This is a genomic window from Blastococcus sp. KM273129 (genome assembly GCF_021698995.1).
Classification (GTDB): domain Bacteria; phylum Actinomycetota; class Actinomycetes; order Mycobacteriales; family Geodermatophilaceae; genus Blastococcus.
Window position 1 is genome coordinate 1 of the sequence record NZ_SSXB01000003.1, and the last position, 91475, is coordinate 91475.

79 protein-coding genes, 1 tRNA gene and 1 pseudogene are annotated in these 91475 nt (G+C 74.0%); 25 read left to right on the forward strand and 56 right to left on the reverse strand.

Translation table 11 applies throughout. The features are described 5' to 3' along the window. A partial coding sequence (locus E9565_RS01645; protein ID WP_236833929.1) for a sorbosone dehydrogenase family protein occupies nt 1-968 on the forward strand: 968 nt, incomplete at its 5' end. 3 nt (nt 969-971) lie between these two features. Here the strand turns inward: E9565_RS01645 and E9565_RS01650 are convergent. From E9565_RS01650 to gatC, 5 genes are read right to left on the reverse strand one after another with little or no spacing between them, the layout of a single operon-like run. Further along, entirely contained in the window at nt 972-1508 is a 537-nt protein-coding gene (locus E9565_RS01650) for a GNAT family N-acetyltransferase (RefSeq protein WP_236833930.1), read from the reverse strand. Between the two features lie 10 nt (nt 1509-1518). Continuing rightward, a complete protein-coding gene (gene gatB / locus E9565_RS01655; RefSeq protein ID WP_236824624.1) occupies nt 1519-3018 on the reverse strand; it encodes an Asp-tRNA(Asn)/Glu-tRNA(Gln) amidotransferase subunit GatB in 1500 nt (499 codons plus the stop codon). Then, the gene (locus tag E9565_RS01660; protein WP_236824625.1) at nt 3015-3209 is read right to left on the reverse strand and encodes a hypothetical protein; all 195 of its coding nucleotides are present in this window, start codon (nt 3207-3209) and stop codon (nt 3015-3017) included. The genes gatB and E9565_RS01660 overlap by 4 nt, the downstream gene beginning before the upstream one ends. Then, on the reverse strand, nt 3206-4732 hold the full coding sequence (gene gatA / locus E9565_RS01665; RefSeq protein ID WP_236833931.1) for an Asp-tRNA(Asn)/Glu-tRNA(Gln) amidotransferase subunit GatA: 1527 nt from the start codon (nt 4730-4732) through the stop codon (nt 3206-3208). The genes E9565_RS01660 and gatA overlap by 4 nt, the downstream gene beginning before the upstream one ends. Further along, on the reverse strand, nt 4729-5046 hold the full coding sequence (gene gatC / locus E9565_RS01670; RefSeq protein ID WP_091933348.1) for an Asp-tRNA(Asn)/Glu-tRNA(Gln) amidotransferase subunit GatC: 318 nt from the start codon (nt 5044-5046) through the stop codon (nt 4729-4731). Before gatC ends, gatA begins: the two co-directional genes overlap by 4 nt. Before the next feature lie 221 nt (nt 5047-5267). Here gatC and E9565_RS01675 point away from each other — a divergent pair, with 221 nt between their 5' ends. Both E9565_RS01675 and E9565_RS01680 read left to right on the forward strand, forming a co-directional pair. Then, nucleotides 5268-5942 (forward strand): ACT domain-containing protein, encoded by a 675-nt coding sequence (locus E9565_RS01675; protein ID WP_236824627.1) that lies wholly within the window; start codon nt 5268-5270, stop codon nt 5940-5942. Nucleotides 5943-6161: 219 nt separating this feature from the next. Then, nucleotides 6162-8267 (forward strand): HNH endonuclease signature motif containing protein, encoded by a 2106-nt coding sequence (locus tag E9565_RS01680; RefSeq protein ID WP_236833932.1) that lies wholly within the window; start codon nt 6162-6164, stop codon nt 8265-8267. Nucleotides 8268-8299: 32 nt separating this feature from the next. Here the strand turns inward: E9565_RS01680 and ligA are convergent, their stop codons facing one another. The 10 genes from ligA to E9565_RS01730 all read right to left on the reverse strand — a co-directional run bounded on the left by ligA (nt 8300) and on the right by E9565_RS01730 (nt 19903). Next, a complete protein-coding gene (gene ligA / locus E9565_RS01685) occupies nt 8300-10438 on the reverse strand; it encodes an NAD-dependent DNA ligase LigA (protein ID WP_236833933.1) in 2139 nt (712 codons plus the stop codon). A 64-nt stretch (nt 10439-10502) separates the two neighbouring features. Then, nucleotides 10503-11513, reverse strand: coding sequence for a methionine synthase (locus E9565_RS01690; protein WP_236833934.1), 1011 nt, complete (start codon nt 11511-11513; stop codon nt 10503-10505). Next, the gene (gene mnmA, locus E9565_RS01695; protein WP_308191111.1) at nt 11510-12592 is read right to left on the reverse strand and encodes a tRNA 2-thiouridine(34) synthase MnmA; all 1083 of its coding nucleotides are present in this window, start codon (nt 12590-12592) and stop codon (nt 11510-11512) included. The genes E9565_RS01690 and mnmA overlap by 4 nt, the downstream gene beginning before the upstream one ends. Continuing rightward, the gene (locus tag E9565_RS01700; RefSeq protein ID WP_236824632.1) at nt 12589-13794 is read right to left on the reverse strand and encodes a cysteine desulfurase family protein; all 1206 of its coding nucleotides are present in this window, start codon (nt 13792-13794) and stop codon (nt 12589-12591) included. The genes mnmA and E9565_RS01700 overlap by 4 nt, the downstream gene beginning before the upstream one ends. Further along, nucleotides 13791-15191, reverse strand: a complete 1401-nt coding sequence (locus E9565_RS01705; RefSeq protein ID WP_236824633.1) for an MFS transporter — start codon at nt 15189-15191, stop codon at nt 13791-13793. The genes E9565_RS01700 and E9565_RS01705 overlap by 4 nt, the downstream gene beginning before the upstream one ends. Nucleotides 15192-15285: 94 nt before the next feature. Beyond that, entirely contained in the window at nt 15286-16248 is a 963-nt protein-coding gene (locus E9565_RS01710) for an electron transfer flavoprotein subunit alpha/FixB family protein (protein WP_236824634.1), read from the reverse strand. Between the two features lie 34 nt (nt 16249-16282). Continuing rightward, nucleotides 16283-17062 (reverse strand): electron transfer flavoprotein subunit beta/FixA family protein, encoded by a 780-nt coding sequence (locus tag E9565_RS01715; protein ID WP_236824635.1) that lies wholly within the window; start codon nt 17060-17062, stop codon nt 16283-16285. A gap of 117 nt (nt 17063-17179) precedes the next feature. Next, nucleotides 17180-18292: a PLP-dependent cysteine synthase family protein gene (locus E9565_RS01720; protein ID WP_236824636.1), complete on the reverse strand. Its 1113-nt coding sequence runs from the start codon at nt 18290-18292 to the stop codon at nt 17180-17182. A 5-nt stretch (nt 18293-18297) separates the two neighbouring features. Next, the gene (locus E9565_RS01725) at nt 18298-19086 is read right to left on the reverse strand and encodes an enoyl-CoA hydratase/isomerase family protein (RefSeq protein ID WP_236824637.1); all 789 of its coding nucleotides are present in this window, start codon (nt 19084-19086) and stop codon (nt 18298-18300) included. A 10-nt stretch (nt 19087-19096) separates the two neighbouring features. Further along, nucleotides 19097-19903, reverse strand: a complete 807-nt coding sequence (locus tag E9565_RS01730; RefSeq protein ID WP_236833423.1) for an ABC transporter ATP-binding protein — start codon at nt 19901-19903, stop codon at nt 19097-19099. A 71-nt stretch (nt 19904-19974) separates the two neighbouring features. On the opposite strand from E9565_RS01730, the gene glgX reads away from it, so the two are divergent. After that, nucleotides 19975-22125: a glycogen debranching protein GlgX gene (glgX, locus tag E9565_RS01735; protein WP_236824639.1), complete on the forward strand. Its 2151-nt coding sequence runs from the start codon at nt 19975-19977 to the stop codon at nt 22123-22125. A 63-nt stretch (nt 22126-22188) separates the two neighbouring features. On the opposite strand, the gene E9565_RS01740 is transcribed toward glgX, so the two are convergent. Both E9565_RS01740 and glgP read right to left on the reverse strand, forming a co-directional pair. Then, nucleotides 22189-23136 (reverse strand): FHA domain-containing protein, encoded by a 948-nt coding sequence (locus E9565_RS01740; protein ID WP_236833935.1) that lies wholly within the window; start codon nt 23134-23136, stop codon nt 22189-22191. A 121-nt stretch (nt 23137-23257) separates the two neighbouring features. Continuing rightward, nucleotides 23258-25807 carry an alpha-glucan family phosphorylase gene (glgP, locus tag E9565_RS01745; protein WP_236833936.1) on the reverse strand — a complete coding sequence of 850 codons (2550 nt, stop codon included), beginning with the start codon at nt 25805-25807 and terminating at the stop codon, nt 23258-23260. Nucleotides 25808-25953: 146 nt separating this feature from the next. On the opposite strand from glgP, the gene E9565_RS01750 reads away from it, so the two are divergent. From E9565_RS01750 to E9565_RS01770, 5 genes are all read left to right on the forward strand, one after another. Next, nucleotides 25954-27987, forward strand: coding sequence for an alpha-1,4-glucan--maltose-1-phosphate maltosyltransferase (locus tag E9565_RS01750; protein ID WP_236833937.1), 2034 nt, complete (start codon nt 25954-25956; stop codon nt 27985-27987). Between the two features lie 93 nt (nt 27988-28080). Then, nucleotides 28081-29898: a maltose alpha-D-glucosyltransferase gene (gene treS / locus E9565_RS01755; protein ID WP_236824643.1), complete on the forward strand. Its 1818-nt coding sequence runs from the start codon at nt 28081-28083 to the stop codon at nt 29896-29898. Continuing rightward, nucleotides 29895-31277 carry a phosphotransferase gene (locus tag E9565_RS01760; protein ID WP_236824644.1) on the forward strand — a complete coding sequence of 461 codons (1383 nt, stop codon included), beginning with the start codon at nt 29895-29897 and terminating at the stop codon, nt 31275-31277. Before treS ends, E9565_RS01760 begins: the two co-directional genes overlap by 4 nt. Before the next feature lie 52 nt (nt 31278-31329). Next, complete coding sequence (gene glgB / locus E9565_RS01765) at nt 31330-34170, forward strand: 1,4-alpha-glucan branching protein GlgB (protein WP_236833938.1); 2841 nt, start codon at nt 31330-31332, stop codon at nt 34168-34170. A gap of 120 nt (nt 34171-34290) precedes the next feature. Further along, entirely contained in the window at nt 34291-35682 is a 1392-nt protein-coding gene (locus tag E9565_RS01770) for a hypothetical protein (protein WP_236833939.1), read from the forward strand. Nucleotides 35683-35689: 7 nt separating this feature from the next. On the opposite strand, the gene E9565_RS01775 is transcribed toward E9565_RS01770, so the two are convergent. The 6 genes from E9565_RS01775 to E9565_RS01800 form a co-directional block, all read right to left on the reverse strand. Next, nucleotides 35690-36652 (reverse strand): tetratricopeptide repeat protein, encoded by a 963-nt coding sequence (locus E9565_RS01775; protein ID WP_236824647.1) that lies wholly within the window; start codon nt 36650-36652, stop codon nt 35690-35692. Nucleotides 36653-36816: 164 nt separating this feature from the next. Continuing rightward, entirely contained in the window at nt 36817-38496 is a 1680-nt protein-coding gene (locus E9565_RS01780; RefSeq protein ID WP_236833940.1) for a methylmalonyl-CoA mutase, read from the reverse strand. A gap of 39 nt (nt 38497-38535) precedes the next feature. Continuing rightward, a complete protein-coding gene (locus E9565_RS01785) occupies nt 38536-39051 on the reverse strand; it encodes a MarR family winged helix-turn-helix transcriptional regulator (protein ID WP_236824649.1) in 516 nt (171 codons plus the stop codon). Between the two features lie 58 nt (nt 39052-39109). Further along, complete coding sequence (locus E9565_RS01790) at nt 39110-40579, reverse strand: NAD(P)/FAD-dependent oxidoreductase (RefSeq protein ID WP_236833941.1); 1470 nt, start codon at nt 40577-40579, stop codon at nt 39110-39112. A gap of 62 nt (nt 40580-40641) precedes the next feature. Continuing rightward, complete coding sequence (gene meaB, locus E9565_RS01795) at nt 40642-41664, reverse strand: methylmalonyl Co-A mutase-associated GTPase MeaB (RefSeq protein WP_236833942.1); 1023 nt, start codon at nt 41662-41664, stop codon at nt 40642-40644. Then, a complete protein-coding gene (locus E9565_RS01800) occupies nt 41661-42851 on the reverse strand; it encodes an acetyl-CoA C-acetyltransferase (protein ID WP_236824652.1) in 1191 nt (396 codons plus the stop codon). The genes meaB and E9565_RS01800 overlap by 4 nt, the downstream gene beginning before the upstream one ends. A gap of 211 nt (nt 42852-43062) precedes the next feature. Between E9565_RS01800 and mce the strand changes: the two genes are divergently transcribed. From mce to E9565_RS01820, 4 genes are all read left to right on the forward strand, one after another. After that, nucleotides 43063-43524 (forward strand): methylmalonyl-CoA epimerase, encoded by a 462-nt coding sequence (gene mce / locus E9565_RS01805; RefSeq protein WP_236833943.1) that lies wholly within the window; start codon nt 43063-43065, stop codon nt 43522-43524. 112 nt (nt 43525-43636) lie between these two features. Then, nucleotides 43637-44968 (forward strand): crotonyl-CoA carboxylase/reductase, encoded by a 1332-nt coding sequence (gene ccrA / locus E9565_RS01810; RefSeq protein WP_236833944.1) that lies wholly within the window; start codon nt 43637-43639, stop codon nt 44966-44968. A 156-nt stretch (nt 44969-45124) separates the two neighbouring features. Then, nucleotides 45125-46366, forward strand: a complete 1242-nt coding sequence (locus E9565_RS01815) for a hypothetical protein (protein ID WP_236824655.1) — start codon at nt 45125-45127, stop codon at nt 46364-46366. A gap of 134 nt (nt 46367-46500) precedes the next feature. Continuing rightward, nucleotides 46501-47658 (forward strand): class F sortase, encoded by a 1158-nt coding sequence (locus tag E9565_RS01820; protein WP_255725559.1) that lies wholly within the window; start codon nt 46501-46503, stop codon nt 47656-47658. A gap of 9 nt (nt 47659-47667) precedes the next feature. Here the strand turns inward: E9565_RS01820 and E9565_RS01825 are convergent, their stop codons facing one another. The 3 genes from E9565_RS01825 to nucS all read right to left on the reverse strand — a co-directional run bounded on the left by E9565_RS01825 (nt 47668) and on the right by nucS (nt 50514). Beyond that, complete coding sequence (locus E9565_RS01825; RefSeq protein WP_236833945.1) at nt 47668-47973, reverse strand: hypothetical protein; 306 nt, start codon at nt 47971-47973, stop codon at nt 47668-47670. Nucleotides 47974-47976: 3 nt separating this feature from the next. Then, nucleotides 47977-49758 carry a 3-hydroxyacyl-CoA dehydrogenase family protein gene (locus tag E9565_RS01830; RefSeq protein WP_236824657.1) on the reverse strand — a complete coding sequence of 594 codons (1782 nt, stop codon included), beginning with the start codon at nt 49756-49758 and terminating at the stop codon, nt 47977-47979. 84 nt (nt 49759-49842) lie between these two features. Then, the gene (gene nucS, locus E9565_RS01835) at nt 49843-50514 is read right to left on the reverse strand and encodes an endonuclease NucS (protein ID WP_236824658.1); all 672 of its coding nucleotides are present in this window, start codon (nt 50512-50514) and stop codon (nt 49843-49845) included. A gap of 113 nt (nt 50515-50627) precedes the next feature. Between nucS and E9565_RS01840 the strand changes: the two genes are divergently transcribed. Next, nucleotides 50628-51845, forward strand: a complete 1218-nt coding sequence (locus tag E9565_RS01840; RefSeq protein ID WP_236833946.1) for an EAL domain-containing protein — start codon at nt 50628-50630, stop codon at nt 51843-51845. Between the two features lie 45 nt (nt 51846-51890). Further along, nucleotides 51891-52772 (forward strand): hypothetical protein, encoded by an 882-nt coding sequence (locus E9565_RS01845; protein WP_236833947.1) that lies wholly within the window; start codon nt 51891-51893, stop codon nt 52770-52772. Nucleotides 52773-52824: 52 nt separating this feature from the next. Here the strand turns inward: E9565_RS01845 and E9565_RS01850 are convergent, their stop codons facing one another. The 3 genes from E9565_RS01850 to E9565_RS01860 all read right to left on the reverse strand — a co-directional run bounded on the left by E9565_RS01850 (nt 52825) and on the right by E9565_RS01860 (nt 57451). Continuing rightward, nucleotides 52825-54171: a dicarboxylate/amino acid:cation symporter gene (locus E9565_RS01850; RefSeq protein WP_236833948.1), complete on the reverse strand. Its 1347-nt coding sequence runs from the start codon at nt 54169-54171 to the stop codon at nt 52825-52827. 233 nt (nt 54172-54404) lie between these two features. Next, nucleotides 54405-55175 (reverse strand): enoyl-CoA hydratase-related protein, encoded by a 771-nt coding sequence (locus tag E9565_RS01855; RefSeq protein ID WP_236824662.1) that lies wholly within the window; start codon nt 55173-55175, stop codon nt 54405-54407. Nucleotides 55176-55432: 257 nt separating this feature from the next. Next, the gene (locus tag E9565_RS01860) at nt 55433-57451 is read right to left on the reverse strand and encodes a protein meaA (RefSeq protein WP_236833949.1); all 2019 of its coding nucleotides are present in this window, start codon (nt 57449-57451) and stop codon (nt 55433-55435) included. Between the two features lie 100 nt (nt 57452-57551). On the opposite strand from E9565_RS01860, the gene E9565_RS01865 reads away from it, so the two are divergent. Then, nucleotides 57552-57881 (forward strand): hypothetical protein, encoded by a 330-nt coding sequence (locus tag E9565_RS01865; RefSeq protein WP_236833950.1) that lies wholly within the window; start codon nt 57552-57554, stop codon nt 57879-57881. Here E9565_RS01865 and murA read toward each other — a convergent pair. Further along, a complete protein-coding gene (gene murA / locus E9565_RS01870) occupies nt 57878-59158 on the reverse strand; it encodes a UDP-N-acetylglucosamine 1-carboxyvinyltransferase (protein WP_236824665.1) in 1281 nt (426 codons plus the stop codon). The genes E9565_RS01865 and murA overlap by 4 nt on opposite strands. 177 nt (nt 59159-59335) lie before the next feature. Between murA and E9565_RS01875 the strand changes: the two genes are divergently transcribed. Beyond that, complete coding sequence (locus tag E9565_RS01875) at nt 59336-59947, forward strand: cob(I)yrinic acid a,c-diamide adenosyltransferase (RefSeq protein ID WP_236833951.1); 612 nt, start codon at nt 59336-59338, stop codon at nt 59945-59947. 7 nt (nt 59948-59954) lie between these two features. Here the strand turns inward: E9565_RS01875 and E9565_RS01880 are convergent, their stop codons facing one another. The 24 genes from E9565_RS01880 to argS all read right to left on the reverse strand — a co-directional run bounded on the left by E9565_RS01880 (nt 59955) and on the right by argS (nt 83526). After that, entirely contained in the window at nt 59955-60356 is a 402-nt protein-coding gene (locus tag E9565_RS01880) for a DUF2550 domain-containing protein (protein ID WP_236824667.1), read from the reverse strand. 21 nt (nt 60357-60377) lie between these two features. Then, entirely contained in the window at nt 60378-60767 is a 390-nt protein-coding gene (locus tag E9565_RS01885; RefSeq protein WP_236824668.1) for a F0F1 ATP synthase subunit epsilon, read from the reverse strand. A 140-nt stretch (nt 60768-60907) separates the two neighbouring features. Continuing rightward, entirely contained in the window at nt 60908-61096 is a 189-nt protein-coding gene (locus E9565_RS01890; protein WP_236824669.1) for a hypothetical protein, read from the reverse strand. Nucleotides 61097-61280: 184 nt separating this feature from the next. Next, entirely contained in the window at nt 61281-62723 is a 1443-nt protein-coding gene (atpD, locus tag E9565_RS01895; RefSeq protein ID WP_236824670.1) for a F0F1 ATP synthase subunit beta, read from the reverse strand. 48 nt (nt 62724-62771) lie between these two features. Further along, nucleotides 62772-63743 (reverse strand): F0F1 ATP synthase subunit gamma, encoded by a 972-nt coding sequence (locus E9565_RS01900; protein WP_236833952.1) that lies wholly within the window; start codon nt 63741-63743, stop codon nt 62772-62774. 4 nt (nt 63744-63747) lie between these two features. After that, entirely contained in the window at nt 63748-65385 is a 1638-nt protein-coding gene (atpA, locus tag E9565_RS01905; RefSeq protein WP_255714380.1) for a F0F1 ATP synthase subunit alpha, read from the reverse strand. A gap of 48 nt (nt 65386-65433) precedes the next feature. Beyond that, nucleotides 65434-66306: a F0F1 ATP synthase subunit delta gene (locus E9565_RS01910; RefSeq protein ID WP_236824672.1), complete on the reverse strand. Its 873-nt coding sequence runs from the start codon at nt 66304-66306 to the stop codon at nt 65434-65436. Then, entirely contained in the window at nt 66306-66878 is a 573-nt protein-coding gene (locus E9565_RS01915) for a F0F1 ATP synthase subunit B (protein WP_236824673.1), read from the reverse strand. The genes E9565_RS01910 and E9565_RS01915 overlap by 1 nt, the downstream gene beginning before the upstream one ends. Before the next feature lie 52 nt (nt 66879-66930). Beyond that, entirely contained in the window at nt 66931-67158 is a 228-nt protein-coding gene (gene atpE / locus E9565_RS01920; RefSeq protein WP_236824674.1) for an ATP synthase F0 subunit C, read from the reverse strand. Between the two features lie 114 nt (nt 67159-67272). Beyond that, entirely contained in the window at nt 67273-68100 is an 828-nt protein-coding gene (gene atpB, locus E9565_RS01925; protein ID WP_236824675.1) for a F0F1 ATP synthase subunit A, read from the reverse strand. Further along, a complete protein-coding gene (locus E9565_RS01930) occupies nt 68097-68345 on the reverse strand; it encodes a hypothetical protein (protein ID WP_236824676.1) in 249 nt (82 codons plus the stop codon). Before E9565_RS01930 ends, atpB begins: the two co-directional genes overlap by 4 nt. 92 nt (nt 68346-68437) lie before the next feature. Then, nucleotides 68438-68920 carry a hypothetical protein gene (locus E9565_RS01935; RefSeq protein ID WP_236833953.1) on the reverse strand — a complete coding sequence of 161 codons (483 nt, stop codon included), beginning with the start codon at nt 68918-68920 and terminating at the stop codon, nt 68438-68440. Then, a complete protein-coding gene (locus tag E9565_RS01940) occupies nt 68917-70176 on the reverse strand; it encodes a glycosyltransferase family 4 protein (protein WP_236824678.1) in 1260 nt (419 codons plus the stop codon). Before E9565_RS01940 ends, E9565_RS01935 begins: the two co-directional genes overlap by 4 nt. 4 nt (nt 70177-70180) lie before the next feature. Further along, entirely contained in the window at nt 70181-71458 is a 1278-nt protein-coding gene (gene glyA / locus E9565_RS01945; protein ID WP_236833954.1) for a serine hydroxymethyltransferase, read from the reverse strand. Nucleotides 71459-71597: 139 nt separating this feature from the next. After that, nucleotides 71598-72239 carry an L-threonylcarbamoyladenylate synthase gene (locus E9565_RS01950; protein WP_236833955.1) on the reverse strand — a complete coding sequence of 214 codons (642 nt, stop codon included), beginning with the start codon at nt 72237-72239 and terminating at the stop codon, nt 71598-71600. A 23-nt stretch (nt 72240-72262) separates the two neighbouring features. Beyond that, nucleotides 72263-73120 (reverse strand): peptide chain release factor N(5)-glutamine methyltransferase, encoded by an 858-nt coding sequence (gene prmC / locus E9565_RS01955; protein WP_255723714.1) that lies wholly within the window; start codon nt 73118-73120, stop codon nt 72263-72265. Further along, nucleotides 73117-74196: a peptide chain release factor 1 gene (prfA, locus tag E9565_RS01960; protein ID WP_236824682.1), complete on the reverse strand. Its 1080-nt coding sequence runs from the start codon at nt 74194-74196 to the stop codon at nt 73117-73119. Before prfA ends, prmC begins: the two co-directional genes overlap by 4 nt. Nucleotides 74197-74329: 133 nt before the next feature. Then, nucleotides 74330-74557, reverse strand: coding sequence for a 50S ribosomal protein L31 (rpmE, locus tag E9565_RS01965; protein WP_236824683.1), 228 nt, complete (start codon nt 74555-74557; stop codon nt 74330-74332). Nucleotides 74558-74695: 138 nt separating this feature from the next. After that, nucleotides 74696-76645 (reverse strand): transcription termination factor Rho, encoded by a 1950-nt coding sequence (rho, locus tag E9565_RS01970; protein WP_374201713.1) that lies wholly within the window; start codon nt 76643-76645, stop codon nt 74696-74698. Between the two features lie 366 nt (nt 76646-77011). Beyond that, nucleotides 77012-77935 (reverse strand): homoserine kinase, encoded by a 924-nt coding sequence (thrB, locus tag E9565_RS01975; protein ID WP_236833957.1) that lies wholly within the window; start codon nt 77933-77935, stop codon nt 77012-77014. Nucleotides 77936-78012: 77 nt separating this feature from the next. Further along, nucleotides 78013-79086: a threonine synthase gene (thrC, locus tag E9565_RS01980; protein WP_236833958.1), complete on the reverse strand. Its 1074-nt coding sequence runs from the start codon at nt 79084-79086 to the stop codon at nt 78013-78015. Continuing rightward, on the reverse strand, nt 79083-80378 hold the full coding sequence (locus E9565_RS01985) for a homoserine dehydrogenase (RefSeq protein WP_236833959.1): 1296 nt from the start codon (nt 80376-80378) through the stop codon (nt 79083-79085). The genes thrC and E9565_RS01985 overlap by 4 nt, the downstream gene beginning before the upstream one ends. After that, nucleotides 80375-81868, reverse strand: coding sequence for a diaminopimelate decarboxylase (lysA, locus tag E9565_RS01990; RefSeq protein WP_236824688.1), 1494 nt, complete (start codon nt 81866-81868; stop codon nt 80375-80377). The genes E9565_RS01985 and lysA overlap by 4 nt, the downstream gene beginning before the upstream one ends. After that, the gene (argS, locus tag E9565_RS01995) at nt 81865-83526 is read right to left on the reverse strand and encodes an arginine--tRNA ligase (RefSeq protein ID WP_236824689.1); all 1662 of its coding nucleotides are present in this window, start codon (nt 83524-83526) and stop codon (nt 81865-81867) included. Before argS ends, lysA begins: the two co-directional genes overlap by 4 nt. A gap of 156 nt (nt 83527-83682) precedes the next feature. Here argS and E9565_RS02000 point away from each other — a divergent pair, with 156 nt between their 5' ends. The 5 genes from E9565_RS02000 (at nt 83683) to E9565_RS23475 (ending at nt 87215) form a co-directional block, all read left to right on the forward strand. Then, entirely contained in the window at nt 83683-84399 is a 717-nt protein-coding gene (locus E9565_RS02000; RefSeq protein WP_236824690.1) for a DUF3105 domain-containing protein, read from the forward strand. Between the two features lie 28 nt (nt 84400-84427). Then, nucleotides 84428-85099 carry a DUF305 domain-containing protein gene (locus tag E9565_RS02005; RefSeq protein WP_236833960.1) on the forward strand — a complete coding sequence of 224 codons (672 nt, stop codon included), beginning with the start codon at nt 84428-84430 and terminating at the stop codon, nt 85097-85099. A gap of 70 nt (nt 85100-85169) precedes the next feature. After that, a tRNA-Arg gene (locus tag E9565_RS02010) sits at nt 85170-85241 on the forward strand. Between the two features lie 232 nt (nt 85242-85473). After that, on the forward strand, nt 85474-87084 hold the full coding sequence (locus E9565_RS02015) for a sodium-dependent transporter (protein ID WP_236833961.1): 1611 nt from the start codon (nt 85474-85476) through the stop codon (nt 87082-87084). Nucleotides 87085-87116: 32 nt separating this feature from the next. Then, on the forward strand, nt 87117-87215 hold the full coding sequence (locus E9565_RS23475) for a hypothetical protein (RefSeq protein ID WP_374201714.1): 99 nt from the start codon (nt 87117-87119) through the stop codon (nt 87213-87215). A gap of 21 nt (nt 87216-87236) precedes the next feature. On the opposite strand, the pseudogene E9565_RS02020 reads toward E9565_RS23475, so the two are convergent. Beyond that, nucleotides 87237-87914 (reverse strand): annotated as a pseudogene (locus tag E9565_RS02020) (SDR family NAD(P)-dependent oxidoreductase); the annotation flags it as partial. Between the two features lie 172 nt (nt 87915-88086). Between E9565_RS02020 and E9565_RS02025 the strand changes: the two are divergent. Genes E9565_RS02025 through E9565_RS02035 form a run of 3 tightly spaced genes read left to right on the forward strand, consistent with a single transcriptional unit; the run spans nt 88087 to nt 90122 of the window. Continuing rightward, the gene (locus tag E9565_RS02025) at nt 88087-88509 is read left to right on the forward strand and encodes a hypothetical protein (RefSeq protein ID WP_236833962.1); all 423 of its coding nucleotides are present in this window, start codon (nt 88087-88089) and stop codon (nt 88507-88509) included. Then, entirely contained in the window at nt 88430-89554 is a 1125-nt protein-coding gene (locus E9565_RS02030; RefSeq protein ID WP_236824696.1) for an alpha/beta fold hydrolase, read from the forward strand. The genes E9565_RS02025 and E9565_RS02030 overlap by 80 nt, the downstream gene beginning before the upstream one ends. A 1-nt stretch (nt 89555) precedes the next feature. Then, complete coding sequence (locus E9565_RS02035) at nt 89556-90122, forward strand: GNAT family N-acetyltransferase (RefSeq protein ID WP_236824697.1); 567 nt, start codon at nt 89556-89558, stop codon at nt 90120-90122. Between the two features lie 6 nt (nt 90123-90128). Here E9565_RS02035 and E9565_RS02040 read toward each other — a convergent pair whose 3' ends face one another. Beyond that, nucleotides 90129-91340, reverse strand: coding sequence for an ABC-F family ATP-binding cassette domain-containing protein (locus E9565_RS02040; protein ID WP_236833963.1), 1212 nt, complete (start codon nt 91338-91340; stop codon nt 90129-90131). Nucleotides 91341-91475: the final 135 nt, after the last annotated feature.

Sequence of the window (91475 nt, forward strand, 5' to 3'; positions counted from 1 at the left end):
CCTCCTCGCCGGACCCGGCGCAGCCCGGCTCCGGCGAGGAGGAGGGCGACCCGAACGTCGTCGCCACCGGGCTCGACGTGCCCACCGGCCTGGTGCTGCTGCCCGACGGCTCGGCCGTGGTCGGCGAGCGGGAGACCGGCCGGCTCCTGCAGGTCTTCCCCGACCGGTCCCCCGCCGTGGAGCTCATGACCGTGCCGGGGGTGGACACCAGCGGCGACGGCGGCCTCCTGGGGCTGGCGCTCTCACCCACCTTCCTCGAGGACGGGCTGCTCTTCGCCTACATCACGACCGCGACCGACAACCGGGTGGTGCGGTTCCCGATCGGGGGGACGCCGAACCCCGTGCTCACCGGCATCCCCCGCGGGGAGACGGGCAACGGCGGCGCGCTGCTGACCGGCGCCGACGGGCACCTCTACGTCGGCACCGGTGACACCGGGGACGCGGCGCTCGCGGCGGACCCGGGGTCGCTGGCCGGCAAGGTGCTGCGCATCGACGTCTTCGGCCGCCCGGTGCAGAGCCTCACCCCGGTGCACAGCTGGGGCTACCGGGACGTGACGGCGCTCTGCCAGGACGGGGACCGGCTGCTCGCCGCCGACGAGGCCCGCCAGGGGCCCGACGAGGTGGACCTCGTCCAGCAGGACGGCCCGGGCGTCCCCCTCGTCACCGTCCCGGCCGCGGAAGGCGGCCTGGGCGGCTGCGCGGTGGCCAACGGCACCGTCTTCCTGGGCGCCCTCGACGGGCAGCGGGTGCACGTCGTCACCCTGGACGAGAACGGCGTCCCGCTCGACGGCGCCGTGGACGAGGTGCTCGCCGACCGGTACGGCCGGCTGCGCACCGTCGTCCTCGACGCCGAAGGGGCGCTCTGGGTGACGACGTCGAACCGCGACGGCGCCGGCTCCCCCGCCGAGGACGACGACAAGGTGCTGCGGATCCGTCCGCCGGGCGGCCAGCCGAACTCCCCGCTCTAGGGGTCAGCGCACGAACCGGTGGACGACGTGCTGCCGCGAGTCGACCGGGTTGTCCGGGGCCATCTCGCCGTCGGCGTACCAGGTGGCGCCCGCCCGCCGCAGCGCCCGCCAGGAGGCCTCGTTGGCCGTGACGACCGGCACCAGCACACCGGTGGCGTCCGGGTGGTCGGCGAAGCCGCGGGCCACGGCCGCCGCGATCATCGCGGCGCCGAGGCCCCGGCCGCGCGCGGACGGCTCCCCCACCAGGTAGTCGATGCCCAGCGCCCCGGGTGGTACCGGGCACACCGCGCTCAGCTCGGCCAGCGACCCGGGCTCGTCGTCGAAGCGGTAGACCTGGACGAAGCCGAACGGCTCACCGGCGTGCACGCCGAGGTACACGGCGGTGGGGTCGTCGCCGTCGATGCTCGGGCCGTACTGCGCCGCCACCTCGGCGGGGTCGTCGTTCCACCAGCGCCGGACCAGCGGTTCGGCCAGCCACCGCGCCAGCAGCGGCAGGTCCGCGCGCTCCAGCGGGCGCAGCTCGACCTGGGGCAGCTCCACGCCCGGGAGGCTAGGAGCCGATCAGCCGCTCCTCCAGCATCCGCTTCACGGTGGCGGCGTCGGCCTTGCCGCGGGTGGTCTTCATGACCGCGCCGACGAGCGCCCCGATCGCCTGCACCTTGCCGCCGCGCACCTTCTCGGCGACGTCGGGGTTCCCCTCGATCGCGGCGTCGACGGCGGCGACCAGCTCGTCGGACTCGCCCATGACCGCGAGGCCGCGCGACTCCACGACCGCCGCGGGGTCGCCCTCGCCGGCGAGCACGCCGTCCAGCGCCTGGCGGGCCAGCTGGTCGTTGACCGTGCCGGCCTGCACGAGGCCCGCCAGCTCGGCGACCTGCCGCGGGGTGACCGGCAGCTCCGCGAGCTCCACGCCGGAGTCGTTCGCCCGCCGGGCGAGCTCGCCCAGCCACCACTTGCGCGCGTCGGCGGGGGTGGCACCGGCGGCGACGGTCTCGCTGACCAGGCCGAGCGCACCCGCGTTGACGATCCACGCCATCTCGGTGGCGGAGAGACCCCACTCCTCCTGCAGCCGGGCGCGGCGGGCGGCCGGCAGCTCGGGCAGCGCGGCCCGGAGCTTCTCGATCCACTCCTCGTCGGGCGCGATCGGCACGAGGTCGGGCTCGGGGAAGTACCGGTAGTCGGTGGCCTCCTCCTTGCTGCGGCCCTCCGACGTCGAGCCGGTGTCCTCGTGGAAGTGCCGGGTCTCCTGCACCACGCGCTCGCCGGCGTCCAGGACGGCGGCCTGCCGGCGCATCTCGTAGCGCACCGCGCGCTCCACCGAGCGCAGCGAGTTGACGTTCTTGGTCTCCGTGCGGGTGCCCCACTCGAGGCTGCCGATCGGTGCCAGCGAGGTGTTGACGTCGCTGCGCAGGTTGCCCTGCTCCATGCGGACCTCGGAGACGCCGAGCGCGAGCAGGATCTCGCGCAGCTCGGTGACGTAGGCCTTCGCGACCTCGGGCGCCTTCGCCCCGGTGCCCGGGATGGGGCGGGTGACGATCTCCACCAGCGGGATCCCGGCGCGGTTGTAGTCGACGAGGGAGTGGTCGGCGCCGTGGATGCGGCCGGTGGCACCACCGACGTGGAGGTTCTTGCCGGTGTCCTCCTCGATGTGCACCCGCTCGATCTCGACGCGGTAGGTCTCGCCGTCGACCTCGACGTCCAGGTGACCGGCGGTGCAGAGCGGCTCGTCGTACTGGCTGGTCTGGAAACCCTTGGGGATGTCCGGGTAGAAGTAGTTCTTCCGGGCGAAGCGCGACCACGACGCGATCCGGCAGCCGAGCGCCAGGCCGATGCGGATCGTCGACTCGATGGCGGCGGCGTTGACCACCGGCAGCGAACCCGGCAGGCCCAGGCAGACCGGGCAGGTCTGGGTGTTGGGCTCGGCGCCGAACGTCGTCGAGCAGCCGCAGAACATCTTCGACGCGGTGCCCAGCTCGACGTGGGTCTCCAGGCCGATGACCGGCTCGTAGCGGGTCAGGACCTCGTCGAGGTCCACGAGGGTGTCGGTCATGAGGGGTCGTCCTCCTTGGGAACGGCCGGGCCCTGCTGCTGGCGGCCGGTCACCACGGCGCCGACGGCGGTCAGCACGCCGAGGACCAGGAACACGGCGAAGACGGCCCGGCCGGTGACGGCCCAGCCGACGACGCCGGCGACGATGACGAACGCGGTGAGCGCCCAGGCCGCCTTGAGCGGGCCGTTCACGCCCGGCCCCCGATCGCGTCGAGCAGGGCGTGCCCGCGGGCGGCGTCCTGCGCGGCCTCCAGCGCGGCCGCGACGCGGTAGCACCGGTCGTCGGCCAGCGCCGGGGCCATGACCTGGAGGCCGACGGGCAGCCCCTCGGAGAGCCCGCACGGGACCGAGATGGCCGGGATGCCCGCGAGGCTGGCCGGCAGCGTGCACAGGTCGGCGGCGTACATGGCGATCGGGTCGTCCACGCGGGCGCCGATCGGCCAGGCCACGGTGGGGCTGGTCGGGCTGACCAGCACGTCGACGTCGTCCCAGGCGCGGGTGAAATCGCGGGTGATCAGCGTGCGAACCTTCTGCGCCTGCCCGTAGTAGGCGTCGTAGTAGCCGCTGGACAGCGCGTAGGTGCCGAGGATGATCCGGCGCTTCACCTCGGGGCCGAAGCCCTGCTCGCGGGTGAGCGCCATCACCTCGTCGAGGTCGCGGCTGCCGTCGTCGCCGACCCGCAGGCCGTACCGGACGCCGTCGAAGCGCGCCAGGTTGGACGACGCCTCGCTCGGGGCGATCAGGTAGTAGGCCGGCAGGGCCAGGTCGAACGCCGGGCAGGACACCTGCCGCACCTCGGCGCCCATGCCCTCCAGCAGCGCGACCGCCTCGGCGACGCGCGCCAGCACCCCGGGCTCGTACCCGTCGGTGTGGCCCTCGCCGCCGAGCTCGGTGACGACGCCGACCCGCAGGCCGGAGAGGTCGCCCCCGGCACCGCGGCGGGCGGCCTCGGCGAGCACGGGGACGGGCGCGTCGATGCTCGTGGAGTCGAGCGGGTCGTGCCCCGCGACGGCCTCGTGCAGCAGCGCGGCGTCCAGCACGGTGCGCGTCATCGGACCGGCCTGGTCGAGGCTGGAGGAGAAGGCGATGAGCCCGGAGCGGGAGACCGACCCGTACGTGGGCTTGTGCCCGACCAGGCCGGTGACGGCGGCGGGCTGGCGGATCGACCCGCCGGTGTCGGTGCCGATGGCCCACGGGGCGAGCCCGGCGGCGACCGCGGCCGACGAGCCGCCGGAGGAGCCACCGGGGATGCGGTCGGTGTCCCAGGGGTTGCGGGTGACGCGGTAGGCGGAGTTCTCGGTGGAGGAACCCATCGCGAACTCGTCCATGTTGGTCTTGCCCAGCAGCACCGTGCCGGCGGCCTTCAGCCGGGCGGCCACGGTGGCGTCGTACGGCGGCCGCCAGCCCTCGAGGATCTTCGAGCCGCTGGTCGTGGGCACGCCCTCGGTGACGACGACGTCCTTGAGCGCGAGCGGGACGCCGGCCAGCGGGCCGAGCTCCTCCCCCTTCGCGCGGGCGGTGTCGACCTGCTCGGCGGCGCGCAGCGCGGCCTCGGCGTCGACGTGCAGGTAGGCGCCGATGGTCGGGTCCTCGGCCTGGATGCGGTCCAGGTAGGCGCGGGTCACCTCGACCGAGCTGAGCTCACCGGCCCGCAGCGCCTCGGCGAGCGCGGCGGCACTGGTGGTGGTGATGTCCGTGGCGGTCACGTCGCTCACGCCTCCTCCCCCAGGATGCGCGGCACCCGGAAGCGGTCGTCCTCCGCGGCCGGCGCGCCGTCGAGGACGACGTCGCGGGGCAGGCTGGGCCGGACGGCGTCGGGACGCATGACGTTGGTCATCGGCACCGCGTGCGTGGTGGGCGGGACGTCGGCGACGTCGGCCTTGCCGACCTGCGCGACGGCGTCCAGCACGGCGGCGAGCTGGCCGGCGAAGAGGTCGAGCTCCTCGTCGCTCACCGCGAGCCGGGACAGGTGCGCCAGGTGGGCCACCTCGTCGCGGGTCAGTTGGCCCTTCGGGGAGGGGGTGCTCATGCTGCGGTGGGACTCCAGTTCGGCAGTGCCCGGCGGCCCGCTCTGGCGCCCGGGACGTGACCGGGCCACTCTACGTGGCGGCCCACCGGCCCTGGTCAGCGTGAGAGGCTCCCCCCGACCGCGATCGACGGAGATCGAACAGGGACCCCCTTCGCCCCACCGCCCGCAGGCTCGCGGCGGGCCCCGGAAGGGGGCCATGGGGCCCACGACCCGGAGGAACCGTGTCCTATCTCCTGCGCCTGGTCCTGCCCGACCGCCCCGGTGTGCTCGGCGCCGTCGCGACGGCGCTCGGCCTCGCGGGCATCGACATCGTCTCGCTCGACGTGCTCGAGCGCGGCAACGGCATCGCGGTGGACGACGTCGTCGTGGACCTGCCGGGCGACCGGCTGCCCGACAGCCTGATCACCGCCGCGCAGACCGTGCCCGGGGTGCAGGTGGAGTCGCTGCGCCCTTTCGCCGGCCCCCTGGACACCCACCGGGAGCTGGACCTGCTGGACGCCCTGGCCCGCGGTGACCGCCCGCCGACCGCGCTGCTCACCGAGTCGCTGCCGCGGGTGTTCCACAGCGGCTGGGTGGTGATCCTCGACGACTCGGGGCAGCCGGCGCCGCTGGCCGACGGCGCGGTGCTCGCCGCGTCGGAGGCGGCCCCCTCCTTCGCCCACCTGACGCTGCCGTGGCTGCCGCTGACGGGGCCGCGGCTGCTGCCCAGCGACGAGCCGTGGCTGCCCGAGCGGTGGCAGGAGATGGCCATCGAGATGATGGCGGTGCCCTACGGGGCCGGCCGGGCGATCGTGCTCGGGCGCTCGGGGGGCCCGGCCTTCCGCCGCTCGGAGCTGCTCCGGCTGGCCCACTTCACCGGCATCGCGACGACGGTGGCGCACCTCCCGCCCGGCTGAGTCCGGCCGCTCGCCGCCGAACCGGGCGCCCGAGCGGCTGACCTGGATCTTTGCCCTCATCCCATGTTGCAGCCACGGGTATTCGAACGTATGATCGAACACATGGTGCACGTGGCGGACCGGGTGGCGCAGAGTGCAGCCGGGCCCCGCTGCGGCTTGTGCGAGTCGTCGGCAGCAGTGCCACCGGCAGCCGGGTGGGCGGCCGGTCCGCTCGGTGCCGTGCAGGCGGCTGATCGCGAGATCGCCCGCCAGACGGCCCGGCGCGCGCGGGCGGTGGCCGAGTTCGCCGCGACCCGTCCCGCGTCGGCTGACCGGCCGGCCGGTCAGCCGGGGGCGATGAGCGAGGCGCGGCGAGCCGCCCGGCCGGAGGTGCTGGCCGGGGTCAGCGAGTGGGCGGCGCAGGAACTCGTGGTGGCGCTCTCCCTCTCGGCCCAGGCCGCCGATCAACTGCTCACCCGGTCGCTCACGCTGGTGCACCGGCTCCCGGCGACGTTGGACGCGTTGGAGCGCGGCGAGATCCACCCCGGGCACCTGTGGCCGATGCTGGAGCGGGTGGCGACCATCGCCGACGCGGCGCGGCGAGCCGCCGTCGAGCGCGATCTGCTCGCGTGGATGTCCGGCCGGGTCACCACCCCTGCGCAGCTCGGCGCCAGGGCACGCCGCCTCGGCCTGGCCCGGGACGCGCGCGACGAGGCCGCTCGGCTGGCCGCGTCCCTGCGGGAGCGGGGCGTCTCGGTGCGGTCGGATCGACGTGAGGGGATGGCCGCCTTCGGCGCACTCCTGACGGTGCCCGAGGCGCAGGCGCTGCTCGATGCGCTGGGGCGGTACGCCGACGCGCTCGATGAGCCAGGGGACTCCCGGACCCGCGGCCAGAAGATGGCCGACTGCCTGCTCGACCTGGTGCTGCGGCCGGAGGAGCACGACCTCCCCGCCGTGCAGGCCCAGCTGACCGTGGTGGCCGGGGTGCGCAGCCTGCTCGGTGGCGACCAACCCGGCGAGATCGGCGGTGAACCGGTGCCGGCCGAGGTCGTCCGCGCCCTCGCCCGGGCCCTGGGCCTGCTGCCCGGGTCGGCGGCGGATGGCGAGGCGGAGGCTGCCACGAACCCGGACGCTGCCGGTGGGGCCGACGATCGACCGCCCGCTGCTGGCCTTGCCGCCGGGCCGGGTGACGCCTGCCCCACCGACGGCTGGCCGATGGACACCTGGCCCACGGAGTGGCGGGAGGCCGACGAGCGGTGGTGGGCGGAGGTCGAGGCGCGTGCTCTCCGGGGTGAGTGGGGCGGCGCCGAGTACACACCGGAGGACGAGCTGCTCCGGCGGTGGGCCGAGGAGGCGCCCTACGTGGCCTGGCTCGAGAGCGTCGGTGCCTTCGACGATCCCGCGCCCGCCGCTGACCCCGATGCCGGCTCGGGATCAGGCCGCCACCCTGATCTCAGCTCCGGTTCGTCGGGTCGCCCCGACCCCGGTCCCGGCTCCTCCGGCCGCACCGACCCCCGCACCGGTCCGCGGTGCGACTGCCCTGCCGATCCCGGACCAGCACCTGGCCACCGGCCCGTGGCAGAGCCGGCACCCGCGACGGATCACGGTGACGGCGACGACTCCGGTCGCTGGGCCGGCGCTCATGGGTCTCTGCGAGCTGCCGCAGATGCCCTCCTCGACCTGGACCGGGCGATCGGTCGCGCCCGGCGGGCACAGGCCGACGCCCAGCGCGCCGACCGCGACGACGAGAACGCGTGGCTGCGCAGCCCCTCGGGTCGGGTCACCCGTGCGCCGAGCGACCTGGACGCCTGCGCCGCGGCCGGGGAGTCCCGCCGGGCAGCCCTCGCCGCGCTGCTCGATGCCAGCACCGGCGGGGCGCTGGTCGACCGGCCACGGATCGCGGTGGTCGACGAGCTCACCGGCGCGCTGCTCGCGCTGACCGACAGCCGTGAGCTCCGCCGCCTGGCCCGCTGCGACGACGCCGCCTGCCGCCGAGCGCCGGCCCGCTGCACGCACGACCTCAGCGGGCGCCCGGGCCTCGGCCCTCCCGGCCCGACCGACGGCTACCGCCCCGGCGCCGCCCTCGACCGGTACCTCCGCGCCCGCGACCGCCGCTGCCGCTTCCCCGGCTGCCGCCGGCGCGTGCCGCTCGGCGGGGAGCTGGACCACGACCGCCCCTGGCCCGACGGGCCGACCAGCGCGGAGAACCTCGTCGGGTTCTGCACCGGCCACCACCGGGGGAAGCACCAGGCACCGGGCTGGCGGTACGAGCTGGCGCCCGACGGGCGGCTGACCGTGACCACCCCGACGGGCCTGGTCGCGACCACCACTCCGCCGCCCTACTGACCCGGGGACCGCTCCCGCCACCGCCCGCCGGGCTACTCGCTGCCGTCGCCGATGGTCGCGACCTCGCGGGCGGCGTCGGGGCCCTGCTCCAGCAGCACGCGGAACCCGTCGTCGTCCAGGATCGGCGCCTTCACCTGCACGGCCTTGTCGTACTTGCTGCCGGGATCGGCGCCCACCACCACGAAGCCGGTCTTCTTCGACACCGACCCGGTCACCTTGCCGCCGCGCTCCTGGATCGCCGCGATGGCCTGGTCACGGCTGAAGTCCCGCAGCGAACCGGTCACGACGACGGTCACGCCGGTGAGCGGACCGGGTGGCGCGTCCTCGTCCGCATCGGCCATGCGCACGCCCGCCTGCCGCCACTTCTCCACGACGTCGCGGTGCCAGTCGACGCCGAACCAGTCGCGCACGGAGCGGGCGATCGTCGGGCCGACCCCGTCGGCGGCGGCGAGCTCCTCCTCCGTCGCGGCCACGATCCGGTCCATCGAGCGGAAGTCCCGGGCCAGCGCCTGTGCGGCGGTCGGCCCCACGTGCCGGATGGAGAGCGCGACCAGCACCCGCCACAGCGGGACGTCCTTGCGGGTCTGCAGGTTGGTGAGGAGCTTGCGCCCGTTGGCCGACAGCGCGCCGTCCTTCTTCGTGAAGAAGGCACTGCGGCACAGCTGCTCCTCGTCGAGGAAGAAGAGGTCGCCCTCGTCGGTGAGCAACCGGCTCTGCAGCAGCGCGATCGCCGCCTCGTAGCCGAGGTTCTCGATGTCGAACGCGCCGCGCCCCGCCACGTGGAAGACCCGCTCCCGCAGCTGCGCGGGGCAGGACCGGGCGTTGGGGCAGCGGATGTCGGCGTCACCCTCCTTCTCCGGCCGCAGCTCCGTGCCGCACTCGGGGCAGCGGCTCGGCATCACGAACTCGCGCTCGTCACCGGTGCGGGCGGCGACGACGGGGCCGAGCACCTCGGGGATCACGTCACCGGCCTTGCGGATGACGACTGTGTCCCCGATGAGCACGCCCTTGCGCTTGACCTCGCTGGCGTTGTGCAACGTGGCCAGCTGCACCGTGGACCCGGCCACCTTCACCGGCTCCATGAACGCGAACGGCGTGACCCGGCCCGTCCGGCCGACGTTGACCCGGATGTCGACGAGCTTCGTCGTCGCCTCCTCCGGCGGGTACTTGAAGGCGATCGCCCAGCGCGGCGCCCGCGAGGTCGACCCCAGCCGCCGCTGCAGCGCCACCTGGTCGACCTTGACCACCACGCCGTCGATCTCGTGCTCCACCGAGTGCCGCTGCTCCCGGTAGCGTTCGATGTAGGCCCAGACGCCCTCGAGGTCGGCCACCACCTCGAAGCGGTCGCTCACCGGGAGCCCGAGCGCCCGGAGCCCCTCGTAGGCCGCCGACTGGCGCTGCGGCTCGAACCCGGTCCGCGCCCCCAGCCCGTGGACGACCAGCCGGAGCGGTCGTGTCGCGGTGACCTTCGGGTCCTTCTGCCGCAGGGAGCCGGCCGCGGCGTTGCGCGGGTTGGCGAACGGCGGCCGCCCCTGCTCGACCATCGCCGCGTTGACGTCGGCGAACGCCGCCACCGGGAAGTAGACCTCGCCGCGGACCTCGAGCAGCTCGGGCACGTCCTCCCCCGCGAGCTGCTGGGGGACGTCCCGCATCGTGCGGACGTTGGCCGTCACGTCCTCCCCGGTCACGCCGTCACCCCGGGTGGCCGCGCGGACCAGGCGGCCCTGCTCGTAGACCAGGTCCACGGCCACGCCGTCGACCTTGAGCTCGCAGAGGTAGCTGCCCCCCGCCGCACCCTCCCGCTCCGCCCGCGCCGCCCAGGCCGACAGCTCGTCGCTGCTGAAGGCGTTGTCCAGGCTCTGCATCCGCTCCAGGTGCTGCACCGGGGCGAACGTGGCGGTGAAGCCACCGTTGACCTTCTGGCTGGGCGAGTCGGGCGTGACCAGCGCCGGGTGCGCGGCCTCGATCTCCTTGAGCTGCGCCATCAGCTCGTCGTACTGCCCGTCGCTGATCAGCGGCTCGTCGCGCACGTAGTAGGCGAACGCGTACCGGTCCAGCTCCTCGGAGAGGTCGCGGTGCCGGGTCCGCACGTCGTCGGGGACCTCGGTGAGGTCCTCGCGGTCGGCCACCGGGGTGACGGACGGTTCGACGAGGTCGGCGTCGGTGCTCACGGTCGAACGGTATCCGGCGGGTACGACGGTCAACCCGACGCTCACCCGGTCGGTGCGCGCGCCCTCAGCCGGGCAGCAGGTACTTCGCAGCCTCGCGCACCTGGCGCATCGCGGCGCGGGCGTAGGCCGGCGTGGCCCCGGCCAGCCCGCAGGCGGGGGTCAGCGTCACCGCGTCCGGCAGCCGGTCGGCCGCGAAGCCGAGCTCGCGCCACCACGCCTGCACCCGCGTCGCCGTCGCCCGGGGCGCCGGCAGCGCGGCGTCCGTGCCGGGGACGACGCCGGGCAGCAGGTGGACCCCCGCGTCCACCGCCTCCCCCACCGCGTCGAGGTCCTGCACCAGGCCCAGGTCGAACGAGAGCCCGGCCGCACCCGCGGCGCGGAACAGCCCCAGCGGCATCCGGGGGGCGCAGCAGTGCACGACCACGGGGCCGGGCAGCGCGCGCACCACGGCCGCCAGCTCCTGCTCCACGACGTCCCCGGCGACCGCCGGGAGCTTCCCGAACCCGCTCGCCGTCGGCAGCGCGCCCTGGAGGACTGCGGGGACGGACGGCTCGTCGAGCTGCACCACGATCCGCGCTCCCGGCACCCGCGCCTGCACCGCCGCCACGTGCGCAGCGAGCCCCTCCGCCAGCGACTGGGCCAGGTCGCGGCGGGCGCCCGGGTCCACGACCGCGCGGTCGCCGCGGGTGCGCTCCAGCCCGGCGGCGAGCGTCCACGGCCCGGCCGCCTGCACCTTGAACGGCCCCGTCCAGCCACCGGCGACGTCGTGCAGGGCGTCCAGGTCGCGGGCGAGGAACTCCTCGGCCCGCTGCTGGTCGATCCCGGGCCGCGGGACCAGCCGCCAGCCCGCCGGGGTGAGGTCGACGGCGAGATCGACCAGCAGGGCGGCGCTGCGCCCGAGCATGTCGGCCCCGGCGCCCCGACCGGGCAGCTCGGGCAGGTGCGCGAACTCCGGCAGCTCGCCCACCACGGTGCGCAGCGCCTCGGCCGGGTCGCTCCCCGGCAGGGAGCCCACCCCGCCGGCGGGCCCCCACGGCGCCCCGGCCACCGCCGCGTCGTCGGCACCTGCGCTCACGCGGACGCCCCGGCGCTCCGGATCGCGGCCTGGCCGAGGACCAGGTCGCCGCGCTGCGGATCGGGTGCGTAGAGCACCGCGGACTGCCCGGCGGCCACCCCGCGCTGCTCCGCGTCCAGCAGGAGCCGCAGCCCACCGGCGTCGTCCCCGGTCACCTCGCAGGGCACGGGGCTGCCGTGCGCGCGCAGCTGCACCTCCGCCCGGAACGGCAGCCCCGGTGCCGTCCCGGTCCAGGTGGGCGCCGCCGTGACGACGGCATCCACCCCGGCGAGCTCGGCGGTGCCGATGGTCACCGTGCGGGTCACCGGCTCGATGCCGAGCACGTAGCGGGGACGCGAGTCACCGGCGGTGACCCCGAGCCCCCGCCGCTGGCCCACGGTGAAGCCGTAGGTGCCCTCGTGCTCGCCGACGGTCGCACCGGTGGCGGCGTCGACCACCGGCCCCGGGCGGCTGCCCAGCCGGCGGGCCAGGAAGCCACGGGTGTCGCCGTCGGGGATGAAGCAGATGTCGTGCGAGTCGGGCTTCGCCGCGACGCCGAACCCGCGCTCGGCGGCGATCTCCCGCACCCGGTCCTTGGTCATCCCGCCGAGCGGGAAGACCGCCGCCGCCAACTGCTCGGCGGTGAGCACCCCGAGCACGTAGGACTGGTCCTTCGCGGCGTCGACCGAGCGCCGCAGCTCGCCGTCGGCCAGCCGCGCGTGGTGCCCGGTTACCACGGCGTCGAAGCCGAGCGCCCGCGCCCGGTCCAGCACCGCCGAGAACTTGATCTTCTCGTTGCAGCGCAGGCACGGGTTGGGGGTGCGGCCGGCGGCGTACTCGGCGACGAAGTCGTCGACGACGTCCTCGGTGAACCGCTCGGCGAGGTCCCAGACGTAGAACGGGATGCCGAGCTCGTCGGCGACCCGCCGGGCGTCGTGGGCGTCCTCGACGCTGCAGCACCCGCGGGCGCCGCTGCGCAGCGTCTGCCGGTCCGGGGAGAGCGCCAGGTGCACGCCGGTGACGTCGTGCCCGGCGTCGACGGCGAGGGCTGCGGCCACGGCGGAGTCGACGCCCCCGCTCATCGCCGCGAGCACCCTCACCGGCGCCCCGTCCCGGCCCGCCGGGCCCGCTCGACCACGGGGGCGATGACGGCGAGGAGGGCGTCGACGTCGGCGTCGGTGCTGGTGTGCCCGAGGCTGAACCGCAGGGAGCTGCGCGCCCGTTCCGGGTCGGCGCCCACGGCCAGCAGCACGTGGCTCGGCCGCGCCACCCCCGCGCTGCAGGCCGACCCGGTCGAGCACTCGATCCCCTTGGCGTCGAGCAGCATGAGCAGCGCGTCGCCCTCGGCGCCGGGGAAGGACAGGTGCGCGTTGCCGGGCAGGCGGCCGGGGCCCGAGCGCACGACGTCGTCCAGCGCCGGCCCGTTGAGCTGCGCGTCGGGCACCTGCTCCACGACCCCGGCCACCAGCCGGTCGCGCAGCCGGGCCAGCTCGGCGGCCCGCTCGACGCGCCCGCCCACGGCCGCGTCCGCCGCCACCGCCAGCCCGACGATGGCGGCGACGTCCAGCGTGCCGGAGCGGACGTCGCGCTCCTGGCCGCCGCCGTGCAGCAGGGGCGTGCACTCGGCGTCGCGGCGCAGCAGCAGCGCGCCGGCGCCCATCGGGCCGCCCAGCTTGTGCCCGGTCATGGTGAGGGCGTCGACCCCGCTGGCGCCGAAGTCGACGAGCACCTGCCCGACCGCCTGCACCGCGTCGGTGTGGAAGGGCACCCCGACGTCGTGCGCGGTCGCCGCGAGCGCGGCGACGTCGCTCACCGTGCCGATCTCGTTGTTGGCCCACATGACGCTGGCGACGGCGACGTCGCTGCCGTCGCCGAGCGCGTCGGCCAGCGCGGTGGGGGTGACCCGGCCCGAGGGCTCCACCGGCAGCCAGGTGACCTCGGCGCCCTCGTGCTTGGCCAGCCACTCGACGCTGTCCAGGACGGCGTGGTGCTCCGCCGGGCTGACGACGATCCGGCGGCGGCGGGAGTCCGCCGCGCGCCGGGCCCAGAACAGCCCCTTGACCGCCAGGTTGTCGCTCTCGGTGCCGCCGCCGGTGAACAGGACCTCCGACGGCCGCGCGCCCAGCGCCTCGGCCAGCCGCTCGCGGGCCTGCTCCGCGGCGCGGCGCGCCGCCCGGCCGCTGGCGTGCAACGACGAGGCGTTGCCCACGCGGCCGAGCTGGCCGGTCATCGCCGCCAGCACCTCGGGGAGCATCGGCGTGGTCGCCGCGTGGTCGAGGTAGACCGGTTCCGAGTAGGTCATGACGCGCTCAGGGTAGTCGCGGGGACGGCGGGGCCGGCTGCCGCCGCCGGAGCACCACCCGCCCGTGGGGCGAGCACCGCCCCCGCGACCGCGACGGCCGAGAGCACCACCACACCGGCCAGGACCGCCGCCGGGAGCGAGAGGGTGCCGGCCGCCGCCGCGGCCACGAGCACCCCGACCACGCCGACGCAGGCGGCGGCACCGGTGACGTCGGCGATCTGGAAGGCCGCGGAGTCCGCGCCGCGCGTCTCGTCCGACGAGCGCTCCAGCAGGAGCACGCTCAGGCTCGGCATGCCCAGCCCCATGCCGAGCCCGGCGACCGCCCAGCTCGCGTAGGCCGGCCAGCCGCCGACCCCCGGGACGGCGATGGCGGCCGTCGCCAGCAGCCCGGCGGTGAGCACGCCGAACCCCAGCCGCAGCAGGCGCACCCGCGACCAGTGCGGGTTGCGGCCCTGCAGCTGCGAGGCGGTGGCCCAGCCCAGCGCGCCGGCGGTCAGCGGGATCCCCGCGGCGGTGGCCGAGTAGCCGTGGAGCTCGGTGAGGGCCAGCGGCAGCAGCGCGTCCATGCCGAAGAAGGCGCCGGCCAGCAGACCGCGGCCGGCGACCACCGCGGGCAGCCCGGGACGCGCGGCGGCCGTCCCGGCGGGCAGCAGCGGGCGCAGTCCGACGACCAGCGCCAGCAGCCCGGCGACGGCGATGGCGGCCGCGAGCAGGTCGAGGCGCTGGCCGGCGTACTGCAGGGCGGCGATGCCGACGCCGGCCAGCAGCGCCCACCACCGGCGGGCGGAGGCCGGCACCGCGGCCGCGGCGGACCGGGGCAGCGCGCGGGCGGCGGGGAGCACCAACCCGAGGCCCAGCAGGATGAGCGGCAGCAGTCCGAGGAAGACCAGCCGCCAGGTGAGGTGGGTGGTGAGCAGCCCGGCGACCACGGGGCCGACCAGCGCCGGCAGCACCCACGCGGCGGCGAACGCGCCGAACAGCCGCGGCCGCAGCGCGGGCTCGAACGCCTGCCCGGCCACCACGTACAGGGCGACCGCGATGATCCCGCCGCCGATGCCCTGCAGCGCCCGGGCGGCGACGAACAACGCCATGTCCCCCGCGACGCCCGCGGCGAGCAGTCCCGCCGCGAAGACCGCCACGCCGGTCAGCAGCGCCACCCGGGAGCCGCGGCGGTCACCGAGGTCGCCGCCGAGCACCATCCCGACCACCGAGGCGACGAGGAAGGCGCTGAAGGGCCAGGCGTACCAGGCCAGCCCGTCCAGCTCGGCGACCGCGGTCGGCATCGCCGTCGCCACCGCCATCGCCTCGAAGGCGACGAGGGTGACCAGCATCAGCAGCCCGGCGGTGGGGAGCCGGTGCGCCCGGTCGAACAGCGCCGGGGGCGCGACGGTGTCCACGCGGTGCCCAACCACCCGCACCCCCGGCTGCTTCCCGCCCCCGGGAACGCGTCGAGCGCCGACCCCGCGAGGGGTCGGCGCTCGACAGCTGCCCTTACTTGCGGGCGTTGATCTGCTCGGTGGCGGCCGGGACGACGGTGTTCAGGTCACCGACGACGCCGAAGTCGGCCAGCTCGAAGATCGGCGCCTCGGGGTCCTTGTTGATGGCCACGATGGTCTTCGAGGTCTGCATGCCGGCGCGGTGCTGGATCGCACCGGAGATGCCGACGGCCACGTACAGCTGCGGCGAGACGGTCTTGCCGGTCTGCCCGACCTGGAAGCTGTGCGGGTAGAAGCCGGAGTCGACCGCGGCGCGGGAGGCGCCGACGGCGGCACCGAGCGAGTCGGCCAGGCCCTCGATGATCGAGAAGTTCTCGGCGCTGGCCACACCGCGGCCACCGGAGACGACGATCGAGGCCTCGGTGAGCTCGGGGCGGCTGCTCTTCTGCTCGACGACGCGCTCGACGACCCGCACCTGCTTGGCGGCGTCGCTCACCGCGACGTCCACGGTCTGCTCCGTACCGGCGGCCGGGGCCGGCTCGGCGGCGACCGAGTTGCCGCGCAGCGTGTAGATCGGGGTGCCGACGGTGACCTGCGAGTGCACGATCGTCGCGCCGGCGAACGCCACCTGGGTGGCGGTGCCGTCGGAGGCGATCTCGGTGACGTCGGTGAGGAAGCCGCTGCCGGTCTTGACGGCCAGGCGGGCGGCGATCTCCTTGCCCTCCGGCGACGAGGGGATGACGACGGCGGCGGGCGACTTCTCGCTCACCAGCTGCGCCAGCACCTCGGCCTTCGGGGCCACGAGGTAGTCGTCGATGTCGGCCGACTCGGCGACGTAGACGGTGGCGGCGCCGTACTCCGCGAGCTGGTCGCGGACGCCGGCGGCCGTGCCGGGCGCGCCGAGGACGACGGCCGACGGCTCACCGAGCGCGCGGGCCGCGGTCAGGGCCTCCAGGGTGGTCTTGCGGACACCGCCGCCGGCCGGGTTGAGCTCGGCAAGGACCAGGACCTCTGCCATGGGGTGTTCTCCTCTTCCTTCGATCCGGGCGGGGTCAGACGATCTTCTGGCCGGCGAGGAAGTCGACGAACTTCTGCGCGCCGTCGCCCTCGTCGGTCACCTTGACGCCCTCGCCCTTCGGCGGGCGGCCGGCGAAGTCGAGGACCTTGCTGGTGGCGGTGGCCAGGCCGACGCTGCCCGCGTCGACGCCCAGGTCGGCCAGGGTCTTGGTCTCGACCGGCTTCTTCTTCGCGGCCATGATCCCCTTGAACGAGGGGTAGCGCGGCTCGTTGATGGTGTCCCAGGTCGAGATGATCGCCGGGAGCGGGGCCTCGAGGGCCCAGTAGCCGCCGTCGGTCTGCCGCTCCACCTTCGCGGTGCCGCCCTCGATGGTGACCTTGCGGGCACCGGAGAGCTGCGGGATCCCGAGCCGCTCGGCGAGCAGGGCGGGCATGACCGAGAGCTGCGCGTCGGTGGCCTCCGCGCCGCACATGACCAGGTCGTACTCCAGCTGGCCCAGCGCCGCGGCGAGGACCGCGGAGGTCTGCACCGCGCACGAGCCGTGGATGGCGTCGTCGACGACGTGCACGGCCTTGTCGGCGCCCATGGACAGCGCCTTGCGGATGGCGTCGGTGGCCGACTCGGGGCCGACCGTGAGCACGGTGACCTCGCCGCCCTGCGCCTCCTTGATGGTGAGCGCCTCCTCGATGGCGTACTCATCCATCTCGTTGATGACGTTGTCGGCGGCGGCCCGGGCGACGGTGTTGTCGGCCGGGTCCAGCTTCCGCTCACTACCCGAGTCCGGGACCTGCTTGACAAGAACGACGATGTTCATCGCGCTGAACCTTCCTCAGGACGCGTTCAGGATGCGGGCACGCGGGCCCGCCTGGCTCCAAGGATGGAGGCTACTGCGGGGTAACGCCGCCGGGGCAGGAGGGGCGGGTGAGGCACGTCACGGCGGCGAGGTGGGTGGGACCGCCCACTCCCCCGTCGCGGCGAACCGCTCCAGCGTCGTCGCGTACGGCGCCAGGTCCAGCCCCTGGGCCGCCACCCAGTCGTCGGAGTAGTACGTCCGGGCGTACCGCTCCCCGCCGTCGCAGAGCAGCGTCACCACGCTCCCGCGGCGGCCGGCGGCGACCATCTCGGCGACCAGCCCGAAGGCGCCCCACAGGTTGGTCCCGGTGGATCCCCCGGCCCGTCGCCCGGTGACCCGCTCCAGGTGCCGCATCGCGGCCAGGGAGGCCGCGTCCGGCACGGCGATCATCCGGTCGACGATGGTGGGCACGAACGAGGGCTCCACCCGCGGCCGCCCGATGCCCTCGATGCGCGACGGGGTACCGGTCGTCCAGCCCGGGTCGACCGCCGCGTAGCCGGGGAAGAAGGCGGAGTTCTCCGGGTCGACGACGGCCAGCCGGGTGGGGTGCCGCCGGTAGCGCAGGTAGCGGCCGATGGTCGCGCTGGTGCCGCCGGTGCCCGCCCCGACCACGACCCACTCGGGGACCGGGTGCGGCTCGGCGGAGAGCTGCTCGAAGATCGACTCGGCGATGTTGTTGTTGCCGCGCCAGTCGGTGGCCCGCTCCGCGTAGGTGAACTGGTCGAGGTAGTGACCCCCGCACTCGGCGGCCAGCCGGCGGGCCTCCTCGTAGATGTCGGGCGCCCGGTCGACGAAGTGGCAGCGTCCGCCGTGGAACTCGATGAGCGCGACCTTCTCCGGGCTGGTGGAGCGCGGCATCACCGCGACGAACGGCAGGCCGAGCATCCGGGCGAAGTAGGCCTCGCTCACCGCCGTCGACCCGCTGGAGGCCTCGACGACCGTGCTGCCCTCGGTGATCTGGCCGGAGCAGAGCCCGTACAGGAACAGCGACCGCGCCAGCCGGTGCTTGAGGCTGCCCGTGGGGTGGGTCGACTCGTCCTTCAGGTAGAGGTCGACGCCCCACTCGGGCGGCAGCGGGTAGACCAGCAGGTGGGTGTCCGCGCTGCGCCGCGCGTCGGCCTCGACGACGGCGACCGCCCGGTCGACCCAGGCCCGGCCGCCCGGGTCGGACCGGTCGACGACGTCGTCCACGAGGGTCAGCGGCCGGAGAACTCGGCCTTGCCCGGGCCGTTCTCCAGGAACGAGCGCATGCCGTTCACCTGGTCCTCGGTGTCGAACAGCTCGGCGAACAGCCGGCTCTCCAGGTCCAGGCCGCGGTCCAGCGACAGGTCCAGCCCCTCGTCGATGGCGCGCTTGGCGGCGGCCAGGGCCAGCGGCGGCCCGGCGGCGAGCTTGCGCGCCATGGCCAGCGCGGTGTCGTACACCTCGTCGTCGGGGACGACCGCGTCGGCCAGCCCCATCTCCAGGGCCTCCTCCGCGCCCACGTGCCGGCCGGTGAAGACCAGGTCCTTGGCCCGGGCCGGGCCGACCAGCCGGGCCAGCCGCTGGGTGCCGCCGGCGCCCGGGATGACGCCCAGCAGGATCTCGGGCTGGCCGACCTTCGCGCCCGCGCCGAGCACCCGGAAGTCCGCGCACAGCGCCAGCTCGTAGCCGCCGCCGAGGGCGTAGCCGGTGACCGCGGCGATCACCGGCTTCGGGATGCGCGCCACGGCGCGGAAGGAGTTCTGCAGCTCGCGGCCCCAGGCGACCATCGACCGCCCGTCCAGCTGCGACATCGCCTTGATGTCGGCGCCCGCGGCGAAGACCCGCTCCCCGCCGTAGAGCACGACGGCGCGCACGTCGGCCCGCTCACCGGCCTCGAGCGCCACCGCCCGGACCTCCATGTGCAGCTGCTCGTCGATGGCGTTCATCTTCGGCCGGTCGAGGCGGATCGTGCCCACCCCGTCGGCCACCTGCAGGGTCACGAACTCGGGCGTCGATGCCATGGTCGGCACCTTATCGAGCGCGTCGTGCGGTGAACCGGCCGTCGGTGCGGGTCAGCTCGAGCGGCAGGCCGAAGGTGTCGGAGAGGTGCCCGTCGGTCAGCACGTCGTCGGCCACCCCGGAGGCGACCACCTCGCCCTCGCGCAGCAGCAGCGCGTGGGTGTAGCCGGGCGGGATCTCCTCGACGTGGTGGGTGACCAGCACCTGCGCGGGCGCGTAGTGGTAGCGCGCCAGGTCCGACAGGCGGGCCACGAGGTCCTCGCGCCCCCCGAGGTCCAGACCGGCGCCGGGCTCGTCGAGCAGCAGCAGCTCGGGGTCGGGCATCAGGGCGCGGGCGATCTGGGTGCGCTTGCGCTCGCCCTCGCTGAGGGTGCCGAACGGCCGGTGCGCGTACTGGGCCACGCCCCACTGCGCCATGAGCATCCCCGCCCGGGTCAGGTCGTGGACGTCGTAGCGCTCCCGCCACCGGCCGACCACGGCGTAGCCGGCCGAGACGACGACGTCACCGGTCTTCTCCGCCGGCCCGATCCGCTGGGCGAGGGAGGCGCTGGTCAGCCCGATGCGCGGCCGCAGCTCGAAGACGTCGACGGCGCCGAGCGTCTCGCCCAGCAGCCGCACCTCGCCCCGCGTCGGGTGCAGCTGCGCCGCGGCGAGCTGCAGCAGCGTGGTCTTCCCCGCCCCGTTGGGGCCGAGCACCACCCAGCGGTGGTCCTCCTCCACCGCCCAGTCGACGCCGCGGAGCAGGTGGTTCCCGCCCCGCACGACGTCGACGCCGGTCATCCGTACGACCGCCCCCGCGAGGGCGTCAGCATTCGGCACGCCCCCATCCAACCAACCCCCCGCGCCGGTCGGTGCGCCCGCTCCGGGCACGGACCAGGCACGATCGTCCGGTGACCGAACACCCAGCGGCCGGACACCTGGTCCCCGACGTGCTGCCCGGCGCACCGGCCCCCCTCGGGGCGGTGTGGGACGGCCGCGGGACGAACTTCGCGCTGTGGTCGGCCGGCGCCTCCGCCGTGGACCTGTGCCTGTTCGACCCCGACGGCACCGAGCACCGGCACCGCCTGGAGGAGACGACCCACCAGGTGTGGCACGGCCGGCTGCCGGGCGTCGGCCCGGGGCAGCGCTACGGGTACCGCGTGCACGGCGGCTACGACCCGGCCTCCGGTTCCCGCTACAACCCCGCCAAGCTGCTCCTCGACCCCTACGCGCGGGCGGTCGACGGCGAGCTGCGGCTGCACCCCGCGCTCTTCGGGCACCCCTTCGACCACCCCGACTCCCCCGTCGCCGACGACCAGGACTCCGCGCCCCACGTGCCGCGCGGCGTCGTCGTCCACGACCCCTTCCCCTGGGACGGCGACCGCCCGCTGCGGCGCTCCTGGTCGGACACCGTCATCTACGAGGTGCACGTCAAGGGCGCCACCGCCCGGCACCCCGACGTGCCGCCGCACCTGCGCGGCACCTACGCCGGCCTCGCGCACCCGGCGTTCGTCGAGCACCTGCTGTCGCTCGGGGTGACGGCGGTGGAGCTGCTGCCGGTGCACCACTTCGTCAGCGAGCCGCACCTGCTGCGCCGCGGGCTGACCAACTACTGGGGCTACAACACCCTGGGCTACTTCGCGCCGCACGCGGCCTACAGCGCCTCGGGCAGCGGCGGCCAGCAGGTCACCGAGTTCAAGACGATGGTGAAGGAACTGCACGCCGCCGGGATCGAGGTGCTCCTCGACGTCGTCTACAACCACACGGCCGAGGGCGACCACACCGGGCCGACGCTGTCGTTCAAGGGCATCGACAACCCCGGCTACTACCGGCTCGACGGCGGCAACCCCGCCCGCTACACCGACTACACCGGCTGCGGGAACACCCTCGACGTGCGCCGCCCGGCCGTCCTGGGGCTGCTCATGGACTCGCTGCGCTACTGGGTCACCGAGATGCACGTCGACGGCTTCCGCTTCGACCTCGCCTCGGCGCTGGCCCGGTCGATGCACGACGTCGACCGGCTCTCGGCCTTCTTCGACGTCGTCCACCAGGACCCGGTGGTCAGCCAGGTGAAGCTGATCGCCGAGCCGTGGGACGTCGGCCCCGGCGGCTACCAGGTGGGCAACTTCCCGCCGCCGTGGACCGAGTGGAACGGCAGGTACCGCGACACCGTGCGCGACGTCTGGGCGGGCGCGCACGTGGGCGTGCGCGACCTCGCCTACCGGCTGACCGGCTCGTCGGACCTCTACCGCTCCGACGGGCGGCGGCCGTTCGCCTCGATCAACTTCGTGACGGCGCACGACGGCTTCCCCATGGCCGACCTGGTCACCTACGAGCACAAGCGCAACGAGGCCAACGGCGAGGAGAACCGGGACGGCGAGAGCCACAACCGGAACTGGAACTGCGGCGTCGAGGGCCCCACCGACGACCCCGGGGTGACGGCGTTGCGGGCCCGCCAGGTGCGGAACATGCTCACCACGCTGCTGCTCTCCACCGGGGTGCCGATGCTCACCGCCGGTGACGAGCTGGGCCGCACGCAGGGCGGCAACAACAACGCCTACTGCCAGGACAACGAGATCTCCTGGCTGGACTGGGCGGCCGCCGACGAGGACCTGCTGGCCTTCGTCACCCGGCTGGTCCGGCTGCGCCGCGGCGCGCCCGTGCTGCGGCAGGAGGCGTTCTTCGAGGGCCACGAGCTGGCGGGCACCGGCGGCACGCGCGACCTGGCCTGGTTCGCCCCCGGCGGCGGCCAGCTGACCACCGGGGACTGGTTCGACACCGGGCTGCAGACGATCGGCATGTACCTGGACGGTCGCGGCATCCGGCACCGCGACGAGCACGGCCACCCGGTGGTCGACGACTCCTACCTGGTGCAGCTGCACGCGGGGCCCGACCCGGTGACCGTCGAGCTGCCCGGCCCGCCGTGGGCCGACGGCTACGAGCTGGTGCTCTCGACGGAGTACGCCCGCGGCACGCCGCCGGCGCTCACCTTCCTGCCGCCGGGGCCGGTGCAGCTGCCCGGCCGGTGCGTCTGGCTGCTGCGGGTCGAGCGCCGCCCCTGACGACGGAGTGCGCCGAGGCCGGGTTCCCCGGTCGGGGCCCGGCCTCAGCGCACGTCGTGGACGTCAGTCCTGCGGCTGCTCGAAGGTGATGACGGTCCAGCCGAGCAGCAGGCGGTCGCCGTCGGAGAGCGGGTGGGCCACCCCCGGCTCGAGCTGGGTCCACTCGGTGGCCTCGGGGCCGGCGACGTGGGTGCCGTTGAGCGAGCCCAGGTCGACCAGCGAGACCTCGCGGCCGTTGCGGGTCAGCGCCGCGTGGGCCGAGGAGAGCACGTTCTGGGTGTCGGCGATCGGCACCGCGCGGGCGGAACCGCTGGAGACCATCTCGTGGTTGTCGGGACGCCGCCCGAGCACGAGGTCCTCGTCGATCGTGACGACCATGCCGTCGTCGAACCGCAGGATCGGCGCGGCCTCGTTCGCCTCGGGCCGCCAGAAGGCGGTCTGCTCGCCCGACTCGGGCCGGTCCGCGGCCGCGGCGGCACCGCGGGCGGCGCCGAAACCGGAGTCCGTGCTCGCCGAGAACGACTGCGCCGGGGCCGCGGCGGGGGCGGCGGCCGCCGTCCCGGCCAGGTGCAGCGTGGCCCCGCCGCCGGGCACGGTGCCCTCGACCAGGTCGTAGCTCACCCCCGGCGGGGTGCGCGGCGCGGACTGGCCGGGGCCGACGTACAGCGACTGGCCCAGCGAGAAGCCGGTGGCGAGGCTGCCCCCGTCGATCGACGAGCCGGTGACCGGGACGCCGTCGACGGCCGGCTGGCCCTTGCCCGCCCACAGCGCGACGCCGGTGCCGGAGTCGGAGGCGAGGACGAGGGCGAACGAGGCGCCACCGGAGGCCAGGGAGCTCACCTCACCGGCCACGGCGGCCAGCACGCGGTCGGCCCCGGGACCCGACACGCCCAGGCAGGCGTGCAGGGCCGACACGAGGGCGGGCGAGCCGGGAGCGTCGACCCACAGCAGGCCGCCGCCACGGCGAGCGACGACGGCATCTCCGGGGAGGACTTCACAGCGGTCGGGCATGGCGTCCAGCCTAGTGATGCGCGAGCGTTCTGGCTGGCCGCGGGCCACCGCCACGCCGGGGCGCGACGACGTCACACGAGGTCACTGTGACCGGCGTGGCCCGAGTGCCCGCTGGTTCCCCTCAGGCCGTGCTCACCACACCGAGCTCCGCCGGGTCGGCCAGGTGCTCGGAGTGCGGGAGCACCCGCACCGTGTAGCCGAACGCACCCGTCCGCTCCAGCGGCAGCGTGGCGGTGAACCAGTGCCGCGAACCGTCGGTCTGCTCGTGGCTCATCGGCACCGTGGTCACCTCGTGCAGGCCGTCGGCGTCGTCGACCCGGCCGTAGGCCGCCTGCACCTCGACGTCGTCGGGCTGCAGCCCGGGCAGCTGCACCTCCGCGCGCAGGGCCAGGGTCGAGCCGATCTCCGGCGTGTCGCCGCCCCCGGTGGCCTCCACGTGCGCCACCCGGACGTCGTGCCAGTGGGCCAGCAGGTGCGCCCGCCAGGAGGCCTCGGTGCGCGCCGGCGCGTACCCCTCGGCCGCCATCGCCCGGGCCGAGCCCGCGGCCGGCACGTACAGGTCGCGGACGTAGTCGCGCACCATGCGGGTGGCGAGCACCCGCGGGCCGGTCTCCCGGAGCGTGTGCCGCACCATCTCGACCCACCGGCCGGGGATGCCGTCGTGGTCGGTCTCGTAGAAGCGGGGCAGCACCTGGGTCTCGAGCAGGTCGTAGATCGCCCGGGCCTCGACCTCGTCACGGCGGTCGGGGTCGGCGACGCCGTCCGCCGTCGGGATCGCCCAGCCGTTCTGGCCGTCGAACCACTCGTCCCACCACCCGTCGCGGATGGAGAGGTTCAGCCCGCCGTTGAGCGCCGCCTTCATGCCCGAGGTGCCGCACGCCTCCAGCGGGCGCAGCGGGTTGTTCAGCCAGACGTCGCAGCCCCAGTAGAGGTAGCGGGCCATGCCGATGTCGTAGCCCGGCAGGAAGGCGATGCGGTGCCGGATCTCCGGGTCGTCGGCGAAGGCGACCATCTGCTGGATGAGCTTCTTGCCGCCGTCGTCGGCCGGGTGGCTCTTGCCGGCGATGACGAGCTGGACCGGTCGCTCGGGGTCCAGCAGGAGCGCCTTGAGCCGTGCGGGGTCGCGCAGCATCAGCGTGAGCCGCTTGTAGGAGGGCACCCGCCGGGCGAAGCCGATGGTGAGCACGTCGGGGTCGAGGACCTGGTCGGTCCAGCCGACCTCGGCCGCGGTGGCCCCCCGCGAGAGCGCGGTGTCCCGGACGCGCCGGCGCACCTCGTCGACGAGGCGGGCGCGCAGCATGCGCCGGGTGCCCCACAGCTCGGCGGCCGGGATGCGGTCGACCCCGTCGAAGTGCACCTCGCCGTCGACCTCCACCGGGTCGCCCTGGCTGGAGGTCTGCGTGCCCATCTCGACCAGCTCGCGCGCGGTCCAGGTGGGGGCGTGCACCCCGTTGGTGATCGAGCCGATGGGCACGTCGCCCTCGTCGAAGCCGGGCCACAGGTCGTTGAACATGCCCCGGCTGACGTGCCCGTGCAGCCGGCTGACGCCGTTGGCCCGCTGCCCCAGGCGCAGCCCCATGTGGGCCATGTTGAACTTCGCCGGGTCGTCCTCCGCGCCCAGCGGCAGCAGCTGGTCCATCGGCACGCCGAACCCGGCGAAGTAGCGCTCGATCAGCGCCTTGGGGAACCGGTCGATGCCCGCCGGCACCGGGGTGTGCGTCGTGAACACCGTGCCCGCGCGGACGGCCTGCAGCGCCTCGGCGAAGCTCAGGCCGTGCGCCTCGCTGAGCTCGCGGATGCGCTCGACGCCCTGGAAGCCGGCGTGACCCTCGTTGGCGTGGAAGACCTCCGGCTGCGGGGTGCCGGTCGAGGAGCAGTGGGCGCGCACCGCCCGCACCCCGCCGATGCCCAGCAGCATCTCCTGCCGCAGGCGGTGGTCCTCGTCGCCGCCGTAGAGCCGGTCGGTGACCAGCCGCTCGGCGGGTGCGTTCTCCTCGATGTCGCTGTCGAGCAGGAGCAGCGAGACCCGGCCCACCTGGGCGCGCCAGACGTGGGCGTGCAGCGTGCGCCCCTCGGGCAGCGGCACGGTGATGACCACGGCCGAGCCGTCCGCCTGGCGGACCAGCTTGATCGGCAGGCCGTGCGGGTCCAGCGACGGGTAGTGCTCGAGCTGCCAGCCGTCGGCGGACAGCCCCTGGCTGAAGTAGCCGGCCCGGTAGAGCAGGCCCACCCCGATCAGCGGGACGCCGAGGTCCGAGGCCGCCTTGAGGTGGTCGCCGGCGAGGATGCCGAGCCCACCGGAGTACTGCGGCAGCACCTCCGTGATGCCGAACTCGGCGGAGAAGTAGGCGATGCTGCGCGGCGCCTCGTCGCCCAGCGACTGGTACCAGCGGGGCGTGCTGAGGTACTCCTCCAGGTCGTCGACGGCGTCGGTGAGCCGGCGGACGAAGCGGCGGTCCTTGGCCAGCGTGGCCAGCCGCTCGGCCGAGACCTCGCCGAGCACCTTGACCGGGTCGCCGCCGCAGCGGCGCCACAGGTCGGGGTCCAGCGCCTCGAAGAGATCACGGGACTCGGCGTGCCAGGACCAGCGGAGGTTCATCACCAGCTGGGACAGGGGCAGGAGCGGCTCCGGCAGAGCCGCGCGGACGGTGAACCGGCGGAGTGCTCGCACCGGGCGAGCCTAACGAGATCCGGGCCCACCGGCAGGTGCGTCGCGCACCGTCCACGGGGCGCGCCCCAGCCCGGACGGGTGACCCCCGGGAGCCGGATCGGCCGCCGAGATGCTGGTGAGGCGGCAGCTCAGTAGCGTGGTCGGCGATGACTGGCCGCGCTGATCTCCGCCTCGGCATCACCGATGTCGCCCCCGTCGTGTCCTGCGGGTCCTTCTCCGCCCGCGCCGTGATCGGTGAGCACGTCCCGATCACGGCCACCGTCTTCCGCGAGGGCCACGACGCCGTCGCGGCCAACGTCGTCTGGACGCCGCCGGGCGGCGACGAGGCGGGCGGACCCTTCCTCCGCATGGCCAAGCTGCCACCCGAGCCCGACCGGTGGCTGACCACCGTCGTGCCCGACCGCGAGGGGCTGTGGACCTTCCGTGTCGAGGCGTGGAGCGACCCTCTCTCCACCTGGCGGCACCACGTCGAGGTGAAGGTCGAGGCGGGGCAGGGCCCCGACGAGCTGGCCAACGACCTCGAGGAGGGCGCCCGGCTGCTCGACCGGGTGGCCGCCGAGGCCGAGGAGGACTGGCGCGGCCGCGTCGAGGCCGCCGCCGCCGCGCTGCGGGACACCTCGCAGGAGCTCACCGTCCGCATCGCACCCGCGCTCGCCGCCGGCCTGCAGCGCTACCTGCACGAGCACCCGGTGCGCGAGCTGGTCACCCGCTCGCAGCCCTACGAGGTGTGGGTGGACCGCAAGGAGGCGCTGTTCGGCTCCTGGTACGAGTTCTTCCCGCGGTCGGAGGGCCCCGTGGTGGCCGGGGTGCCCACCCACGGCACCTTCACCACGGCCGCCGACCGGCTGCCCGCCGTCGCCGAGATGGGCTTCGACGTCGTCTACCTGCCGCCGATCCACCCGATCGGCAGGGTGAACCGCAAGGGACCCAACTCCAGCCAGTTCCCCGGCGGCAACCCGCACGAGGTCGGCCCGGACGACGTGGGCTCGCCGTGGGCGATCGGCAGCGCCGAGGGCGGGCACGACGCGGTCCACCCGCAGCTGGGCACCATGGACGACTTCACGGCCTTCGTCGCCCGCACCCGCGAGCTGGGCATGGAGGTGGCGCTGGACTTCGCGCTGCAGGCCGCGCCGGACCACCCGTGGGTGGCCGAGCACCCGGAGTGGTTCACCACCAAGCCCGACGGCACGATCGCCTACGCGGAGAACCCGCCGAAGAAGTACCAGGACATCTACCCGGTCAACTTCGACAACGACCCCGAGGGCATCTACGCCGAGTGCCGCCGGGTCATCCAGGTGTGGGTCGACGCCGGGGTCAAGATCTTCCGCGTCGACAACCCGCACACCAAGCCGCTCAACTTCTGGCACTGGCTGATCTGGGACGTCAAGCAGAGCCACCCGGACGTGCTCTTCCTCGCTGAGGCGTTCACCCGGCCGGCGATGATGCACCAGCTCGCCCGGCTCGGCTTCACGCAGTCCTACACCTACTTCACCTGGCGCACGGGGCGCCAGGAGCTGGAGGAGTACGGCCGGGAGCTGGCGTCCAACAGCCACTACATGCGGCCGAACTTCTTCGTGAACACCCCGGACATCCTCCACGAGTCGCTGCAGTTCGGCGGCCCGCCGATGTTCAAGATCCGCGCCGTGCTCGCCTCGATGATGAGCCCGACCTGGGGCGTCTACTCCGGCTTCGAGCTGTTCGAGCACGTGGCCGTGAAGCCCGGCAGCGAGGAGTACCTCGACAGCGAGAAGTACGTGCTCCGGCCGCGCGACTGGGCCGGCGCCGAGGCCTCGGGGCGGAGCCTCGTCCCCTACCTGCGGCGGCTGAACGAGGTGCGCCGGGCCCACCCCGCGCTGCAGCAGCTGCGCACGCTGCGGTTCCACCAGGTCGACAACCCCAACCTGCTCTGCTTCTCCAAGACCGACCCGGCGTCCGACGACGCCGTCCTGGTCGTCGTGAACCTGTCCAGCCGGGACACGCAGATCGGGACGACGGCGCTGGACCTCCCGGCGCTCGGCCTGGACTGGCACGAGCGCTTCGGGGTCACCGACGAGCTGACCGGCGCCCGGTACGACTGGGGCCAGTTCAACTACGTGGAGCTCGACCCCTACCGGGAGCCGGCGCACGTGTTCGCGCTGAGCTTCCCGCGCTCCGTCCAGTTCCCCCCGCCCGTCGCCTAGCGAGATCGATCTCCGGCCCCGTCCCGGGTCCCACCCCGAGCCAGCGAGGGTGGGCCGGCGGGGTCCTCCCACCGAGAGGGGAACCCGCTCCCGATGTCCGTTCCCGTCCCCGACGCACCCGCGAGCCACTCCGCCCTGCCGCCGCCGGGCACCGACCCCGAGTGGTACAAGCGCGCCGTCTTCTACGAGGTCCTCGTCCGCGGCTTCGCCGACAGCAACGCCGACGGCGTCGGCGACCTCCGCGGCATGCGCGACAAGCTGGACTACCTGCAGTGGCTCGGCGTCGACTGCCTCTGGCTGCCGCCGTTCTTCGCCTCCCCGCTGCGGGACGGCGGCTACGACGTCAGCGACTACACCGCGGTGCTGCCCGAGTTCGGCACCATCGAGGACTTCAAGGAGTTCCTCGACGAGGCCCACGCCCGCGGCATGCGCGTGATCATCGACTTCGTCATGAACCACACCTCGGACCAGCACCCCTGGTTCCAGGCCAGCCGCAGCGACCCCGAGGGCCCCTACGGCGACTTCTACGTGTGGGCCGACGACGACAGCGGCTACGCCGACGCGCGGATCATCTTCGTCGACACCGAGAGCTCCAACTGGACCTTCGACCCGGTGCGCAAGCAGTACTTCTGGCACCGGTTCTTCTCCCACCAGCCCGACCTGAACTTCGAGAACCCGAAGGTGCGCGAGGCGATCCTCGACGCCCTGCGCTTCTGGCTCGACCTCGGCATCGACGGCTTCCGGCTGGACGCCGTGCCCTACCTCTTCGAGGAGGAGGGCACCAACTGCGAGAACCTGCCGCGCACCCACGAGTTCCTCAAGGAGGTGCGCAAGGTCGTCGACGCGGACTACCCCGACCGCGTGCTGCTCTGCGAGGCCAACCAGTGGCCCGCCGACGTCGTCGAGTACTTCGGCGAGAACGGCGACGAGTGCCAGATGGCCTTCCACTTCCCGGTGATGCCGCGCCTGTTCATGGCCGTCCGGCGGGAGCAGCGGTTCCCGATCTCGGAGATCATGGCGCAGACGCCGGACATCCCCGACAACTGCCAGTGGGGCGTCTTCCTCCGCAACCACGACGAGCTGACCCTCGAGATGGTCACCGACGAGGAACGCGACTACATGTGGGCCGAGTACGCGAAGGACCCCCGCATGAAGGCCAACATCGGCATCCGCCGGCGGCTGGCCCCGCTGCTGGACAACGACGTCAACACCCTCGAGCTGTTCAACGCGCTGCTGCTCTCGCTCCCGGGCTCCCCGGTCCTCTACTACGGCGACGAGATCGGCATGGGCGACAACATCTGGCTCGGTGACCGCGACGGCGTCCGGACCCCGATGCAGTGGACCCCCGACCGCAACGGCGGCTTCTCCACCGCCGACCCGCAGCGGATGTACCTGCCGCTGAACCAGGACCCGGTGTACGGCTACCAGGTCACCAACGTGGAGTCGCAGCTGCGCAACACCAACTCGCTGCTGCAGTGGGTGCGGCGGATGATCCAGGTGCGCGGCCAGCACCCCACGTTCGGGCTGGGCACGTTCGAGGAGGTCGGCTCCCGCAACCCGACGGTGCTGTCGTTCGTCCGCCGGTTCGGCGACGACATCGTGCTCTGCGTCAACAACCTCTCGCGCTTCCCGCAGCCGGTGGAGCTGGACCTGCGCGAGTTCGAGGGCTACACGCCGATCGAGCTGACCGGGCGGGTGGAGTTCCCCCAGATCGGCGTCCTGCCGTACATGCTGACCCTCGCCGGGCACGGCTTCTACTGGTTCGAGCTGTCCAAGCCGACCGAACCGGTCCCCGACGAGCACGAGGACTGGGCCAGCGCGACGTCGAGCGCGGTGGCCGACACCCTGCTGGCCGCGGGCGTGGTCAGCGCCGCCGACGAGCCGTCCGACGAGTCCGGAGACCCCCGATGAGCGCCGATCCCCGAACCGCGCTGACCGACCTCTTCCGCGACTGGATCCCGCACCAGCGGTGGTTCGGCGGGAAGGGCCGCGAGTGGGCCGAGGTCACCGAGGACGGGTTCTTCCTCGACCGCGGCAACCCGGTGCTCTCGGTGCACCGCGTGCGCATCCGGTACACCGACGACGTCGTCGAGACCTACCTGGTGCCGCTGTCCTGGCGCGACCACCCGGCCGAGGACCTGGAGACCGCGCTGGTCGGGGCGGTGTCCAACGAGGGCACCGAGACCTACGCCTACGACGCGATGCGCGACCGGGAGTCCACCGCGCCGTGGCTGATCCACCTGGCCCAGGGCTCGACCATCGGGCCGATGCGCTTCACCCCGGCCGGGGAGGGCGACATCCCCGAGGGGCTGCCGGGCGACATCGTCTCCACCGAGCAGAGCAACACCTCGCTGGTCTACGGCCAGGAGGCGATCCTGAAGCTCTTCCGCCGGCTGGAGCCGGGGCTCAACCCCGACGTCGAGATCCACGACGCCCTCCGCCGGGCGGACAACCCGCACATCGCCGCGCTGCTGGGCCACGTCGAGATCGACGACGCGCAGGGCGGCGACCCGGCGACGGTCGCCATGCTGCAGACCTTCGTCCCGAACGCCAGCGACGGCTGGCGGCTGGCCACCGCCAGCGTCCGGGACCTCTACGCCGAGGGCGACCTGCACGCCGACGAGGTCGGCGGGGACTTCGCCGCCGACAGCGAGCGGCTCGGCGCCGCGACGGCCTCGGTGCACGCCGACCTGGCGCAGGTCCTGCCCACCGAGCAGGCCGAGCCCGGCTGGCTGGCTACCGTCGCCCAGCAGATGTCGGACCGGCTGGACGCCGCCACGGAGATCGTGCCGCAGCTGCGGGAGCACGCCGAGGCGCTGCGGCAGGTGTACGCCGCCGTCGCCGGCAGCGCGGAGCCGGTGGTGCGCCAGCGGGTGCACGGCGACCTCCACCTGGGGCAGGTGCTGCGCACCGCCACGGGCTGGATCATCCTCGACTTCGAGGGCGAGCCGGCCCGCCCGCTGGCCGCCCGCCGCGAGCTCGACAGCCCGCTGCGCGACGTCGCCGGGATGCTCCGCAGCTTCGACTACGCCGCCCGGCACCTGCTCGTCGAGCTGCCGGAGGACTCCCAGCGGGAGTACCGCGCCCAGGAGTGGGCGGCCCGCAACCGGGCCGCGTTCTGCGCGGGGTACTCCGAGGCCAGCGGCATGGACCCCTGCGGTGAGTCACCACTCCTCCGGGCGTTCGAGGCGGACAAGGCGGTTTACGAATGCGTCTACGAGGCGAGGAACCGTCCGCACTGGCTGATGATCCCGCTCCAGTCGATCGCCCGGCTCGCCGGCCGCGACTGAGCCCCCGAACCGACGGACCAGAGCACCGAGAACGGACGAGGACGGCGAGACGATGACGACCGACGACCGAGGCGACAGCCCCGTGGCCGGCAAGGACGATCTGCAGCGCGCCGTGGAGGAGAAGGTGGCGCAGGCGGAGGCGGCCGCGGGCAGCGAGCCACCGGTGAACGCCGAGCCGGCCAAGAAGACGACGAAGCGCGCCGCCGCCAAGAAGGCGGCGCCGGCGAAGAAGGCCGCAGCCGCCAAGAAGGCGGCCCCGGCCAAGAAGACGGCCCCGGCCAAGAAGGCGGCCACGGCCGACGCGGCCACCGGCACCAGGGCGACGGCGGCCAAGCGGTCCACGGCCAAGAAGGCCGCCGCCGCACCCACCGCCACCGAGGCCACCCCGGAGCCCGGCAGCGAGGACACCGAGGTCACCGCCAACCCGGTGGTCGCGCCGGCGCCGATCGCCGAGCCCGGTGACGGCACCGGCGCCCCGGCCGGCCAGCCGGTCGCCCCCGACCCCGACCCGGCGACGCCGCCCACCCCGCAGGCGCCGGATGAGGACCGGGCCGGCTCCGCCGAACCCGCCGCGCCGGCCGTCCCCGCCGACGTCTCCCCTGCCGACGCCGCCGCGCCCGCCGGTGGCACCACCGCCGGCGCGGCCGGGGACACCGGCGTCGAGGAGTTCGGCGAGGAGGACCTGCGGGCGATCGTCGAGGGCTGGTCGCGCGACCCCCACCGCATCCTCGGCGCCCACCGCACCGCCGAGGGCTGGGCGGTGCGCACGCTGCGCCCCGACGCGGTGAGCGTCGCCGTCCTCGACGAGGACGGCAGCCGCCACGAGGCCGGGCAGCTGCACGGGGGCGGCATCTACGAGGCGACCCTCCCCCGCCAGCCCGGGGACTACCGGATCGAGGTCGTCTACGGCGACGGCCAGGGCGGGACGACGACGCACACGGTCGACGACCCCTTCCGCTGGCTGCCCACCCTGGGGCCGGTCGACGAGCACCTCATCCGCGAGGGGCGCCACGAGCGGCTGTGGGAGGTGCTCGGCGCGCACGTGCGGCGCTACGAGACCCCGCGCGGCACCGTCGAGGGCGTCTCCTTCGCCGTCTGGGCGCCCAGCGCGCAGGGCGTCAAGGTCACCGGCGACTTCGACTACTGGCAGGCCCGCGCCTACCCCATGCGGATGCTCGGCTCCTCCGGCGTCTGGGAGATCTTCGTCCCGGGCGTGCAGGTGGGCACCCGGTACCGCTACCACGTCCTGGGCGCCGACGGCACGTGGCGGGAGAAGGCCGACCCGCTCGCGTTCGCCACGGAGGTGCCGCCGCTGAACGCCTCCGTGGTCACCGAGTCCACCTACGAGTGGGCCGACGACGCCTGGCTCGAGCAGCGCGCCGAGGCCGGGTGGCACCAGCGCCCGATGAGCGTCTACGAGGTGCACGCCGGTTCCTGGCGCCAGGGCCTGTCCTACCGCGAGATGGCCGACCAGCTCGTCGACTACGTCCGCGACGCAGGGTTCACCCACATCGAGTTCATGCCGCTCGCGGAGCACCCGTTCGGCGGCTCCTGGGGCTACCAGGTCACCTCCTACTACGCGCCGACGTCCCGCTACGGCACCCCGGACGACCTGCGCTACCTGATCGACCGGGCGCACCAGGCCGGCATCGGCGTCATCGTGGACTGGGTACCCGCCCACTTCCCCAAGGACGAGTGGGCGCTGGCCCGCTTCGACGGCACCTCGCTCTACGAGCACGGCGACCCGCGCCGGGGCGAGCAGCTGGACTGGGGCACCTACGTCTTCGACTTCGGCCGCTCCGAGGTCCGCAACTTCCTCGTCGCCAACGCGCTGTACTGGTGCAAGGAGTTCCACGTCGACGGCATCCGCGTCGACGCGGTCGCCTCGATGCTCTACCTGGACTACTCCCGCAGCGAGTGGGTGCCCAACCAGTACGGCGGGCGGGAGAACCTGGAGGCGGTCGCCTTCCTCCAGGAGTTCAACGCGACCGTCTACCGCGAGGTCCCCGGCGTCGTGACGATCGCCGAGGAGTCCACCGCCTGGCCGGGCGTCACCCGGCCCACCCACCTGGGCGGCCTGGGCTTCGGCTTCAAGTGGAACATGGGCTGGATGCACGACTCGCTCTCCTACGTGGAGCGCGAGCCGATCTACCGCAGCTACCACCACGGCCAGCTCACGTTCTCGATGCACTACGCGTACAGCGAGAACTACGTCCTGCCGATCAGCCACGACGAGGTCGTGTACGGCAAGGGCTCCATGCTGCGGAAGATGCCCGGGGACCGGTGGCAGCAGCTGGCCAACCTGCGCGCCTACCTGGCCTACATGTGGGCCCACCCCGGCAAGCAGCTGCTGTTCATGGGGTCGGAGTTCGCCCAGGACTCGGAGTGGGCGGAGAGCCGCTCGCTGGACTGGTGGCACCTCGACGACCCCGCGCACCGCGGCATGCTGCAGCTGGTCACCGACCTCAACGGCCGCTACAAGGAGTGCGACGCCCTCTGGTCGCAGGACGTCGACCCGGCCGGGTTCCAGTGGATCGACGCCAACGACGCCTCGGGCAACGTGCTGTCCTTCCTGCGCTACGGCGCCGCGCCGCAGAACGCGTCCCCCGCCGCCGCGGCGGAGGGTGAGGAGGGGACCGGGGCCGCGGAGGGCTCGGTGCTGGCCTGCGTCGTCAACTTCTCCGGCGCCCCGCACCACGAGTACCGGATCGGGCTGCCCCGCCCCGGCCAGTGGCGCGAGGTGCTCAACACCGACGCCGAGGGGTACGGCGGCTCCGGCGTCGGCAACTACGGCGGCATCGAGGCCGAGCCGGAGCCCTGGCACGGCCAGCCGTACTCGGCGACGATCTCCGCCCCGCCGCTGGGCACCGTCTGGTTCCTGCACGAGGGCTGATCCCCGATCCGACCCACCCCGACCGCGCCGCTCCGGTGCGGCCGGGGTGGTGCCCGGTCCGCCGGAGCACCGGGCATGCTGTGCGGCGCACGCCCGCCCGCCCGTGGAGGAACGCCCCCGATGAGATCCCTGCTGCGCCGGGTGGCCCCCGCGGTCGTCGCGGGGCTGCTGCTCACCGGCTGCGCCACCGGCGCGGTGCGGGGCCAGGCGACCCCGCCCGACGGCGGACCGGTCGACGTGCCCGCCGACGAGTTCCCCGTCACCGGGGCGGGCGACGAACCGATCGACCAGTTCGCCCGCAACGCCCTCGCCGACCTCGTCGTCTTCTGGACCGACGCCTACCCCGAGCACTTCGGCGAGGAGTTCACCCCGCTGCGGGGCGGCTACTTCTCGGTCGACTCCGAGGGCCTCGACGAGAGCGCCTACCCGGAGACGGGGATCGGCTGCCAGGGCTCCTGGACGGCACCGGAGGACGTCGCCGGCAACGCGTTCTACGACCCCGCCTGCGACGTGATCGCCTACGACCGCGCCCTGCTGCAGGAGCTCTCCGACGACTACGGCCGCTTCCTGGTGCCCGTGGTGATGGCGCACGAGTTCGGCCACGCCATGCAGGGGCGCTTCGGGTTCGCCGAGTCCGGCCGCAGCATCCTGGACGAGACCCAGGCCGACTGCCTGGCCGGCGCGTGGACGCGCTGGGTCGCCGACGGGCAGGCCACCCACGTCTCGCTGCGCGAGCCGGAGCTCGACGACGTGGTGCGCGGGTACCTCCTGCTCCGCGACGACGTGGGTAGCGACCCCGACAACGTCGAGGCGCACGGCTCCTACTTCGACCGGGTCTCCGCGTTCTACGACGGGTTCGAGCGTGGCCTGGACACCTGCCGCGACGCGTTCGGCGAGGACCGGCTGTTCACCGCCGCGGAGTTCACCCCCTACGACCTCGACCAGGGGAACGCCGCGTTCGACGACATCGTCGACTGGGTCGGCACCACGCTGCAGGCCTTCTGGGGCGAGGTCTTCCCGGCCGCGTTCGGCGGGGAGTTCGACGAACCGGAGGTCGCCGGGTTCACCGGGCGCGCGCCGGGCTGCGACGGGCTCGACGGCCGGGACCTGGGCTACTGCGCCGAGGACGGCACCGTCTACATCGACGAGGCCGACCTGGCGGTGCCCGCCTACGACGAGATCGGGGACTTCGCGCTCGCCACCGCCATGGCCCTGCCCTACGCACTGGCGGTGCGCGACCAGGCCGGCCTGTCGGTGGACGACGGCGAAGCGATCCGCTCGGCGGTCTGCCTCACCGGCTGGTACCAGGCGCAGTGGTACGACGGCGAGTTCGCCGACGTCGTCGGGGCGGAGATCAGCCCGGGCGACCTCGACGAGGCCGTCCAGTTCCTGCTGCGGTACGGCGTCGAGGAGGACGTCTTCCCGGGGACCGACGCCTCGGGCTTCGAGCTGGTCGGCGCCTTCCGGAACGGGTTCCTGGACGGCGGGGAGGCCTGCGGGATCGGCGGCTGACCCCCGCCTAGAAGAGCGCGGCGGTGAGCTGGCGGCGCGCGGACGCGACGCGGGGGTCGGCGTCGCCGACGACCGCGAAGAGCTCCACGAGGTGCTTGCGGGCCGCGTCCCGGTCCTCTCCCCCGGTGCGGCGGACCACGTCGAGCAGCCGGTCGAAGGCCCCCTCGATGTCGCCGGTGCCCAGGAGGAAGTCGGCCGCCCGGGTCTGCGCGGCGACGTCGTCGGGCGCGGCGTCCGCGGCGGCCAGCGCGTCGGGGCCGGCCTCCTCGGCCCGCCGGAACAGCTGCACCTGGCGCAGCGCGATACCGGCGTCGGGGTGGTCGGGCTCCTCGGCGAGGATCGCCTCGTAGGCGGCCTCGGCCGCGGCCAGGTCACCCCGCTCGAGCGCTGCCTCGGCGGCGTCCAGCCGCGGGTCCTCCACGTCGGCCTGCGGCTCGGCGCCGGGGACCGCCCCACCGGTGGTGGCCTGCACCAGCTCGGTGACGAACTGGCGGGCCTGCTCCTCGGGGATCGCGCCGGTGAACTCGGCGACCAGCTGCCCCTGCCACACCGCCTTGACGGCGGGGATGCCCTGGACGCGCAGCCCCTGGGCCAGCGCCGGGTTCGCCTCCACGTCCACCTTCGCCAGCACCCAGGAGCCGCCGCCCTCGACCGCCAGCCGCTCGAGCACCGGGGAGAGCTGCTTGCACGGCCCGCACCACTCGGCCCACAGGTCGAGCACGACCGGCACCTGGAACGACCGGTCCAGCACCTCGGCCTGGAAGGTCGCCTCGGTGACGTCGACGACCGCGCCACCGGGGGCGCCCGCCGGCGCGGTGGCGCTCGGCGGCGGCGCGGCCTGGGCGCGCGCTGCGGCCTCCGAGCGCGCCTTGACGGCGGCGAGGTCGACGGCGCCGGCCATGGCGGCGGCCATCTGCGCCTGCTGTGCCTGCGCGCGCGGGTCGGGACGTCCGGGGCGGGTGGGCTGCATGGGACCGATGATCCCACCGGTGGTTCCGGCTCGGGCCCGTAGGGTCCTGCCGGAGACACCGGGGTGCCGCCCGTCGGCACAGGGGGCGGCACTCGCCGGAACGGCTCAGCGCAGCTCGGGAACGCCTCCTGGCCGCGGTCGGAGCGCGGAGCGCGACAGTGCGCTCAGAAGCGGGCCGGTTCGGTGTAGCCGCCCCACTCGGCGCGGAGTGCGTCGCAGATCTCGCCCAGGGATGCCTCGGCGCGCACGGCGTCGAGCATCGCCGGGACCATGTTGGCCTCGGTCCGCGCGACCTCGACGAGGCGTGCGACCGCCGCGCGGGCGGCGTCGTCGTCCCGCTGCTGCCGGCGCACGGCGAGCTCCGCCTTCTGCTCGACCTCCACCTCGTGGCTCACCCGGAGGATGTCCAGCTTGTCGTGCGCGTCCACCGAGCCGACCAGCGTGTTCACGCCGACGACCTTCTTGTCGCCCTTCTCCAGCGCCCGCTGGTAGGTGAACGCCGCCTCGGCGATCTCGCCGGTGAACCAGCCGTCCTCGATCCCGCGCAGGATGCCGCTGGTCATCGTCCCGTCGGTGCCCATGTCCTTGATGCGGGTGAAGATCTCCTCCGCCTGGCGCTCGAGCTCGTCGGTGAGCGCCTCGACGTACCAGGAGCCGCCGAGCGGGTCGGCGACGTTCATGACCCCGGTCTCCTCGGCGATGACCTGCTGGGTGCGCAGCGCGATCTGCGCGGCCTTGGCGCTGGGCAGCGCCAGCACCTCGTCCAGGGCGTTGGTGTGCAGCGACTGGGTGCCGCCGAGGACCGCGGCCAGCGCCTCCACCGCCGTCCGGGTGATGTTGTTGTCGGGCTGCTGGGCGGTGAGGCTGACGCCGGCGGTCTGGGTGTGGAAGCGCAGCTGCTGCGCCTTCTCGGTCGTGGCGCCGTAGACGTCGCGGAGCCAGCGGGCCCAGATGCGGCGCGCGGCGCGGAACTTGGCGATCTCCTCGAAGAAGTCGATGTGCGCGTCGAAGAAGAACGACAGCCCGGGGGCGAACTGCTCGACGTCCAGGCCGCGGGAGAGCCCGAGCTCCACGTAGGCGAAGCCGTCGGCCAGCGTGTACGCGAGCTCCTGCGCGGCCGTCGAGCCGGCCTCACGGATGTGATAGCCGGAGACGCTGATCGGCTTGTACGCCGGGATGCTCTCGGCGCAGTACTCCATGAGGTCGCCGATCAGGCGCAGGTGCGGCTCCGGCGGGAAGAGCCACTCCTTCTGCGCGATGTACTCCTTGAAGATGTCGGTCTGCAGCGTGCCGTTGAGCCGGCCGGTGTCGGCGCCCTGGCGCTCGGCGGCGACCAGGTACATGCAGAACACCGGGACGGCCGGGCCGCTGATCGTCATCGACGTCGTGGTGGCCTCGAGGTCGATGCCGTCGAAGAGCTCGTCCATGTCGACGGCGGTGTCCACGGCCACGCCGCAGTGCCCGACCTCCCCGAGGCTGCGCGGGTCGTCGGAGTCGCGGCCCATGAGCGTGGGCATGTCGAAGGCGACGCTCAGCCCGCCGCCGCCCTCGGCCAGGATCATCTTGTAGCGCTCGTTGGTCTGCCGGGCGTTGCCGAAGCCGGCGAACTGCCGGATCGTCCAGGCCCGGCCGCGGTAGCCGGTGGCGTGCAGACCCCGGGTGAACGGGAACTCGCCGGGGTAGCCGATCCGGTCGAACCCCTCGACGGCGCCCTCGTCGGCCGGGCCGTACACCGGGTCGACCTCCACCCCCGACAGCGTGGTGAAGTCCGCGTCGCGGACCCGCCCGGCGGCCAGCGCCGCGTCGTACCGCTGCTGCCACCGCTGCCGGGCGTCGTCGCTCATGACGAGATGCTAGGACGTCCAACTATCGTGTGTCGAGCGTCACGGCGAGTCGCCGGCGACGTCGCCCGCACCCAGCCGCACGCGGCGCAGCGTCGTGAACAGCGCCTCCTGCTCGTCCTCCGCCAGGTCCGCCAGGCCGAAGTCGATCGCGGTCAGCGCCCGGGTCCCCTCGTCCACGACGGCACGGCCGCGCTCGGTGATCGCGGCCAGGACGCCGCGGCCGTCGGCCGGGTTCGGGCGGCGGTCGACGTACCCGGCGGCGGCCAGCCGGTCGATGGCGTTCGTGACGCTCGTCGGGTGCACCATGAGCCGGCTGCCGATCACCTTCAGCGGCAGCTCCCCCGACCGGCTGAAGGTGAGCAGCACCAGCACCTCGTAGCGGGCGAAGGTCAGCTCCAGCGGGCGCAGCACCCCGTCGAAGCGGGCCAGCAGGATCTGCTGCACGCGGAAGACCGACGTCGCCGCCCGCATCGCCGACGACGGGCCGAAGTGCGTCTCCCACTTCTCCCCGGCGCGCTCGATCGGGTCGAACGGCAGCCCCAGCGGTCGGACCATGCGCGGCACGGTACCTGCGCGCCCCGGACGCCCCGGATCACCGCGGGACGCACGCGGGTCAGCGCAGCGGCGGCCGGAGCGGGGGGACGTGCCGCACGCCGAACACCTCGCGCAGGGCGACGCGCGCGGCCTGGTCGCCGCAGGCGCCGTGGACGGCCGGACCGGGCGGGGTCGCCGAGGACGCGAGGTACACCCCCGGGACCGGCGTCTTGTAGGTGTTCCAGCGCGGGACCGGCCGGGCGAGCATCTGCCGGAGGGTGGTCTGCCCGTTGGAGATGTCACCGCCCAGGTAGGTGGGGTTCCACTGCTCCATCTGGACGGCGCTCTTCGTGTGGCGGTCGACGACCGTGTCGCGGAAGCCGGGTGCGAACCGCTCGACCTGCCGCTCGATCGCCTCGGTCATGTCGACGTCGGAGCCGTGCGGGACGTGCACGTAGGCCCAGAAGATGTGCCCGCCGTCCGGCGCCCGGCTGGGGTCGGGCACCGTCGGCTGCACGGCGAGCACGTAGGGCCGGTCGGTGAGGCGGCCCTCGTTGGGCGCCCGCTCCCCCTCGATCGTCTCCTCCAGGGTGCCGGCGACGTGGACCGTGCCGGCACGGCGGACGTCGGCGTTCGCCCAGGGCACCGGCTCGGAGAGGATCCAGTCGATCTTGAAGACGCCGGCGCCGTGCCGGTAGCGCCGGACCCAGCGGCGGTAGCCCTCGTGCACCCGGTCGCCGGCCATCGCCACGAACGCGTCGGGCGTGGTGTCGAGCAGGACCGCGGGCACCCCCTCGAACTCCCGCAGATCGGTGACCAGGTGCCCGGTGACCACCTCGCCCCCCTGCTCCTCGAGGGCGGTCACCATGGCGTCGGCGAGCTGCTGCGACCCGCCCTCGACCAGCGGCCACCCGACGTGGTGGGACAGCATCGCGAGCAGCATGCCCAGCGCCGAGGTCAGCGGCCGGCGGAGGTCGAGCATCCCGTGGGCCGCGGCACCACCCAGCAGCGCGCGCCCCTCGGCGGTGTCGAAGTACCGGTGCGCCAGCCAGCGGACGTCGGGCAGGCCGGTGAGCCCGAACCGGGCGATCTGCACGGGGCTGCGCGTCGGCAGGCTGCGCAGCCGGCTGGTGAGGAAGAAGTCGACGATGTCGCCGCCGTGCTCCACGAGCGGCTCGAACAGCCGGCGGTAGGCGTCGGCGTCCGCGCCCAGCCCGGCCGCGGTTCGCTCCAGGGAGCGGTGGGAGACCGCCGCGCGGCCGCCGTCCAGCGGGTGCGCGAAGCTGACGTCCGGGTGGACGAGCCGGACCCCGCGCGACGGCAGGTCGAACTCGCGGAAGAAGGGTGCCGCGGCGGCCAGCGGCTGCACCGTCGAGCAGACGTCGTGGTGGAACCCGGCGCGGATGAGCTCCTCGGTGCGCATCCCGCCGCCGGGTCGCCCGGCCGCCTCGACCACCTGCACCCGCAGGCCCGCGGCGGCGAGCCGGAGTGCGGCGGCCAGCCCGTTGGGGCCCGCGCCGACGACGACGGCGTCCGGCTTGCCGTTCACTGCCGCAGTCCGTTCACCCGCCCCATCCTGGCGGGTGGGCGACCGACCTGCTCGGTCAGAGGCTAGAGCTGGCCGAGCAGTTCGTCGGCGGCGCGGTAGGGGTCGGTCCCGCCGCCCACCACGGCGTCGGCCAGCGCACCGAGCGCCGCGGACCCGCGCACGTCGCCCATGCGCTCGCGCAGCGTGGCCAGCGCGATCGCCTCGATCTCGCGCGCGGCCCGCTCGCTGCGCCGGCGGTGCCGCTCGCCCGAGGACTCCAGCCACTGCCGGTGCTCCTCGATCCGGGCCAGCACCTCGTCGACGCCGTTGTCGGTGTCGCGGGCGGCGACCGTGCGGCAGATCGGCGGGCGCCAGTGCCCGGCCTCGGAGTGCCGGCCGCCGAGGGAGAGCATGTAGCGGAGGTCGCGGACCGTCTGGTCGGCACCGTCCCGGTCGGCCTTGTTCACCACGAAGACGTCGGCGACCTCGAGGATCCCGGCCTTGGCCGCCTGGATGCCGTCACCCATGCCGGGGGCGACCAGGACGAGCGTGGTGTCGGCGAGCGAGGCGATCTCCAGCTCCGACTGCCCCACCCCGACGGTCTCGATGAGCACGACGTCGCAGCCGGCCGCGTCGAGCACGCGCAGCGCCTGCGGGGTGGCCCACGAGAGCCCGCCGAGGTGCCCGCGGGAGGCCATCGAGCGGATGAAGACGCCGCTGTCGCCGGCGTGGTCCTGCATGCGCACGCGGTCGCCCAGCAGCGCGCCCCCGGAGAACGGCGACGACGGGTCGACGGCGAGCACCCCGACCCGCTTGCCGGCCTGCCGCAACGCGCGCACCAGCGCCGTCGTCGACGTCGACTTGCCCACGCCGGGCGAGCCGGTGAGGCCGATCACCTGGGCCTTCCCGGTGTGCGGCGCCAGCGCGGCGGCCACCTCGCGCAGCGCGGGGCTGGCGTCCTCCACCAGCGAGATCAGCCGGGCCACCGACCGGGCGTCGCCCTCGCGGGCGCGCTCGACCAAGGTCGGGACGTCGACGGCCCGGCGCCCCCGCCGGCCGCGCGGGCCGGTGGGGGCGTCGGGCTGGACGGCGAGGCCGTCCGTCACGCCTTCGCGGGCACGTGCAGGATGAGGGCGTCGCCCTGACCGCCGCCGCCGCAGAGCGCCGCGGCGCCGACGCCGCCGCCGCGGCGGCGGAGCTCGAGCGCCAGGTCCAGGACGATCCGCGCCCCGCTCATGCCGACCGGGTGCCCCAGGGCGATGGCGCCACCGTTGGGGTTCACCTTCTCCGGGTCGATGCCGAGCTCGCGGGTGGAGACGATGCCGACCGCGGCGAAGGCCTCGTTCAGCTCGACCAGGTCCAGCGACCTCGGGTCGATGCCCTCGCGCTCGCAGGCCTTCTGGATCGCCCGCGACGGCTGGCTCTGCAGCGTCGCGTCCGGGCCGGCGACGACGCCGTGCGCGCCGATCTCGGCGATGACGGTGCAGCCGAGCTCCGCGGCCTTCTCGGCGCTCATGACCACGACCGCGCAGGCGCCGTCGGAGATCTGCGAGGCGGTGCCGGCGGTGATCGTGCCGTCCTTGGCGAAGGCCGGCTTCAGCTTCGCCAGGCTCTCCGCGGTGGTGTCGGGGCGGATGCCCTCGTCCTCGCGGAACTCGATGGGGTCGCCCTTGCGCTGGGGGATGAGGACGGGGGTGATCTCCTCGTCGAAGATCCCGTCCTTGGCGGCGCGCGCGGCCTTCTGGTGGCTGGCGGCGGCGAACTCGTCCTGCTCCTCGCGGGTCAGGTCGTACCGGCTGTTGGCCTGCTCGGTGAGCGCGCCCATCGCCACCTGGTCGAAGGTGTCCGAGAGGCCGTCGTGGGCCATCGAGTCGATGAGCTTGGTGTCCCCGTACTTGGTGCCGGTGCGGGAGCCCGCCAGCAGGTGCGGCGCCTGGGTCATGGACTCCATGCCCCCGGCGACGACGACGTCGTACTCGCCGGCGCGGATGAGCTGGTCGGCCAACGCGATGGCGTTCAGGCCGGAGAGGCAGACCTTGTTGATGGTCAGCGAGGGCACCGACATCGGGATGCCGCCGGCCACCGCGGCCGGGCGGGCGGGGTTCTGGCCGGCGCCGGCCTGGATGACCTGGCCCATGATCACGTAGTCCACCTGGTCGCCGGAGATGCCGGCCCGCTCGAGCGCGGCCTTGATGGCGACGCCGCCGAGGTCGGCCGCCGAGAAGTCCTTCAGCGAGCCGAGCAGCCGGCCCATCGGGGTCCGGGCGCCGCTGACGATGACCGAGCGGGACATGCTGCCTCCAGTGCCGGGCCGCCGCCGGTGGCGACCTCGTTGTCGGGACGCACCGCGACGGTGGTGCCGGCGCGGCGTCGGGCCTTCCGGGAAGGATAGGACGGCCGCCCGACGGGCGGCAGGGCCGATCGAGTGGCCCGGGTCACGGCACCGGCGTGAGGCCCACCACACCGAGCTGTCGTCTCAGACGTCTTGACGGCACTATGCCTGCGTGAGCACCGACGCCGAGCGCCCCGGGCTGCCCGAGGGCCTGCTGACGACCATCGACCACGTGGGCATCGCCGTCCCGGACCTGGACGAGGCGATCGCCTTCTACGCCCGAGCCTTCGGGGTCCACTCGGTGCACGAGGAGACCAACGAGGAGCAAGGGGTCCGCGAGGCCATGCTCGCCGTCGGCAACGGCGAGACGCGGATCCAGCTGCTCGCGCCGCTGACCCCGGAGTCCACCATCGCCAAGTTCATCGGCCGCTCCGGGCCGGGGCTGCAGCAACTCGCCTTCCGGGTCGACGACGTCGAGGCGGTGAGCGCCACGCTGCGCGAGCGCGGGCTGCGGCTGCTCTACGACACGCCCAAGCGCGGCACGTCGGACAGCCGGGTGAACTTCGTCCACCCCAAGGACGCCGGCGGCGTCCTGGTCGAGCTCGTCGAGCCGGCCGCGACGAGCTCGCACTGACCACCGCGCACCGACCACCCCGGAGCCAGCGGTTACCCATCGGTAACCTCTCCGCACCCGCACCGCCCTCCGAGCCCGGCCGACCACGGCCACCGATGACCCGGGAGAACGCGTGAACGAGATCAGGGACGCCATCCTCGCCGACCAGCTGGACGCCCTCGGCGGCCTGGCCGTGCCGGAGTCCTACCGCGCCGTGCTGGTCCGCAAGGACGAGCAGGACATGTTCGTGGGCCTGCCCACCAAGGAGAAGGACCCGCGCAAGTCCCTCCACGTCGAGGAGGTCCCGACGCCGGAGCTCGGCCCGGGCGAGGCGATCGTGGCCGTCATGGCGTCGTCGGTGAACTACAACACCGTCTGGACGTCGATCTTCGAACCGGTCTCCACCTTCGGCTTCCTCGAGCGCTACGGCCGCGTCTCCGAGCTCACCAAGCGGCACGACCTGCCCTACCACGTGGTGGGCTCGGACCTGGCCGGCGTCGTCCTGCGCGTGGGCCCCGGGGTCAACAAGTGGAAGCCGGGCGACGAGGTCGTCGCGCACTGCCTCTCGGTGGAGCTCGAGGACCCGGCCGGGCACGACGACACGATGATGGACCCGCAGCAGCGCATCTGGGGCTTCGAGACCAACTTCGGCGGCCTCGCGGAGCTGGCGCTGGTCAAGAGCAACCAGCTCATGCCCAAGCCCGCGCACCTGTCGTGGGAGGAGGCGGCGAGCCCCGGGCTGGTCAACTCGACCGCCTACCGCCAGCTGGTGAGCAAGAACGGCGCCAACATGAAGCAGGGCGACGTCGTGCTCATCTGGGGCGCCTCGGGCGGCCTGGGCTCCTACGCCACCCAGATGGCGCTCAACGGCGGCGCCATCCCGGTGTGCGTGGTGAGCAGCCCGGAGAAGGCCGAGATCGTCCGCCGGATGGGCGCCGAGCTGGTCATCGACCGCTCCGCCGAGGGCTACCAGTTCTGGAAGGACGAGGACACCCAGGACCCGAAGGAGTGGCAGCGCTTCGGGAAGAAGATCCGCGAGCTGACCGGTGGCGAGGACGTCGACATCGTCTTCGAGCACCCCGGCCGGGAGACCTTCGGGGCCAGCGTCTACGTGGCCAAGAAGGGCGGCACGATCATCACCTGCGCGTCCACCACCGGTTACATGCACGAGTACGACAACCGGTACCTCTGGATGAACCTCAAGAAGATCCTGAGCTCGCACTTCGCCAACTACAAGGAGGCGTGGGAGGCCAACCGGCTCATCGACAAGGGCCTCATCCACCCGACCCTGTCGAAGGTCTACCCGATGGAGCAGGTCGGCCAGGCCGCCCTCGACGTCCACCGCAACGCCCACCAGGGCAAGGTCGGCGTCCTGACCCTCGCCCCCGAGGAGGGGCTGGGCGTCAAGGACGCCGAGAAGCGCGCGAAGCACATCGACGCGATCAACCGCTTCCGCGGCATCTGAGGACCCCGTCCAGAGGCTCACCGGGGGCCGGGCCGCGCTCGCGGCCCGGCCCCCTGCGCGCACCGCCCGGCGTGTCGGCCGGGACGCCCGGGACATCTGGGACCGACCCCGCCCGGGACGGTGACGAGCCCCTGCCCTTCTGCGAGGATGGCGACCATGAACGACCCCCGCCGCGACATGCCGGTGCACGAGGCCCAGCACTCGTTCGACGTGGTCCTGCGGGGGTACGACCGCAGCCAGGTCGCCGACACGATCGAACGGCTCGAGGCGGACTTCCGCATCGCGCTCGCCGACCGCGACGCCGCCGTCGCGCGCTCCTCCGACCTGGCCAGCCAGCTGTCGGCGCTCCACGGCGAGATCGAGACGCTGCGCCGCAAGGCGGCGAACGCCGCGGCCCCCACCTTCGAGAACATCAGCGAGCGCATCCAGCACATGCTGCAGCTCGCCGAGGAGGAGGCCGCGGAGATCCGCCGCGCCGCCGAGGCCGACGCCATGGCCGTGCGCGAGCAGACGGCCGCCGAGGAGCGGGCGCTCCTGGAACGCCACGCCGCCGGCCAGGCGGAGGTGGAGCGGATGATCGCCGAGGCGCGGCAGAGCGCCGAGCAGATCGCGCAGAAGGCGCAGCAGCGAGCCGACGAGCTGGTCGCCAAGGCGCAGGAGCGGGTCGCCCGGCTGGACGCCGAGTCCCAGGCCCGTCGCGCCAAGGTCGAGGAGGACTTCGACATCGCCCAGCGCGCCCGCCGCGCCGAGGCCGCCCGGGCCGAGGAGGAGCGCGAGCGCGTCTCCACGCAGGCCGCCCGCCAGCGCATCGCCGCCGCGGAGCAGCATGCCGCCCAGCTCGTGGCCGACGCCGAGGCCCGCGCCGAGGCCATCCGCGAGGTCCGCGACGAGCTCACCAGCCGGCTGGTCCAGGCCCGCCGCCTGCTGGACGACCTGCCCGACCTCGGGGACCGCCCGCAGGGCCCCCGCGACGATGCGCGTGCCGACGCCGGCACCGAGCGCCGCCCGCAGCCGACCGCCCGCACCCCCGAGGCCGCCCCCCAGCAGCCCGCTCGCCCGCAGACCGCTCCCCAGCAGGCGGCTCCCCAGCAGCCCGCGGCGCAGCCGGCCACCGCACCCCAGCCGGTCCGGGCCGCGGAGCCCGAGCGTCCGGAGGCACCGGCCCCGGCCGGCGGGCCGCAGACGGGGCAGCAGCCCGCGGTGCAGGTTCCTCAGGGCGAGGCTGCCGCGGCCCGCCAGCCCACCCGCTCCGATCCGGTGACCGCCACCTTCCCGGCCGTCCAGCGGGCCGAGCCGACGACGCGCGCGCTCCCCCTGCCCCCGCGACCGACCGCCGGAACGGCCCCTGCCGGGCAGGAGTCGGAGGAGTCGGTCGACGAGCCGGTCGGCCGCTCCTGACGCAGGTCGGCTCCCCGCGCACCCGGCGCCGCTCCCCGGTCCGCGCCGGCCTCCTCGCGCTCGCGCTGGCGGTCCTGCTGGGTGGCCTGGCCGCACCGGCGAGCGCTGCGGCCGGGGAGACCGGTACCGCGCTCCTGCGGGTCGCCCACCTCTCCCCCGACACCCCGGCGGTCGACGTCTCGCTGACGCCCGCGGCACCGCCCGGTGAGGTGCTCACCGATCCCGGCCCCGATCTCGCCACCGGGATGGGGTACGGCGGGGTGAGCGCCTTCGCCGAGCTGCCCGCGGGTGCGTACGCGGTCAGCGTCCGGGCCGCCGGCTCACCCGCCACGACGCCGCCGGTGCTCTCGGCCCGGCTCGAGCTCTCCGCCGGGCAGGCCCGCACGGTGACGCTCGCGGGCGCCTTCGCCGACCTCGCCCTCCAGCCGCTGGACGACGACCTCAGCGCCCCGCCCGCCGGCGCGGCGCGGGTGCGCGTGCTCGGGGCGGCGCCCGGCACCGGCCCCCTCGACGTCGTGCTCGACGGTGGGCCGCCGCTCGCCGAGCAGTTGCGCTCCCCGGGCGCCGCGACCCCCGTGACGGTGCCCGGCGGCCGGTACCGCGCCCGCCTGCCCTCGACCGGCGACGACGCCGAGGTCGACCTGCCCGCGGGCTCGGTGCGGACGGTGCTGGTCCTGGCACGACCCGGGGGTGGTATCGAGCTGCGGGTCGTGGCCGACGCCACCGGTCCCGCGGTGCGACCCGCGGGCGGGGTCGATGCAGGAGGCGGCCCGCCGGGCCCGCTCGCCGGCCGGCTGCTCCGCGCCGTCTCCGCCGCGGTCGGGGGACCCGCGGCGGCGCGGCCGGTGCCGGCAGCGCCGGTGCGGCTGCACGTCCCGGCCGCCGGGATCGACGCGTCGGTGGTCGGCGCCGGGCTGGACGGTGGCGGCGCGCTTTCCCCGCCGGCGGACCCCGCCCTCGTCGGCTGGTTCACCGGGAGCGCCCGGCCCGGCGCCACCGGCCCCGCGGTGCTCACCGGGCACGTCGACTGGGCGGGACGCCCCGGGGCGCTCGGCCGGCTCGACCGGGTAGCCCCTGGTGACGAGGTGCTGGTCGAAGGAGCCGACGGCGGCGTCGCCCGGTTCCGGGTGACCGCCGTGGAGCGGTACGCGAAGGACGCGTTCCCCGGCGACGCCGTCTACGCCCCGACCCCGGCCGCGGAGCTCCGCGTGATCACCTGCGGCGGGGCGTTCGACGCGGCGACGGGCAGCTACCGGGACAACGTGGTGGTCTCGGCCCGGCTGACCGGCTGAGCGCGGCCGCTACCTGCGCCGCTGCCGCGAGCGCCAGCAGGCGGTGTGCCAGTGCCGCCGGCGGTCGGCCGCCGAGTCGACGTCCCACGGGTCCAGGTCGGAGTCGCGGACGTAGGCCGGCCAGGTCACCACGTGCGGCGTGCCCGGGCGGATCTCCTGGTCGCAGCCCGGGCAGCGGTAGGTCTTGCCGGTGGCGGCACCGGTGATCGGCCGGACGACCCAGTCGCCGTCGCCGGCCTCCTCGACCGGGTCGACGCGCCGGGCCGGTTCCCGGCCAGCAGGTCGGGGACCGGCCCGGGGACGGCGACGGGGCACCCGTCAGCGACCGGCGTAGTCCCGGAACCCGCGGCCGGTCTTGCGGCCGAGGTAGCCGGCGGTCACCAGGTGCTCCAGCAGCGGGGCCGGCGCGAAGCCCGGCTCCCGGAACTCCGTGTAGAGCTCCTTCTCGATCGCGAGCGAGACGTCGAGACCCACGACGTCCAGCAGCTCGAAGGGCCCCATCGGGTAGCCGCAGCCGACCTTCATCGCGGCGTCGATGTCGTCGGCGGTGGCGTAGTGCGCCTCCAGCATCTTCACCGCGTCGTTCAGGTAGGGGAAGAGCAGCGCGTTGACGATGAAGCCGGCGCGGTCGGTGCAGGAGACGGCGTGCTTGCCCAGCTGCGCCGAGACGGCGTGGATGGTGGCGGCGACGTCGGGTGCGGTGGAGATCGTGGAGACGACCTCGACGAGCTTCATCACCTGCGCAGGGTTGAAGAAGTGCATGCCCACGACGTCGGCCGGGCGGCCGCTGGCCTTCGCGCACTCGATGACCGGGAGGCTCGAGGTGGTGGTGGCCAGCACCGCGCCCGGCTTGGCGATCTCGCCGAGGTTGGCGAACAGGGCCTCCTTGACCGGCAGCGACTCGACGACGGCCTCGATGACCAGGTCGCGGTCGGCGAGGTCGTCCAGCGACGTCGTCCCCGAGACCCGGCCCAGGATCTCCGCCTTCGCCGCCTCCTCGAGGCGACCGCGCACGACCTGCTTGTCCAGCGACTTGCCGAGCGCCGTGGTGACGGCCTCCACCTTCTCGGGCGAGCGCGCGACGAACCGCACGTCGTACCCGCCCTTGGCGACGACCTCGATGATCCCCGTGGCCATCGTGCCCGAGCCGACGACGCCGACGGTCCGCACGTCGCGGGCACCGGCCGCGGCACCACCCGGGGTGGGCGTCCGGTCGTCCGGGACGACCTCGGCCGAGCCGGGCTCGGCGTAGGTGTAGAAGCCGCGGCCTGACTTCCGGCCCAGCAGGCCGGCGGTCATCATCTGCTTGATCACCGGGCTGGGGGCGTGCAGCCGGTTCCGCGACTGCTTGTACATCGTGTCGAGGATCTCGTAGGCGGTGTCGATGCCGATGAGGTCCATGAGCGACAGCGGGCCCATGGGCAGGCCGCAGCCCAGGCGCATGGCGGCGTCGATGTCCTCGCGCGAGGCGTAGCGGTTCTCGTACATCGACACCGCGTGGTTGAGGTAGCCGAACAGCAGCGCGTTGGCGATGAACCCGGCCTTGTCGCCGATCGTCACGTCCACCTTGCCCAGGCGGTCGGCGAGCGCCTCGACGGTCTCGACGACCTCGGGCTCGGTGACGACGGTGCGGACCACCTCGACGAGCTTCATGACCGGCGCCGGGTTGAAGAAGTGCATCCCGATGACCTTGCTCGGGCGGCCGGTGACCACCGAGAGCTCGGTGACCGAGAGGCTGGAGGTGTTGGTCGCCAGGATCGTGTCCGGCGGGCAGATCTTGTCCAGCTTGGCGAAGACGTCGGCCTTGAGCTCCATCCGCTCCGGGATGGCCTCGATCACCAGCTCCGCGTCGGCGAGGTCCTCCAGCGAGGTGGAGAAGCGGATCCGCTCGAAGATGGCGTCCCGGTCGGCGGGGTCGAGCTTGCCGCGGGCGACCGCCCGGTCGGTGGACTGCTCGACGTGGCCGCGGCCGCGGGCCAGCGCCTCGTCACCGGTCTCGACGGCGGTGACCGACAGCCCCGCCCGCGCGAGCACCTCCGTGATGCCGGCACCCATGGTGCCCAGCCCCACGACGCCGACCTCGTTCAGTTCCCTGGCCACGTTGCCGTCTCCCATCGCCGGTGATGGCGGGAAGTCTCTCATCACGGCGGACGGCGGTCCCCGGCCCCTCTGCGGGCGGCCCGCTCAGAACAGGCGCTGGGACGGGTCGTCGGTGCCCTTGAGCACGGCGTAGTCGACGGTGACGCAGTCGATGCCGCGGTCCTGGGCGAGCACCCGCGCCTGCGGCTTGATCTCCTGCGCGGCGAACACGCCCTTGACCGGGGCCAGCAGCGGGTCGCGGTTGAGCAGCTCCAGGTAGCGGGTGAGCTGCTCGACGCCGTCGATCTCGCCCCGGCGCTTGATCTCGACGGCGACGGTCCCCCCGTCGGCGTCCCGGCAGAGCAGGTCGACCGGGCCGATGGCGGTCGGGTACTCGCGGCGCACCAGCGACCACCCCTGCCCGAAGGTCTCCACGTGCAGCGCGAGCAGCCGCTGCAGCTCCGCCTCGACGCCGTCCTTCTGCAGCCCCGGGTCGACGCCGAGATCGTGCGCGTGGTCGTGCTCGACGGCCTCGATCGTGATGATCAGCTGCTCGCCGGCCTTGTTGGTGACCGTCCAGGTGCCGCTGCCGTCGACGAGCTCGTCCTTCAGCGTGCAGGGCGGTGTCATCCAGTTGAGCGGCTTGTAGGCGCGGTCGTCGGCGTGGATTGACACCGAGCCGTCGGCCTTGACCAGCAGGAGGCGGGTCGCCATGGGCAGGTGGGCGGTGAGCCGACCGACGTAGTCGACCGAGCAGCGGGCGATGACCAGGCGCACGGGCGCCGACGCTACCCGCGCCGCGGCGGGTGGCCGGACCCGGTGCCGAGTTCCGGAAAGACGCCGGTGCGGAAGCGTGGTCCTCCGGGCCCCCGGCGTCCCAGAATGGGGGCGTGAGCGCAGCGGCGGCGACCGGCACCCCTCAGACGGACCGGCCGGCCGGCGACTGGGTGCACTGGCTGCTCGACGCCGCCCGCACGCGGCTGGGCATGGAGGTCGCCTGGGTGTCGCTCTTCACCGAGGGCAGCCAGCTCATCACCGCCGCGACCGGTGCCCTCGACGCCATGAACGTCCAGGAGGGCATGCGGGCGCCGCTGGAGGGCTCCTACTGCGTGCGGGTGCTCAGCGGCCAGCTGCCCGCCGTCGTCACCGGGGCCGGGCGCGACCCCCGGACGCGCGACCTGGAGGTGACCGGCGAGCTGCGCATCGGCTCCTACGTCGGCGCCCCGGTCCGGGGGCCCGACGCGCGCCCCATCGGGATGCTCTGCTGCCTCAGCCGGGACGCCGGCGCGCAGCTGGACGGCGAGTCCGTCCGCACCGTCGAGCTGCTGGCCGACCTGATCAGCGACCACTTCCGGCAGGCCGGTGCCGGCACCGCGCCGGACCTGGCCGCCCGCCGCGCCCGGGTGCGCGCCTTCCTGGCGCAGGGTGCGGTCGAGGTCCACCTCCAGCCGGTGGTCGAGCTGACGACCGGGCGCACCGCCGGGTACGAGGCGCTCAGCCGCTTCCCCGGCTGGGGTGGCGACGGGCCCGCGGCGCTGTTCGCCGAGGCCGCCGCGGTCGGGGTCGGCGTCGAGCTCGAGGAGGCGGCGCTGCGCGCGACGCTGGCCGGGGCCGGCCGGCTGCCCGATGGGCTGACGCTGGGGGTCAACCTCTCACCGGACGCCCTGCTCTGCCCGACCGTCGTCGACGCGCTGCTGGAGCACGCCGGGTGCCCGCTGGCCGTGGAGATCACCGAGCACAGCCGCGTCGACGACTACGAGGCGGTCGTCGCGGTCACCCGGGGGCTCCGCCGCGCCGGCGTCGCGGTGAGCGTGGACGACGCGGGCGCCGGCTACGCCAGCCTCCGGCACATCCTGCGGCTGGACCCCGACGTCATCAAGCTCGACATCGGGCTGGTCGTGGGGCTGCACACCGACCCCGCCCGGCAGGCCATGACCTCGGCGATGGTGGCGTTCGCCGACGAGACCGGCGCGCGGCTGGTGGCCGAGGGCGTCGAGCACACCGAGGAGCGCGACGTCCTCGTCGCCCGCGGGGTCCGCTACGGGCAGGGGTACCTGCTCGGCCGCCCGCGGCCGGCGGCCGAGGTGCTCGGCGGATCGCCCGCCTGAGCTCCCCGGGGAACCTCCCGGCCACCCCGGCCCGTCGTCAGGGGTATGAGCACCCGTCCCCTGCGCATCGCCGGCCTGCTGGCCCTGGCCCTGCTCCTGACCGCCTGCGCCGACACCGGCGGTGGTGCCGGCGGGTCCCCGGCGGAGCCGTCGTCCCCCGCCGGCGACGACGCCACCGTCGTGCTCCAGGTCAGCGAGGTCGGCGGCTTCACCACCCCGGCGATGCTCGCCGCACGGGTGCCCTCCGCCACGCTGTACGCCGACGGCCGGCTGATCACCGACGGCCCGGTGATCGCCATCTGGCCGGCCCCCGCGCTGCCGAACCTGCAGGTGCACCGGCTGGGCGACGGTGGCGTGCGCGACCTGGTCGACCGCGCGATCGCCGCCGGGGTGACCGAGACCGGCGACCTCGGCACCCCGCCGGTCGCCGACGTGACCAGCACCCGCTTCACCATCCGCACCGGCGGGGAGACGGTCACCCGGGAGGTGTACGCCCTGGGCATGGGCGCCGGACCCCGGGGGGAGCTCGACCCCGGGATCACCGAGGAGCAGGCGGCCGCCCGCGCCCGGCTCTCGGAGCTGGCCGAGGCGCTGCGCGACCCGGTCGCCGCGCTGGGCGCCGACCGGGTGAGCGGCCCCGAGCCCTACCAGCCGGAGGCCGTGGCCGCGGTGGTGAGCCCCTACGTCGAGGTGGATCCCCCGCAGGCCGAGCTGCCGTGGCCGGGCCCGGCGCTGCCGGGTGAGCCGATCGCGCCCGGGACCACGTGCGTGACGGCCACCGGCGAGCAGGCGCAGGCGGTGCTGCGGGCGGCCGCGGAGGGCAACGCGGCCACCCCGTGGGTCGGCGAGGACGGGTCACGCTGGTCGGTGGTGCTGCGGCCGCTGCTGCCGCACGAGTCCGGCTGCGCGGACCTGACCGACCGATGAGCGACGGGCCCGGATCTCGTGCCGAGGTCCGGGCCCGTCGGAGACCCGCCGCCTACGCGGTGGCGGGCTGCCGCAGGTCGGCGTCCACGCCGGCGCGCTCCTCGGCCGGGGCGAGCGGGTCGACCGTCCGCGTCGACCGGTAGCGCTCGAGGTCGAGGATGCCCTCGCGCTTGGCCACGATCGTCGGCACCAGCGCCTGGCCGGCCACGTTCACCGCGGTGCGCCCCATGTCGAGGATCGGGTCGACCGCCAGCAGCAGGCCCACGCCGGCCAGCGGCAGGCCGAGGGTGGACAGCGTGAGGGTCAGCATGACCACCGCGCCGGTGACGCCGGCGGTGGCCGCGGAGCCGACGACCGACACCAGGGCGATGAGCAGGTAGTCGGTCAGGCCCAGGTCCACCCCGAAGAACTGGGCGACGAAGATGGCCGCCAGCGCCGGGTAGATCGCCGCGCAGCCGTCCATCTTCGTCGTCGCGCCCAGCGGGACGGCGAAGGAGGCGTAGGACCGCGGGACGCCCAGGTTCTGCTCGGTCACCCGCTCGGTCACCGGCAGCGTGCCGATCGACGAGCGCGAGACGAAGGCGAGCTGGATGGCGGGCCAGGCGCCGGCGAACCACCGCAGCGGCGAGAGGCCGTGCAGCCCGAGCAGCACCGGGTAGACGACGAACAGCACCAGGGCCAGACCGGCGTAGACGGCGCCGGCGAAGACGCCGAGCGAGCCCAGGGACTCCCAGCCGTAGCTGGCGACGGCGTTGCCGATCAGGCCGACCGTGCCCAGCGGCGCGAGCAGGATGACCCACCACAGCACCTTCTGGACGACCGCCAGCGCGGAGCGGACGACGCCCAGGAAGGGCTCCGCCGCCTCGCCGACCTTGAGCACCGCGACGCCGATGGCGACGGCGATGACGATCAGCTGGAGCACGTTGAACGACAGCGCACCCTCGGCCGAGCCCTGCAGGCCGAGGACGTTGCCGGGCACGATGCCGCCCAGGAAGTCGAACCAGGAGCCGGTGCGGGTGGGGTCCTGCTGCGCCGCGGCGTCGACCGAGCTGTTGCGGCCGGGCTCGGTGAGCAGGCCGAGCCCGATGCCGATGCCGACGGCGATGAGCGCCGTGACGGCGAACCACAGCAGCGTCTGCCCGGCCAGCCGCGCGGCGTTGGAGACCTGCTTGAGGTTGGCGATGCTGACGATCACCGCGGTGACGACCAGCGGCGGGACCAGCGTCTTCAGCAGCGTGACGAAGGTGCTGCCGATGGTCTGGAGGGTGGTGGTGAGCCAGTTGGGCGAGCCGTCGGCGACGGGGCCGATCTCCCGGGCGAGGAAGCCGAGGGCCACGCCCACGACCAGGCCGAGGAGCACCTGCGCCGCGAAGGGCACACGGCGGGGACGAGCGAGCACGATGTTTCCGTTCAGAGGGGGTGGAGGAGCGGGTGGGGGCGCGTCAGCCCCGACAGCGCTCCACCGTCACGCGGCCGAAGTCGACGGTGCGCCGCCGCGTCAGCCCCCAGATGTTCTGCACGCGTGTGTCAGTCCCCCAGCACCTCCGGGCATTCCGCCCTGTGGCCGGCTTCACCGCGGCCCCGTCCGGAGGCTCGCCCCGGGCCTGCGGAGAACGAAGGAACGGGGTCCCGTCAGTCGGGCCAGACGGGGCGCCGCTTCTCCAGGAAGGCAGACATCCCCTCGACCGCGCCGGGGAGCCGGCTCGCCGCCGCCATGACCTCGATCGCGGTGGTGTAGGCGTCCCGCTCGGGCCGGTCCAGCTGGGCGTACATCGTCTGCTTGCCCCAGGCCTTGCTGGCCCGCGAGCCCCGGGTGGCCCGCGCGACGAGGTCGTCGACGGCGGCGTCGAGCTCGGCGTCGGGCACCACCCGGTTGACCAACCCCCAGTCCAGCGCCGTCGCCGCGTCGATGACGTCACCGGTCAGCGCCAGCTCCATCGCCCGCTTGCGGCCGACGTTGCGGGCGATCGCCACCATCGGCGTGTGGCAGAACCAGCCGCCCTTGCCGCCGGGCGCGGCGAACCCCGCGGACTCCGCCGCCACCGCCAGGTCGCAGGACGCCACCAGCTGGCAGCCGGCGGCGGTGGCGAGGGCGTGCACACGCGCCACGACGACCTGCGGCACGTCCTGCACGGTCTGCATCAGCTCGGTGCACAGCTGCAGCAGGCTGCGCACCTCGGGCAGCGAGGAGCCGGCGACGTCGGCGAAGTCGTGGCCGGCGCTGAACACCGGCCCCTCCGCACCCAGCACGATCGCCGCGGCGTCGCTCTCCCCCGCCTCGGTGACGGCGGCGAGCAGCTGCCCCAGGTGCTCGCGGGAGAGCGCGTTGCGCTTCGCCGCGCGCGTCATCGTGATGCGGACGACGTCACCGTCGCGCTCGACCCGGGGTGCACCGTCAGCCATGCCCCGACCCCACCACGCCCGGCCGCGGTCGGCAATGACGATCAGCGGCGGGAGCGGGAAGCTGGGTGGGTGCCCGGTGCGCGCAGCCGGCGCACGCTCCGGGGGGCGACCGGCTGCCCGAGCCGGATCGGCTGGACCACTTCCTGACCACCCGCTCGGGCCTGCACCGGCCCGGACGGCCGGGCTGGGCGATGTGCCCGGCCCGCCCGACCGCGTGCGCTTCTCCCCCGGCGTCGACGTCCGGTTCGGCCCGGCGGTCAGACCGGGGCGGGAACCCGGTCCTGGAGGCCGTTGGCCTCGCGGACGACGTCGACCACCTGGCCCATGATGTCGTTCAGCCCGAAGTCCTTGGGCGTGAACACCCGGGCGACCCCCTGCTCGCGCAGCCGGCGGGCGTCGCTGTCGGGGATGATCCCGCCGACGACCACGGGGACGTCGTCCAGACCGGCCTCCCTGAGCCCCTGCAGGACCGCCGGCACCACCTGCAGGTGGGAACCGGAGAGCACCGACAGGCCGACCACGTGCACGTCCTCCTCGACGGCGGCGCTCACGATCTGCGAGGGCGTCAGCCGGATGCCCTGGTAGATGACCTCGAAGCCGGCGTCACGGGCCCGCACCGCGATCTGCTCGGCGCCGTTGGAGTGGCCGTCGAGCCCGGGCTTGCCGACCAGGAACCGCAGCCGGCCGCCGAGCTCCTCGCCGGTGGCGCGGACCCGCTCGCGGACCGCGGTGAGGGTCTCGTCGGCCTCCCCGCCACCGGCGGCGGCGGCGACGCCGGTGGGCGCCCGGTACTCGCCGAACACCTTTCGCAGCACGCCGGCCCACTCCCCCGTCGTCACCCCCGCGCGAGCGCAGTCGAGCGTGGCGGGCATCAGGTTCACATCGCCGGCCGCCGCCTCGCGGAGCGCGTCGAGGGCCTTGCCGGCCGCCTCCTGGTCCCGGCCCGCCCGCCACCTCCGGACGGCCTCCTGGGCGGCGGCCTCGACGGCCGGGTCGACGACCATGATCGCGGTGTCGAGATCCGCGGTGAGCGGGTTGGGCTCGGTGGTGTCGAACCTGTTGACCCCGACGACGACGTCCTCGCCGCTCTCCATCCGGCGCCGGCGCTCGGCGAGCGAGGCGACCAGCTCGCCCTTCATGTAGCCCGACTCGACCGCGGCCACCGCGCCGCCCATCTCCTGCACCCGGGCGATCTCGGCCCGGGCGCCCTCGACGAGCTCGGCGACCTTCTTCTCCACCACGACCGAGCCGGTGAACAGGTCGTCGTACTCGAGCAGGTCGGTCTCGTAGGCGAGCACCTGCTGGAGGCGCAGCGACCACTGCTGGTCCCAGGGCCGCGGCAGGCCCAGGGCCTCGTTCCACGCCGGCAGCTGCACGGCGCGGGCGCGGGCGTCCTTGGACAGGGTGACCGCCAGCATCTCCAGCACGATGCGCTGGACGTTGTTCTCCGGCTGCGCCTCGGTGAGGCCGAGGGAGTTGACCTGCACGCCGTAGCGGAAGCGGCGGTGCTTGGGGTCCTCGACGCCGTAGCGCTCCTTCGTCAGCTCGTCCCAGAGCTGGGTGAAGGCCCGCATCTTGCACATCTCCTCGACGAACCGGACCCCGGCGTTGACGAAGAAGGAGATGCGCGCGACCACCTCGCCGAAGCGCTCCTGCGGCACCTGCCCGGAGTCGCGGACCGAGTCCAGGACCGCGATCGCGGTGCTCATCGCGTAGGCGATCTCCTGCACCGGTGTGGCACCGGCCTCCTGCAGGTGGTAGCTGCAGATGTTGATCGGGTTCCACTTCGGCATCGCCGTCACCGTGTAGGCGACCATGTCGGTGATCAGCCGCATCGAGGGCGCCGGCGGGAAGACGTACGTCCCCCGCGACAGGTACTCCTTGATGATGTCGTTCTGCGTCGTCCCGGCGAGCTTGCTGACGTCGTGGCCGTGCTCCTCGGCGACCGCCTGGTAGAGCGCCAGCAGCCACATCGCCGTGGCGTTGATGGTCATGGACGTGTTCATCTCGTCCAGCGGGATGCCGTCGAAGAGCGCGCGCATGTCACCGATGTGGGACACCGGCACGCCGACCTTCCCGACCTCCCCGCGGGCGAGCTCGTCGTCGGGGTCGTAGCCGGTCTGCGTGGGCAGGTCGAAGGCGACCGAGAGACCGGTCTGCCCCTTCGCCAGGTTGCGGCGGTAGAGGGCGTTGGACTCGGCCGGCGAGGAGTGGCCGGCGTAGGTGCGCATGACCCAGGGGCGGTCACGCTCCTCCGGCTTCTGCGGGAACGGCATACCGGCGGAGTGTAGGGCGGTTACCCGCCGGTAGCAGCCCCGCCCGGCGATGTGTGCGGTGGCACACTCGCTGACGGGTGCACCCGGGAGGAGGAGGGCCGTGGCGGTCGCGGACAGCCTGCTGCACGCCGGGGGGCCGGTCATCGCCCTGACGGCGTTCGCGCTGCTGGCGCTGTTCACCCGGTGGGCCTTCGGCAGCGACCTCGCCCGCGACCGCCGGCACCGCGAGCCGGCCGACGACGGGCTGCTCACCCACATCGCCACGCTGAGCCAGCGCGAATCGGCACTGGCGCTGCGGGCGGTGCTCTCCGACGCGGGCATCCGCTCCACCGTGCGGTCCCCCGCGGCCCACCGCGCCGAGGTCCTGGTGTTCCCGGAGGACGCCGACCGCGCGCGGCAGCTGGCCGCCTCGTTCGGCGGCGGTTCCTAGCCCGGGCGCTCGGTGCGCCGCACCACCGCGCCCAGACCCGCCAGCTGGTCGACGAAGTCGGGGTAGCCGCGGTCGACGTGGTGCACGTCCTGCACCTCGGTGACGCCGTCGGAGCACAGGCCCGCCAGCACCAGCCCGGCACCGGCGCGGATGTCGGTCGCGAGCACCGGGGCGCTGGAGAAGCGCTCGCGGCCCCGGACGACGGCGTGGTGGCCGTCGATGCGGACGTCGGCGCCCAGCCGCACCAGCTCGTTGACGAACATGAACCGGCCCTCGAACACGTTCTCGGTGATCAGGGCGGTCCCGGTGGAGACGGCGGCCAGCGCCACCGCCATCGGCTGCAGGTCGGTGGGGAACCCGGGGAAGGGCAGGGTGACGACGTCGACGCAGCGCGGGCGGCCCTCCATGGCCACGCGGATGCCGCCGGGCAGCGCCTCGACGACGGCCCCGGCGTCGGTGAGCTTGTCCAGGGCGACGGTCAGGTGCTCGGCCACACCCCGCTCGATGACGACGTCGCCGCGTGTCATCACCGCCCCGATCGCCCAGGTGCCGGCCACGATGCGGTCGGGGACGGTCGTGTACTCGACCGGCTGCAGGGAGTCGACGCCCTCGACGGTGATCGTGGAGGTGCCGGCGCCGTCGATGCGCGCCCCCATCTCGCCGAGCATCCGGCACAGGTCGACGATCTCGGGCTCGCGCGCGGCGTTGTCGACCACGGTGGTCCCCGCGGCCAGCACCGCGGCCATCACCAGGTTCTCCGTGGCGCCGACGGAGGGGAAGTCCAGCCAGATCGAGGTGCCGGTGAGCTGGGGGGCGGTCGCCACGAGGAAGCCGTGCTCGCTGACGATGGTGGCGCCGAGGCGTTCCAGGCCGGAGATGTGCATGTCCAGCCCGCGGGAGCCGATGGCGTCCCCACCGGGCAGCGCCACCCGCGCGCTGCCGCAGCGGGCGACGAGCGGGCCCAGGACGCTGATCGAGGCGCGCATCCGGCGGACCAGGTCGTAGTCGGTCTCGGTCGAGGGCGCGTCCGGGACGTCGATGGTCAGCCGGCCGCCGCCGCCGCTGCCGGGCGTGCGCTCGTAGGAGACGGCGCAGCCCAGCCGGCGGAGCACCTCGCTCATGATCGCCACGTCGAGGATGTCGGGGACCTCGTCGATGGTCGAGCGCCCGGGCGCGAGCAGCGCCGCCGCCATGAGCTTGAGGGCGCTGTTCTTGGCACCGGTGACCCGCACCCGGCCCGCGAGCCTCGCTCCCCCGGTCACCTCGAAGCACTGCACCGGACCACCCTACGGGGACCCCGCGGCGACGCCCCACCACGTGCTGGAACGGCCCTGCTGCAGAGGCCCGCCGCGAGCGTGCGAGCGGTGCACGTGTGGAACGACCCTCCTGCAGGGACCCGCGCCGAGCGCCAGCGAGGTGTGGGAGCAGGAGGGTCCTTCTCCTAGGCTCGCTGCATGACCGTCCGGCTGACGCGCATCTACACGAAGACCGGCGACGCCGGCCAGACCCACCTGGGCGACATGAGCCGGGTGGCCAAGACCGACCCCCGACTGGTCGCCTACGCCGACGTGGACGAGGCCAACAGCGCGATCGGCGTCGCGATCGCCCTCGGCTCCCCGGAGCCGGCCCTGGCCGACCTGCTGCGCAGCATCCAGAACGACCTGTTCGACGTCGGGGCCGACCTCTGCACGCCGATCGTCGCGGAGCCGCAGTACCCGCCGCTGCGGGTGACGGCGGCCTACACCGAGCGGCTCGAGGCGGCGTGCGACACCTACAACGAGACGCTGCCGAAGCTGGACAGCTTCATCCTGCCCGGGGGCACGCCGCTGGCGGCGCTGCTGCACCAGGTGCGGGTGGTCGTCCGCCGGGCCGAGCGCAGCATCTGGGCGCTGCTGGAGAGCGACGCCGAGCGGACCAACCCCGAGACGGCGCGCTACCTCAACCGGCTGTCGGACCTGGTGTTCATCCTCGGCCGGGTGGCCAACCCCGACGGCGACATCCTCTGGGAGCCCGGTGCGCACAGCGGCGTGCACGCCCAGCGCGCCGCCGCGGCGCCGCAGGAGTAGGGGCCGGTCAGCTGCCCGGCGGGGCCGACTCCAGCCAGGACTGGAAGCCGGTCACCGTCGAACGGTCCATCGCCAGCTCCCGCTGCCCCTGGACGGTGGTGCACCGCAGCACGAGGACGTCGGCCGGCAGGGCCAGGTCGTCGCGGTGCGCCGGTCGCTGGGCGAGCACCCGGAAGCCGGCCCGGGTGAGCCGTTGCTGCGGCCGGACCGACAGCGAGAGCGCCCGGTACCAGAGCAGCGCGTCGTCGCCGTACCAGGCGACACCCACCGACCACCGGGACGCACCTTCGGGGCGCAGCCACATCGTCACCGCACCGAGGCCCGAGAGCAGGAAGCGGCGGCGCAGCAGGAAGACCACGACGACGAGCAGCAGCAGGACGCCGGTCAGCACCCACAGGGCGGTGGTCATCCCGCGCGTTCGCCGTCGAGCTCAGTCGCTCGCGCCGGCCGCCCTCAGCCGCGACTGGGCGCGGCGCGCGGCGGCGACCGCGTCGGGGTCGTCGCCCTCGCTCTCGGCACGGCGCAGCGCCTCACGCGCGCGCTCCACGTCGATCTCGCTGGAGATCTCCGCGGTCTCGGCGAGGATCGAGACCCCCTTCTCGGTGACGGAGAGGAAGCCGCCGTGGGCGGCGATGACCATGTCCTCGCCGGTCTCGGTGCGGATCGTCACGACGCCACCCTCGGCCAGTTGCCCCAGCAGCGGCGCGTGACCGGGGAGGACACCGAGCTCGCCCTCCGTGGTGCGGGCGATGACGCTGGTCGCCTCGCCGGACCAGATCTTGCGCTCGACGGCCACCAACTCGACCTGCAGGGTCGCCACGACACTCCTCGGTTGGAACGGACGGGTCACGCTCACTGTAGCGACGTGTGGCTGCCGACCTGCCTGCAGGGACCCGCTCGCGGCTGGGGCACCTCCCGCTCGCGGGGGACGGCGAGGTGCGGGGGCAGGAGGAACGGTCTTCAGGCGGCGCGGCGGTAGAGCAGCGTCCAGCGCCCGACGCGCACCCACGGGCGCCGGACGCACGTCGCGGACGCCCAGCGCTCGGTGTCGAAGTCCGCGGTGCGGACCTCCACGGGCGCGTACGGCGGCCAGGTCCAGTCGAGCGCCTCCCGGCCCCCGCGCGGCACCACTGCGCTGTCCCGCTCCACGTCGCCCCCCGTGCCGGCACCCGTCGGCCGGGTGCGCCTGACGGGATCGTCGGCGGGCCGGCGTGCGCACCGCAGGCCCGGCGGGCGGATTTCACCCCGACGGAGGACGCGCCCAGCCGCCGGGGACGCCGGAGGCCGGGCCCCTCCTGGGAGGGACCCGGCCTCGGGGGTGTCCGACGACGGATCAGCGCTTGAGCTTCGCGGCGTTCTTCTCGAGGTCCTCGAGACCGCCGCACATGAAGAAGGCCTGCTCCGGGACGTTGTCGTACTCGCCCTCGGTGATGGCCTTGAACGCCTGCAGCGTCTCCGACAGCGGGACGAAGGAACCCGGCTGACCGGTGAAGGCCTCGGCCACGAACATGTTCTGCGACAGGAAGCGCTCGACGCGGCGGGCCCGGTTGACGGTGACCTTGTCCTCTTCGGACAGCTCGTCGATGCCGAGGATCGCGATGATGTCCTGCAGCTCCTGGTAGCGCTGCAGCACCTGCTTCACCCGCTGGGCGATGTCGTAGTGCTCGTTGCCGACGTACTGCGGGTCGAGGATCCGGCTGGTGGAGTCCAGCGGGTCCACGGCCGGGTAGATGCCCTTCTCCGAGATCGGCCGGGAGAGCACGGTCGTCGCGTCGAGGTGGGCGAACGTGGTGTGCGGCGCCGGGTCGGTGATGTCGTCGGCGGGCACGTAGATCGCCTGCAGCGAGGTGATCGAGCGACCACGGGTCGAGGTGATCCGCTCCTGCAGCTCCCCCATCTCGTCGGCCAGCGTCGGCTGGTAACCGACCGCGGAGGGCATGCGGCCCAGCAGCGTGGAGACCTCGGACCCGGCCTGGGTGAACCGGAAGATGTTGTCGATGAAGAGCAGCACGTCCTGGTTCTGCTCGTCGCGGAAGTACTCGGCCATCGTGAGGGCCGACAGCGCGACGCGCAGCCGGGTGCCCGGCGGCTCGTCCATCTGCCCGAAGACGAGCGCGGTGGCCTCGATGACGCCGGACTCGGTCATCTCGGTGATGAGGTCGTTGCCCTCGCGGGTGCGCTCGCCGACGCCGGCGAACACCGACACGCCACCGAACTCCTGGGCGACCCGGCGGATCATCTCCTGGATGAGGACGGTCTTGCCCACGCCGGCGCCACCGAAGAGGCCGATCTTCCCACCGGCCACGTACGGGGTGAGCAGGTCGATGACCTTGATGCCGGTCTCGAGCATCTCGGTGCGGCCCTCGAGCTGGTCGAACCGCGGGGCGTGCCGGTGGATCTCCCAGCGCGGGGCGTCGGCGGCGTAGCCCGGCTGGTCGAGGCACTCGCCCAGCGCGTTCCAGACGTGGCCCTTGGTCACGTCACCGACCGGCACGCTGATCGCCGAGCCCGTGTCGGTCACCTCGGCGCCCCGGACGAGGCCGTCGGTCGGCTGCATGGAGATGGTGCGGACGACGTTCTCGCCGAGGTGCTGGGCCACCTCGAGGGTCATGGTCTTGCTGAGGTCGGCCAGCGTGACATCGACCTTCAGGGCGTTGAACAGGTCGGGCATCGCGTCGCGCGGGAACTCGACGTCGACGACCGGCCCGGTGACCCGCACGACGCGGCCGCTGCCGGTGGTCTGCGAGGTGGTCGGACGGTCCTCGGTGACGGTCATCTGTACTGCTCTCCTGCCCTGGGGCTCGGTGGTCTGCTGTTCGGTGGGTCAGTCGTTCGAGCCGGCCGAGACCAGCGCGTCGGCGCCACCGACGATCTCGCTGATCTCCTGCGTGATCTCCGCCTGGCGGGCCTGGTTGGCCTGCCGCGAGAGGTTCTTCGCCAGCTCCTCGGCGTTGTCGGAGGCCGACTTCATCGCCCGGCGGCGCGAGGCCGACTCGGAGGCGGCCGCCTCGAGCATCGCCGCGTAGATGCGCGTGGTGATGTACTTCGGGAGCAACGCGTCGAGCAGCCCCTCGGCCGAGGGCTCGAACTCGTACGACGGCGCGATCTCGGTGGCGCCGGCGCCCCGCTCCCGCTCCTCCCGCTCGTAGTCGAACTCCTCGACCTCCTCGACCTCCAGCGGAGCCATCCGCTTGGCGACCGGGACCTGCGAGAGCAGCGACCGGAACTCGGTGTAGACGATGTGCAGCTCGTCCACGCCGGCGATGCCGTCGGCACCCGCACCGCCGCCGTCCTCGTCGTCGAGGCCGGCGGTGAAGGCGGCGATCAGCTGCTCACCCACGCGCTGGGCGTCGGCGTAGCCGGGCTGCTCGGAGAAGCCCGTGAAGGTCTCGGCCATCTCGCGGTCGCGGAAGGAGTAGTAGGTCTCCCCCTTCCGGCCGACCACGTAGAGCAGCGGCTCCTTGCCCTCCTGCCGGAGCAGGGAGAGCAGCTCCTCGGTCCGCCGCAGCACGTTGACGTTGTACGAGCCGGCGAACCCCCGGTCGGAGGTGATCACCAGGACGGCGGCCCGGCGGGGGTTCTCCGGCTCGGTCAGCAGCGGGTGGTCCAGCGACGCCGAGGACGCCAGCGCCGACAGCACACGGGTGATCTCCCGGGCGTAGGGCTTGGAGGCCTCCACCCGGGCCTGGGCGCGCACGATGCGCGCGCCGGCGATCAGCTCCTGCGCCGAAAAGATCTTCTTCGTCGACTGGGTGGAGCGGATGCGGCGCCGCAGCGCGCGGAGAGAGGCTGCCATCGCGTCAGGCCTTCTTCTTGACCTGGACGCGCTCCTGACCCCGCTCCGAGGCGTCCATGGCCTCGACCTCGGGCTCGTTCACCTTGAGCGACTCGCCCTCGCCGGTGGTGAACTGGCCGTAGAAGGCGTCGACCGCCTGCTCCAGGTTCCGCACCGTGTCGTCCTCGAGCTTCTTCGACGTCCGGATGGTGTCGAAGATGCCGTCGTTGCTGCGGGACACGTAGTCCAGGAACTCCGACTCGAAGCGGCGCACGTCGCTCACCGGGACGACGTCGAGCTTGCCGGTGGTGCCCAGCCACAGCGAGACGACCTCGCGCTCCACCGAGTACGGCGAGTACTGGCCCTGCTTGAGCAGCTCGACCAGGCGCTGGCCGCGCTCCAGGGTCGCGCGGCTGGAGGCGTCGAGGTCCGAGGAGAACGAGGCGAAGGCCTCGAGCTCGCGGTACTGGGCCAGGTCCAGCCGAAGACGGCCGGCGACCGCCTTCATGGCCTTGATCTGCGCCGACCCACCCACGCGGGACACCGAGATGCCGACGTTGATCGCGGGGCGGACACCGGAGTTGAACAGACCCGTCTCGAGGAAGATCTGCCCGTCGGTGATCGAGATGACGTTCGTCGGGATGTAGGCCGACACGTCGTTGCCCTTGGTCTCGATGAGCGGCAGGCCGGTCATCGACCCCGCGCCGAGCTCGTCGGAGAGCTTGGCGCAGCGCTCCAGCAGGCGGGAGTGGAGGTAGAAGACGTCACCCGGGTAGGCCTCGCGGCCCGGCGGGCGGCGCAGCAGCAGCGAGACCGCGCGGTAGGCCTCGGCCTGCTTGGACAGGTCGTCGAAGACGATGAGGACGTGCTTGCCCTCGTACATCCAGTGCTGGCCGATGGCCGAGCCGGTGTAGGGGGCGATGTACTTGAAGCCGGCGGCCTCGGACGCGGGGGCCGCGACGATGGTGGTGTACTCCATCGCGCCGGCGTCCTCGAGGGCGGACCGGATCGAGGCGATCGTCGAGCCCTTCTGGCCCACCGCGACGTAGATGCAGCGCACCTGCTGCGACGGGTCGCCGGTGGCCCAGGCCTGCTTCTGGTTGATGATCGTGTCGATCGCGATCGCCGTCTTGCCGGTCTGGCGGTCACCGATGATCAGCTGGCGCTGGCCGCGCCCGATCGGCGTCATGGCGTCGATGGCCTTGATGCCGGTCTGCATCGGCTCGTGCACCGACTGGCGCTGGACGACGGTGGGGGCCTGCAGCTCCAGGGCGCGCCGGCCGGTGGTGGCGATCGGGCCCGCACCGTCGATCGCGTTGCCCAGCGGGTCGACCACGCGGCCGAGGTAGCCGTCGCCGACGGGGACCGAGAGCACCTCGCCGGTCCGCCGGACCTGCTGGCCCTCCTCGATGCCGGAGAAGTCACCCAGGATGACCACACCGACCTCGCGGACGTCCAGGTTCAGCGCGAGACCGCGGACGCCGCTCTCGAACTCGAGCAGCTCGTTGGTCATGACCGAGGGCAGGCCCTCGACCCGGGCGATGCCGTCGCCGGACTCGGTGACGATCCCGACCTCTTCGCGGGAGACGTCAGGCGAGTACTCGGTGACGTAGTTCTGGATGGCACTGCGGATCTCTTCTGCGGAGATCGTCAGCTCGGCCATGGCTCTGGTCCTCTTCCCTGCGGGGTCGTGATCTGTGGTGGTGGGCGGTCAGCCGGCGAGCTGCCGGCGGGCGGCTTCCAGCCGGTGGGCGATGCTGCCGTCGATGACCTCGTCGCCCACCTGGACGAGGAGGCCCCCGAGGACCGTCGGGTCGACGGTCACCTGCAACCCGATGGTGCGCCCGTAGATGCGGCCGAGCACCTCGGTCAGCCGCCGCTCCTGCGCCGGGGTGAGGGCCACCGCCGTCGTCACCCGTGCCACGGACTGGCCGCGGCGCCGGCTGGCGATGTCGGAGAGCCGCTCGACCGCGACCCCGGCGGTGCCGGCGTGCGAGGTCGTGAGCACGTTCCGCAGCAGGAGCTCGGTCACCGGGCTGACCCGGCCGGAGAGCAGCTGGTCGAGCAGGGCCGCCTTGCCCGCCGCCGGGGCCTTGCGGTCGCTGAGGATCCGGGACAGCTCCCGGTCACCCTCGACGATCCGGCCGAAGCGGAAGAGCTCGTCCTCCACGCCGTCCAGCTCGCCGCGGGCACCGGCCGCGTCGAACGCCGCCTCGGTGGCCAGGGACGTCGCGCCCTCGATGAGGTCCGACGGCCGCGACCAGCGCTGCCGGACGCTGAACTCGACGACGTCGAGGGCGACCGGGGAGAGCCGGCTGCTGAAGAGCCGCTGCACCAGCGCCGCCCGCTCCTCGGGCTTGCCCGAGGGGTCGGTGAGCGCCCGGCGCAGCGACGGCTGCGCGTCCAGCAGCCGCGCCACCGAGAACAGCTCCTCGGCCAGCGCGAGCTGCTCCTCGGCGCCGGTGGCGCGGGCCTGGCCGGTGAGCCGGTCCTTGGCCTTCCCGAGGAACCCCGAGGGATCCCGGGTCAGCTCGTCCAGCCGGTCCCGGGCGGCGAGGAGCGCCGCACGGCTCGAGGCGTCCATCAGCGGGTGCCCCCGGCGACGGTGCTGCCGCTGCGGCCGTCGGGGCTGCCGGCGACCATCCCGTCGAGCTGGTCGAGGAAGCGGTCCACCGTGCCCTGCCGGCGCGCCTCGTCGGCGAGGGACTCGCCGACGACCCGGCCGGCGAGCTCGACGGCGAGGCCGCCGACCTGGCCGCGGAGCTCGTTGACCACCTGCTGGCGGGCAGCAGCGATCTGCTCCTCGCCGCGGGCGACGATCCGCGCCGACTCCTCCTGCGCCTGCGCCCGCAGCTCCTCGAGGATCTGCTGGCCCTCGGCGCGGGCCTGGTCGCGGATCTGCGCGGCCTCGTTGCGGGCCTCGGCCAGCTGCGCGCGGTACTGCTCCAGCGCGGCCTTGGCCTCGGCCTGCATGGCCTCGGCGCGCTCGATGCCGCCCTCGATCGCCGCGCGACGCGCCTGGTAGGCCTTCTCGAAGCCGGGCGCGACGAACTTCCACATCACGAAGAGGAGGACCGCGAATGCGATCGTCCCGATGATGATCTCGCCGACCACCGGGATGAGCGGGTTCGGGCTCTCCGCTGCCAGGATGCTCATGCTCTCAACGTCCCTGTCTGGAATGGGTGACCGTACGCGGGCGGCGTACGGATCAGGTGCCGTAGACGAGGGGGGCGACGAAGCCGATGAGCGCCAGCGCCTCGGCGAGCGCGAAGCCCAGGAAGGCGTAGGTACGGGTGAGGCCGGCCGACTCGGGCTGGCGGGCGGTCGCCTGGATGTAGGCGGCCCAGACCAGACCCACGCCGATGCCCGGGCCGATCGTGGCGATGCCGTAGCCGATGGACCCGACGCTGCCGGTGACCTGTGCCAGAAGATCCATTGCGGGTGTTTCCTCCTGTGTCGTCGCCCAGCGGGTGCCGGGCGGCTTGCGGGGTGGTGCGGGAAGCGGTGGTGCGCTTGCGGAGGGCCGGCGTACCGGCCACCACGAAGCTGATCAGTGCGCGGCCTCGACGGAACCGTTGAGGTAGGTGCCCATCAGCATCGTGAAGACGTAGGCCTGCAGGAAGATGATCAGCAGCTCGAAGAACGTCATCACGATGGCCATGAGCGCCGACAGCGGGAAGAAGACCGCGGAGAAGTTGCCGACCTGGAACAGGTAGACCGCACCCAGCGCGAACGTCACCAGGAGCATGTGGCCGGCGAACAGGTTGGCGAAGAGTCGGATCGCCAGGGTGAAGGGCCGCACGATGAAGTTCTGCAGCAGCTCCAGCGGCGTCACCAGGATGTAAGCCGCTTTCGGCACGCCCGGCAGGAACATGATGTCGCGGAAGTAGGGCCACAGGCCCTGGTTCTTGATCCCCACGCCGATGTAGACGAACCAGCAGATCGCCGCCAGGACCAGCGGGAAGGAGAACCGCGCCATCGGCGAGATCTGGATGCCGGGGATGATCGCCAGCGCGTTGTTGGCGAGGATGAAGAAGAACAGCGACGCCAGGAACGGCGCGAAGGGCAGACCTCTGGGGCCGACCACGTCGCGGGCGATGCCGTCGCGCACCAGGGAGTAGCCCGACTCGCCGACGAACTGCAGGCGGCCCGGGACGATCTCCGCCTTCCGCGCGGCCATCACCAGGAAGACCAGGATCGCCGCGGTCGCGAGCCACAGCGCCAGGATGATCCGGTCGATGTCGAACTGGATGCCGAGGACCGAGAAGCCGAACAGCGTCTCGGGGAAGAACTCCCCGACGCCAGGGGCCACGAAGCCGCCGCCGGGGTCGCTCTCCACAGCGAGCACGCCGTCGAGCGCGAGGGCGCTGGAGGTCACCGTTGTCCCTTCTGCGTCCTGGGCCGGCTCCGTCGCCGGCCCGCGGTGGCGCTGTTCGCCGTCCCCCCGGTGGTCGGGGGGACGGTGCCGTACTTGACGACCACCACGTAGATGGCCACTGCTGCACCGAGGATGATCCCGACCGGGAAGAACACGCGCGTGTCCAGCCACTGGTCGAGCAGCCACCCGGCCCCGCCCCACACGGCCATCCCGGACAGCAAGGTCCCGGTGACCCCCCAGGCCATGTCGGCCCCGCTGGGCTGACGAGCGTGAGGTGCAGGGCGCGGCCGGGCACCCCCGGTCCTGGAGGTGTCCTCGGCCATCGACGTGGACACTATCAGCCGCGTCCCGAGGGGTGTTCCTGGTCCGCCCGACCGGGGGACCCGGCCGCCGGCCGCGGCGGCGCGGGAGGCGGGACGTAGTAGAGCTGCCGGGTCCAGACCCAGCGCATCTGGAAGGCGCTCCAGGCCAGCGCGCCCACCACGACGGTCCACGCGAGCGCACGCCGGTCGACCCACCCGTCCTCGGGCAGCGCGTTGAGCACGCCGAACAGCACCATCGCCTTGAGCCCGAAGACCAGCAGCGCCGCGGGGAGGGTGAGGGTGTCCCCGATGCGGCCGGCCCAGGCCACCGCGGCCGAGGACGCCGCGAAGAACGACATCACGAGCACCGCCCCCAGCAGCACCCCCCAGACGGCGTCCCACCCGGCCAGGGCTCCCGCGACGGGCGCGGCGACGGCGGCCAGGCCGGCGGTGACGAGGACGCCCGGCCGGAGGAAGGAGATGTCCCACGGGACGTCGGCGGGGTCGGGCTGGCTCATCGGGCTCCCTGGCCGGCCCGGACCGCCGCCTGCGCGGCCGGCCCGGTGGTCTGGTCGGTGGATCGGTCCGCGGCGGCGCGGGCGCCGCGGGCGGTGGGGTGGTCGGCGCGGCTGCGCTCCCGCTGCGCCGCCAGTTCCGCGGCGCGCGCCTCCCGGGCGGCTCTGCGGGCCCGCGGGCTGAGCACCACGACGACGCCCACGACCAGCAGGACCGCGACGGCGACGACGAGCTCGACCCGCCCTCCGGTGATCGACATCCCGACCGCCCCGAAGGAGAGCAGGGCTGCCCAGAAGTACATCACCAGCACCGCCCGCTTGTGCGAGTGGCCGATGGACAGCAGCCGGTGGTGCAGGTGCATCTTGTCCGGCGAGAACGGCGACCGGCCCTTGCGCGTGCGCCGGACGACGGCCAGCACCAGGTCGGTGAAGGGGATGAAGAGGATCGCGATCGGCACGAGCAGCGGCAGGGTCAGCGGCAGCAGGCTGGCCGCCGAGTCGAACGTCTGCGCGTCCACCCCCCCGGTGGCGGTCACCGCGGCGGCCGAGAGCATGAGCCCGACGAGCATCGAGCCCGAGTCGCCCATGAAGATCCGCGCCGGGCTGAAGTTGTGCGGGAGGAAGCCCAGGCACGCCCCGGCGAGCACCGCGGTGATCAGCGCCGGGGCGCTCGCGGTCGCCACGTAGCCGGTCAGCCCCAGGTGGAAGCTGTAGGCGAAGAACGCCAGCGCGGCGATCGCCGAGACGCCCGCGGCCAGCCCGTCCAGGCCGTCGATGAAGTTCAGCGCGTTGACGGCGAACACGGTCAGCAGGATGGTCAGGGGAACCCCGACGTCCGGTCCCAGCGACACCGTCCCGATGTCGGCCACGGGCAGGAACAGGAACGCCAGCTGGACGCCGAGCAGGACCATGACGCCGGCCGCGGCGATCTGCCCGGTGAGCTTCGTCAGCGCGTCCAGGCCCCACTTGTCGTCGAGCACGCCCAGCAGGCAGATCAGCCCGCCGGCGACGAGGACCGCGTAGACCTGGGTGTCGTCGAACGTGCGCTGGAGGGCGGGCAGCCGGGAGGCCACCAGCACCGCGGCCACCACGCCGAGGTACATGGCCACCCCCCCGCCCCGCGGGGTCGGGATGACGTGCACGTCCCGCTCGCGCGGAGCGGCCATCATCCGCAGCCGGATCGCCACCATCCGCACCACGGGCGTGGCCAGGAAGGTGACCAGCGCCGCGGTGAGCAGGACGACGACGTACTCGCGCACGGGCTCAGGCGGTCCGCGCCGGCTCGGGGTACGCGGGATGGGCGCCGACGAGCTCGCGGACGCCCGCGGCGACCTCGGCGGTCCGGCTGCCGTCGGCGTCGCGGATGGCGGCACCGATGAGGGAGGCGATCGCCTTCATGTCCGGCTCGGTCATCCCCTGGGTGGTGACGGCGGGGCTGCCGACCCGGATACCCGAGGCCACGGAGGCCGGCTGCGGGTCGAAGGGGATCGCGTTCTTGTTCAGCACGATGCCCGCGGCGTCGCACCGCTGCTCGGCCTCGGCGCCGGTCACGCCCGTCTCCCGCAGGTCGAGCAGGGCCAGGTGGGTGTCCGTGCCCCCGGCGACCGGCCGCAGCCCCTCGGCGGCCAGCCCCTCGGTCAGCGCCTGCGCGTTGGCCACCACCTGGCGCGCGTAGGCCTGGTACGCGGGCTGCAGGCACTCCTTGAAGTTCACCGCCTTGGCGGCGACGGCGTGCATGAGGGGACCGCCCTGCATCATCGGGAAGGCGGCCTTGTCGATCGCCTTGGCGTGCTCGGCACGGCAGACGATCGCGCCGCCCCGGGGTCCGCGCAGCACCTTGTGCGTGGTGAAGGTCACCACGTCGGCGTACGGCACCGGGCTCGGGATGGCCTTGCCGGCGACCAGGCCGATGAAGTGCGCGGCGTCGACCATGAAGATCGCGCCCACCTCGTCGGCGATCTGCCGGAAGGCGGCGAAGTCGATCAGCCGCGGGATCGCCGACCCGCCGGCGACGATGAGCTTGGGGCGGTGCTCGCGGGCCAGGTCGCGCACCTGGTCGTAGTCGATGTGCTCGGTCGCCGGGTCGACGCCGTACTGGACCGCGTGGAACCACCTGCCGCTGAAGCTGACCTTCGTGCCGTGCGTCAGGTGACCGCCGTGCGGCAGCGCCATGCCCAGGAAGGTGTCCCCCGGCGAGAGGAAGGCGCCGTAGGCCGCGAGGTTGGCGTTGGCGCCCGAGTGCGGCTGCAGGTTGGCGTGCTCGGCGCCGAAGAGCTCCTTCGCACGCTCGATGCCGATCTCCTCGGCACGGTCGACGACCTCGCAGCCGCCGTAGTACCGCCGCCCCGGGTACCCCTCGGCGTACTTGTTCGACAGCGTGCTGCCCAGCGCGGCGAGGACGGCGGGACTGGTGAAGTTCTCGCTGGCGATCAGCTGCAGCCCGCTGCGCAACCGGTCCAGCTCCCCGGTGACCACGCCGGCGATGTCGGGGTCGGCGGCGGCGAGGGCCTCGAAGTGCGGTCCCCAGTAGGGCGTGCTCATCTCGGTCGCGCTCCTGGGCGTGGGTGCGGGCGCCCGCGCTCCCCGGCTCCGGGTCCCGCGGCGGTCAGTGCTCCACGGTATCGCTCCGGCCCGTGCGCGCAGGGGACGCGAGCAGCGGCCGGGGCCGGAGGCGCCTCCGTCAGTCGCTGAGCTCGGGCACGACCTCGCGCAGCCGCTCGACCGGCACGGCACCGACGCGCAGCACCCGCGGCGCGGGACCCGTGCAGTCGACGATGGTGCTCGCCGCCGAACTCGTGCGCGCCCCCCCGTCCAGCACGACCGCGGCGTGCAGGCCGAGCTGCTGCACCGCCTGCTGGGCGTCGGTCGCCGCCGGCCGGCCCGACCGGTTGGCGCTGGAGACCGCCAGCGGCCCGGTGCGGCGCAGCAGGTCGCGGGTGAGCTCGTCGTCGGGGAGCCGCACGGCCACCGTCCCCTCGGCGTCGCCCAGGTCCCACGCCAGCGACGGGGCGTGCTCGACCACGAGGGTGAGCCCGCCGGGCCAGAACTCCTGGGCGAGCCGGGTGGCCACCGCGGGGGTCTGCAGCACCAGCCCGGCCAGGGTGGAGGCCTCGCCGACGAGCACGGGGACGGGCATGGTCCGGCCCCGGTTCTTCGCCTCCAGCAGCCGGCGCACCGCGGCCGGGGAGAAGGCGTCGGCGGCCACGCCGTACACGGTGTCGGTCGGGAGGAGGACCAGGTCGCCCCGGCCGATCGCCGCCGCCGCGGCGTCCAGGCCGGCGGCGCGCGCCTCCGGGTCGGAGCAGTCGTAGAAGTCGGCCACGGACGTGCAGTCTTCCGCAGGCCTCAGCCGGAGCGGCGGGCGGTGGTGTAGCGGGGCCGGCCGGCGAGGTCGGGGTGGTCGTCGACGTCGGTGAACGCCCCGTGGGAGCGGACGACGGCGGGCAGGGACTCACCCTGCTGGTCGGCGTGCTCGATGCCCAGCCAGCCGCCGGGGCGCAGCAGCCGCGCCGCGGTGACCAGCAGGCCGCGCACGACGTCCAGACCGTCGGGCCCACCCCAGAGCGCGAGCGGCGGGTCGTGGTCGGCGACCTCGCGCGGCACCCGGGCACCGTCGGGCACGTAGGGCGGGTTGCTCACCACCAGGTCGGCGCGCCCGTCGAGCTCGCGCAGCAGCCCTGGGTCGGTCATGTCACCGGCGAGGACGTCCACCGGGGTGTCCCCCGCCGCCGCGCGCGCGCCGGCGTTGTGCCGCGTCCACGCGATCGCCCCGGGATCGCGCTCCACCGCCGTCACCTGCGCGCCGGGGTGCTCGTGCGCCAGCGAGAGCGCGATCGCACCGGACCCCGACCCGAGGTCGACGACGACGGGCTCCGCGATGCCGGCCAGCCGCTCCAGGGCCCAGCCCACGAGCTGCTCGGTCTCGGGCCGGGGCACGAACACCCCGGGGCCGACCGCGAGCTCCAGGTAGCGGAAGGGGGCCCGGCCGGTGAGGTGCTGCAGCGGCACCCGGTCGGCGCGCTGGGCCACGAGCGCCTCGAAACGGGTGGCGGCCGCGTCGTCGACCTCGTCGAGCACGAGCAGCCGTGCGCGCGGCACCCCCAGGGCGTGCGCCAGAAGCAGCTCGGCGTCCACCCGGGGGCTCTCGACGCCTGCCTCGGCGAGGCGTGCGGCCGCCCCGCCCAGCAGCGACCGCGCGGTCAGGAGCCGGCCGCCAGCAGCTCGGCGGTGTGCGCGGCGACCAGCGCGTCGATCACGCCGTCGAGGTCTCCGTCGAGCACCTGGTCGAGGTTGTGCGACTTGTAGCCGACGCGGTGGTCGGAGATCCGGTTCTCCGGGAAGTTGTACGTGCGCACCCGCTCGCTGCGGTCGACGGTGCGCACCTGGCTGCGCCGCTGGTCGCTGGCCGCGGCGGCGGCCTCCTCGCGAGCGGCGGCCAGCAGGCGGGAGCGGAGCACGCGCAGCGCGGACTCCCGGTTCTGCAGCTGGCTCTTCTCGTTCTGGGAGCTGACCACGATGCCGGTGGGCAGGTGGGTGATCCGCACCGCCGAATCGGTGGTGTTCACGCTCTGGCCGCCGGGGCCCGACGAGCGGAAGACGTCGATGCGCAGGTCGTTCGGGTCGACGCTGACGTCGACCTCCTCGGCCTCGGGCAGCACCAGGACGCCGGCCGCCGACGTGTGGATGCGCCCCTGGCTCTCCGTGGCGGGCACCCGCTGAACCCGGTGCACGCCGCCCTCGAACTTCAGCCGCGACCAGATGCCCTCGTCCGTGCGGGACTTCACCGCGATCGCGACGTCCTTGTAGCCGCCGAGCTCGGCGTCGACGGCGTCGAGGACCTCGGTGGCCCAGCCACGCCGCTCGGCGTACCGGAGGTACATGCGCAGCAGGTCACCGGCGAACAGCGCCGACTCCGCACCCCCCTCCCCCGCCTTGATCTCGAGGATGACGTCCTTGTCGTCGTCGGGGTCCTTGGGCAGCAGCTGCTCGCGCAGCCGGTCGGTCAGCTCGGCGATCCGCTGCTCCAGCGCCGTGGCCTCGGCGGCGAACGACGCGTCCTCGGCGGCCAGCTCCCGGGCGGCGCTCAGGTCGTCACGGGCCTGCTCCAGCCCGCGCGCGGTCTCGACCAGCGGCGCCAGCTGGGCGTACCGGCGGCCCATCCGGCGGGCGCGCGCCTGGTCGGCGTGGACGGCCGGATCGGCGAGTTCCTGCTCCAGGCGGGCGTGCTCGGCGAGCAACCCGGCCAGCCGGTCGGGCGCCGACGTCTCGGTGCTGCTCATCTGTCCCTCCTGAGGGCGGTTCGTGCACGAACCGCCCCGGCGTTATGTGCACATAACGCCACGGGGGTCCGGGCCGGACATGACGACGGCGCCCGCCCCACCGCGGAGGGTGGGACGGGCGCCGTCGGGGGTGCTACTTGGCGTCGGCCGAGGTGCCGCGCTTGCCGAACCGCTTCTCGAAGCGGGCCACGCGGCCGCCGGTGTCGAGGATGCGCTGCTTGCCGGTGTAGAAGGGGTGGCAGGCGGAGCAGGTCTCGACGGTCAGCTGACCGGTCGGGGAGGTGCTGCGGGTCGTGAAGGTGTTGCCGCAGCCGCAGGTCACGGTGGTGACGTTGTAGGCCGGGTGGATGTCGGGCTTCATGGCTGCTGCCTCTTCTACGAAGTCTGTGTCGTTCAGTCGGTCAGAACGCCGGGGACCGGAGGGCTATTTCCGGCCGCGCCGACGGGGCTCGGTCGACCAGTCTCCCAGATCGGGAGACCGGCCGACCGGTGACCCCCGCTACTCCTGGCCGGGGCCCAGCGTCGTCTTCTGGATCTGCATGAGGAACTCGACGTTGTTGCGCGTCTTCTTCAGCTTGTCGATCAGCAGTTCCAGGGCCTGCTGCGGCTCCAGCGCGGCCAGCACCCGGCGCAGCTTGATGACGATGGCCAGCTCGTCGGGCGACATGAGGATCTCCTCCTTGCGGGTGCCCGACGCGTTGACGTCGACCGCCGGGAAGACCCGCTTGTCCGCCAGCCGGCGGTCCAGCTTGATCTCCGCGTTCCCGGTGCCCTTGAACTCCTCGAAGATCACCGTGTCCATCGTCGAGCCCGTCTCGACCAGCGCCGAGGCGATGATCGTCAGCGAGCCGCCGTTCTCGATGTTGCGGGCCGCGCCGAGGAAGCGCTTGGGCGGGTACAGCGCCGTGGAGTCGACACCGCCGGAGAGGATGCGCCCGCTGGCGGGAGCGGCCAGGTTGTAGGCGCGGCCGAGGCGGGTGATCGAGTCCAGCAGGACGACGACGTCGTGGCCCATCTCGACCAGGCGCTTGGCCCGCTCGATGGACAGCTCCGCGACCGTGGTGTGGTCCGCCGGCGGCCGGTCGAAGGTCGAGGCGATGACCTCGCCCTTCACCGAGCGCTGCATGTCGGTGACCTCCTCGGGACGCTCGTCGACGAGGACGACCATCAGGTGGCACTCGGGGTTGTTCGTCGTGATCGCGTTGGCGATCGACTGCAGCACCATCGTCTTGCCGGCCTTGGGCGGGCTGACGATGAGCGCGCGCTGCCCCTTGCCGATCGGCATGACGAGGTCGATGACCCGGGTGGTCAGCAGGTGCGACTCGGTCTCCAGCCGCAGGCGGTCCTGCGGGTAGAGCGGGGTCAGCTTGGTGAACTCCGGCCGGTTGCGTGCCTGCTCGGGGTCCAGGCCGTTGACCGTGTCGAGGCGGACGAGCGCGTTGTACTTGTCCTTGCGCTCCCCCTCCCGCGGCTGGCGGACGGCGCCGGTGATGGCGTCACCGCGGCGCAGGCCGTAGCGGCGCACCTGCGACAGCGAGACGTAGACGTCGTTCGGCCCGGTCAGGTAGCCCGAGGTGCGGACGAAGGCGTAGTTGTCCAGCACGTCCAGGATGCCGGCGACCGGCAGCAGGACGTCGTCCTCGCTGACCGTCGGCTCGCCCTGCTCGAAGCGATCGCGGCCACCTCGCTTGTTGCGGTCGCGGTAGCGACGGCCGCGGCGGCCGCGGCCGCCCTCGAAGTCGTCGTCCTCGTCGTCGGCGGGGCGGTCGTTGCGGCCGCCGTCGGCGCGGCCGCCGTCGGTCCGGTTGTCGCTCCGGTTGTCCGGCCGGCCGCCCCGGTCGTTGCGCCCGTCGGGGCCGCGGTTGCCGTCGCGGTTGCCGCGCTCGGCCCGGTCACCGCCGTCACGGTTGCCGCGCTCCGTGCGCTCGCCGCCGTCGCGGTTGCCGCGCTCCGTGCGCTCGCCGCCGTCACGGTTGCCGCCGTCCCGCTCGCCGCGGTTGCGACCGCGGGTGCGCTGCGGTCGCTCGCCGTCGCGCTGCTCGTCCTCGCGCGGCTCGGCGGGGGCCGTGTCCTGCGCGGGGGCGGCGTCCGCGGCGGGGGCCTCGGCGGAGACGGCCTCCACCGCCGGGGCCTCGGCCGACGAGGTCGGCGCCCCGGCCGGGCGGCTGGCCGAGCGGCGGGTGCGCGCGGGCGCCTCGCCGGTCACCGGGCCGCCGTTGGCGCCACCGCTGACGGGCGCCTCGAGGGGCGCGGCCGACGCGGCGGCACCACGCGCGGCCTCGGCGCCGCCGGTGGAGCCGCTCTCCGTGCGCGGCGCGGGCGCGGTGGCCTCGGAGCCGGCGCCCACCTGGCGGGCGGAGATGGCGGCGACCAGGTCGCTCTTGCGCATCCGGCCGGTGCCCGGGATGCCGAGTTCACCGGCCAGGCGCTGGAGTTCGGGCAGGAGCATGCCCGACAAGCCGTTGCCGCGGCGGCGGGGACGCCCGGCCGACCCAGAAGCGGCAGTGCCCTCGGCAGAGGCGGCGGCATCGGGCGCGCCGGTCGTGCCGAGGTCGGTGGTTTCGCTCACGTACAGGTCCTTCCCTGCGGTGACCTGCGCGTCTCAGCGCAGGGGGTGCCCGGTCCCCGGCCGACCGGCCCGGTGGGCGGGTGCGCGTCAGGAGACAGGTCGAGAGGTGCGGGGCGGATCAGCGGCGAAGAGGTTCGGACAACTGCTTCGGCCCCGCGCGAGGCTCGCCCGAGTGGGCGGCTACGCCGTGAGCCTAGTCGCGGCCCACGGGCAGGACAACACCGGATGATCTCGGCGTGTTCCCCGTTACCGAGACGAGACCTGGCGACCAGGGCGGTCGACCCGCGCGCCGGTCGGGTCGACGGCCAGCGGCAGCACCGACCAGCCCCGGCCGGCCAGGGCGGTGATCTCCCCCACCTCCTCCGCGCCGGGCTCGCGGTCGGCGCTGCGCACGGTGCGCCGGGCGAGCACCAGGACCGACGGCCCCGCGCCCGAGACGACGGCCGCGTGCCCGGCGGCGCGCAGCCGTCCGACCAGGTCGAGCGACGCCGGCATGGCCGCGCGGCGCTGCTGCTGGTGCAGCCGGTCCTCGGTGGCCTCCAGCAGCAGACCCCCGGAGGTCAGGGCGTGCACGAGCAGCGCCGAGCGCCCCGCGTTGAAGGCCGCGTCGGCGTGCGGGACGACCTCGGGCAGCAGCCCCCGGGCCACCTCGGTCGACAGCGTGGCGTCGGGCACGAGCACCACCGGCAGCACGTCCTCGTGCACCGGCAGGCTGTCGGCGCCCACACCCCCCTCCCCCGTCCAGGACAGGGTCAGCCCGCCGAGCAGGCAGGCCGCCACGTTGTCGGGGTGCCCCTCCATCTCGGTGGTGAGCCGGAGGACGGCGTCGCCGTCGATGCTCTCGACCCCGGGGCACAGCGCCCACGCCGCCAGGACACCGGCGACGACGGCGGCGGCGGAGGAGCCCATCCCCCGCCCCTGCGGGATGGCGTTCTCCGCGACCACCCGCAGCCCGGGCGGCGCCCAGCCGAGCTCGTCGCAGGCGGCCCGGAAGGCGCGGACCACGAGGTGGGACTCGTCGGTGGGCAGCTCGCCGGCGCCCACGCCCCGGATCTCGACGGTGAGGCCCGCCGGCTCCACCGAGAAGTCCAGGACGTCGTGCCGCGCGAGCGCCAGGCCGGCGCAGTCGAAGGCCGGCCCCAGGTTGGCGCTGGTGGCGGGGACGCGCACCCGCACCCGGTCGGTCGCGGCCGCGTCCGGGGCACCGCCGCGAGCGCGCGAGCGGTGGGGAGGACGGGGTCCTTCCATCACAGGCCGAGCTGGGCGGCGGCAGCGGCGCCGTCGACCGGGATCGTCACCGGCGCCGGCGCCCCGGAGATGGCCCACTCCGGGTCCTTGAGCCCGTTCCCGGTGACCGTGCAGACGATCCGCTGGCCGGGCTCGAGCTCGCCGGCCTCGGCCACCTGCAGCAGCCCGGCGACCGAGGCGGCCGAGGCCGGCTCGACGAAGACGGCCTCGCTGCGGGCCAGCAGCCGGTAGGCGGCGAGGATCGCCCGGTCGGTCACGGCGTCGATGCGCCCACCGGACTCGTCGCGGGCGGCCAGCGCCTTGGTCCAGGACGCCGGGTTGCCGATGCGGATCGCGGTGGCGATCGTGCTCGGGTTCTCCACCACCTGGCCGTTCACGATCGGGGCGGCACCGGCGGCCTGGAAGCCGAACATGCGGGGGGTGCGCGAGGCGGTGCCGTCCGCGGCGTACTCGCGGTAGCCCTGCCAGTAGGCGGTGATGTTGCCCGCGTTGCCCACCGGCAGGCAGTGGACGTCGGGGGCGTCGCCGAGCACGTCGACGATCTCGAACGAGGCGGTCTTCTGCCCCTCGATGCGGAACTGGTTGACGCTGTTGACCAGGCTGACCGGGTAGTCGATCGCCAGCTTGCTGGCCAGGCCCAGGCAGTCGTCGAAGTTGCCGTCGACCTGCAGCAGCTTGGCGCCGTGCACCAGCGCCTGGGCCAGCTTGCCCATCGCGATCTTGCCCTGCGGCACGAGGACGGCGCAGGTCATGCCGGCGCGGGCGGCGTACGCGGCGGCGCTGGCGCTGGTGTTGCCGGTGGAGGCGCAGATGACCGCCTGCGCGCCCTCCTCCAGCGCCTTGGTGATCGCCATCGTCATGCCGCGGTCCTTGAACGACCCGGTCGGGTTGGCGCCCTCGACCTTGAGGTAGACCTCGCAGCCGGTCCGCCGGGAGAGCTCGCGGGCGGGCACCAGCGGGGTGGCACCCTCCTGCAGGGTCACCACCGGGGTGGTGTCCGACACCGGCAGGCGCGACCGGTAGGCCTCGATGAGGCCCGGCCAGCCCGGGGACACGACCGACGAGACCGTCATTGCAGACCCTCCACGCGCAGCACGCTGGTGACGCCCCGGACCGCGGGCATCTCCCGCAGTGCCGCAATGGTGGCCGACAGCGCCGCGTCCGGGGCGCTGTGGGTCACGATGACCAGGGTGGCGGCGTCGCCGCGGCCGGTCTGGCGCACGGTGGAGATGCTCACGCCGTGCTGGGCGAACTCCTGCGCGACGGCGGCCAGCACGCCCGGCTTGTCGGCGACGTCGAGGCTCACGTGGTACCGCGTCGGCGTCTCGGCCATGGGCCGGACGGCGAGGTCGGCGTAGCCGGAGGGCCCCTGCCCGGCGGCCCCGGCCAGCCGGTTGCGGCCGACCGCCACCAGGTCGCCCAGGACGGCGCTCGCGGTGGGCTCCCCCCCGGCGCCCTGCCCGTAGAACATCAGCTGCCCGGCGGCCTCCGCCTCGACGAACACGGCGTTGAACGCGCCGCCGACCGATGCCAGCGGGTGGGTGGTCGGGATCATCGCCGGGTGCACCCGCACGGAGACCGAGTCGCCCTCCCCGTTCCCGTCCACCCGCTCGCAGATGGCCAGCAGCTTGACCGTGCAGCCGATCTCCGCGGCCCGGGCCACGTCGGTGGCGGTCACCGTCGAGATGCCCTCGCGGTGCACGTCGGCGGCCGACACCGGGGTGTGGAACGCCAGCGAGGCGAGGATCGCGGCCTTGGCGGCGGCGTCGAAGCCGTCGACGTCGGCGGTGGGGTCGGCCTCGGCGTAGCCGAGCTCGGTGGCCTCCGCCAGCGCCTCGCCGAAGCCGGCGCCGGTCTCGGCCATCCGCGACAGGATGTAGTTCGTGGTGCCGTTGACGATGCCCACGATGCGGGACAGCTGGTCGCCCACCAGCGATTCCCGCAGCGGGCGCAGGATCGGGATCGCCCCCGCGACGGCCGCCTCGTAGTACAGGTCGACGCCGGCCTTGGCCGCCGCCGCGTGGAGGGCCACGCCGTCCTCGGCGAGCAGCGCCTTGTTGGCGCTGACCACCGACTTGCCCGCCTCGAAGGCGGCGAGCATGAGCGAGCGCGCCGGCTCGATGCCGCCGATCACCTCGACGACGAGGTCGACGTCGTCCCTGGTGACGAGCGCGTGGGCGTCGGTGGTCAGCAGGTCCGCGGGCACGTCCGGGTGGTGGTCCGGGCGGCGCACGGCGACGCCGGCCACCTCCACGGCGCGGCCGACGCGGGCGCCGAGGTCGTCGGCCTGCTCCTGCAGCGCGCGCAGCACCGCGCCGCCGACCGTGCCGCAGCCGAGCAGCGCCACCTTGAGGGGTCGGTTCACGAGGTCGCTCCCGCGGGGTGCTCGGGCGCCGGCTGGTCGATCGCCGGCGAGGGGGCGGGGCGGTCGGCGAGGACCGCGTCCAGGGCGAACACGTCCGCCAGCGTCTGGCGGCGGACGATCTCCCGGGCGGCGCCGTCGCGGACGGCGACCACCGGGGGCTTGAGCAGGTAGTTGTAGTTGCTCGCCATCGACCAGCAGTAGGCCCCGGTGGCGGCGACGGCGAGCAGGTCGCCGGGCTGGACGTCCGAGGGCAGCCAGAGGTCGCGGACCAGGATGTCGCCGCTCTCGCAGTGCTTCCCGACGACCCGGCACAGCGCGGGCGGGGCCTCGGAGACCCGGTTGGCGAGCACGCAGGTGTAGGCCGCGTCGTAGAGAGCGGTGCGGATGTTGTCGCTCATCCCGCCGTCGACCGACACGTAGTTGCGCACCAGCGGGGCGCCCGGGGCGCCGCTGGCCCCGAGCCGCACCGGCTTGATGGTGCCGATCTCGTACAGCGTGACCGTGCCCGGACCGGCGATCGCGCGGCCGGGCTCGACCGCGAGCCGCGGCACCGGCAGGCCGAGCTGGGCGCACTCGGCGGCGACGACGGCGCGCAACCGCGTCGCGACGTCCGCCGGGGTGACCGGGTCGTCCTCGGACAGGTAGGCGATGCCGAAGCCGCCGCCGAGGTTGAGCTCCGGCAGCACCTCCCCGGTGGCCTGGTGCACCTGGCCGAGCAGGCCGACCACGCGGTGCGCGGCCGCCTCGAACCCGGCGGTGTCGAAGATCTGCGAGCCGATGTGGCTGTGCAGCCCGGTCAGCCGCAGCGCCGGCTCGCGGATCACCCGTACCGCGGCGGTCAGCGCGTCGCCGGTGGCCAGCGAGAAGCCGAACTTCTGGTCCTCGTGCGCGGTGGCGATGAACTCGTGGGTGTGCGCCTCGATGCCGACGGTCGCGCGGATGAGCACGGGCACCGGCGCCCCGCCGTCGGCGACCCGCTTCTCGGCCATCGGGACCAGCCGCTCGATCTCGTCGAAGGAGTCGAGGACGACGTGGCCGATGCCGGAGTCGACCGCCAGCTGCAGCTCGACCAGCGACTTGTTGTTGCCGTGCAGCGCGATCCGCTCCGCGGGGAACCCGGCGGCCAGGGCCAGCGCCAGCTCGTTGCCGCTGCAGGCGTCCAGGTGCAGGCCGTCGTCGGCGATCCACCGGGCCACCTGGCCGCAGAGGAAGGCCTTGGACGCGTAGTGCACGTCGGCGTCGTCGAAGGCGCCGGCGAACTCCGCGGCGCGACCGCGGAAGTCCTCCTCGTCCAGCACGAACAGCGGGGTCCCGTGTGCGCGGGCCAGGTCGGTGACGGCCCGGCCGCCCAGGTGCAGCTCGCCGTCGACACGGGTGGCCGAGCGCGGCCAGACGTGCGGGTCGAGCGCGCCGAGCTCCTCCGGCGGGGCGCCGGCGGCCGTGGGCGGGGTGATGTTCCCGTGCAGGGGCCCCGCGGGGTGCGCCCTCACATCCGCTCCGGGGCGGTCACGCCGAGGACACCGAGCCCGTTGCGCAGCACCACCGCGGTGGCGGCGCACAGCCACAGCCGGGCGGTGGTGAGCGGCGTGGCCTCCTCGTCGCCGCGGGGCAGCACCCGGCAGGCGTCGTAGAAGCGGTGGTACGTACCGGCCAGCTCCTCGAGGTAGCGGGCCACCCGGTGCGGGGCCCGCAGCTCGGCCGCCGTGGTGAGCACCCGCGGGAACTCCCCGAGGGCCCGCAGCAGGTCGTTCTCCCGGTCGTGCACCAGTTCGGCGACGTCGACGGCGCCCGCCTCGCCGAGCGCGATGCCCAGGTCGGCGGCGTTGCGCAGCACCGAGGAGATGCGGGCGTGCGCGTACTGGACGTAGAAGACCGGGTTGTCGTTGGTCCTCCGGCTCCACAGCTCGACGTCGATGTCGATCTGCTGGTCGACCGACGCCCGGGCCAGCGCGTACCGGGCGGCGTCCACGCCGATGGCGTCGACGAGGTCCTCGAGGACGACGATGGTCCCGGCGCGCTTGCTCATCCGCACCGGCTCGCCGTCGCGGAGCAGGTTGACCAGCTGCCCGAGCAGGATCTGCAGGTGCTCGGCCGGGTCGTCGCCGGTGGCCGCGACCAGCGCCTTGTACCGGCCGACGTAGCCGGAGTGGTCGGCGCCGAGCATGATCACCACGCGGTCGAAGCCGCGGGCGCGCTTGTCCAGGTAGTAGGCGCAGTCCGAGGCGAAGTAGGTGGTCTCGCCGTCGGCCTTGACCAGCACGCGGTCCTTGTCGTCGCCGAAGTCGGTGGTGCGCAGCCAGACCGCCCCCTCGGACTCGTAGACGTGCCCCTGCTCCCGCAGCGTGGCCAGCGCCTTGTCGACGGCCCCGCTGTCGTAGAGGGACTTCTCGCTGAACCAGACGTCGAAGTCCACGCCGAAGCCCTGCATCGACCGGCGGATCTCGTCGAGCATCAGCGCCACCCCGCGGTCGCGGAAGACCCGCTCCTGCTCGGCGTCGTCCCGACCCAGCAGGTCGGGCTCGAGCGCGACGACCGACGCGGCGATGTCGGCGATGTACGTGCCGCCGTAGCCGCCCTCGGGCACGGGCCGGCCGTTGGCCGCGGCCTGGAGGCTGCGGGCGAACCGGTCGATCTGCGCGCCGGCGTCGTTGATGTAGTACTCGCGGGTGACGTCCGCGCCGCTGGCCTCGAGCAGCCGCCCGATGGCGTCGCCGACCGCGGCCCACCGGCTGCCCCCGATGTGCACCGGGCCCGTCGGGTTGGCGGAGACGAACTCCAGGTTGAGCTTCTGCCCGGCCAGGGCCGCGGTGCGGCCGTAGGCCTCCCCCGCCGTCACGGCGTCGACGGCGATCTTGCCGAGCGCGCCCTGCGCGAGGGTGATGTTGAGGAAACCGGGTCCGGCGACGTCGACGCCGGCGACGCCCGGGTGGGCGCGCAGCTCCTCGGCGAGCAGCCCGGCCACCTCGCGCGGCGGCCGGCCCGCGGGCTTGGCCAGGCGCAGGGCGACGTTGGTGGCGTAGTCGCCGTGCTCGGGGTTCTTCGGCCGCTCGACGACGACCTCCGCGGGGACGTCGACGGGCAGCGCGCCGCGCCCGACGACCGCGGCGACGGCGGTGCGGACGACGTCCTGGAGCTGCTCCGGTGTCACCCGGCGAGCGTACTGATGGCGGCGACGGCGCCCCGCCGCCCCCGCCCGGCTCCCAGCCGACGCACAGGGAGCCGACCTAGACTCGCCGCCGGTGAGCCGGGCCCGTCCGGCCCCCGCCGCACCGGCGCGGACGCGCCCCGTGAACGAGGAGAGGCCTTGGCCAAGGACCGCACGCCCGACAAGAGCCGCGCCACCGGTGGCGGGGCCACCCGGTCCGGCGGGCGCGCAGGAGGCCGCACCCGGCCGCCGACGCAGGTCGTGGCGCAGCAGCGGCCGTGGGGGCTGATCGCCGCGGCGATCGCCGTCGTCGTCTTCGCCGCGGCCGTCATCACCTACGCCGTCGTGCAGGTGCGCGAGGCCGACGCGCTGCGGGTCGACTCCATCGACGAGATCGACGGCGCCCAGGTCTTCGACTACGAGGGGGGCCTGCACGACGACGGCCCCATCGAGTACACCGAGTCGCCGCCGGTCGGCGGGGAGCACGCCAACCTCTGGGCCGACTGCACGGGCACGGTCTACGACGTCGACATCCGGCACGAGAACGCGGTGCACAGCCTGGAGCACGGCGCGGTGTGGATCACCTACAACCCCGACGAGGTCTCCGACGCCGACGTCGAGACCCTCGCCGGGCTGGTCGAGGGCGTCTCCGGCCGGATGCTCTCGCCGTACGAGGGGCTGGACTCACCGATCAGCCTCCAGTCGTGGGGCCACCAGCTGAAGGTCGACAGCGCCGACGACGAGCGGATCCAGCAGTTCGCCGACCTGATGACGTACAAGGCCGACAGCTTCCCCGAGCCGGGCGCGACCTGCGAGAGCCCCACCTTCCTGGCCGACCCGCTGCTGGAGAGCGACGACGCCCCGGCCACGCAGTGACGACCCCGTCCCCCAGGAGGTCGATCCCGTGAGCGCAGGAGATCCCGGCCGGCGCGGCCCTCTGCGGATCGCCCTCCTCGCCGTGATCGGCGTCGGCCTGCTCCTCCTCGGCGGGGGGCTGGCCGTCGCACTGGGCATCGGCCGGGATGGCCCGCCCGCGGCCGACTCGGTCGACGCCGGCTTCGCCCGCGACATGTCCCGGCACCACCTGCAGGGCGTCGAGATGGCCAACCTCGTCGCCGATCGCAGCGACGACCCCGAGGTCGAGCAGCTCGCCTTCGACATCTCGGCCACGCAGACCAACCAGGCCGGGCGCATGCAGGGCTGGCTGTCCCTCTGGGGCGTCCCGCCCACCGGCGGCGACACCATGGCCTGGATGCCCGCGGGCGAAAGGCACGCCGGCCACGACATGGCGGGCACGGAGACGGGCGCGGGCGCGCTGATGCCGGGCATGGCCACCGAGGAGGAGCTCGCCGAGCTGCGCAGCCTGTCCGGCACCGCGTTCGACGTGCAGTTCCTCCGGCTGATGATCCGCCACCACCAGGGCGGTTTCGACATGGCGGCCCACGCCGCCGACGACGCCGAGGTGCAGGCCGTGCGGGACCTCGCCCGGTCGATGGTCCGGTCGCAGGGCGCCGAGGTCGAGACGATGACCCGCATGCTCGCGGCCCGGGGCGGGACCCCCCTCCCGGAGCCGTGACCGGCGCCGCGGGAGGCGCCGCACGGGCGTCGACCGCGGGCTGGTAACTTCTCCTCTGCCCCACCACCGAGCCCCCGTAGCTCAGGGGATAGAGCACCGCCCTCCGGAGGCGGGTGCGCAGGTTCGAATCCTGCCGGGGGCACCCACGCGAGCCGGACCGGGATGCCCCGGGAACCGGCCGGCAGCAGCGAGCAGCCAGGCCCCGCGGGCACCCGACCAGGGTGCCGGCGGGGCCTGTTCTCGTCGTGGGTGGGCAGCGGCACGGCTCGGGGTGTTCGGGGACGGCGGCGGGTGTTTGATGAGGTCCGGGCGCCGGTACCGCCCGGTGCCCGAGGTGCCCGCAGGCCGGCCGCAACCACCACGCAGGAGGTCCGATGAGCTCGACAGCGGGCGCCGCTGCCCAGCAGGAGCGCCGGCGCGGCGCCTTCAGCTCCCGGCGGGTCTTCATCCTGGCGGCGATCGGCTCGGCGGTCGGGTTGGGCAACATCTGGCGGTTCCCCTACGTCGCCTACGAGAACGGCGGCGGAGCGTTCGTCGTGCCGTACCTGGTGGCGCTGCTGACCGCGGGCATCCCCTTCCTGCTGCTCGACTACGCGATCGGCCACCGCCACCGCGGCTCCGCGCCGCTCTCCTTCGCCCGCCTCCGCCGCGGCGCCGAGGGGCTCGGCTGGTGGCAGGTGGCGATCTGCTTCCTCATCGCCGTGTACTACGCCGCCGTGCTGGCGTGGGCGCTGAGCTACACGTTCTTCTCGGTCGACCAGGCGTGGGGCGCCGATCCGGAGGCCTTCTTCTTCGGGGAGTACCTGCAGGCCGGTGACGTCGAGGTGACCGCCGACGTGGTGCCCGGGGTGCTGGTGCCCCTGGCGGTCGTCTGGCTGGCCGTGCTGGTGGTCATGGCGCTCGGCGTCCAGCGCGGCATCGGCGTGGTGTCGCTGGTCTTCATCCCGGTGCTGGTGCTCGCCTTCGCCACCCTGGTGGTGCAGGCGCTGCTGCTGCCCGGGGCGGGGGCCGGCCTGGACGCCCTGTTCACCCCCGACTGGGCGGCGCTCACCGAGCCCGCGGTCTGGGCCGCGGCGTTCGGCCAGATCTTCTTCTCGCTGTCCATCGGCTTCGGCATCATGATCACCTACGCCTCCTACGTCGGCCGCCGCGAGGACATGACGGGCTCCGGCCTCGTCGTCGGGTTCTCGAACTCGAGCTTCGAGCTGCTGGCCGGCATCGGCGTGTTCGCCGCGCTCGGCTTCATGGCCCAGGCCGGCGGCGTCGCGGTCGGTGAGGTCGCCGACGACGGGATCGGCCTGGCCTTCGTCGCCTTCCCGGCGATCATCAGCGAGGCCCCCGCGGGCGCGCTCATCGGCGTCCTGTTCTTCGGCTCGCTGGTCATCGCCGGCATCACCTCGCTGATCAGCGTCATCGAGGTGGTCATCTCCGCCGTCCGCGACAAGCTCGACACCAGCCGGCTGACCGCCACCCTCGCCGTCGTGGTGCCCACCGCGGTGCTGAGCCTGGTGCTCTTCAGCACCACGAGCGGGATCTACGTGCTCGACGTCGTCGACCACTTCGTCAACCAGTACGGCATCCTCGTCGTCGCGCTGCTGAGCATGCTGGTCGTCGCCTGGGGGCTCCGGGCGCTGCCCCGGCTCGCCGACCACCTCAACGTGCACGGCCGCCCCCGGCTCGGCAGCGGCTGGCGGGTGCTGACCAGCGTCGTGGCCCCCGCGGGGCTGGCCGTCGTGCTCGTGCTGGCGGTGCGCGACGACCTGGATGCGCCCTACGGGGACTACCCCACCTGGCTCCTGCTCGGCTTCGGCTGGCTGCTGGTCCTGGCGCTGCCGCTGGTCGGCTTCCTGCTCGCCCGGCTGCCGTGGCGCGCCGGGACCCACCTGGACGGCCCGCCACCGGGCTCCGACCCCGGAGCACCCCTGGCGGAGGCGACGCCCCGCGACCGCCCGGTCAGCGGCTACGACGAGGGAGGCCGGCGGTGAGCGCGAGCGCGATCGTGATGATGGTGGTGGCGATGCTGATCATCTGGGGCGGCCTCGCCCTGGCGGTCACCAGCCTGGTGCGCCACGGCGCCGTCGAGCAACGCGCGGAGAACGTGCGCCGGGACCTCTGAGCGGACCCTCGCGGCGGCGAGCTCCTCGGGCTCGCCCTTGCGCCCGACCAGCACCCGGGACAGCTGCGACTCCAGGTAGCCCTCGGGGTACTGGTCGGTCATCTCCGAGGTGAAGAACCCCGGCGCCAGGGCGTTCACCCGGATCCCCTTGCGGCCGGTCCACTGCTGGGCGAGGTCGCGGGTCAGCCCGATCAGCCCCGCCTTGCTCGCGGCGTAGGCCGCCTGCGGCAGGCCGGCCGTGGTCAGGCCGAGGACGCTGGAGATGTTCACGATGGAGCTGCCGGGCTGCATGACGCGGCCGCAGGCCTGCGCCATCCAGTAGCAGCCGTTGAGGTTGACGTCGATGACCTGCCGGAACTGGTCGGGCGTCTCGCGGGTGGCCGGCACCGCGGTGCCCACCCCGGCGTTGTTCACGAGGACGTCGACCTTGCCGAACTCGGCCATGGCGGCGTCGACGAGCGCCTGGCAGTCCTCCGGCCGGGAGACGTCGGTGGCCACGCTGATCGCCCGCCGCCCCGCCGCCTCCACCGCGCCCTGGGTCTCGGCGAGCCGGTCGGCGCGGCGGGCGCCGAGCACGACGTCGCAGCCGGCCTCGGCCAGCGTGCGGGCGAAGACCGCGCCCAGCCCGGACGAGGCCCCGGTGACGATGGCGACGCGGTCGTCGAGGCGGAAGAAGTCGAGGATCGAGCGGTCGGGCATGAGCGGGGGTCTCCTCGCGGTCGGGGGCTGTCGGGCCACCGTATCGGCCGTGTGCGGTAGATCACCCGCCGAGCCGGGTAGGCACCTCGCCGTCCAGCCAGCGACGACCGGGAGGACGACCGATGACCGACCTCGCGCAGCGCCCGCGCGACGCCGCGCGGCGGGTGGGCCGGTGAGCGCCCCGCTGTGGCGCCAGGCGTTCGACGCCGCGGAACGGGCCGTGGCACCGCGGGCGGAGAGCCTGGTCCGCACCGAGCACTTCGCGCTCGGCACCGCCCTGGTGCGGCGGGCGCAGACCCTCGCGAGCCGGTCGGCGCAGCAGCTGAGCGCCCGCGCCTGGCACCTGCTCAACCTGCCCGCGGGCAGCGACATCAGCCGGCTGCGGGCCCAGGTGGGCTCCCTCGACCGCGAGGTGCGGCGGCTGACCATCCAGCTGGAGCAGGAGCGGCGCCGCGGCGCGGCTGCACGCCCACGCGCCCAGCGACCGACGACGAGCCCGACCACGGAGGACAGCGATGCCGACGGTGCCCAGCCCGCAGACGGTGCTCGACCGCGTCCGCCGCGACGTCGAGCGCAACACCCTCCGCGCCCGTAACGGCATCAAGCTCGTCGCCGGCGTCGACCGGCCGGGGGTCGGCCAGACCCCCAAGGACGTCGTCTGGCAGCGGGGCCGCACCCAGCTGTGGCACTACCGCAACGACCCGGACACCCACGGCGGCGTCCGGTACGGGCCCCCGCTGCTGATCGTCTTCAGCCTGGTGAGCCGCAGCTACATCCTGGACCTGACGCCCGGCAACAGCTTCGTGGAGCAGCTGCTGGAGGCCGGCTTCGACGTCTACATGCTCGACTGGGGTGAACCCGACGAGCGGGACGCCGGCAACGGGCTGGAGGACTACGTCGACGACTACATCCCCGCCGGCATCGACCGGGTCCTCGAGCTCTCCGGCGCCGACGAGGTCAACCTGTTCGGCTACTGCTTCGGCGGGGACCTCGCCCTGCTCTACGCGGCACACCACCCCGACGCGCCGCTGCGCAGCCTCACCGTGCTGGCGACCCCGGTCGACTTCCGGCACATGGGCCCGCTCGCCGACATCTTCGCCGTCGGCGGGATGGACGTGGCATCGGTCCTCGACGCGGACGGCAACGTCCCGCCCTCGGTCGTCGTCCAGGGCTTCCGGGCGCTGACCCCGACCGCGGAGGTGACCCGCTACGTCACCCTCTGGGAGCGGCTCTGGAACGACGAGTACGTCGCGTCGTACCAGGCCATGACCGGCTGGTCGGACGACCACGTGCCCTTCCCCGGCGCCGCCGCGCGGCAGACGGCGGAGATGCTCGTCCGGGCCAACGGCATGGTGAACGACCGGCTCACCGTCGGCGGGGACCGGGTCCACCTCGCCGACATCCAGGTCCCGTTCCTCACCGTGCGGGCCAACCGCGACCACATCGTGCCGCCGGCGGCCACGGCCCCGCTGATCGACCTGGTCGGCTCCCCCGACAAGCACGAGCTCCGCCTCGACGCCGGCCACATGGGGCTGGTCGTCGGGCGGACCGCGGCGAGGACGACGGTGCCCACGATCATCGACTTCGTCCGCCGGCGCAGCGACCTGCTCGACCCCGACGAGAAGCTCCAGGAGGACTGACGTGACGGTGGTGGAACTCGGGCCCGAGCGCTGCGACGCGCTGCTGCGGTTCTTCGGCGACCTCCCCGCGGGGGACCTGACCTTCATCAAGGAGGAGGTCACCGACCCGGAGACGGTCCGCTCGTGGGCCACCGGCGCGTCCGCCGGCGGCCGCTGGGTGGCCGTCGACACCGGTGGGGAGGGTGGGGACGGCACGGACGAGGTCACCGGTTACGTCGCCGTCCGCCCGCTCCCGGGCTGGTCGGACCACGTCGGGGAGATCCGCCTGGTGGTCGCGCCGTCGCGCCGTGGCAGCGGGCTCGGCCGGGAGCTGGCCCGGCAGGCGCTGGTGGGCGCGGTCGCCTCGGGGCTGTCGAAGCTCGTGGTCGAGGTCGTCGCCGAGCAGGGTCCGGCGCTCGCCCTCTTCGGTGACCTCGGCTTCACCGGCGAGGCGCTGCTCAAGGACCACATCCGCGACCGCAGCGGCGAGCTCCGCGACCTCATGGTGCTGGCGCACCACGTCTCCGACACGTGGGCGGGCATGGACAGCGTCGGCATCGCCGACGAGCTCGGGACGCCGGCCGGCTGACCCCGGTCAGCGTTCGGTGACCCGCCCGCCGTCGACCTCGAGGAGCCGGTCGGTGGCGACGGCGGCCAGCATCCGCCGGTCGTGGGTGACGAGCAGCAGGGTGCCCGGGTAGCCGGCCAGCGCCTGCTCCAGCTGCTCGATGGCCGGCAGGTCCAGGTGGTTGGTCGGCTCGTCGAGAACGAGCACGTTGACCCCGCGCGCCTGCAGCAGCGCCAGCGCCGCACGGGTCCGCTCCCCCGGCGAGAGCGTGACCGCCGGGCGCAGCACGTGGTCGGCGGTGAGCCCGAACTTGGCCAGCAGCGTGCGCACCTCCGCCGTCGGCCAGTCGGGCACCTCGGCCCCGAAGGCGTCCAGCAGCTGCTCGGGACCCAGGAAGCGCCCGCGGGCCTGGTCGACCTCACCGACCCGGACCGACGGGCCGAGCGACGCGGTGCCCTCGTCCAGCGGCACCCGGCCGAGCAGCGCCGCCAGGAGGGTCGACTTCCCGGACCCGTTGGCGCCGGTGATCGCGATGCGGTCCCCCCGGTCGACCTGCAGGTCGACCGGCCCGAGGGCGAACCCGCCCCGCCGGGCGACCGCCCCCCGGAGCGTGGCCACGACCGCCCCGGCGAGCGGTGCGGCGGCGATCTCCATGCGGAGCTCCCACTCCTTGCGGGGCTCCTCGACGACGTCGAGCCGCTCGATCATCCGCTGGGTCTGCCTGGCCTTCGCCGCCTGCTTCTCCGACGACGCGCGCTGCGCCGCCTTGATGTGCTTGTCGCCGTCCTTGGACTTCTTGATGGAGTCGCGGACGCCCTTGGCCATCCAGTTCCGCTGCATCCGCGCCCGCGCCTCGAGCCCGGCCTTGGTGTCGGCGAACTCGTTGTACTCCTCGCGCGCGTGCCGGCGGGCCACCTCGCGCTCCACCAGGTAGGCCTCGTAGCCGCCGTCGTGCACCCGCACGAGCTGCTGGGCGAGGTCGAGCTCGACGATGCGGTTGGCCGTGCGGGCGAGGAACTCGCGGTCGTGGCTGACCACGACGACGCCGGAGCGGGAACCGGCCACGAACCGCTCCAGCTGGTCCAGGCCGGCGAGGTCGAGGTCGTTGGTCGGCTCGTCGAGCAGCAGGACGTCGTAGCGGGAGAGCAGCAGGGAGGCCAGTCCCACACGGGCGGCCTGCCCGCCGGAGAGGCCGGTCATCGGCGCGTCGAGCCCGACACCGGGGGCGACGTCCGCCACCACCTCGGCCGCCCGCTCCTCGAGGTCGGCACCGCCGAGCGCTAGCTGTACTGACCGGGGAGGTTGGTCAAGCGGCTGATGGGTGGGTGGCCGCCGATGCCGGTGTGGGGCCGGTGGTGGTTGTAGGCGTGTAGC

Excerpts from the sequence above, each read along its gene's own strand:
- E9565_RS01750 (WP_236833937.1), top strand. The coding sequence starts at position 25,954 with ATGACTGGCCGCGCTGATCTCCGCCTCGGCATCACCGATGTCGCCCCC.
- atpE (WP_236824674.1), bottom strand. The coding sequence starts at position 67,158 with ATGGATCTTCTGGCACAGGTCACCGGCAGCGTCGGGTCCATCGGCTAC.
- E9565_RS01715 (WP_236824635.1), bottom strand. The coding sequence starts at position 17,062 with ATGAACATCGTCGTTCTTGTCAAGCAGGTCCCGGACTCGGGTAGTGAG.
- E9565_RS01770 (WP_236833939.1), top strand. The coding sequence starts at position 34,291 with ATGAGATCCCTGCTGCGCCGGGTGGCCCCCGCGGTCGTCGCGGGGCTG.
- E9565_RS01815 (WP_236824655.1), top strand. The coding sequence starts at position 45,125 with ATGAACGACCCCCGCCGCGACATGCCGGTGCACGAGGCCCAGCACTCG.
- E9565_RS01880 (WP_236824667.1), bottom strand. The coding sequence starts at position 60,356 with ATGACCACCGCCCTGTGGGTGCTGACCGGCGTCCTGCTGCTGCTCGTC.
- rho (WP_374201713.1), bottom strand. The coding sequence starts at position 76,645 with ATGCTCCTGCCCGAACTCCAGCGCCTGGCCGGTGAACTCGGCATCCCG.
- prfA (WP_236824682.1), bottom strand. The coding sequence starts at position 74,196 with ATGAGCAGCACCGAGACGTCGGCGCCCGACCGGCTGGCCGGGTTGCTC.
- E9565_RS01760 (WP_236824644.1), top strand. The coding sequence starts at position 29,895 with ATGAGCGCCGATCCCCGAACCGCGCTGACCGACCTCTTCCGCGACTGG.
- E9565_RS01780 (WP_236833940.1), bottom strand. The coding sequence starts at position 38,496 with ATGAGCGACGACGCCCGGCAGCGGTGGCAGCAGCGGTACGACGCGGCG.
- E9565_RS23475 (WP_374201714.1), top strand. The coding sequence starts at position 87,117 with ATGCTGATCATCTGGGGCGGCCTCGCCCTGGCGGTCACCAGCCTGGTG.
- E9565_RS01700 (WP_236824632.1), bottom strand. The coding sequence starts at position 13,794 with ATGACCTACTCGGAACCGGTCTACCTCGACCACGCGGCGACCACGCCG.
- atpD (WP_236824670.1), bottom strand. The coding sequence starts at position 62,723 with ATGACCGTCACCGAGGACCGTCCGACCACCTCGCAGACCACCGGCAGC.
- E9565_RS01785 (WP_236824649.1), bottom strand. The coding sequence starts at position 39,051 with ATGGTCCGACCGCTGGGGCTGCCGTTCGACCCGATCGAGCGCGCCGGG.
- E9565_RS02015 (WP_236833961.1), top strand. The coding sequence starts at position 85,474 with ATGAGCTCGACAGCGGGCGCCGCTGCCCAGCAGGAGCGCCGGCGCGGC.
- glyA (WP_236833954.1), bottom strand. The coding sequence starts at position 71,458 with ATGAGCACGCCCTACTGGGGACCGCACTTCGAGGCCCTCGCCGCCGCC.
- E9565_RS01855 (WP_236824662.1), bottom strand. The coding sequence starts at position 55,175 with ATGGCTGACGGTGCACCCCGGGTCGAGCGCGACGGTGACGTCGTCCGC.
- E9565_RS01725 (WP_236824637.1), bottom strand. The coding sequence starts at position 19,086 with ATGGCATCGACGCCCGAGTTCGTGACCCTGCAGGTGGCCGACGGGGTG.
- thrC (WP_236833958.1), bottom strand. The coding sequence starts at position 79,086 with ATGACGGTCTCGTCGGTCGTGTCCCCGGGCTGGCCGGGCCTCATCGAG.
- E9565_RS01775 (WP_236824647.1), bottom strand. The coding sequence starts at position 36,652 with ATGCAGCCCACCCGCCCCGGACGTCCCGACCCGCGCGCGCAGGCACAG.
- E9565_RS01800 (WP_236824652.1), bottom strand. The coding sequence starts at position 42,851 with ATGTCCCGCTCGGTCATCGTCAGCGGCGCCCGGACCCCGATGGGCCGG.
- gatC (WP_091933348.1), bottom strand. The coding sequence starts at position 5,046 with ATGAGCACCCCCTCCCCGAAGGGCCAACTGACCCGCGACGAGGTGGCC.
- E9565_RS01710 (WP_236824634.1), bottom strand. The coding sequence starts at position 16,248 with ATGGCAGAGGTCCTGGTCCTTGCCGAGCTCAACCCGGCCGGCGGCGGT.
- rpmE (WP_236824683.1), bottom strand. The coding sequence starts at position 74,557 with ATGAAGCCCGACATCCACCCGGCCTACAACGTCACCACCGTGACCTGC.
- E9565_RS02030 (WP_236824696.1), top strand. The coding sequence starts at position 88,430 with ATGCCGACGGTGCCCAGCCCGCAGACGGTGCTCGACCGCGTCCGCCGC.
- E9565_RS01935 (WP_236833953.1), bottom strand. The coding sequence starts at position 68,920 with ATGAGCCAGCCCGACCCCGCCGACGTCCCGTGGGACATCTCCTTCCTC.
- E9565_RS01845 (WP_236833947.1), top strand. The coding sequence starts at position 51,891 with ATGAGCACCCGTCCCCTGCGCATCGCCGGCCTGCTGGCCCTGGCCCTG.
- E9565_RS01875 (WP_236833951.1), top strand. The coding sequence starts at position 59,336 with ATGACCGTCCGGCTGACGCGCATCTACACGAAGACCGGCGACGCCGGC.
- E9565_RS01900 (WP_236833952.1), bottom strand. The coding sequence starts at position 63,743 with ATGGCAGCCTCTCTCCGCGCGCTGCGGCGCCGCATCCGCTCCACCCAG.
- glgB (WP_236833938.1), top strand. The coding sequence starts at position 31,330 with ATGACGACCGACGACCGAGGCGACAGCCCCGTGGCCGGCAAGGACGAT.
- treS (WP_236824643.1), top strand. The coding sequence starts at position 28,081 with ATGTCCGTTCCCGTCCCCGACGCACCCGCGAGCCACTCCGCCCTGCCG.
- gatB (WP_236824624.1), bottom strand. The coding sequence starts at position 3,018 with ATGACCGACACCCTCGTGGACCTCGACGAGGTCCTGACCCGCTACGAG.
- E9565_RS01910 (WP_236824672.1), bottom strand. The coding sequence starts at position 66,306 with ATGGACGCCTCGAGCCGTGCGGCGCTCCTCGCCGCCCGGGACCGGCTG.
- E9565_RS01930 (WP_236824676.1), bottom strand. The coding sequence starts at position 68,345 with ATGGCCTGGGGGGTCACCGGGACCTTGCTGTCCGGGATGGCCGTGTGG.
- E9565_RS01915 (WP_236824673.1), bottom strand. The coding sequence starts at position 66,878 with ATGAGCATCCTGGCAGCGGAGAGCCCGAACCCGCTCATCCCGGTGGTC.
- atpA (WP_255714380.1), bottom strand. The coding sequence starts at position 65,385 with ATGGCCGAGCTGACGATCTCCGCAGAAGAGATCCGCAGTGCCATCCAG.
- E9565_RS01740 (WP_236833935.1), bottom strand. The coding sequence starts at position 23,136 with ATGCCCGACCGCTGTGAAGTCCTCCCCGGAGATGCCGTCGTCGCTCGC.
- E9565_RS01860 (WP_236833949.1), bottom strand. The coding sequence starts at position 57,451 with ATGCCGTTCCCGCAGAAGCCGGAGGAGCGTGACCGCCCCTGGGTCATG.